Below are 115,343 nucleotides of genomic sequence, written 5' to 3' on the forward strand. Positions count from 1 at the left end.
GTTTGGCCAAAATTGAAACTTCCTATTCCTGGGCATTTACCTGCGATTATTCTTGGTGCACTCCTCGCGGCGGTTTTTATACATATGGGCTGGAGTGTGGACACGATTGGAAGTCGGTTCAGTTACGAGTTGCCTGATGGGCAAATGGGCAGTGGTATCCCACCTTTTTTGCCTTCATTTGAGTGGCCATGGATGCGCCCTGGTCCCAATGGTGAGCCGTTAGAATGGAGTTGGTCGACAATACGGGCGTTACTGCCGGCTGCCTTTTCGATTGCGATGCTGGGTGCGATTGAGTCTTTGCTATGTGCAGTTGTGCTGGATGGTATGAGTGGGCGCCGTCACCATGCCAATGGTGAACTGTTAGGGCAAGGGCTTGGTAATTTAGCGGCTCCGTTCTTTGGTGGTATTACCGCAACAGCTGCGATCGCTCGTTCGGCAACGAATTATAAAGCAGGCGCTAAGTCACCCATTTCAAGCATGATTCATGCTTTAGTGGTGCTGGCCGGATTATTGGTTTTGGCACCTATGTTGTCTTGGCTGCCCATGGCCAGTATGGCAGCACTGTTGGTGATGGTGGCGTGGAATATGAGCGAGGCACCTAAGGTCGTGGCACTCTTAAAGCGCGCGCCAAAAGGGGATATTATTGTACTGTTAACCTGTTTGTCGTTAACCGTATTATTTGACATGGTGTTGGCTATTTCAGCGGGCATCGTAATGGCGTCTTTGCTGTTCATGCGAGATTTGGCTGGTATGACACGTTTCAATGACATCACGCAACAGCGTAAGCATGTTCCGAATGGTGTTCCTGAGGGCTGGAAGGTTTTGAAGGTATCCGGTCCCTTGTTTTTTGCGGCTGCAGAGCGTGTCTTTGATGAACTTGCCGCGTATATTCAAGATCAGCAGGGTGTTGTCTTGTATATGGATGGGGTTCCATTACTCGATGCGGGTGGCCTGCATGGATTTGAACGTTTTACGGTGTTTTGTGAGAAGAACAACATTCACGTGATCACGCAGACTTGCAATTCCAGCCGTTGAGGACAATGGCAAGAGCCGGCATTAAGCCTGCACCTGGGGTGCAGTTTTCACCGACGTTGGAAGAAGCATTAGTGCTTGTGAACTCGGTTGCTCATTCCCGATGAGCCTTAAGCATGCGCGCTTAAATACTCGGGTTCATAATGAGTGAGCCACGTTTGCACCTCAGATGCTGGCATGGGTTTAGCGAAATAATAGCCTTGAAGAAACTCACAACCCAGCCGTAATAGAATTTTTCGCTGCTCTTCCGTTTCCACACCTTCCGCGATTAAGCGAAGTTTTAAACTGCGTGCCATGGCAATAATGGCTGTGACAAGCTCAACGTCGTCTGAATCTGACGTGAGGTCGCGAACAAACTCCTTGTCTATTTTGAGGCTGTCAATAGGAAAGCGTTTTAAGTAGCTTAATGACGAATAGCCCGTTCCAAAATCATCTATAGCTAAATGGACGCCTAAATCTTTGATAGACTCCAAACGGATAACGGTTGTGTCGCTGTTATCGAGTAAAAGACTTTCGGTAATTTCGAGCACGAGATAGCTAGGATCAAATTGATGCTTGGACAACAAGGCGCTTAATTTTTTGTCATTCATCCCCAGATCAAGTTGTCGTCGAGATAGGTTTACCGAGATATAAAGTTTTTGGCCCTGATTGTGCCAATTTTTTGCATGCATGAGGGCCGTGTCGAGAACCCACTCTCCGATGGAGCCGATTAAGCCAGACTCTTCAGCCACTGGAATAAATTTGTCCGGTGGAATATTACCGAGCGTTGGGTGATGCCAGCGTAAGAGGGCTTCGAATCCTGTCACTCGCCCTGTTCGAGACCTTACCAAGGGTTGGAAGTGCAGTGAGAGTTGGTTGAGCTCTAGGGCATTTCGAAGGTGTTGTTCTGTCTCCATAAGTTCAGCGGCATGTTCTTGTAAGCTTTTAGTGAAGAACATAAACTGATTTCGGCCTGATTGTTTGGCACGATACATTGCGAGGTCCGCATCTCGTAAGAGGTTGTCAGGTGAGTCATCATCGTTAGGGTAAAGCGCGATTCCAATACTGGCACCAATCACGATTTCGCGGCCACTTAACTGAAAGGGTGCTGAGAGGGTGTGGATGACTTTATCCGCGACATGTGCGGCATCGCTTTCAGAGCTAATATTATGTAAGAGCATCACAAATTCATCGCCGCCGAAACGTGCGATGGTATCGCTTTCCCTCACACAGTTTTTTAAGCGTTTACTAACCATGCTGAGTAATTCATCGCCTGTGCCATGGCCAAGAGAGTCGTTTACGTTTTTAAAACGATCAAGGTCAATGAACATGACAGCAATTGTTTGATGGTCTCTCTCTGCACTACGTATGGCTACATCCAACCGATCCATTAGCAGAGTGCGGTTGGGCAGCTCCGTTAAGCTGTCATAGTAAGCTTGGTGTTTGAAAACAGATTCGAGCGGTTCACGCGCATCAATTAAGGATTGTTCTGGATCTGAGGTATTCAAGGGTGCTGTTGTAAGCTGGCGTCGCTGCATTAAAAAGAGAGCAGAGAAGATGGAGGTTAATAAACCCGCAAAACCTAAATACAAGAGTTTGTTGGCCCTCATTATTTTTTGATGCTGATCAAGAATATGTTGATCAATACTGTTTAGGGCATGTGTTAAGTCTAACTCGTAGAACTCGGCTTTTAATGTGTCAAGTTGATAGGTCATAGCAAAGTAATCTGCAATACCAAGATGGCTTTGAATGAGTCGTTGGGTTATATGCTTTATATGCTCGGCGGTTAATTGTTTTTGGTGAGCGATATGCGAAAAGTTGTCCAAAAGTTTGATCAGCTTAGGATCATTGTTCGAGATAAGTGAAGAATAATCGCGTGGTTTAAGGAGCATGGGCGCTTGAATGGACCTATCCTGTTTTGAAAAAGAGTCCTGTGAATAAGCATTAAGTAATTGCTCTGTAATGTTTTTTTCGATTTGTATTGTGTCTTGATACAATCGGCCCATTAAAAAATGATAGTCTGCGATTTGACGATGATCGGAGAACTGAGAGGGTACCCAAAGTGTAATTCCTGCTAGGAAGAACAAGGTTAAAAGGGCTAAAAATAAATTGTTTTTTTGTCTCAACATGAATACGCGCTATTATTTGAATTATTAGTGGCAAAAGAACCTTAATCTACCGCATTTTTGAATGAAAATCTGTATTAATGCGAAAAAAACAAACACTATTGAGTTCGTGCTTTCGTCTTTAGGGAAACACCTGATGCTCAATTAATAAAGCTGGTTTGCTTTTCGATAACGTCCTTGGTAGTCAAAAATGCGTTGGCTGATCTTCCAGATATGATTGACTTTACGAGCGATGACAAAATCTGGCGCAGGATATAGGTGTTGGGATTTAATTATATTAGATAGGTCTTTATAAGTTAGCTGTTTGTTTTCTTGTGAGCGTCTGACGAACTGTTGATTAAAATCATCCCACGCATGAGGATTGGTTAAGTAGAGTGTTTCATTTAATGTCTCACCCTGCTCGTCATGGTAGGTGATTTTTAATCCTCCCTTGTGTTCAGTAAAGGTAATCCCAGAGCAACGCAGCACCTTGGCATCTTTTAAGCTTAAAGCGCGCTTGAGAAGGTCGTCTGGATCAATCAAGGTGCCTTGGCAGCTATGGCATGTTCGTGCGGCAATGTCGTTTTCGGCATGACAGTGAGGGCATTCTTTAAATTTGAATCGAAAGTCACATTGATGTGATTCATCATCCTCGGCCTCAACGAGGCCTTGGCAGCGTCGACCAAAGTGATCAAGCACTTGTCCTGTGACGTCTTTATGGCCCCAAAACGAATTGGCGAAGCCGCAACTTGGGCAAAAAACTTGAACGACTTCAGAATCGCTATCGGGTTTAGGTGTGCCAATTTCGGGTTGGAAAAGGTCAAATCCATTGCCTGCATAGTCCATCACTAAGCAGTTATCTTTGCCGGGAAATAAACGCAATCCCCGCCCAACCATTTGTTGATACAAGCTGACCGATTGGGTTGGGCGTAGAAGAGCGATTAAGTCGACATGGGGGGCATCAAATCCTGTCGTTAGAACCGATACATTGACTAAATACTTAAGCTTCTGTGCTTTAAATAACGCGATGATCTGATCACGTTCATCACTCGCTGTCTCGCCTGTAATCAAACCTGTCGTGGATGATGGTAAGTATTCAGTGATTTCCTGAGCGTGCTTGACCGTGGCGGCAAACACCATCACGCCTAAGCGATGTTGACTGAGTTTTTGAATCTCTTCACAGATGCTTTTGGTGACACGGCGGTATCGTCCTAACAGGTGATTCACCGCACGTTCACTGTATTCACCAGAAGAAGAGGGTGTCAGGGATGAAAAATCATAGCCAGCAATCGCCGCATCAATTTTGAGCGGTGGGGTGAGGTAGCCACGTTTAATCATAAGTGCCAGCGGTTGCTCAAAAATACATTTGTCAAAAATGGCTGAATCGGTATCTCTAAAAAAGCCTCGATAGTCCTCTTTATATATCCAGCCCTGCCCAAGTCGGTAGGGTGTTGCCGTCAGTCCTAGCAGCTTTAATTGAGGATTGAAGCGGCGGAGGTGATTGATGATCGTTTGGTACTGACTGTCAGGGTCGAGGCTGACGCGATGGCATTCATCAATAATCACCAGTGAAAAATGATCCTTAAACGACTCAAGGTTTCGGGCTAAGGATTGCACACTGGCAAAAATAATTTGGTGTTGATGGTCTTTTGATCTAAGACCTGCGGAAAAAATGCCTGCCTGAACACCTAGGGCTAAAAGTTTTGAGTGATTTTGTTCAACTAATTCTTTTACATGCGTGATGACTAAAATGCGATGCTTTGCTAAACGAGAGAGTTCGGCAATCACTAAGCTTTTCCCTGCACCAGTGGGTAACACGATGACAGCGGATTTTGATGATTGACGAAAATGTTTTAAAGTCGACTCAACGGCCTGTTGTTGATAGTCTCGCAAGGTTATTTTTTGAGCCAACACACAAATGCTCCCAACGCGGCCCCATAGGGCTAATCTGAATTTACTGATAGGAATACTATGCTGCACATTATCAAAGCAGATTATGATAATACCTTACATTCAGGGTTTATAGTTGAACTGATGAACGACTATGCACAAGACGAGATGGGGGGTGGAGAGGCGCTTACGGATTTTGTGAAAGAAAACTTAGTGAGCGAAATGCGCAAGCGCCCACACCTTCATACGTTTATAGCGCTGGAGTCATCCTGCGCCATTGGCCTTATTAACTTGGTCGAAGGCTTTTCGACGTTTTCTGCGAAACCCTTGTTGAATATCCATGATGTGATTGTAAAGGGGGGCTATCGAGGGCAGGGAGTTTCGAGGCGATTGTTCGAAGCCGCTGATGAGTTTGCAAGAGGCATGGGCTGTTGTAAATTAACGCTTGAGGTCTTGGAAAAAAATGAAGCAGCACAGCGCGCTTATCGTGCCTTCGGATACGAGCCATATCGTTTAGATGATCAGTTTGGTATCGCGCAGTTTTGGCATAAAAAATTGCAATAGGTGTTTCTGTCTTTTCTGTATTTTGGTAATCTAATCACATGTAAAGTATACGTGTAAAAAAGTCTTGGTTGGAAATTTCAAACGCTTCATGCTTCTGCTTTAAGTTAGGCTGTGTTAGCGAGTTTTAGCGTAGCACAGCCCTTAAGAATTTTAAGCGTTTAGAAATTCATCGCTTAGGTAAAGCTCATCGTTGTGATTGACTGAAACTCCACGTTTGATGATGTCTTGAGCGATTTGTTGAGCTTCCTCTAATGAGTGCATTTCATAGGTGCCGCATTGGTATTCGTTCAGTTCAGGAATGTCTTCTTTGGACTTAACGCGAATAACGTCTTGCATTGCAGCTAGCCAAGCATTAGCTACTTGTTGTTCGCTAGGAGCGCCAATTAAACTCATATAAAAGCCAGTGCGACAGCCCATTGGAGATATATCGATAATTTCGACGTTATCACCGTTAAGGTGATCGCGCATAAAGCCAGCAAAAAGGTGTTCTAGCGTGTGTATGCCCTTTTCAGATAGCATTTCGCGGTTAGGAATGCAGAAGCGCAAGTCAAAGACTGTGATGATATCGCCAGAAGGCGTTTGCATGTTTTTAGCGACACGAACAGCAGGTGCATGCATACGGGTGTGGTCAACGCGAAAGCTGTCAAGTAACGGCATTGGATGGTTCCTGTTTTGATAAAATCAGATCTCATGAGAAGTACCTATAGTTTAGTCTATACGAGATTTTTAGGTAACCCGATGCGTTTTAATCTCTGGACGATTCCATCGGGTTTTCTGCGTCATCCATTCAATATTATTCTTTTAATGTGCGTTTTTTATTCAGGCCACTTACATGCGAATGCTGATCTCGCCTCAAGTGTTTTAAGTCGACACTCCGCCCCCATTCTTCTAATTGATCCCGAAAGCGGTCAGATCGTAGATGCCAATCAATCGGCCTCCCGCTTTTATGGCCTATCATTGGACCGTCTGAAAAATTATAAAATTCAAGATTTTAATGTTTTGGATGAGGATGCCATTCGTCAAGAAATTGCGCGTGCGGCTTCCGAACAGCGTAATTACTTCGTTTTTTACCATCGGCTTGCGGATCAATCTGTCCGAGCGGTTGAGGTCTATTCTTCACCCATCGAGCTAGTGGGTAGACCTTACCTTTTATCGATCGTGTTGGATGTCACCGACAAGTCCATCCCTGAACGGGTCTTTACTGATCACAAAGAAACACTCGAACGTTTAGTTCAGGAGCGAACTGAGCAGCTTGAAACCAGCCAAAGTATTCAAAAACATATTATTTGGCTTGCGTTGTTTTTCCAGTCCTTAGTCATATTGGGACTCTATCTGAGTATACGCCGTCGACAAGAGGCAGAAAACCAGCTGCAAAAATTGACGATGGCGGTCGAGCAAAGTCCGGACAGCATTGTGATCACGGACCTTAAAGGTAATATAGAATACGTTAACTCTGCATTCGAAGAGAAAAGTGGCTATAGTTTTCGTGAAACCGTCGGGCAAAACCCGCGCTTTTTGCACTCAGGTAAAACAGATGCACAGGTATACAAAGACATGTGGGAGACGCTCATCGATGGGCGTATTTGGCGTGGCGAGTTTGTAAATCAACGAAAAAATGGCAAAGAGTATACCGAGCTCGCAACCATTGCTCCGGTGAGGGATAAAGCGGGTGTTGTCATCAATTATTTAGCGATAAAGCGTGATATCACTGAGCAAAAAATGGCGGATGAGAAAATTCATCAGCTGGCGTTTTTTGATAGTTTAACAGGTTTGGCCAATCGCAGTTTACTGTTTGAACGTTTGTCGCAAGCCTTAACCTCAACGGCACGCTTGCAGCATCAAGAGGCGTTACTGCTCATCAATATTGATCGATTTAAAATGATTAATGATGCTCATGGTATCGGCTTTGGCGATGAGCTTTTGAAAGTGGTCAGTTTGCGACTGGTTAACCTACTTCGAGTTGGCGATACTGTGGCGCGCACGGCAGGGGATGAGTTTGCTGTTTTGTTGCCGGATATAAACCAACAAGCGGGCCGAGCCAGCCGACATGCACTTGTGGTGGCCGAAAAAATACATGCGGCTCTACGTGCGACCTTCGATGTGCAGGGCGAGGCGTTTGCGCTGACGGTTAGTATAGGTATTACCACGTTTCCCGATGATCAAGATACTCTTTCGGGAACTGTGTTTCGACGAGCGGAAACCGCTTTGCATCGCGCTAAATCCAGCGGTGGCAATCAGACGGCATTCTTTGAAACCAGTATGGGGGAAGCGGCATCCAGTAGCTTTAGAACTGAGCAAGAACTTCGTTCAGGTATTCAGAACAATGAATTGTGTTTGTATTTACAGCCACAGTTTAATTACGCACGTCAAATCGAAGCCGCAGAGGTATTAGTGCGCTGGCAGCATCCTTCCCGAGGGTTATTGTATCCAGGCGCCTTTATTCCAATCGCAGAAGAGTCGGATTTGATTGTGGATCTGGGTAAGTGGGTGTTCAGGGAATCTTGCCGTCTCATGGTATCGGAATACTCGAATGGGCGTGTGCTACCTCTATCCATCAATATTAGTCCTAAACACTTCACAAAAAAGAACTTTGTTGAGTGGATAGATCATATTGTCAGTGAAACCGGTGTTGATCCAAACTGGGTTGTGCTTGAAATTACTGAGAATCTTTTCATTAAAGATTTCGATACAGTTGTTGTGAATATGCAAGCCTTAGTGGAACGCGGCTTCCGCTTTTCTATAGACGATTTTGGTACGGGATACTCATCCCTGGTTTATTTGAAACGTTTGCCGATCCATGAATTAAAAATTGATAAAGCATTTGTGCAAGAAGCACCCTTTAATCATAGTGATGCTGTGTTGGTTGAAACCCTTTTATCGGTCGCTAAGCATATGAATCTAAAAGTGGTTGCAGAAGGGGTTGAGACTCAAGCTCAAGCCGATTTCTTACAGGCTAGAGCCGATATTCTGTATCAAGGGTATCTTTTTGGGAGACCAGAGCCTGCAGCCTATTGGATCGAAAACTGGCGTAATTGAGATTCAAAAGGGTTTCAGGGTCTAGCCGTCTATCGATTGGCAGTGATTTACTGACACGGCACGCTTTTCTCTCGTTACTATCCACCAAGTCCAATAAGCGGCTAGGGAGATCACTGAGCCACGGTGATGGCGATGAAAAATGGAAAATTTAGAAATTGTTAGAGATTCTTGCTTAATCTTTAGCTAATATTCATTAAAGAGTGCCCAGTATTCAATCAGAACTCGATGATCAATTGAATGCACAGACCGCGTTAGTGCCTTTGAGTGTTGGTTTTTATAGCCCCTTAAGTATGATCAAAGGAGAGTTGTGGATGATTTTTCAATGCCAGTAATTTGATCGGTGCAGCGAAACAATATGATTAAAACAACACCTACATTGCTTGTAGTAGAAGACTCTCGCCCAGTACGCTTACTTTTAACCCAAGGCTTAGGTCGATCAGGCTATCGTGTATTGGAGGCGGCAGACGGCCAAAAGGGCGTCGAGTTGTTTATTTCAGAGAAGCCGGATTTGGTTTTGATGGACGTCAACATGCCGATCATGGATGGGTTTGATGCATGCAGAAACATTCGCCAGCATGAAGAGGACACCGTTACCCCCATTTTAATGCTGACGGGCTCTGACGATCTTCATTCGATTCAGACGGCCTTTGAAGTAGGTGCTAATGACTTTATAACGAAACCCATTAATTTGCCATTGCTTGAGCAACGTATCCGTTATGCGCTTCGTGATGCAGACAGAGAGCAAGCGTTGCGTAAAGCGAAAGGATTGCAAGACAATGCGAGGGCGTTAGCCGGACTGGGTTTTTGGGAGTACAACCAAACGCTTGAGCAATATACTTGGTCGGAAGATGCCAGTGAAATATTGCATTGGGTTAAATTCTTGCCTGAAACCCTAGAATCGATGGGGCAGATCGTTCACCCAAATGACCGCAAGCGTCTTTTTGCGGTCTTCGAGGATACCTTGATCATGGGAGGTAAGTTTGATCTTGAAGTTCGTTCAGTCAACAATAAACAAGAATATTTGTTAAAAATTGTTGGTCAGAGAGACGGCGAACAAAAACGCTTAATTGGAGCCTTTCAGGATATCACCGCGCAGCGTCGCTTAGAGCAGCAAGCGAATTTTCTAAACTTCCATGATTCTGTAACGGGTTTGCCAAATCGAAAGCTATTCCAACGTGATTTAGAAGATGTCCTAACTCAACTTCATCATACAGATCTTAACTTTGCGATTATTGTTCTTGATGTGGCACGTTTTCATCAGATACACGATGCGTATGGCTCTGAAGTGTCCGATCAGTTACTCAGTTTAATGGCCAGTCAATTGAAAACAGCGATGCCAAGAGATGCGTTTTTGGCGCGATTGGACGGTGGCAGTTTCGCGTTGAAGCTGCCCTTAAATGCACAGTGGAATGAAGGCAAAATTTATTCGGCGATAGAGCGTTGGCTAAGTGTATTGGATCGATCTTGGGTGGTGGCGGATAAAGAGGTCTTTCTGAATTTTATTGCAGGTGTTAGCTTAGTGCCGCGCCATGGTGATGATGCCAGCCTTCTAATCCGTAAGGCGCATCGTGCGCACAGGGGTATTAAACCCTCCGGTAACATCAGTATTGGGATCTATGAGGGTGAGCAAGAAGATAGTTTGCAAAAGCGTTTAATGCTGGAAATGGCACTGCGCAAAGCAATTGAGCAAGAAGAGTTTTATTTGGTGTATCAGCCGCAGGTGAATTTGACCTCAGGGGATGTTGTTGGCGTGGAAGCGCTTATACGGTGGCGACGTCCTGATATTGGTGTCGTTCCCCCCGATCAATTTATTCCTGTTCTGGAAGAAATGGGACTTATACAGCAACTTGGCGATTGGATTGTTCAGCACGCCGCTAAGCAGCAAGTGGCATGGAAAAAGAAGGGAGTATCGTTAAGGATGGCCATAAATTTGTCACCTGTTCAATTCGAACAAATGGATTTGCCCGATAAAATTACGCGTCTTATTGCGGAAACAGGGGCTAAGTTTAGCGATATAGAGCTAGAAATAACGGAAAGCTTGGCTATGCACAGCCCAGAAACCACCATTCGGATGTTGAAGTCTTTACGTGAAGAAGGGTTTAAAATTGCCATTGATGATTTTGGTATTGGTTTCTCCTCTCTAGAATATTTACTGAGATTTCCGTTGGATACACTCAAAATAGATCGTGTCTTTATTAAAGATATTACCCGCGGACGTAGCGATTGTGCAATTGTAAGAGCCTTAACATCTCTGTGTCAGGGACTTGGCTTAACCACGATCGCAGAAGGTGTAGAAACACAGCGGCAGCGAGATTATTTGGATGCATTGGGTGCGACTGAAATACAAGGGTATTTAATTTCTAAGCCTTTGGAGTCGAATGAGCTCATTCAATTTATAGCTGATTTCAAAAAAAATCAAAATAACCAATCCATCTGAAGAGGTAGGGGGCGTGTATGAAGAGTTACTTTCAGCCGAGTGCGGATGTAAATCAGTTAAAAGATACGATTGATGGCTTGTTGATAGAAGATCCTTCTCTGCGCTCGTTTATGTTACTCGGTTGTGATGCCAATGCTTGGAATATCGATGATGTTAATTCTATTCTAAAATCGTCATCAGTCCCTGTTTTTGGTGGTGTTTTTCCTCAAATTATTTATAAACAATCCAATTACGAAACAGGATTTATTCTAGTTGGTTTTCATGATGTACCTGATTGGCAGGTGATTGAAGGATTAAGTCAACCAGAATCCGATGATATCAGTTTGCAGGTTGAAAATGTATCTGTTGAATGGGAAACGCTTTCCGGGGATGTGACGCTATTTTTAGTGGTTGATGGCTTGGCAAAATCAATCGCTAAATTGATTGAAAGTTTATTTTTTAATTTTGGTTTGGAGCATAACTTTATTGGTGGTGGTGCCGGCTCTTTGAGTTTTGAACAAAAGCCCTGTGTTATTACACCTGAAGGTATTAAAAAAGACTGTGCATTAATTGTTCGTTTGAAAGCATTAAGTGGTTTGGGTGTCTCGCATGGTTGGCAGCCAATTTCTGAGCCCATGAAAGTCACGCATTCAGAACAAAATCGTGTGATTTCATTGGATTGGAAACCTGCATTTGATGAGTATCGGAAAATCGTCGAGGCGCACAGTGGTTCCGCTTTTAATGATCAGAATTTTTTTGATATCGCTAAATCTTACCCTTTCGGAATCAGTAAGCTTGATGCGGAAATGGTGGTTAGGGATCCGTTAATGCTGAATGATGCTCAAGACATTGTGTGTGTGGGCGATGTGCCTCAGGATGCATTTGTTAAAGTGCTGACGGGCACAAAAGAGAGTTTAATCTCAGCTGCCCGTGAGGCGTCTAATAAGGCCAAAATAAGTTATGACCGAGTATCTGAAAAGCCACCGGCGTTAACATTGTTTATTGATTGTATATCGCGTGTACTGTTTCTTGAAAAAAGTATAGAGGATGAGCTCAATGTCATTTCTTCGGAAGGGGCTGTCGTAGGTGCTTTAACACTCGGTGAAATTGCGAATACCGGACAGGATTATTTAGAATTTTATAATAAGACAGCGGTCGTGTGTTTGATGTCTGAGAATTCCGATGTTGGCAAATGACGTTAAAAAAGCGAAAAGGGTCTGTTCGTGACAACCGCAGAAGAAATTGAACTTCTTTTTGAGATTTCGTTATCGATTGGCTCAAGTCTAGACTTAAAGCCAATGCTAAAAGAAACGCTCACTACGATGCTTAGAGTACTCAATGCCAGTGCTGTGCTTGTTGAGCAAGCGGTGCGCGTAGATGAAGGCCCATCGTGTCTTCTTGAATGGTCAAATTGTGTTTCCTATCCAAAACGTTTTTACCTAAGCTCTGAATGGCTATCGGTCTATCAAACATTGGACCTTCCTAAATATGCGAACAAATGCACTGAGTTTAAACACTATTGCCCTTTGCATGTTCAGAAGGGGTCACATCATATATACGTTTTTGCTTTGGAACAGTTTGGTTTGCTTGCGTTGCAAAAGAACGGGGCCGCTTTTTCTGAGAACATGTTAATGTCCTTAGATAAGCTCATGAGTAAACTCGCGTTATCGGCAAGAGCTTGCTTGTATGAAGCGGAGTTACGCAGTCAAATCGAAGCCGCCAAAAAGGCCAGTTTAGCCAAGAGTCACTTCTTAGCGAACATGAGCCATGAAATACGTACACCGATGAATGGTATATTAGGAATGCTTGATTTGGTCCTCGAAACGGACTTGTTGAAGGAGCAAAAAGAGCATTTAGGGCTTGCAAAAATGTCCGCTGTTCATTTACTTGATATCATCAACCATATACTGGATATCTCTAAAATTGAAGCAGGGAAATTGGATTTGCAACCCGAATCCGTCGATCTTGTTGAGTTGATTGGTCAGTCGGTTAAGTCAATGTTGGCAAGAGCGACAAGTCGAGGTGTGCATCTGAGTTATGATTTTGAGGAGTCCTTGCCAAGATTTGTTATGGTGGATGCCTCTCGTTTGCGTCAGATTTTAATTAATTTATTAGGGAATGCGATTAAGTTTACCGAACATGGGCACATCAAACTGGAAGTTCTTCCTCTAAACAAGCAGGATGATGATCGGCCTTGGTACGTGTTTAAAGTCACGGATTCGGGAATTGGCATACCGAAAGAGAAACTAGAGTCGATTTTTCACCCGTTTGAACAAGTGGATGCTGCGACGAATCGCAGGTATGAAGGGTCGGGCTTAGGTTTATCGATTTGTCGTCAGCTGGTTGAGTTGATGCATGGTAATATTTATGCTGAGAGTGAGCTAGGACAAGGCTCTGTTTTTAGTTTTGAAATTCCGCTGCTCTTAGCCGATGAGCCAGAAGGACTGCCTGACTTAGTCACTGACTTCAGCCAGCATCGTGTTTTACTTGTGGATGATGAACCCGTCAATATTCATGTTATCTCATCGATGTTAACGCTTTTAGGTGTTCCGTTTGAGGTGGCAAGATCGGGCCCTGAAGCATTATTTAGTGTTCAGCAAGCGCAACGAGACGCTAATCCATTCAGTTTGGTATTAATGGATGCCATTATGCCAGGGTATGACGGTTACACGACAGCTGAAAAAATTTTGTCCTTGCCAAACTCCGTGTCTACACGAGTGCTTATTTTAACATCATCTGCCATTGCAGGCGATGCGCTTCGGTGTCAAGCCTTAGGGATGTCGGGTTACTTAACAAAGCCCTTAACGTTGGTTGAATTAAAAGGAGCGTTACAAGAGCAGTTAGGCTACGTCAATATCCAAACACAATCCAATCTATTCGACTCTCATAATGGCCTACATGGGCTTCAAATATTGCTAGCAGAAGATAACTTAGTCAATCAACGCTTAGCGATTAAGTTGTTGGAGAAAAAAGGGGTTCTTGTGACACTCGCGACAAATGGTCGAGAGGCTTTTGAGTTATATCTATCGCAAAGCTTTAATTTAGTTTTAATGGATGTAATGATGCCGGAAATGGATGGTTTGGAGGCGACGTGCTTGATTCGTGAACATGAAACGAGAAACCATATTGCACACCCTATCCCAATTATCGCAATGACGGCAAATGCGATGCAAGGTGATCGTGAGCGCTGCTTTCGAGCGGGTATGCAGGGCTATGTTGCTAAACCCGTTAAACCGACGGAGCTGTATTCCGAGATTATGAGAGTACTAGCGTTTGAGCCAGATTCAGAGGGCCGTATTACATCAGCACCGAATCGAGGCGCTGATCGAATACTTGATGAATGGATTTCTAAGATTGACAATAAAGCGCTTGATCAAGAAATCTCGGGTGCCACAAAAATTGATGAACTATATGGGGGCTTAATGTCTGACGAAGTGCTTTACAACTGGGAACAAGCCGTTGAAATGATAGGTGGAGAGGATGAGCTTCTTAAGTCAGTTCTTGAAATGTTTCTGGAAGAAACACCTGAGTATATGAATGCTATTGAAGCGGCCATTCTTGCACAGGATATGGAGAGTTTGATTCGTTCGGCACATACCATGAAAGGGTTGCTATCGACATTCTGCGCGGATCCTGCAACGTCTGCAGCGCAGGCCTTGGAAAAGGCAGCTAAAAGTGGCAGTGGTCTCAATGAGGCATATGCAGACTTTCAGGCTGCCGTGGATCAGCTTATTCCACAATTACAGCAACGATTGAATGGTTAGCGCATCGGATTGCTTAGGTTGTTAAGGGTTTAGAGGTTTGGGTTCACCAGAATTCGACCTCTAACGACTCCGTTAATAATGGCGTGGGCGCTGAGTTCAAGCTCTTCAAGTCCTATGGTTTTGTGCAGTGTTTGCTCAAGGTTGGATGGAAGATTGGATGCTAGAGCCGTCCAGGCAGCAATGCGTGTTGGGGTCGGACAGTTAACAGAATCAATGCCTTGTAAACGTACATTTCGAAGAATAAATGGCATGACGGTTGTCGGGAGTGTATGGCTTGCGGCAAGCCCGCACGCGGCTAGGGTGGCTCCATACTGTGCTTCAGCCAGTATGCGAGCTAAAATATTTCCTCCAACGGTATCAATACCCCCCGCCCAGCGTTGTTTCTCTAGTGGCCTTGCGGGTTCTGACATTTCATCGCGTGAGATAATGTCTGTTGCGCCTAGAGAGCGAAGATAGGCCTCTTCTTCCAATCGGCCCGTGACGGCTGTGACGGAGTAACCTCGCTGTGCGAGTAAAGAGATTGCAATACTGCCGACACCGCCAGCCGCACCTGTTACGATGACAGGGCCTTGTTCAGGTAAGACGCCTCCATCTTCTAGCGCAGACACGCATAGCATGGCTGTTAATCCTGCTGTTCCTAGAAGCATTGCATCCCGAGCCGTCAAGGAAGAGGGAAGGGGAACCAACCAGTCAGATTTAACACGCTGGAATTGGCTGTAGCCCCCCAGTATTTTTCGCCAACTGCCCAACCTGTACAAATGACTGAGTCGCCATTCTTAAATCGATCCGATGAGGACTCAACCACACGGCCTACAAAATCAATTCCAGGCACCATGGGCCAGGTTAATACAATTTTGCCGGTGCCTGTGATGGCCAACCCATCTTTATAATTTAATCCAGAATAGTCAATGGCAACCAGCACATCCCCATCAGGCAAATCCTGCCGAGACAGCGTTTGAATACCACGACTCAGTCCCGCTTCAGTTGTGTCTAAGACGAATGCACGAAAGTGTTCTGATGACATAATCTGATTACCTCTATTGGATTGACATGTTCCATAGTTACAATAATTCAATGAGTTGTCTATGCCACTAAGGCACATATAACTGAAGAAAGTCCATGAAGAAATTAATGGATTATTGATACGATTCCTAATTGATGTTTCATACCTAAATAGGCTATAAAGGGGCTCATTTACGGGATTTGAAAAAATCGGAAGATTAATAGTATGAAAAATTAATGTCTATTAATGGTTTTAAATGCTTGTTTTACAGATGGTGATTTTAAGGCAGAAAGTTGAAAACATTACAGTATATCAGCTCATTATTTTTATTAGCGCTATGTTATTTTGCTGCTGCTCACCTTGTTAGTGATTCAGGCTTGCATTCTCAAATTATTCCCTTGTGGATTCCCGCAGGTGTTGGCCTTGCGGCTGTTATTCATTTCGGAACAAAGATGGTGCCTGGTGTTTTTTTGGGCTCATTTGCGTTCAATTCGACTCTTCAGAGTACATCCCTCGCCGATTACGACCTAAGTTACATAGCAACTGCCATTATTATTGCCTCGGGCGCAACACTGCAAACCCTACTGGGTGCTTTCTTGATTAAGCGTTTTGGCGCTCATCCGATTCAGCCTAGTAGCTATCGTGGCTTATTCAAGTTTATGTTGTGGGCAGGTTTTGTAACCTGCACGGTAAATGCGACGATTGGAACCAGTGCAATCTATTTCTTTGCTGATAGCTCAGGGAACTCAGGTTTCGTATTGGATTGGTTAAGCTGGTGGATGGGGGATACCTTTGGTTCAATTGTCGTAACACCACTATTGCTATGTCTATTGAGCTCTAGTCAGATTGATAACTTTCAGCGGCGTGTGTTTATTTTGGCTCAGTTAGCTGTGTTGGTCGCGTCTATTTTGATTTTGAATAAAATCTTCTTAAATCACCTAGACCAACAAGTGCGTCGCGGTTTTGAGCAAGATGTGAAAATCCTTGATGCACAACTGCAGGCAACGATCCAGCAAAACTTTGCTGATTTGGCAATGCTGGAGGGGGTTCTGACAGCCGGTCATCTCACTGAGCCTGAATTATTCAGAGAGCGGGTTTTGGATATCCAAACGAATAATGCTTCAGTGCTTGCGTATTCTTGGGACCCTATCATTCCTCAGCATCAGCGTACGGAGTTTGAACAGCTGACCGCCCATTTATTGAATCGCCCTGATTATCGGGTGCGGGGTGAGTCCTTGGGAGAGTCAGACCCACTCATCCCCGTCCAATTTGTAGAACCTTTGGAATCAAATACTGCCGCACTGGGTTTTAACTTATTATCCCTAGAAGATCGCCGCGAGTGGGTACTCAAGTCGCAAAAAACGGGCCGTCCTGTCGCCACGCAAATCATAAATCTTACTCAAGCGCCGAACGAACCGGGTTTACTGATTTTGCACCCTGTATATGTCTCTGTTGATGAGGCGTCATTTCTGACGAGGAATAAGCGCTTGGCAGGCTTTATGGCTGGTGTTTTTACTGTCGAGCGTATGTTTAACAGTACTCTAAAAGATGCGGGCGTCCAGCATATTCATTTCAAACTTTATGAGTTAGATGAAAAAATCCCTTTTTACCAAACTGCTCTTTCTCTACAAAATCCCCATGGTCTTACACGTGAGTTTACGTTAGAAATTGCGCAGAACCGCTGGAGGGTCGAAGCTGAAGCTGGCCCGGATTATATTGCGATGCACCCATTTAGTAATGCGAATCTAATGCAGTCTTTATTGGTTATTCTCGGGTGTATGGGGACCTTCTTGATTTTGCATATGAACGATCGGGAGCGACTGCTCATTCAACAGGTTCAACGTCAAACCGAGAGTCTTGCCCATCAAGCGCGACATGATGTATTAACGGGTTTACCTAATCGCTATCACTTACAAAACCGTGTTTCACAGCGTATTGCTGATGATCGAGAACAAGTGTTTAGTTTGCTCTTTATAGATTTGGATCGTTTTAAGGTCGTGAATGACAGCTTAGGTCATCAAGCTGGAGATCAATTACTGCAAGCCTTATCATCGCATCTCCAGTCGCATTTGGTCGGTGATTGTGAGCTTTTTCGAACAGGCGGGGATGAATTTATCTTGATTGTTGGGGGGGAGCTCAGTCGAGCGAAGCTGGAAGCCGAACGCTTTCTGGGTTTATGCACCTTACCTCATTCGATAGATGGCCATCATTTTCAGCTGACCGCAAGTATAGGTGTGAGTGTATTTCCGGAGCATGGCGCCGATTTAGATACGCTGATTAAGCATGCGGATACTGCGATGTATCGTGCTAAAGCTCAGGGTAAAAATTGCTATGAACTCTATAATCCCTTGCAAACAGAAGAAACACTGCATGCGTTTCAGATGGAGCAGGATTTGCGAGTTGCATTGATAGAGGATCAGTTTCTCTTACATTTCCAGCCACAGTTTAGCCTGAACAATCAATCTATTTGTGGTCTTGAGGTGTTGATTCGCTGGCAACATCCTGAAAAAGGTATGATGCCACCTGGTCAGTTTATACCTTTGGCAGAGGAAACCAATCTGATTATTCCATTGGGGTGGAGGGTGGTTGAAAAAACGTGCCAGCAGATATTGAGCTGGCAAGAGCAGGGGTTCATGGTACCTCCTGTTGCGGTGAACATCTCTCCAAAACAGTTGATGGAAGCGGATTTTTTACAGCACCTTAATGAGCTATTGGGTAAGTATGGTATCGCGCACGAACAAATTGAATTGGAAATTACAGAAAGCTTGATTTTACAAGATCCAGAGAATGCCATACAGCGACTGAACACTCTGCAAGCGGCGGGTTACCGTCTAGCATTAGACGATTTCGGGACGGGCTATTCGTCGTTAAGCCGTCTTAAACAAATTCCGCTTGATCGACTGAAGATTGATTATAGTTTTACCCGAGATATAGGTAAGGATCCCAAAGACGAGGCGATTATTTTAACGGTCATCGCGCTTGGGAAGAGCTTGAACATAGAAGTCTTAGCTGAAGGTGTGGAAACGCAAGAGCAGTATTTGTTTTTAAAGCATCACGGCTGCGACAGCGTGCAAGGGTATTTACTGGGATATCCCGTTGCTTCTGATGAGTTAACGCTTCCAGATGAGCTTGTTGCAACAAACGGAAGCGTATAAGAATTAAGTCAGACTACTTGAGTTAAGGTATAAACCAAGTACGTCAGGTAGGCAACAAACGTCAGCAGCATTGCCGCACCTTCGAATCGGTTGATGCGCCCTAAGTCTGGACCTTTGAAGCCATAGCCTGTGATTAAAAGTGAAAAGGTCAATAACGCCATGACGGGCCAATCACGTGTCAGTACTTCCGGGGCAACGTCAAGTGGTTGAATGACTCCGGCCAAGCCCACAACAGCTAAGGTGTTAAATAAGTTAGAACCAAGGACGTTGCCGAGCGCTAAATCATGTTCACCTTTCCGGATAGCAGCGAAGGCTGCGGCCAGTTCTGGAAGAGAAGTGCCAATCGCCACCACTGTCAACCCAATCACTAGATCACTAATACCTAATGAGCTGGCAATGTCAACGGCTCCCCAAACCAACAGACGAGAGCTAACAATCAGTAGCAACAACCCGATTGCTAGCCACATGCAGGCTTTTCCTAATGTCATCTCCGGAATTTCATCATTCAACTCGCCAGTGTTGTTTGCTTTTTGCTTGAGTCCTTGCAAAATGGTCCATGCCATTACCCCAGCGAATACAACGAGCATAATCGTTGCGTCGAGCCGGGATATTTGACCATTCAGAAGTAGAGCTCCGGATAAAAGAGTGACACCTATTAAGATTGGAATTTCTTTTTTTAGAACGACCGATTTCACGGCAATTGGGCTGATGAGGGCAGTTAAACCCAGTATCAAGCCAATATTGGCGATGTTAGATCCATAACCATTTCCTAGCGCAAGCCCCGGGTTTCCTTGAGCTGCAGCAATGGCTGAGATGAAAAGCTCAGGTGCCGAGGTACCAAAGCCTATGATGACCATGCCGATTAGCAGAGTGGACATGCCTGCATAACGAGCCGTAGCGGCTGCACCGTCGACAAAACGATCGGCACTCCAAACCAATAAAACTAGACCGCCGATAACAGCGCCTAAAGCGAGTAACATGGAGAGAACCCCTAAATAGTTGGAATTGCGAGGCGCTATCTTAACGTGTTGTTGTTAGGCTTCAAAGTGGCTTGAGGGTTATGTTTAAAGAGGCAGGGCCTAATTTTGGCTCACTTGATTGTTTAAATGAAATTTGATGGATAATTCCCTTGTGCTTTATTTTCAATCTGATAGAATTTGCGACCTCAAAACGCAGATGTCTGTAAGTGGGTCTTAAGTCCACGCAACCGCATATTAAGCGTTTTGTTTTGCAAAAGGTCAGGTGTCCGAGTGGCCGAAGGAGCACGCCTGGAAAGTGTGTATACGGAAACGTATCGAGGGTTCGAATCCCTCCCTGACCGCCAGCAAAAAATTCTTTTCTATCATGCTGTGAATATCAGCATCGTCTTATTTTATCGAAACCAATAATACCCTTTAAAAATTACCTACTGTTTATAGGGTTTAGCCTTGGTAAGTTATTTTCATTTCCATCACTACCAATTGGCCGAGCACGTTATGACAAATCAGCAAAGGCTGGACATTCGATGTACAAATCTGTGGAAGTGCCATAAAGCATAAAAAAGTAAAATGTAGGGTTTACGAGTTCAGTGGCAAAACGCTCGATAATAAAAATCCTAAATAAAGAGGCCCCCATTCATTTGACATTCTAATTATTGTGGGCTTTTTATTACCGTGCTACAGATAGTAGCCTTAGTGCAGCTTCAGATAAGAACTGAGATCGGCTTTTAAACAACTTATTTTCACTCACTACTTTGTCTATTCTAGTTACAAGTAAGTGGGGCAGTGTAATATTGAGCCGGTCTACTTGGCCCATATATTTGGTTAAATCAACATCGATTATAAACCATACACCCCCACTGTACTCCTCCTTATGGGTAAGCTCGTCCAGTCGACTGGCATGGGGAATGTCCTCCCCGTCCTCGACCATGCTTTCCAGCTGTAGGTCGATAGCTTCGGCTACATTACCGATAGCTTCCTCCAAAGTATCTCCTGCTGAAAAACAACCTGGGAGATCCGGCACAGTCACACCGTATGCGCTATCTCCCTCTTGATGAATCACCACGGGATACAGCATTTTCTTCACCTTATTTAGTCATTGATTGCCTTCGGACTTACTTTCCGGCCTTGAAGGCTACCGGACTATTTAAGCCCGGCTTGCTTCAAGATATTGGCAACAGTTTTGGATGGTAGATCTTTTTTAGGGTGAGGCAATGTTACCTTGCCTGCTTTTAAGGGGTGCTTCAACTGGTGATGCGAACCCTTTACCTTGTGTATGTACCACCCATCGTTTTCTAGCATCTTCAGTAGATCACGACTGTTCATCAGTCTGTCCTCTGTAGATGCACTAAGTGAAAAATACACATGGTACACACTCTTGTCAATAATTTATGTGTATGGTGTGTAGTCAGCGGTATGTTGAATACCAATATTGTTATCTACGTAATCAAGCGACGACCAGTTGAAGTTTTGGCTGTATTTAACCGCCATGCCGGACAGATGTGTATCAGCTCAAGCACTCTGGCCGAGCTCATGAAGTTACTATGTGTAATGAGTTGATAGTGTCAATGCTACCCTATACATGTTTCTGCTCTAGCCTCATATACAAGAACCCACGTATTTTGAACAAGCCAGCTTCAGCTAGGCGTGATGGCAGGTGCTTAAAATTGTCCCAGCTGCACTATTTAAAAGAGCTTAATTGTATTTTATTAAAATCTCAAACTGTGAGAAATGTTGGGGGTGTGCTGCATATATCCTAGACACCGAATAGGCAACGCTTGTGGACCATAATTGAGCGATGTTATACGGTTGTAGAATTGTAATGTCAGCAATGAAAACATTAAGCCCTTGACCTGTCTACCACTTGATACTTCAAAGTGAGTTTCTGGTGGTGTGGTGCTGCCAGATATTGAGCTTAGGAGGTTTTCAAATGAACGTTGATCAATGGGTAGAAGTATTCCGCGAAACAGGGCTGGATGAAGAAATGATGCATCGGTGGCATCGTGAGTTTGAGCATCGCTATCCGAAGGAGCATGAGTCTTTCTTGAAGTGGCTCAATTTGTCATCCGACGCTATCCTAGCGATCAGGAAAGAGTCGCAAGGTCATTAATGAACCGGGAATCCCAGTGGATAGGCGCTGGGATTCCCTTTCAAGGAAGTATTGCCATGTACACAGTAGGGCAACTCGCCAAAATGTTTGGTCTTTCGCGTAGCACGCTTCTTTATTACGATGAGGTAGGAATTCTTTCGCCATCAGCACGCAGTGTATCCAACTACCGTCTCTATTCAGATGACGATGTTCTAAGAATGGAAAGAATAAAAATCTACCGTGAAGCCGGGCTTTCTTTGGAGGCCATCGGTGGATTGTTGTGTGAGGATGGCGATGCGGTTCCTGCGGTACTGGAGCGCCATCTCCAAGAATTGAGTTGTGAAATTGCAAAGCTGCGACATCAACAACATCTTATAGGCGATCTGTTAGGTAACGCAGAGTTATTGCGAGGAAGCCGCTCATTAACAAAGGAGCAATGGGTGTCATTGCTAGCCTCGACAGGAATGACCGACGATGGAATGAGTCAGTGGCATGCAGAGTTTGAAAAGAGCTTCCCTGAGGCACACCAAGACTTTCTTGAATCCTTGGGGATCGCGGATGAGGAAATTGTTCGGATCCGCAAGCTTTCTTTTTAGTTTTTGTGCACTGAATAGGGTAGTCACTGGGTTCAGGATGACAAGGTTCAATCATGCCTTTCCACGTGAAGGCTATATACTGAGTTGCTAATGTTTTTTTGTGGGCTACCTGCATAACGCATAGATTACAATATATCATAGCTTACAGTTATTACTAAGATCATCAACGAGTATGTTTGATTGGGAGCCGGCCATGACATGCAGCACACAGGTTTTGTATATTTCCCATGGCGGAGGGCCTTTACCTTTGCTGGGCGATGCCAGTCATCAGGCGATGATTGATAGCTTAAAAGACCTGGCTCAACGTATAAAACGGCCTAAAGCATCTTAGTGGTGAGTGCGCATTGGGAGGCGGCAACTCCAACCTTGACATCATCAGAGCATCCATCATTACTCTACGATTATTATGGGTTTCCTGAAGAAGCTTACCATATACAGTACCCCTGTCCCGGGGCCAATGATTTGGCTGTACAGATACAAAGCACATTGGCCGACGCTCAGATTCATGTTGAACTAGACAGTCGCCGTGGCTTGGACCATGGTGTGTTTGTGCCTTTAAAAATCATGTACCCTGAGGCTGACATTCCTTGCTTGCAGTTGTCATTGCTGAAAGGGCTGGATGCAAAACAGCACATTGAATTGGGTCGGGCATTAACGTCACTGGAGATTGACGATTTGTTGATCTTAGGCTCAGGATTTTCATTTCACAATATGAGTGCTTTTTTTGCTCAGGAGACGGCTGACATTAAAATGAGAAATGAGGCATTCCAAGCTTGGTTGATTGACACCTGTGCGAATAGGGCGTTGGCGGAAGCGATCGAGAGCAGCGGCTGATTGAATGGGATAAAGCCCCTCACGCACGTTTTTGTCATCCGAGAGAGGAGCATTTATTGCCTTTGCATGTATGCTACGGAGCAGCTGGACGCCCTTGTGAGGACGTCATTGAGGTTAGAATCCTAAATAAAAAAGCCAGTTTCTATCTGTTTTAGATCTACGCATCGATTAAGTGTCTTTAGTTTGTGCGCTTGCCATCAAAGCTCTTTTTATTAGGATTGTTTAGGACGGAAAGAAGGCTCAACAGGTTCGAATAACGCGTGCTGGATTGCCTGCCAGCACGACATTATCGCCAAAGCTCTTGGTGACGACCGCTCCAGAGGCCACCACCACATTGTCACCTAAATGCACACCTGGATTGAGGGTTGCATGCCCTCCGATCCAGCAATTATGGCCAATATGAATCGGTTTGGCGTACTCGATTCCCTGTGCTCTTTCGGTTGGATCAATCGGATGAGTGGCCGTGTAAATACCAACTTGAGGGGCAATCAGGCAATTATCGCCAATGCGCACCTCAGCCACATCAAGAATGACACAACCAAAATTGGCGTAAAAGTTCTCACCCACGTGAATATTGATTCCATAATCGCAGTTAAAGGACGACTCAATATAGACGTTTTTCCCTGTTGAACCGAACAAAGACTTTAAGATTGCCGTGCGTTGCTTTCGATGTGCCATACTGGTTTGATTTAGCCTTTCGGTCTTCAAACGCGCTTCAAGTCGAAGCGCCACCAATTCTGAATCAAAGGGGTTAAAGTGCAAACCGGCGAGCATTTTTTCTTTTTCGGTCATGGGGTAGGGCTTCTCATTCTCTTTTTAACGTTCGAGCGTTAGGGTTGGTGGTATGAAGTGTAATCTTTGATTAGGATGTGAGTTAACGCAGACGTATGTCGGTTGATCATCACATGGAGATTAACAGATAGCGTACAGGTCATGCGAGATCTTTATCACGTTCAGGAGACAGTGTGAAAAAATCCATATTAATAACGGGTTGTTCAACAGGAATCGGCCTTTATTGCGCGTTGAAATTAAACGCGTCCGGCTACCAAGTCATTGCAACGGCACGTAAAGAAGAAGATGTTCAAGCCCTTCAAGCGCAAGGATTAGAGTCCTTTGTTCTGGATTTGGCCTCGTCAGAATCTATTCATGCAGGTGTTGAACGAACATTGGCGCTCACAAATGGACGTTTGGACGCCTTGTTTAACAATGGTGCATACGGTCAGCCTGGCGCGGTAGAGGATTTGAGTCGAGATGTTTTAAGAGCTCAATTTGAAACGAACCTCTTTGGTTGGGTTGAATTAACAAATGCAATCATTCCGATTATGCGCCAGCAAAAGCAGGGACGCATTGTCATGAATTCATCGGTACTAGGATTGGTCGCCATGAAGTACCGTGGTGCTTACAATGCGTCGAAGTTTGCACTGGAGGGCATTACAGACACCTATCGATTGGAGTTAAGTGGCAGCGGTATCGGCGTGTCTTTGATTGAACCGGGTCCAATTGTCAGTGATTTTCGCAAGAATGCCTTACGTGCATTTCAAGCGAACATCGACATAGAGTCGAGCGTTCATACAAAAGTGTATAAAAGTGTCTTGTCACGCCTTGCGTCCACAGATGAAGACTCAACTCCTTTTACATTAACGCCCGAAGCTGTCTATCATGTATTGCTTCACGCATTGGAAAGTGAGCGCCCACGCCCACGGTATTATGTGACGAAAGCCACCTACCTATTGGGTTATTTAAAACGTATTTTACCGACGCGTTGGATGGATACTGTATTAAAAGAAGCATCCAAAAAAGAAAACCGTTAGCCGGTTAAGCAACGGAAGCTCGCATCTTAAGGTTATAATTTTAACAATGATTCGGGGCGATGGGTTAGGATTGTGTCGGTTAAGATTAATACGCAAAATACAGATCGTACATCCCCATCAGACAGTCGCTATGCGTTTATTCGACTTAGGGTAACAGGTGTTCGTCCTACGACTGATCGTATTCGAGGCATTGATCTGGTATTGAAGGACGGCGATCAGGTCGTTTCAGAATGGTCGGTAGAGATTCCAGTGCCTAATTTGGCGCCCGCAGAGGCGAATCCGGCCTTTGCTAAAATCGCCAGTCAGCTGCTTGTTAGGTTGACTGGGCGTGTTTTGGTTGGACGTAATATGCGGTTTGTCTCTGCCATGCTACGCAATGAGTTAAAGCGAATTGGCAGTGATCAACGCTTTAAGGTGATTTGTCTTTCGCGTTTGATAAATGTTTTTTCTCTGAGGAAAGAAGGACATCTACGCGCATCTCAACTGACAGCCCAAGATTTACTCATGGAACTAGAGTGGATTAAAAAAGAGGTGGGTCATGATCGATTCGAGGAGGCGCTAGTCGAGCAACTGCGCTACCAATCCTTGCCGCCAAATATAGCCTTACAGGATATTCAGCGGTTGCCAGATAGCCCAGGCGTGTATTACTTTTATGGCGATCAACGCCGTTTATTGTACGTGGGTAAAAGCATTCAAATCCGTACACGAGTTTTATCTCATTTTTCCGATGACCATCGAGAAAATCGAGAGATGGAGATGTCACGGCAAGTGTGTTCGATTGAGTTTACTGAGTGTGCAGGAGAGCTTAGTGCTCTTTTACTTGAAGCTCAACACGTAAAGCAACTGCGTCCTTTGTATAATCGTCGTTTGAGACGTCTGAATCAGTTGTACAGTGTATGTTGGACCGGTGAGCCTTCTCATGCACCTGAAACTGTCATACTGTCAACAGATCAGCCCTTGAAGTCTGAGCATTTGTTTGGTCTGTTTCGCAACCGGATTAACGCCGAGCAGGCGTTACGTAAGCTGTCTGACAAGTATGCGCTTTGTTTAAAAGTACTGGGCCTGGAACGAGGAAAAGGCAGTTGTTTTGGTTATCAGCTGGGGCGTTGCCATGGAGCCTGCATTAATCAGGAAACACGGGTAGCTCATGCGCAGCGCCTTCGTGTTGCATTGGAAAGGTTAAAAGTCCAAGCTTGGCCTTTTCCAGATACAGTTGTTCTGACAGAGACAAATGTAAAAAATGGCCGCTCTCAGTCTCATCTCATTCAACAATGGTGCTATTTGGGTGACGTCTCGCAGCCCAGTTCTTTGGAGTCGATCGTATTTGATCTGGATATTTATCGATTACTAAACCAGTATTTAAAAGGTCAAACCGTCTTTTCAAGATGGGAGAAAAAGGGTTTTCAATACCATCTAACGTTATCCAATTCCAAGTAATCACGAACGTCCATGACTGCTATCGCTATACCAATAAATATCTGTTTTTCCTTCGCGTTTGGCTGTATACATGGCTTTATCACCTGCAGAGATAAGCTCTTGAAAGCTCTGCCCATCCTGTGGATAGAGGGCTATACCAATGCTGACACCCACGTAATGTTTATAGCCCTCAATCTCTATAGGCTCGCGCAGGCTTTCAATGATTTTTTCAGCCACACACTGCACCCCAGAGCGTTCTTTGATGTCCTCTAACAATAAAATGAACTCATCTCCACCAATTCGCATAACGGCATCCGAGCCACGGGTGGCTTGACGAAAGCGATTGGCGACTTCTTTTAACACCACGTCACCGACTTGGTGGCCAAATTCGTCATTCACTTGTTTAAATTTATTTAAATCCATAAATAACAACGCAACTTGATACTTCTTGCGCTGAGCACGAGCTATGGCCGAACGATAGAGTTCTTGAAACATTGAGCGATTCGGCAGCCCCGTAAGACCGTCATGTTGAGCAAGATTCTGATAGCGTTGCTGCGAGTGATGAAGTTTTTCGGTTGTCGCAATCAGTTGAAAGGTTAGAAACCCTGTGATCAGTCCAAACACGAGTCCGGCTATTTTGGCGCCCAATACAAGGTTGCTGGCAGAGTGACCATAAGGTACTTTAGGCACAGCGGCTATATCCCAAGAGCCATTTAAAATACTCACTTGTGTAATAAAGACTTCAGGCTCCGAAAAAAGACCGGCTTGACCATAAAAGACTTTGGATGGATCTGCCGTGGATCGCAGACTGACCCAGAGGTCTAAGTTAGGGTCGTTTAGTCCTGCCTTTTCAATGAGTTCACTAAAATCAATCGGGGTGCTCATTAATCCCCAGTATCGCTTTTCTGAACCCTCTTTAATATAAATCGGGACTCGATGTATAACAGCAACGCCGCCTTGCGCTAACTCAAAAGGACCGGCAAGAATGGGTTGCTGGGTTTCAAGTATAGTACGTGTGGCGGCGCCTTGGAGGGGATGGTTTAAAAGGTCTAAGCCTAATGCCGCTTCATTATTTTCTAGAGGGAATACGTACTGAATAATGTTTTGGGGAGCAAGAGTGATATTACGAATGAGAGGATTGTCGATGAGTAGCTCATTGGATAGGTTTTCAAATAAGGATGGCTCTATACTACCCGTGACGCGAATGTGCGCAATTAGCCCCATCGTCAAATTGGTCGCACCATTGAGTGAGCCTTCAATTTTGGCACGTATCTCGGCTAAGCGCTCGATATGAGTGGCTCTTTCTTGTTCAATGGCCGTGTTCTTGTATAAGTTTGACATGGAGAAGAATAAAACGATCACAATGACACCGACAAGGATAGGCGCAAAAAACTTATAAAGTGTCAAATGTTTTATATTCATCGAATACCCTTCGAGTATGAGGGTGGTCTGCACGGATTGACATTGGAATTAGTATAATGAATTGTCGGCGGTAGAACAGTGGGGATTTACAAATAACCCCGAATAAACGGGGTTATTAGGCATCAATATTGAATATTGACTGGGTGGATTAACTACCTGGGCGTTGTACCCAAGATTGACACCAGCCTTTGGCTTCCACAGAGAAACCTTGGAACAAGGTACAGCCTTCAGTATCGGGTTGCCAGAACATGCAGTTATCGCAATAGCTGCCTTCTTTAAAGGCAGGGTGGCTAGACGCATCAGCGGCCACTTTTTTGTAGTTAAGTGCTTTAGCATTCGGTGCATCTTCGCTCAGAGGCGGTAAGCTAGCTGCAAACGACTTAGACGTTAAAACGCCCATGCCAAGTGGTAGAGCGGCAAGACCAAACATGCCTTTTTTCAGGAAACCACGGCGAGTTGAATTAGCCATTTTTAAATCCTTATTTCATTGACGGTTGAACCCGTGCCCGATTCTGCGATCAGGTCGAGGGTCTTGGAGTTGTTGGATATATTAGAACTTTATTTTATTAAAGCTGCAATGATCCAAATCAAAACTCTTCTGTCTGACCAAGGTAAAGGAAACGAGTTCCTTATTTTTGAGCCTACTTTGTGTTACCTTGATGCAAACAGAGCGTATCTTATACACACTTAATCGCTCATGAACAGATGTTACGGGTATTTAATATGCATACCCTTTCTCATACGGTAACCTCATACAATCAGTTTAATGCGGGGCAAAGGTATTCCGTATTCTGAGTTTTATGGCGTTCGATGTAGAAAGTATCGAGTGCTCAGACCCAGCCCTACCGCGCCCGTCATCACCGACACCATAGGGAGGGGAGTTCCATCTCCCAGTAATCCGACAGCGGCTCCTGCAAAAGCACCTAAGGTAAAACCTGCCGCACCAGTGAGGGCCGTTGCGGAGGCGGCACTGTGAGGAAAAAACTCTACTGTACAGGACATACCATTGGACATGACAAATCCTTGCAAGCCCATAAACATGATGATGAGTGGGATGAGTAGTGATAGAGGATGAGGCGTTAATAAAATGCATAAGAGCGCGATAATGCCGATGATCACTTGTGCAGCTTGGGCCGTGAGTAGAATTTTTTGAGGGCCAAAAATATGGACGATACGCGCATTAATTTGATTGCAGACGAGGATCATTAGAACATTTGCACCAAATAATAGCGGGTACATTGCAGTGCTGACGGAGTAATAGGTTAGGTAAACGGTCGCTGATCCAGTAATAAATGCAAACATGCCGCCATTACCAAATGCGACGGAAAGTAAGTAACCCATGGCTTTTTTGTGCAGGATAATCTCTCGGTAGCGTTGCGCGAGGGTTAAGGGGAGGCGGTTTGGGTCATGGCGACGTGTTTCAGGAAGGTGGACCCACAAAACCCAAAGTAAAATCAAACAATATACTTGAAGGAGAATAAAAATACTGCGCCAGCCCGTTACCATTAACAGCAAACTGCCAAGTGCAGGCGCAAGCATAGGTGCGACCATCATGATGGCGGCGATACGTGACATGGCTCTGGCACTGTCTGCTCCTCGATATAGATCTCGGACAATGGCGGCGGAGTTGACGACGCTTATTCCGCCACCGAGTGCTTGTAGAAAGCGGCTGCCCCATAAAACGCCAATAGAGTCACTTAAAATAATTCCAATCGAACCAAGGCTAAAAATACTCAATCCGCAGACGATTGCTGCTCTTCGTCCCCAATGGTCGGAAATGGGGCCGCCGGTCAACTGACCCAATGCAAATCCGCCTAGGAATACGCTAAGCGTTAATTCGATGTCATGTACGGAAACATGAAGATCTTCAGCCATGAGTGGAAAGGCCGGTAGATAGGCATCAATGGATAAGGGAGCCAGCGCGGTTAATGCGGCTAGCATCCAGACTAAGCCAGGGATAACTTTTTGATTAGTTGTCGTCATGGGGTGTCTCGGGAAAAGAAAAAATGCTATTTTAGACTGATCAGTATAATTATGTAACAGCTGGATAGACGTTTTTTGATTTTAAGTTCGGCTTCGTTGTTCACGGGCCTCCTTAAATTATTTCTGTACAACACAAGTCTTATGATTGGGAAAGGCTGTTCAACAGGTTACAATTCCATTTTAGTGCACAGTAACGAGAGGGGTGCTATGTCTGAATCTCATGGATTGAAGTGGTTGCTCGGTATTGCAGGAGTTATTGTGATTCTTGCGGGATTAAAGGCAGCGGAAGCAATCGTGATTCCAATCATGCTTGCATTATTTGTGGCAATCATTAGTACACCCTTTGTGCGCTTGATGACAAAAAAGGGTATTCCTGCCTACCTCTCTGTTATTATTGCACTTTCAGTTTTAATTTCTGTTGGCAGTGTTTTAGTGATGGTGGTCAGTCAGTCGATTGATACCTTTATGACGCGCATGCCTGCTTATCAAGCGCGTTTGCAAACGGTGGTCGTGGATTTTTTGCCGTATTTAGAGCGCTGGGACATCCCAGTGGATCGGGATGTGATCATGACACACCTGAACCCAAGTCAAATGATGGGTTTAATTGGCTCAACCTTATCGAGTATAGGCTCGTTGTTGACCAACCTGTTTTTGGTGGTGTTTATTGTGATCTTTCTGTTGCTCGAGGAGGCAACTTTTTCCGATAAGCTAAAAGCCGCTTTACCCAATGCTGAGCACTCATTGCAAAATGCATCTGGTTTATGCGTCAAGTGAATCAATACTTGGTGATTAAGACAACCATTAGCCTCGTGACAGGGGTGCTTGTTACCTTATGGCTGTGGTGGCTCGATGTTGATTTCCCCGTGCTTTGGGGACTCATTGCCATGTTAATGAATTATATTCCTAACGTAGGATCATTGATTGCAGCCATTCCAGCTGTTCTATTATCACTCGTGCAGCTTGGCGTGAGTGATGCAATCTTTGTTGCTTCAGGATACCTTGTGATTAATATCATCATGGGAAATCTGATTGAACCCCGCTTTATGGGTAAGGGGCTAGGACTTTCGCCACTCGTGGTGTTTCTGTCATTGATTCTCTGGGGTTGGCTATTTGGCCCTGTGGGAATGTTCTTATCCATTCCACTGACCATGATTGTCAAAATAGCGCTGGAGCAAAACGAGAGCACTCGCTGGATCGCGATCATGTTGGGCAATGAAGCGCCCGCTACCAACGAATAACTTTAAAGGTTTTTATGTTACGAACAGCCAGAACCCTCCTTTCGCTTTATACCAGCTATGGTTTGCTGGTACTGGCGAATGCGCTTTTTACCACACTCACCAGTTTACGGGCAGACTTAGAAGGATTTACGGTACAAACCATTGGTTTGATTATGGCCGGGTACTTCTTAGGGATGTTCTTAGGGGCGCGCTACACGTCCTACGTGATCCAACGTGGAGGGCATATTCGTGCCTTTGCGGCCTTTGCATCATTCATGTCTCTGTCGCCTTTACTGCATGTGTTATTTATTGACCCATGGGTGTGGGCTGTATTGCGCTTGATCGACGGCTTTTGTTTAGCGGGTTTGTTTATCATTACAGAGAGTTGGTTGAATGCGCGCTCGGATAATAAAACCCGAGGCAGTATTCTGGCCATTTACATGGTGGTGAACTATTTAGCATCCGGTCTAGGGCAGTTGTTTTTGATCTTCACCTCGCCGGATACGTTTGAGGCGTTTGCTGTGGCCTCGATTTGCTTCTCGTTATCTCTGATGCCTTTGATGATGACGCGGACAGAGGCTCCCATTCCGAATCCCGTCACCGGATTTGCCATTCGACCTCTGTTAAGCGTTGCTCCAGCTGGCTTCTGGGGAGCTGTGTGCGCAGGCTCGGTAAATGCGGCATTCTTTGCGATGGCGCCTATTTACGCTCAGAACCTGTCCTTTAGTGTGCAAGAAATATCCTTTTTTATGATGGCCGGGGTTTTTTCTGGCTTAGTCTTGCAAATTCCGCTGGGTAAACTGTCTGACCGTATTGAGCGTCGTAAGGTGCTGGCGGGTGTTTGTTTTGGAGGGCTGGTTTTTAGCCTGTTAATGGTGGTGCAAAGCTTCTTCCAGCTGCCTTTTTATCTGTTGCTGATCAATGTGTTCTGTTATGGCTCGTTGGCCTTTGTTATTTATCCGCTCTCGGCTGCGCATGTGAATGACTGGAGTGATCCTGGTCAGTTAATGCAAACGTCCTCAGGCTTGTTAATAGGCTATGGCAGTGGTGCGATCTTTGGGCCACTATTAAGCTCATCTTTAATGTCTGCATTTGGCCCTGCGGCCTTATTTGCGTACATTGCGTTGAATTTATTGGTTATGATGTTGTTTGCATTGTACCAGTCCAGCGTGGCTGGCTTACAGCGTGAGAAAATGGAGTTTGTGCCTCAGCCTTCGGTCCAGTTCCCGGTTGAAGAGCTTTTCCACGCTGCACAAGATGATTCGTCCCCAGTACCTGAAGCGCTCTATGATTCAGGCGACTCAGTGGATAAGCCGGTTGATCCAATATCGGTTGATGAAGCGGATGCAACTCAAGCCGATATCGCCGTCTCTGATGAGACACCAATAGACCCTGTTGAATCTGAGCCTAACGTAGAGGAAAAAAGCTTTATTGAGCAATGGGAGGAGGAGCGACTGGCGGAATCCGAGCGGATCAATCCAACGGATGAACCTAAGGTCAAACTGACGGATGAAGCACCTAGCTTGAGTCAAGCCTCTATTGTGGACGATATGCCGAAAACAGATGAAGCATCGAATGTAGATGAAGCGTCTGGCTCAAAGACTAAGAAACCTTAAAGGTGCTTTGCTTAAAAGACGCTTTATTCAGCGCAACTCTTGCATAAGTCCCCCTAATACTAGGGGGCACGTTGCAAATCACATTAAGCGTGCAAGAACCCAAATGCCTAGGATGTCTCGCCTAGGCATTTTGATTGCTTGAGGTTTAACGATAATCCTCAACAGGGATACAGGCGCAGAAGAGGTTACGATCACCGTAGACGTTATCAACACGGTTAACCGATGGCCAGATCTTGGCTTCTTTCAACCAATGTGCAGGGAACGCGCCTTTTTCACGGGTGTACGGGCGATTCCATTCTGCATCCATCAAGTCGGCTTGGGTATGGGGAGCGTTTCTGAGTGGGCTCTCTTCAGCCGCCCAGGTTCCCGCTTCAACCGCCGAAATCTCCTCGCGAATCGTAATCATCGCTTCAATAAAGCGATCAAGCTCCGCTTTCGGCTCTGATTCTGTAGGCTCGATCATTAAAGTGCCCGGTACCGGGAAGGACATGGTGGGTGCATGGAAGCCAAAGTCCATTAAGCGCTTCGCAACATCTTCTTCCGTTATTCCGGTCTTTTCTTTGAGCGGACGGATATCGATAATGCACTCATGAGCAACGCGGCCTTTGACGCCTGTGTAGAGCACAGGGTAGTGTGCACTCAGACGCTCAGCGATGTAGTTTGCATTGAGAATGGCAACCTCCGTTGCTTGACGCAGACCTCGTCCCCCCATCAGTGCAATATAGACCCAGCTAATTGCAAGGATGCTGGCGCTGCCCCAAGGAGCTGCCGAAACAGCAGTATTGGTGACATTGTCGTCGTTGTTAACAGCAATGACCGGATGGTTTGCCAGATGCGGAACCAAATGTGCTTTCACACCGATGGGTCCCATGCCAGGACCACCACCGCCATGTGGGATACAAAAGGTTTTATGCAGGTTCATGTGTGACACATCCGCGCCGATTTCAGCGGGCTGACTGACACAGACTTGCGCGTTCAAGTTGGCACCGTCCATGTAAACCTGGCCACCGCAATCATGAATGATCTGGCAGATTTCTTTGATTTCTTCTTCAAAGACACCATGGGTCGATGGGTAAGTAATCATGAGGCAAGCGAGATCGTCTTTATGTGCCAAGGCCTTTTCGCGCAGGTCGTTGACATCAACGTTGCCTTTTTTATCACAATCGACCAGCAGAACCTGCATGTCGACCATCGCTGCCGTAGCAGGGTTGGTACCGTGTGCTGAGGTGGGGATTAAGCAAATATTGCGATGACCTTGACCTTGTGAGCGCAGGTAATTACGAATGGCTAACAAGCCTGCGTATTCGCCCTGTGCACCGGAGTTCGGCTGCATGCAGATGGCATCAAAGCCTGTAATAGCACGCAACATCTGATCTAACTCATCGATCATTTGCTGATAACCCTTAGCTTGCTCTATGGGCGCAAAGGGGTGCATATTGGACAGTTCAGGCCAGGTGACGGGAATCATTTCCGCTGTGGCATTTAGCTTCATGGTGCAGGAGCCGAGAGCGATCATACTATGTGCTAAGGAAATGTCTTTATTCTCAAGACGTTTCAGGTAGCGTAGCATTTCGGTTTCGCTGTGGTGCGTGTTAAAAACGGGATGCGTGAGAATGGCGTGATCGCGTCTTAACGTTGCAGGAATCGACGTAGATCCATCAGCTAAAAGCGCTTGATCCAGCACGTCGATTTCAAGGCCATGATCCTCGCCGAGAATGGCTGTCCAAAGCGTGTTGATTTCAGCCCTTGTTGTACGCTCATCACAGGTGATGCCTAACTTAGTCTGATCAAGCTTTCTTAGGTTAATGCCCATTGCTGCGGCGCGAGCAAAAGCCTCGTCACGCTGGTCTCCTAACTCCAATGTCAGGGTATCGAACCAGTGTTCATGCGTAATACGAATGCCTTTTTGAATCAGTCCGCGTGCAAAAATATCGGTGAGTCTGTGGATACGCTCGGCAATGATTGTTAAGCCTTGTGGACCATGATAGACCGCATAGAAGGCAGCCATATTGGCGAGTAACGCTTGTGCAGTACAAATATTCGACATGGCTTTTTCGCGTCGAATATGTTGCTCTCGGGTTTGCATGGCCATGCGTAATGCGGGCTTACCGCGACTGTCCACCGACACACCAATAATACGGCCAGGAACAGAGCGCTTGAACTCATCACGCGTCGCAAAGTAAGCGGCTGATGGGCCACCATAGCCCATGGGGACACCAAAGCGCTGTGAAGAACCAAAGACAACATCGGCACCCAGCTCGCCCGGAGACTTGAGCAGAACCAATGCCATGATATCGGCCGCCGCACAGAATAGTGCTTTTTGGGCATGGGCTTTTTTAATCAGGTCAGTATGATCAATAATGTTGCCCGTTGTGTTCGGGTACTGTACCACCACACCAAAGTAGTCGTGCTTATCCATCAGTTGCGCGACATCGCCAATGACGACGTTAATGCCCAAGGGCGCCGCACGCGTTAGAATAACACTGATGTTTTGTGGGTGCAGGTGCTCATCCACAATAAATGTATTGGCTTTTTTTGCTTTAGACATGCGCTTGCAAAGGGTCATGGCTTCAGCTGCGGCTGTGGCTTCGTCTAACAAGGAGGCGTTGGCCAGTTCAAGACCCGTCAAGTCCATGATCATTTGTTGGAAGGTCAGCAAACCTTCCAGACGACCTTGTGAAATTTCCGGTTGATAAGGGGTGTAAGCGGTATACCAGCCCGGATTCTCAAGGACGTTTCGCAAAATGACATTGGGGACAATGACATCTGTGAAGCCCATGCCAATCATAGAGCGTTTAATTTGGTTTTGCCCCATGATCGACTTGAGTCGGGTCAGTGCCTCAACTTCTGTTTGCGGTTGCCCTAAGCCCTTGGGGATATCGGTTCGTATAGTGGCTGGGACGGTTTCTTCAATCAACGAATCGAGTGATTCGAGCCCAAGAGCCGACAGCATGTCTTGTTGCTCTTCAGGGGAGGGACCAATGTGGCGCTCAATAAACGCGTCATGGTGTTCAAGTGTATGCAAAGAGGAAAGCTGCTCGCTCATTATACTGTAATCCCGCAAAAAATGGCTTGACCGCTGGCGTGCCGCGATCGGATAACAAAAATTAAGCCGCACATTCTACCCGCTTTTAGTCGTAATGTGCGGAAAAAATGGTCGAATAGGATTTTCGAAATTGGGAGAGCGATACATCGTCAGAATAGGCGTTTATTGTTCCTGTGCTTTACCAATTTATTTGACAAGGCTTTTCATTTTCTCAAGTTCCAATAAGCTCGCTTTGCGGCTTAACCCACCCGCATAACCCGTGAGTTTGCCACTTTTGCCAATGACTCGATGACAAGGGACGATAATCGAAATTGGATTTTTTCCATTGGCCAATCCGACGGCTCTGACCGCTTTTGGGTTACCTATAGCATCTGCAATCTGTTGATAGCTCCAGGTTTCACCATACGGGATTTCGCATAATGCTTGCCATACTGATTGTTGAAATACAGTGCCTTTTGCGGCTAAGGGCAGCGTAAATGACGTGCGTTTACCTGCAAAATACTCATCTAACTGTTTGATCGTATTGATAAGTACAGGGTTGTTTTCAGATTTTTCTCCTAGATACTTAGGCATGGTGGTTTCTGTTTCAAACCAAGCACCCAGTAAACCCTGTTCACAGGCTTGCAGGGTCATGCGCCCTAAAGGGCTTTGATAATGAGTGTAGGTGTTCATTTTATTGATTCCAGCAATGAAAGGTGGCGTAACTCCCCCAAGGAGATGCGTTGGTGGCGTTCAGTTCAGGGAAGCGGAGCAAGGCTTTTTTCACCATTAAATCAGTATCTAAAAAGCAATCCGAGTTCGATTGGCCTCTTAACCTAGCGTAGTTAGCGGTCCAAGGACCAATGCCTTTTAGTGCTAGCCAGGAGTCGATATCGGCTTCAGGGGTGTGGTGAATGAGTTCTGCAAAGCGTTTTAAGGTCTCTTTTCGACTTTTCGGCATCTTTAAAAAGCTCAAGTCGAGCTGCGTGATTTGCTCGGGTGTTGGAAAGTAAGTGGCCGAGGCCCTATGGCTATTAAGCGTATTGACGAGCAGGTTGAGTTGGCCAATTGCTGCTTTTACTGACACTTGTTGCCCTAAAATGGCCCTAACTCCAGCTTCCCAGCAGTTCCAAACGCCGGGGATACGTATACCCGAGTGAGTGACTAAGCCCGGTGCACAGTGTTCCAAATGGGTTTCGATCTGATTGATATCAGCATCTAGGTCAAATAGACGGCGTAACTTTGCCACCAAGTGACGCAGTTTGGTAATGTCCTCTAACTCAAACTCAACGTCCAAATGGCCGGGTGAAGTTAAGCTGGCACGAAACCAACCTGTCGTATTCTGTAAGTTGAATGTGCGTTGATAGGTGTGATCACCCACTTGCTCAATGGCGTCTATTGCACGTAATCGGTAGAAATCCAACAGGTGTTGCCAGTCAAAAGGACCGCGAAAGGGTAAGGTTAAGAGGTTTGTTAGCATCCGTGACGTTTTCGACTGGCGTACTTGACTGGGTGTGAGTTTGAGTGTTTTGATAAAGGCATCGTTAAAGCGGCGTGTACTATTGAACCCACACGCAAATCCAATATCGGTAATCGACATGGCGCTGGAATGCAGCAACTGTTTAGCGAACATCAACTGATGGTATTGCGCATATTGCTTGGGGGATACTCCTAAATGGGTTTGGAAGAGTTGCCGTAGGTAGCGGTCGCTAATACCCAGGCGTTCGGAAAAATGAGTCAGGTTGCTCGATTGCAATTCACCTTGTTCGATGAGCTGGATGGCGCGTAGGAAGGTTGTCTCAACGCCTTTCCAGGCCCAAGAATGAGGGGCGCTATCTGGGCGGCAGCGTAAGCATGGCCGATAACCCGCTTGTAGAGCGAGTGCGGAGTTCGAGAAGTATTCTACATTTTCTTCTTTGGGCAGGGGAGCTGGGCATATCGGGCGACAAAATATCCCCGTTGTTTTGACAGCGACATAAAATCGGCCATCAAAGCGCGGATCACGGCTCATGCGAGCTTGTTGACATTGTTCTCTATCGAGTTCCAACCAGAATGGCATGGGTATCACGCGCCTTATGCAGTTTTTATACACCCAGTGTATGCATAAATTTGCGTGATACTAGCCATTTTCGGAACTGAATAGTGTTTCACATTCGCGCTTGGATTGAGGCCCAACACACCCACATCATGAGGGTCTTATGTGTGTTGGGCTTTGTTTTAACGCCGCTTGATCCGCTCCAATAACGCCTGGGTAGCAAAGCCATCCGGAACCAGCCCTTGATCTCGCTGGTAAGCACTCAAGCCTCTGCGTGTATTTGGTCCCTGAATCCCATCAGGCTCGCCGACGTTATACCCCATGGCATTCAGCGCTTGCTGAAGCTCACGTACTTGTGCACGGGTGAGGGGTAGCTGATCACGAGGCCAAGACTGCTGAATGCCCGCGCGTCCGGCAATTGCATCGCTCAACGTGGCCACGGCTAGGGCATAGCTTGTGGCGTTGTTGTAGCGCAGAATCGCTCGGAAATTCGGTCCGACTAAAAAGGCCGGTCCCTGAGCACCCGCTGGGACGATCACGCTTGCGCTGGAGAAAGACGGTAGGGAGCCATTCAAGGCTTGCACGCCTTGAGCGGCCCACTCGGCACTGCTACGTTGCTCGGTTTGGCTATAATCAAAACCAGAGGGTAACCTGACTTCTACACCCCAAGGCTGACCTGTCTGCCAACCCGAACGGGCCAAGTAATTGGCGGTTGATGCCATGACATCGGGAATGCTGCCCCAGATATCGCGGCGGCCATCGCCATCGCCATCCTTGGCAAAGGTTTCAAAGCTTGAAGGAATAAACTGGGTGTGCCCCATGGCTCCTGCCCAAGAGCCAATCATATTTTCTGCAGCAATATCACCACTGTCGATAATGCGCAGTGCCGCTAGTAACTCGCCGCGGGCAAACTCACTGCGTCGACCGTCGTAGGCTAGGGTTGCAAACGCACTCAAGGCTGAAAAGTTGCCGAAGTTGCTGCCATAACTGCTTTCAATGCCCCAAATGGCGACGATAACTTCCGCTGGCACTCCATAGCGCTGCTCCATCTGCATTGCTGTCTGTCGATGCTCGGCCAGTTTAATTCGACCGTTGTTAATTCGAGCAGAGGATACGGCACCCTCTAAGTATTCCCATATCGGTCGAACAAATTCAGGCTGGAAACGGTCGAGTTCGATTACTCGCTCCAAATAGCGCACATTATCGAGCGCGGATAACGCTCGTGAGCTAATGCCCTGAGACGCAGCATCACGACGGAATGCCTCAAGCCAAGCGTCAAAGTTCGCATAAGCTTTGGGTTGTTGAGCTTGTGCCTGGCGAGTTGGCTCTGTTGTCTGCGGTGGTGTCTGTGGTGCCGCCTGTGGGGTGTTAGATGCCACGATGGGGGCCGTCTCTGATTGCGTTGCAGCACAGGCCGAAATAAGGGTGAAAGGCAATATCAAACTTGCGCTGAGTAGGACTGAACGGCAGGGATGCAGTATGTTTTTATAGAGTGTCATTCTAAATTCCTTTGAGAAGTCTATGTTATTCTACACTCCTAAAGGTGCTGTTTGAATGCTGATTCATCATTGTTCGTCAACTCGGAAATGGATACTTAATACGATGAAATATTACCTGGGTGCGTATGCGGCTTCACCTAACCAAAACGGTTGGAACGCACAACTGGAAACGGCTTTTTATGATGAATTAAAAGCCCTGCCAAATGTGAAAGGATTAGAGCATCCATTTTTGGGGAGCCACCTGCATCCCTATGATGATCGCTGGTTTTTAGCGAATATCGACCCAGCTTGGGATTATGTGTTGACCTGTATTCCCGGCATTATGAATGCGTTGGGGCAGAACCCGCAGTTTGGTCTGGCGTCTGTAGACGAGTCTGGCCGTTTGGCGGCGTTGGACTTTATGCAGCAGGCCTGCACAGCCGTTGGTCAGTTGAATGCCCATTTGGGCAGGCCGGCGGTTCAGGCGATACAAATACAAACAGCGCCAGCACGACACAATGCGCCGTCTTCTAAAGCCGCGTTGCAAGCATCGCTTCAAACACTGATGAGCTGGGACTGGCAGGGGGCTCGTTTGGTGATCGAACATTGCGATGCGTATGTTGACAGCCATACGCCATCTAAAGGCTTTTTGGCATTGGCTGATGAGCTTGAGGTGTTAACGCAATTAAACATCCATCTACCTGCTGAGCAGCATTTGGGCATGGTCATTAACTGGGGCCGCTCGGTCATTGAGACTCGTCGGGTTGAGGGGGCGCTTGAGCATATCAATGCAGCGCAAGCCGCAGGCGTATTAAGTGGTGTTATGTTTTCTGGAGTGTCGGACCAAAACAGTGAATATGGTGCCTGGTGTGACAGCCATCAACCACCACGTCTTAGTGAGCAGGTGTTGCATGGCGAGCCGGGTAGTTGGATGACTGAACAAGCCATTTGTCAGTGCTTAGCGGCAGTGGATTCAGCGGAGCAACTGCTGGTGTTGGGTGCGAAAATAGGCATCCGTCCGTTGTCTGCGAGTATTGAGCAACGTATTGCTTATGTTCGTAATATGCTGGCTATTTTTGATCGGTATTTTGCAGTTGCCCCTTGAGGTATTGACTGAGTTTAATGGCATAAAAAGCCAACTTCCAAGGCGCTCTAACACTAAAGCGCCTTGTTGAAAAAGCCTATTGCCCCATGGCCTCCTTCATATCCGCAAAAATAATCGACTCGGTCAAATTGGGTGTGTTCATCTGCAACAGCTGTTGACGTATTTCTTGGGTGGCGACCACTTTGGGTCGAATCTTACGCTGGTGGAGGCGTGCAACCATATCATCAAGCGTAAAAATGGCCGTTAAATCCAAAAAGTCGACCTTGCGACAATCAAAGATGATTTGTTGAGTGCCAACCACCTTATCAACGGTTTCTATGCGATCAAGCATATGGCTGGTCGAACCGAAGAATAACGGCCCCTTTACTTGCACAATACGAGTCCCTGGATTGGCTTTATCCAAATAGGGATAACGAGTGTTGTTTGTGTCAAACGTGATATCCGCCTCTTTTGCAACACGCCAGGTTAACAGTCCCATGGCCAAAACAACCCCCACGCCGACCGCCATCACTAGATCCACTAAAACCGTTAATGCGAAGACCGAAGCCATAATTAAGGATTCAGGTTTTGGTGCTTGTTTTAGAAGTTTTAATAAGCGGTAATCAAGAATATCAATACCGACCTTAATCAGAATGCCAGCCAAAACAGCTAAAGGGATTTGTGCGGCTAAAGGCGCAAGACCGAGCAACAGGGTTAATAAAAATAACGAGTGAATGACGCCACTCACTCGTGTTTTCCCGCCTGAATTAATGTTAACGACGGTTCTCATCGTGGCTCCAGCTCCTGGCAGTCCTCCTACAAATGAGCAAAGAATATTGCCGATGCCTTGACCGATAAGTTCTCGATTCGGCTGGTGACGTGTTTGCGTGACTGAGTCGGCGACAATCGAGGTCAATAAACTGTCAATACTTCCTAACAGTGCCAATGTTAAGCCAAGGCTGAAAATTAGACTCCATTGGCTCAGTGTAAACGTGGGTAGATGAAACTCGGGTAGGCCCGTTGGAATGTCACCAATAATGGGTAAATGTAAATCAAGCGCAACACTGATGATCGTGCATAAAACCAGTGCGAGTAGGGGAGAGGGAATAAAGCGACTGATTTTAATGGGTGTTAAAAAAACGATGGCGAGTGTTAGTAAACCCATAGCGAGCGCGCTCACGTTAATCAGTCCTAAGTTTGCAGGGAGCTTAAGGATTGCTTCAAGCGGGGAGGCTGATGCCGGAGCACCCAGTAAGGGGGCGGTTTGTAAAAGAATGATGATAAATCCGATACCGCTCATAAAGCCTGAGATGACCGGATAGGGAATATAGCGAACCAGTCCTCCGGTTTTAAGCAGACCTAAACCGATTTGTAGAATTCCACCCACTAAGACAACGGCCAAAGCCATTTCAAAGCTGCCTCCAAAGGCGGCAAGCGCAGAAGCAAACACGACCGTCATTGGGCCTGTTGGGCCGGATATTTGAACCCGCGTTCCCCCTAAACATGCGGCGACCAATCCTAAGACAATCGCACCGTATAAACCGGCTGCAGCACCTGCTCCAGAGGCGACACCGAACGCCAAGGCTAAAGGTAAGGCGACGACACCTGCAGTGAGACCTCCAAAAATGTCACCTTTCAGCAATGAGATCGAATAGCCTCGCATGGTGAATCCTTTTTTCTTGTAATTAATTTTTTAAGAGGATTCTATACGTTAGAGAAGATGCCTGTGTCCTGCAAGTCCGACCTTGGCATTATCCAGCAGTTTGATATCTGGGTGAAAGCGTTGATTGACGTGAATTGTTTGGATTAATATCGGATAGGTTCTGTTAACAAGGAGAGTCGCTATGAGTCCGGTATATCATTTTATCGAATGCTTGGGTCTAGAAGTTCATGTGACCACTTGGGGCAATCCGTCCTCCCCCTGCGTTGTGCTATGGCACGGGCTGACTCGAACCGGGCGCGACTTTGATGAGCTTGCGCAAGCGTTAAGTCTCGATTACTTTGTCCTGTGTCCTGATACTCCGGGTCGGGGACTGTCTCAGTGGTGCGAGCACCCAGAACAACAGTATACAATCCCCTTCTATGCCCAAATTGCTAACGAATTGATTCAGTACTTTGGTGTTCGCCAGTGCAAGTGGGTTGGCACATCCATGGGCGGGTTGATTGGTATCTATGTTGCGCATCATTATCCGGCCCTGATTGCCTCCTTACTTGTTAACGATGTTGCGCCAGAAGTGCCAGCCTTGGCGGTGGAGCGAATACGCACCTATGTGTCATTGCTGCCAACCTTCAGGACATTCAATGAGCTCGAGGCTTGGTTTCGTCAGGTGTATGTATCGTTTGGTTGCAATACTGACGCTTTCTGGCAACGTATGGCGATTACCTCTGCTCGTCGCACGAATGAAGGGCATCTCACGCTGCACTACGATCCTCGTTTAGTGATCCCCTTTCAAGAACAGGGGGGGCAGGATTTATGGGATGAATGGTCTGGGCTTGCGGCGAACGTCTTGATTATCCGAGGTGAAACGTCTGACGTTTTATTGCCCGAGTTGGCGGAGAAAATGTTGGAGTCCAAGCCGCAGGCTCAACTGATCGAGTTGTCAGGGGTAGGTCATGCCCCAACACTTGTTCAATCAGAGTCTATTGAACTCGTTAAGCGCTTTTTGGCTGAGAGTTGAGTAAAGGCTTGCGCGCGTTGTTGCCAGCATGCATTGACGACAAAGCAGCGACCGATTTCGTCATTTTGATCCGATAACAGTGCAATTTGATAAGGGCTGTTGTCAGCGTTTGCCTCCAATAGAGACGGTAACTGAGCGATGCCCGAGTGCTCATCAGGGTGTAAAGGGCTGAGCCACAGGCGCTTAGGTAAATAACGTGCTTTCTGATTGGGCCACGTTTGCAAGAGTTGCTCTTGTGTCATCCATACATTGCGTTGTTGAGCGGTCGCTCCCTGTGAGAAGAGGGTGCCTTTCATGATGGCAATCGATTTATCGATGCTAAGCTTTTGTTCCAACAGTATTTCGTGCGTGCAGGGATGCTGAGATAGGGGTAGTTGTTGTGTGAGGGTTTTTTCATATTTGAAATCAAATCGATCCCGCAGCTCAGGGCCAACCCAGTGGCGTAAAGGTTGAGTTTGGTGATTCCAAGGGTTCAGATAAAACTTAATGGCCAGTTCGATATGAAGGCTTTGGTTGCCTATATGATCCTGAACAATGAGATCTAACTCGCCTAATGTTGTTTGTCTATCCGGTTGAATCTGCAGGTTACTTGCAAGCCGTTCAAATCTTGGATGCTGATCAAAGTAAAAGTGCCAAAGTGTTTCAAAATACAAGCCTAGGCGAGATTGCGGGTGATCCGATAGATGTTGAAGTAAGGGGGTCGGGTTGGCATCTAAGGCGAGCAGGCGTTGATGAAAATCCGGGCTGTCGTCTTGCCAGTGAGTCAAGCCTGGCAAGTCGGCGACGGATGGGCCATTAATGGCACAATACAGATCGCGAACTTGCTGGACTTTGAGTTGCTGTAAAAACGCCGAATTCATGGGGTTAACCGAATAAAGGGCGCTTGGTCTTTTTCTTTAAAATTGTCAAAATTAACGCAAGCAATACAACAAACAAGAGTGCGGTTTGGGCTGGAATGCTCAGTCCCATAAATGTCCAATCAATTTCAGCGCATTCCCCCGAGCCACTGAAAACATGTTTAAGGACAGAGACCAGGGGTAAGGTATCCATAAGGTATTCCAATCCCGGGCCGCAAGCGGGTACTTCATCGGCGGGCAGGTTTTGCAGCCAAACGTGGCGCAGCTGAACGCCAAGTCCGGTGATTGCGATTATCAGGTTGAGCCCCGCATAGAACTTCTGGCCACCGCTGTTAGGATTGTGTAAGAAGGCGAGTAAAAACACCACGGCGAGGCTGATGACGATGATGCGTGTCACAATGCATAACGGGCAGGGTTCGAGACCTAAGTGGTTTTGAAGAAAAAGTAGGGCGAAGGCCATTGCGCCGACGCACAATACAAGCCCTAAAAAATTGAGTTGGCGGTAACTGAACAAAACAACCTCCTTATACGAGTCGTGAATTATTTACGACGCCATTGTCCGTTTGAGTCTTGGATGAATTCGCCACTGTTGGCGCGTTCTCTCAGTCGTTCACCTGCACGTGCTTCGAAAACATCCAATGTCACAGACGACTCGCGCGCGCGTTGTTTGTAGAGTTCGTTACGTTGTTGGTTGATGGAGTTAACCAGGTTTCGAACCTCAGCCGAGGGCGAGTTTCCAACTGCACCTAGATAGCCATTGAGTTGCTCTCCAACTAAACCCTGGCTTTTTGCTTGTTCTAAAGACAGTGCCCAAGCGGGAAAAGCAACGATGAGAAGGGCCGCTATGGCAAAAAATGTTTTAATCGATTTAGACATCATCATTGTCCTCAGAAAAGGTCGCTGTTTTGTTCAAGTAATGCATCAATCTCACGATCAACTTTTACTAAAATTTCATGCTGGATTTTAACATTCAGATTGATCGTAATTGGGTCAGTCGGCGCAGCAACCTGCACGGTAGGTGTGCAGCCTACCATCATAAGCAGCAAGGTAAGCGTGCTTGCTGTAAGCAACTGCGTTTTCATCATCTTCTTCTCCAATGTTAAATCCTCTTACGGTTAGACTAAGGGATGCATGCTTAACCTATACTAAACAGAGATGTTTTTCACCGCCTAAATCGTCGATCCAGTGAATCGGTGATTCGGTTGCTGATTTGCAAGGCCGTTAGAAGGTCTAGAATATTCTCTTCAACACTCAGTGTGAGGTCGATAGGACGTCCTTGTTGCCAGTTTGGATTATTGCCCTGCAGGCGTGCGATTAAGTGCGCATCCCCCGAGGGTTGGTAGTTTACTTCTAAATCCAATAGGGTATATCTCAGATCAGTTAGCGCATCTAACGCCAAACGCAGGCCAATATTGCTGCTGGCTGCTGCTCCTACCCCATGACTGGGTGTGTAACGAATGACTCCCGGTATAACGCTACCTAAATTACCGCGCGTAATGCTAATGCCCAAGGGGGTGATCTGTATGGGAAGTTGTCCATCAATCGTCCCTTCACCATAGAGTCCTTGTTGCGCATAAAGTTCAAGAATGGATGATAGTTGAATGTCGCGGATGCTGACTAGAAAAATACTATTGGGGTTTAAAGGATTAACTTGTATGGCGGGTAGATAAATTTCTCCCCCGAGTAAAAACAGTTTCTGTGACTCAAGGCGTAACTGGTGGGTGTTAGTATTGCTCGTATTGCCTCGGTATTGATAGCGAATACCGGAGGATGTGATCGGCAGTCCAATGTTGGCATACTCCAGTAACAGATTGCCCTGATCTTGAAACTGGCCAGTTGAATCGAGACTAAACTGGCTTTTCCAATCAACGTTCTGAGCATAGATTTCGCCGTAGTTGACCACTCCAGAGGTGAGTTCGGTGTTCGCTTGCAGCGACCAGCGGTTTGCACTAAACCGGAGACTCGCGTTGTGCGTTAGATTGCCTTGTGCCAAATCAAGTTTGGCGGGCAGCTCAGGTAAAAAGCGTCTCAGTACGGGTGTCTGGCCTTGCAACGCGTAACGCGCCAGAGTCCAGTTCAGAAAACCAGCCCCCTGAGTGTTGTACTGGTAATTGGCATCCAACTGTAAGGGGAGATCTTGAGTTTTAACAGATGCGCTGCCTGTAATTGAGTCACGTGTCTTGTTGAGTTGAAATGGCCCCTCAATGCTTAAAATAGGCAGTGCTCTTCCGGGTGGCGATATACGCAACGATGGAATGCTTGCACGCCCTTTAACGCCCGTGTTGGCATCACCGGCTTCCAGGCTTAGGAGTAGAGGCAGCGCTTGCAGGTCATCCAGTGCCTTCAGTTGGGGCTGTTGACCGTTCATAATCCATCGGCTCGGTCCATATCGCCAAGGCTCGCCATGCAGCAGATCGAATTCAAACTCTAAATTTGATAAAAGCTGCAGGTAGAGTGAGGGCGTGTAAAAATCCCCAAAGGTGAGTTCATTTAAGTGAATGGAAGCTCCCTCAATGAGTTGGGCTTTCAATTGCCCAGACTCAAGCCTTGCCGTGGCATTTAACATGAGTTGTGCCGTTTGACTCTGCAGATGAGGTGTCGAAAGATCCAAGTGAATTCCTAGGGACGCATCGATTTGAATCTGGCTTAAGCTCTCGATAAGGCTGCCTTGCCAGTAATCGGGAAGTAGAATATGAGTGCTCCCGATCAGTTGAGCCTGTTTAAACTCAGGCAGATCTATCGTAATTTCATGCTGAGTTTGAAGCCAGTTTATGGCAACATCTGCATGCAATATGTGACCCAAGTTTAGTAGCCAATGGTCTTCTTGATGTGCCAAATGTCCGCTCATTTCATACAAAGGGCGGTCTTCGTAATTCAACAGCAAGTAGGTTTCAAGCGACTGGGTAACTTTAATCTCAGCATCAATCAGTGACTGGCCTTGTTGTCGCACATGAAGGTTACTGTACCAGCGTTCATCATTAAGGCTAAGGCGGCCTTCAATTTCATAATGCTGATTCGGGTTTTGCCATTCAAAGGTCAGCTTTTCTATCTCAAGATGCTCTAGTGGGAGCAGAGGCAGTCGCTCCGTGTTAATAAACTCAGATAGCCAGAGATCGAACTGTGTTTCCTGCTCGGACAGGACGTGTTGCTCTATTTGAATGGATGCATGCTCGATATGGAGGCTAGGCAAGCTTTGTTGTTGAAGAAGCGGCTTAAGGTTAAAGGACAGCAGGCTGTTGTCTAGACAAATGTGAAGTGTTTGGGTGACGTCTGTTTGCGAAAAACAGAGCTGGTTAAGATGAATCCGGTCCATCGCAACTGGCGACATTTCAAAGTGAATCTTCTCAAATCCCTGTTTTTCAAGCCATAAGGGTAAGGCGTACCGGGTTATTTGAGGGAGAAAAAACAGGCTAGAGGTAACAAGTGCCAGAATCAGGAGCAGCAAACAGAGACATAGATACATCAACGTTTTCATTCATCTGCTCCTGCTGAATTTAGATCATTAGCGTTTACGGACAACGTTGAGCCCATCGCGGACGGTTAAAAACACATTCTCAACTTCAGGGTCGTTCGCGATTCGATGGTTGGTTTCTACCAGTATATCGTCTAATTCTGACTCGGGCTGCAAAACTTTGCCCGACCAGAGGACGTTGTCGAGTATAATCAAGCCGCCGGAGCGCGTGCGTTTTTTGACTTCTTCGTAGTATTCAAGGTAGCTGCGTTTATCGGCATCAATAAACGTAAAGTCCAGTTCGTAATCAATGGTATTGAGCGTTTCCAGGGCGCGCCCGAATGCAACATCGATTTTATGGCCGTGTTCGCTTCGTGCGAAAAATGATTTGGCCATGTCAATTGCGCGTGGATTGGTTTCACAACAGAGTAAACGTCCATGATCCGGCATGCCTTCGGCAATCGATAAGGCAGAATAGCCTGTGAACATGCCAATTTCGAGCGCGTGTGTCGGTTGCACTAATGACGATAGAAGCTTGAGTGTGCGGCCAACCAAACGCCCAGACAGCTTCTGGGGCCACCCCATTTGAGCATTGGTGGTGTCAATGAGCTCTTGGAGCAGCTCGGGTTCTTTTTGCGTGCTAATAAATGCGTAATCTTCTACGGCTTCATCAACGAGATAGTCGGGCATGGGTCACCAAAGGCAGCAAAGGATATCTTAAGCAGAAGATTGTATCATTAATTACGTGATAGGAGCGGCTTTGTCGTACAATGGCGGGCGAGTATCTAAAAGAGGAGTGTAAAAGTGGATCCCGTCTTTATTTTTTTGTTAGCCGGTGTGTTTTCTATGTCAGCTGCACTCAGTGCGGGCGCATTGAACAAACTTCCCGAAGAGCAAAAGCCTAAGTTGTTACAGTCGCAACAAGGGTTGGTGTTTGTGATGGTATTAGGAAATGTATCTGCACTGACATTAATCGGTGCATTGGCCTATGGTTTTTCGCGCTTAGACTGGTGGATTCCTTTAAGCAGCGTGTTTGTTTCTTTTCCAGTCGCGCACTTTTTGGTGCTGCATAAGCTTGGAGACCTGCGTAATGTGTTCATTTCTGGTGCGGCGGCGTTGATTTCAATCCCTGTACTTTATGTCATGTGGTGAAGCCTGTGTTTTTTGCTGATTGAAAAATGGACTGAAAAAAATCCAGACATGCTCATAATTTTTCTTGAAAAATCAAAATTTAATTTTGATTTTACTTTGATTTATCAAGATTAAAATTTGATTTTTTGCCGATTATTCAAAAAGAGATCTTGATTGAAAATATTTCTTGATGAATGAATTATTTTAGATTGGATATTTTTTGATCGGCAACCTTGTTCATGTCTAAAGGAGCTAGTTTATTGAAAACACAAAGGTTTGCCGTATAGAGCGGCAAATTTTTGCCGTTTTTATAGGCTAAAAAAAAGTTGAATATAGGCGGCAGACTCGGTGATAATTAGCATTGGAAAGTTTTTATCCTGTGCTAATTAAAGTTGGCCTGTAATTTGCGTGTGAATAATAAACGGCCGTTAGATACAGGCTTTGACCTTGAGAACCTATCAAAACTATGTTGACTGTTAACAACATGATTGTCGCCCTCGATATCGGGACATCTAAAGTGGTATGTCTTGTGGGTGAACTACGCCCGGATGGCACTATTGAAACAGTTGGCGTTGGCACCCACCCATCGACAGGGTTAAAACGGGGCGTCGTTGTCAATATTGAATCCACCGTCAGTGCTATTCAACGAGCCGTTGAAGAAGCTGAGTTGATGGCGGGTTGTAAAATTCACTCCGTCACGGCTGGGATTGCAGGCAGCCATATCAATAGTCTCAATTCACATGGCATTGTGGCTGTGCGTGACCGTGAGGTAACAGAGCAAGACCTGGAACGAGTGATTGATGCCGCGCGGGCGGTTGCCATACCAGCTGATCAAAAAATCATTCATATTCTTCCACAAGAGTACATGATCGATAACCAAGAGGGCATTAAAGAGCCTCTGGGAATGTCTGGTGTTCGCTTAGAAGCGAAAGTGCATCTGGTAACCGGTGCAACGAACGCGATTCAGAATATTGAAAAATGCATTCGTCGCTGTGATTTAGAAGTTGATGCCATCGTTTTGCAACAGTTGGCGTCAGGTTATTCAGTGCTGACCGAAGATGAAAAAGATCTAGGCGTTTGCATGGTTGATATTGGCGCAGGTACGACCGATATAGCCGTGTTCACAGCGGGTGCTATTCGTCATACGGCGGTGATTCCAATCGCTGGTGATCAGGTGACCAACGATATTGCAATGGCACTGCGCACCCCGACTCAGCATGCCGAAAAAATTAAAATTAAGTATGCTTGTGCTTTATCACAGCTAGCTCAAGCAGACGAAACCATACAAGTGCCCAGTGTTGGGGATCGTCCTTCACGTAACTTATCACGTCAGTCATTGGCCGAGGTGGTTGAGCCGCGTTATGAAGAACTCTTCAATCTGGTTTTGACCGAACTTCGTCGTTCCGGTTATGAAGATATGGTGGCGGCAGGAATCGTATTAACGGGTGGCACATCTCGCATGGAAGGTGCTGTTGAACTTGCGGAAGAAATTTTTCATATGCCTGTGCGTTTGGCCGTGCCTGATGGCGTTCGCGGGATGGAGAGCTTACTGCATAATCCTGCGTATGCCACCAGTATTGGCTTGCTGCACTATGCAAGGTTGTCTCAAGGCACGGTGAATGAGTCAGGTCTAACGGTGCCTGAAACAGCTCGGCATCCGGTTGAAATACCCCCGAAGAAAAAAATGATGCAAAAAATCAAGACATGGTTTCAAGGCAATTTTTAATGATTTACACCCACCAATAGAGTGGGAAAAAACCTGGAGGTAATAAATGTTTGAACTGTTGGATAGCGTGCCGCAGAGCGCGGTGATCAAAGTGATCGGAGTGGGCGGCGGTGGCGGCAACGCTGTTGAGCACATGTTGATCTCTGAGGTAGAAGGTGTTGAGTTTATTTGTGCAAACACCGATGCTCAAGCGCTTGCTAAATCAGCGACGCGAACGGCTTTGCACATTGGCAGTGAGTTGACCAAGGGATTGGGTGCCGGTGCAAACCCAGATGTTGGACGCCTTGCAGCACAAGAGGATCGTGATCGTATTGCTCAGTCTTTGTCGGGTGCTGATATGGTGTTTATTACGGCAGGCATGGGCGGTGGCACGGGGACAGGTGCTGCGCCAATCGTGGCTCAGGTGGCGAAGGAAATGGGCATTTTGACCGTTGCCGTTGTTACTAAGCCTTTCCCATTTGAAGGGCGTAAGCGGATGAAGATTGCTGAAGATGGCATCCGTGAATTGCAAGAAAGCGTTGACTCACTGATCATCATTCCAAACGAAAAATTGCTGCCAGTACTGGGTCGTAATACCAGTTTGATCGAAGCATTTAAGATCGCGAACGATGTCTTAAGAGGTGCTGTTCAAGGGATAGCTGATCTGATTATTCGTCCAGGCATGATTAACGTTGACTTTGCGGACGTGCGCACCGTGATGTCATCGATGGGCATGGCCATGATGGGAACGGGTGTTGGTCGCGGTGATGCTCGATCCACGATTGCAACAGAGGCTGCAATCAACAGCCCATTGCTTGAAGACGTGGATTTAAAAGGGGCAAGTGGCATCTTAGTGAACATTACTGCCGGGCTGGATCTCAGTTTGGGTGAGTTTACTGAAGTGGGTAACATCATCGAAGAATACGCTTCAGATACCGCTACCATTGTAATAGGTACGGTTATTGACCCTGAAATGAGTGATGAAATTAAGGTCACTGTTGTAGCAACCGGTCTATGCAAGGCTCAAGAAGTCAAGCAAGTGGTGAACAGCGGTATGCGCATGCGTGCAGTCAGAAGTGCATCCGTTTCGACACAGGTTGAGATGCCCAGCGGAATGAGACCTGCTCGTCGCGAAGAGCGTTTTCAAGTCAAAAGAGCCGAAGAAAAAAGCGCCAGCTCAGAGCCCACTAAGAGAACTGGCACGGACGATATGGAGTTTCTAGATATACCTGCTTTTTTACGTCGTCAAGCTGACTGACGTAACTTTTTAACCATCCAGGTTAGCCGCCCTAGTTTTAGGGCGGTTTTTTTGTTTAAGCGAAATGCTTTTCTTCATGGGTAAATGGACAGGTAAATATCAGCTCCGATGCGGTTAGCTTTAACCCTTGGATGTTTTTATTCCCTTTTCCATAGCGAGGGTCTCCTATGACAGGGTGGCCAATCATATCGAAATGACGACGTATCTGATGCGTTCGCCCCGTTTTTAGTTCTATTCTTACATGGCTGATATTTAAGGTGTCATCATAGGCCATGCATTCGTATAAAGTGTGTGCAGGCTTTTCGTCTAGAGGAAATGCCATTTCTCCTTTACTATCGACTTTGCCAAGCACTTCGGCCGTGTAAATTTTGCGTATTTTATGCTCGGTAAACAGTGAGGTTAATGCCGCTGCACTTTTGGGTTGGTGGGCAATGAGCATTATTCCTTGCGTTTCTTTGTCTAAGCGATGGATAAGAAATACGGGGCGTTGTGTGGCGACTTCTACGTATCGCAGCAGAGATAAATGGTCGCCAAATTGTGTGCCCTGTGACATAACGCCTGCGGGCTTAAACCAAACGCTGTAAAAGCGGTTTTGTTCTAGGCAGTGTATCCCGTCAGGCAATGCCAAGCTCAACAAAGCGTCGTCATAGTAAATTGACAGTACATCGCCGCTTCTCAGGGGTTCTTTGATTCGCCTCAAGCGCAGTTGTTTTTTGCGTTTTAACCAAACAGCACCTTTACTCATCGCATCTTTGAGTCGAAGCTTTGGTAAGTTCGTGAGTCGACTGAGAAGATCAATGGCGAGGATGCCTTGGTCATCAGGGGTCAGTTGATAGGTTACTTTAATGGGCTGAGTCAAATCCAACACCTATGATGGCTTAAAGGCGTGATTTAAATTGATTGGTGGGTATTATAGAGTGTTATTTTGTGGACTGTCAGGAAATTAGCCTATGAGTTTGGCTCGTCGTTCATTTTTTGAGTACCGACGTTTTTGGTTTTTTGGTTTGCTGCTGTTGCCCATTTTAATGGTGTTAACTGCTTGGCAGGCCTACCATTTTGCAAAAGAAGAGGCCTTGGCAAGAGCCCAAGAGCGGTTGAGCTTGTACGCCAGTAGCTTTGAAGGAGCCATTGAAAAATTTGATTACTTACCTGGATGTTGGCCAAACAACCGAGGGTGCAAAACCTGCTAACCGATATGGAAAATCACGAACATATAGAACGTATTCAAGATTTTTTGGTGAGTGCCCGAGACGCGTCCGGTGCAGACACACTCTATTTATTGGACACTGAAGGGCTTACGTTGGCTTCCAGTAATTATTTGGAAGAGGGTAGCTTCGTTGGCAACAATTATGCTTATCGGCCCTACTACTTAGATGCAGTGAATCACGGTCGGGGTGAGTTCTTTGCGATTGGAACAACAACAGGGTTGCCGGGTTATTTCTTATCACAGCGGGTTGTCAATGCCGCAGGGCGACTGTTAGGAGTTGCTGTCGTCAAAGTCGATCTAGAGCCTTTACAAGCGGACTGGACCTTGGCAGCTGAGCATGTTTTGGTGATCGATGCGAATCAGGTTGTGGTGTTGTCGAGCCATCCAGGTTGGAAGTACAAAATGCTCGCGGAGTTGTCTGAAGAGCAGGCGCTTTGGATTCAGCAGGGACGTCAGTTCTTTGATGTGGAGTTGCAACCTCTAGGGCGCGAATACGACAGTCATTATCGAGTGTCGGTTGGTGATGAGCGGGATGCGGATTATGTGATGGCTGAATATCCATTAACTCGGTTAGGCTGGACAATTGTCTACATGGTTCCAGTTCAATCGCTTTATAAGGTGTCAGCCTTGGTGACAAGTCTTGTTCTGGTGCTCTATGTGCTCCTTTTAATGGGAGGTTTATGGCTAAGGGAGCGCAGTCGACGAACGCAAGCGGCTCTGGTTGCAGAAAAAGCGCTTAGAGAAGCAAATGATACCTTGGAGTTTCAGGTGCAAGAGCGAACCGCTGAGCTGAATGCTCGCAGTCTTGAATTGCAGAATGCTCAACGCGAACTGGTGCAAGCGGGTAAGTTGGCGGCCTTAGGCACCTTATCTGCCGGGATAGCACATGAACTTAATCAGCCGATTACGGCTATTCGAACCTACACGGCTACGGCCAAAAAGCTTCTCGATACTGAGCGCTATGCATCCGTTGCGCCCACGCTGGATAAGGTATTCACGCTGATCGATCGCATGAGTCAGATTATTACACAAATGAAAGTCTTTGTTCGAGAATCTCCTCAGCAGTTACAGCCCGTGAATTGGGTGGATCGATTGCATTTTGTCTTGGATATGCTGAGTGCACGAATCGACACTCAGGCGGTTGAAGTGGTGCTTAGGTTGCCGAATGAAGCTTGGATTAGAGCCGATGCTACGCGGATAGAGCAAATTTTATTGAACCTACTCAGCAATGCCTTAGATGCAACGGCGACTTTGGGTCATGCGAAAATTGAAATTCAATTATGGCGTCAGGATGAGCACTGGATACTCAGTCTGGCTGACAATGGTGAACACTTCGATGAAGCACAGATTGATCGACTGTTCGATCCCTTTTACAGCACAAAAGCAGCCGGAGAGGGCATGGGGTTGGGTCTCTTCATATGCTACGGGTTGATCCAAGATATGGGTGGACATATTCGCGTTGAACGTGCGCACATGGGGGGTGCTGCCTTTGAAGTTAAATTGCCTGCAATCGATAGTTTAAAATGTGAGATATCCTGATGACAGTAGATACATTAAAAATCGCAATGGTGGATGATGATCCGGCTGTGCTGGAGGCGACCACTCAATGGTTAGAGTTATCGGGGCTTACTGTCAATGCTTGGTCAGATCCAGCTAAGGCATTGCTAGAGATAGACGATCAGTATCCTGGCGTTGTTGTCAGCGATATTCGTATGCCAAACATGGATGGGCTGAGTTTTATGGACGCGTTGCATAAAAAAAGTCCACAACTGCCTGTAATTTTGCTGACAGGTCAAGGGGATATCCCGATGGCGGTCGATGCAATGCGACGGGGAGCTTGGGACTTTATCGAGAAGCCCTTTGACCCAGAGCGCTTGGAAGAGGTCATACGTCGAGCCTTGATGACGCGTCAATTGCAACTTGAGAATGCAGCGCTTAAGGAGCAAACAGAAGACTCGCTAGCTAGAATCCTCATGGGCAATAGTGGATCGATTCAGCAATTGCGTCATCACATACGTCGCTTAGCCTGTACGCAGACCCACGTGTTGATTCGGGGGGAAACAGGGGCAGGTAAAGAAGTGGTGGCGCGTTGTATCCATGAAGCAAGCACAAGACGTGAAAAACCCTTTGTTGCCATTAATTGTGGGGCCTTGGCAAAAGATTTAATTGAATCTGAGTTGTTTGGCCATCAGAAGGGAGCATTTACTGGTGCCATCGAAAAGCGTGAAGGCAAGTTAGAGCTGGCCAGTGGTGGGACGCTTTTTTTGGACGAAATTGAGTCAATGCCGATGGACGCTCAGATCAAGTTGCTTCGAGTCATTCAGGAGCAGCAGTTAGAGCGTGTAGGTAGCAATACCTTGATACAGGTTGATTTACGCATTGTTGCCGCGACTAAGGTGGATTTGTTGGAGTTGTCGGCCAAAGGTGCCTTTAGGGAAGATTTGTACTATCGTTTGGCCATTGCCGAGTTGTCCATTCCTCCTTTGCGAGATCGTAAAGAGGATATTATGTTGCTGTTCAGGCATTTTGTTCGCCAGACCTGTGATGTGCATGGGGTTGAACTTCATGAGCCAGATTCGGCTTATGTGCGTCAATTGCTGCAGAATGTTTGGCGTGGCAATGTGCGCGAGTTACGAAATGTTGCAATGCGATTTGCACTAGGGCTGTATCATCAAGATGAAGTCGCTCAAGGTGAGGAAGGTGGATTGGCCGATTTGGTTGCCGCCTACGAGCGTATTTTAATCAGTCAGTCCTTGGTTCGGCATCAGGGTAATATCCAGGCCGTTATGGACGAGCTAAAGTTGCCGCGACGAACATTAAATCAAAAAATGTTGCGCCACGGATTGCGCAGAGAGGCGGTGTGTTCGGATGATGGTTCCTTTTCTTGAAACCCATAAGCAATAAATGGCCGATGCTGATTGCGCAGGTAAGCCATTTGTTGCCTAGAATACACCTAATCGAAGTGCTATCTGCTCAAAATAGAAGGTCTTGTTTATACAAAACAATAGATTAGATGATGTTGGCACATTTTCTGCTTTAACTAAGACCGATGTGTTGCTCCCTTGTGTCTGCACATTGGGAATGCCCTCATTCTCAAAACAATAATATTCGGTTTATGCCGATGAGGAATAAAGATAATGAAACTGTCTAAGCGTACACTTCTAAAATCTGCTTTGTCCTTAGCGTTAGCCACTACCGTAGGTTTCTCTGCAACTGCCTCCGCACAAACGGGTGGTGCTTCCTACATCATGGCAACGGCAACAACGGGTGGTACTTACTACCCTGTCGGTGTTGCATTGGCCACGCTCGTTAAAGTGAAACTTGAGCCAACGATGGGCATCAGTGTTTCAGCCATCAGCTCTGCAGGATCAGGCGAAAACCTTAAGCTAATGGATGAAAATCAAGTTCAGTTTTCAATCCTCCAGGGGCTTTATGGTGGTTGGGCTTGGACGGGAACAGGTGATGTACCTAAGCAGTACGAAAACATTCGCTCTGTCAGTATGTTGTGGCAGAACGTTGAACATTTCGTAATCCACAATCGCCATGTAACGACTGGCACGATTACGGACATCGGAAATTTAGGCAACAGCGGTTTCTCTATTGGCGCTCGTAATTCCGGTACAGAAGGGTCTGGTCGTCAGATTCTGAAGGGTGTGGGCATTGATCCTGATTCGCTGAATTTGGCCTACATGGGCTACGGTCCTTCAGCAGAAGGCATGCAGAATGGAACGATTCGCGCCATGAATATTCCTGCAGGCGCTCCAGCGGCGGCTGTAACGAGTGCTTTTGCCAATATGGCACGCGATATCAAGGTGCTGGACTTTACCGATGAGCAAATTCAGCAGGTTAACTCCGACTTTGAGCTTTGGACACGCTTTGTTATCCCAGCAGGCACCTATCCAGGACAAACCGAAGATATCAACACGGTTTCTCAACCGAATATTCTAGCGGTTAATGCCGATGTTCCTGAAGAGCATGTTTACCAAATCACGAAAGCGATGTACGAAAATTTACCCTTCCTAAACAATATTCACCCAGCCACACGGGATATGGCGATTGAAAAAGCGATAGAAGGCCTACCTTTACCTTTGCACAAGGGTGCAGCTCGTTACTTGACAGAGCAAGGTATCGACATTCCTGCTCGTTTGCTAGTGGACTAATACTGGCATAGCTGCTTCGGGGTTAAGGCTCCGAAGCAGTCCTTGATGATATAAAAACAAGCGAGACGCTCATGAACACACCTTCAGACTTATCATCTATTCGTGATGAGGATGCTCCTGTTTCCAACGAACGCGAGCAGCATCCTATACTGTCCAAAGTTTTTTACGGTTTAGCCATTATTACTGCGCTATGGCACATTTATACCAATACCCTTGGCACTGTCTCAGAGCTTTGGAATAGCGTGATACATTTTGCGGCTTTTGGTTTGTTGGCTGCGCTGACAATTCCCGCTATTAAGACCACCCAGCAACGTATGGGGCGAGTTGTATTGGCTGTGGACATCCTTTTGGGTTTGGCAGCTGTTTCGTGCGCGCTGTATCTGATGTTATTTGAGAACAATCTCTATGCGCGAGGCGTGGTGTTTAATGGATGGGATTGGTTTTTCTCAATTTTAGCCGTGGCGTTGATTCTAGAGTTTGCTCGACGAGCAACAGGATGGTTTATTCCAACTTTGGCCTTTGTTGCACTAACCTACGTTCCCGTTTGGGGTGCTTGGGTCAGTGGTATGTTTCACTTTCCAGGGCTGACTTGGGAAACCACACTGTACCGTAGTTTCTTTGCTGGCGAAGGGATGTTGGGGTCTATTGCCAATATTTCCTGGTCGTTCGTATTTATGTTTATTCTCTTTGGTGCCTTTTTAATTAAGTCGGGTGCGGGGGACTTTATTATTGATATTGCCAAGGCTGTGGCTGGACGCTTTATTGGTGGGCCGGGTTTGGTTGCTGTGTTTAGTTCCGGCTTAATGGGATCGGTTTCGGGCTCATCTGTAGCCAATACGGTATCAACCGGTGTGATTACCATTCCATTAATGCGTAAGGCAGGTTTTCCACCAAAATTTGCAGCAGGTGTTGAGGCCGCCGCATCAACGGGTGGTCAGTTAATGCCGCCGATTATGGGGGCCGGTGCGTTTATTATGGCATCTTACACCCAGCTGCCTTACCTCACGATTATCGCCTATGCGGCTCTGCCTGCTTTGCTGTATTTTTTATCGGTTGCAATGTTCGTTCGCGTTGAAGCGCGTCGCTCAGGTGTGCAAAAAGTGGAAGAAAACCCGCCAAAGGTGATTGATGTCTTCAAGAAGGGATGGCATTGCTTATTGCCCATCGCTGTATTGGTGGCGGCACTGATTTATGGATTTACACCCACGTATTCAGCGGGTATTGCAATCATATCGGTGATTGTCGCCTCCTGGTTATCAAGTAACCCAATGAAATTGAAAGACGTGATGGATTCGTTGGTCTTGGGTACGCGCAACATGGTGACCACCGCGATTCTGTTGCTAACGGTCGGCTTGATTGTCAATGTCGTTTCAACGACGGGTATAGGCAACACCTTTTCATTGTTAGTCACTGATTGGGCAGGCGGTAGTTTGTTCATTACCATCGTGCTCATTGCGTTAGCGTCTTTGATTTTAGGCATGGGGTTACCGGTTACTGCAGCTTATATCGTGCTGGCAACTTTATCGGCACCCGCACTTTATGTATTAATTGCTGAAAGTCAGTTGCTGTCTTTATTAATGTCGGGCCAACTACCGCAGCAGGCTCAAGCCATCTTTATGCTCGCGGCACCGGATGCTATGAGTCTATTAAGTGCGCCAATGGATACAGAAACTGCCCAGTCTTTGTTGGCTGCTGTTCCGCCAGATTTTAAAACAACCCTGTTACAGCAAGCACTGTCTCCGCATGCATTGGGGATGGCACTCTTGTCCGCACATATGATTATTTTCTGGTTGTCACAAGACTCAAACGTGACGCCACCAGTATGTCTGACGGCGTTTGCTGCTGCCGCCATTGCGAAAACCCCTCCTATGGCGACAGGCTTTACAGCTTGGAAAATTTCAAAAGGCTTATACATTATTCCGGTGTTATTTGCCTACACCAGCTTCATTGGCGGCAGTAACATCGAAATACTTAAAATATTCTTCTTTGCTTTGTTTGGTGTCTATGCGCTGGTTGCAGCGATGGAAGGCTATTTGGAGCATCCATTGAATCTGTTTCTACGAGCCGTATTAGCCGTGATTGGACTCTCCATGCTGTGGCCACATGGCATGCTTCTGGTCGATGTCGCGGGCTTGATTGCGTTTATTGCAATGTTTGCTTGGAGTTACAAAACCAATCCACCTAAGTTGCAGGCGGCTTAATCGGTATGACGTTAATTGAAGCGATTATATTGGTTGCCGTTGGTGGATTAACCGGTTTTATGAATGTGATATCGGCAGGCGGGTCTATGATTACCTTGCCAGTGCTCATGTTTATGGGGTTGGATAGTGCAACTGCGAATGGGACGAACCGAGTCGGGATCGTTTTACAAAATGCAACCGCTGTAACGCGCTTCAGAAAAGCAGGGCACAAGGATGTGCGGCTTGCCTTGAAATTGTCGATTCCGGCTGTGTTAGGCTCTTTGTTTGGCGCATGGCTTGCCACCCAGGTTGGGGATGCGTTATTTCAATGGATTTTGATTGTCGTAATGGTGGGCTGTTCAATCCTGATGGTAATGCCACAGCCTAAGAATCTTCGTACTGAGCCGCTTAACGACAGCCATTTAACCCCAGCGGTCTATTTGGCAATGCTGGTCATTGGTTTTTATGGTGGGTTTATTCAAGTGGCAGTTGGCATCTTGTTTATTGTCATGTTGTACCGACTCCTGAAAATTGACTTGGTTCAGGTCAATATCCTCAAGGTTTTGATTGTGCTGGTGTATATGGTGCCGGCACTTGGCGTTTTTATTTACTCAGGTCATGTGGCTTGGAGCTATGGTTTGGTCTTGGCTGTGGGGAGCATGTTAGGCGCTTGGATGGCCGCCAGGGTAACCTTAAGTCCTGACGGTGCCAAATGGATTCAGCGTTTCACCCTAGCGGTTATTGCGATCATCATTGTAAAACTGATTATCGATCTCCTTTAATGAGGTAGCTTTGCGTTTACAGGTACATGCGGAGCGCCTACACACGATTGATCGGTAGCTCAAGGCTTTCTTTCACGCTTTCCATCACGATATAGCTTTTAGAGTTTTTGACTCCAGGTAGCTTCAATAGCATATCGCCGAGCAATTCACGGTAGTGCGAAATGTCTTCTAAACGGGCTTTGACCAGGTAGTCCGCATCACCTGAGACCAAATGGCACTCAAGAATGTAGGGTAACTCCATAACGGCTTTACTAAAGCGCTCGAACGCATCAGCGGATTGATAGGATAGCGAAATCTCGACAAACACCAGCATGTCATACCCCAAGAGGGTTGGATTGACATGTGCGTGGTAGCCCATAATGAATTTATTGCGCTCAAGCCTCTTTACGCGCTCCATGCAGGGGGTTGTGGATAATCCTACGCGATCAGCTAACTCGGTATACGAAATACGGCCTTCCTTTTGCAATACATTGAGAATGTGGCGATCAATACGATCTAACTTTTTAAGATTGTTGTTTGAGGGCTTTTCCATCTGAATTTTCCTGTTTTTATAAGTTTTTCAGAAGAATTACTGGATTCGTGAGTAATTATAAATAATGTTTCTGCTAATTCTGTCTTAAAATAAGAAATAAATCTATGGCCGAAATAAAAAATGATCTAGAGAGAGGCAGTCTTTGTCGGGTTGTTTACAATAGGCGTTGCCTAGCCGAAAAGGGCTGGTAAACGAAGGCTTTAAATCTACATAAATCTACAGGTTAAGGAAATAAACAGATGTCTAATAAAAGCATTATTTCAACTGAAAACGCGCCAGCGGCAATCGGTCCATACTCTCAAGCGGTTAAAGCCGGTGACACTGTCTATTTGTCGGGTCAAATCCCTTTAGATCCAGCCACTATGGAAATGGTCACTGAAAGCTTTGAGGCTCAGGCTGTGCGCGTGTTCGAAAACTTGAAAGCGGTTGCGGAAGCAGCCGGCGGATCATTGAATGATTGCGTCAAATTAACCATTTTGTTGACTGATCTAGACAACTTTGCCGCTGTGAACGAAATCATGTCTCGTTACTTCACAGCACCTTACCCTGCGCGTGCGGCGTATGCGGTAAAAGCCTTGCCAAAAGGTGCCGATGTTGAAGTCGAAGGTGTCATGTACTTAGGTTAATCGACAGCAAGTTCAGGAGCAGGATGAATGGCACGAAATCTTCGAGCTGAAGTTAATTTGGCGGCGATCCGTCATAATTATCAGTTGGCTAAATCTCAAGCTAAAATGGCGAAAGCGGTTGCGATTATCAAAGCAGATGCATACGGACACGGGGCTGTTCAGGTGGCTAAGAGCTTGTCTGGAGTAGCAGATGCTTTTGGTGTCGCGGCGATTGAGGAAGCGCTGGAGCTCAGAGAGGCAGGTATTGAGGAGCCGATTTTATTGCTTGAAGGTTTTTTCGAAACCGACGAGCTTAAGCTGATTATTCAGCATCGTTTATGGTCGGCCATTCATAGCCTTGAACAGATCGATCGATTAGAGGCGTTCCTAGACGCTCATCCAACCGAAGGCTTGTGCCTTTGGTTGAAAGTCGACTCTGGAATGCATCGATTGGGTATTCATCCAGCCGATTTTAATCAGGCCTGGTCACGTTTGCAGGCGCGCAGCGAAGTTGCAGAGCTAGTGGTCATGAGCCATTTTGCCTGTGCCGATGAGCCAGAGCGTCAAGACACGTACAAGCAGATTGAGGCAATGTCTCGCTGCTTAGAAGGGGTTGATGCGAAGGTCAGCTTATCAAATTCAGCCGGTGTCATGCACTGGCCGCAAGCACATTACGATTGGCTGCGGCCGGGCATTATGCTTTACGGCGCAAGCCCCTTTGCGGATGGGCATGCGTTGGAAGCGAGCCAACAACCTGCCATGACATTGACAACACAGGTCATCGCCATACGTGAGGTACCGGCTGGAGATGCTGTCGGCTATGGTGCCAGCTTTGTTTGTGATGTGCCTATGCGCATTGGTACCTTAGCGGTGGGATATGCCGATGGCTATTCCCGACATGCGCCTGCTGGAACGCCAGTAGTGGTTAATGGGCAGCGTACTCGGATTGTGGGACGTGTTTCCATGGATATGATCACGATTGACTTAACCCATCACGCTGATGTTCAAGTGGGTGATTCGGTGGAGTTATGGGGAGAGCAGTTGAGCATTAATGAAGTGGCTAAATACTGCAACACCATTCCATATACTCTACTCAGTGGCCTGACGCGTCGAGTCAAGCGCATCTACAAAGATCAATAGTTCTCAAGAGGGAGGGGTATCCCTCCCTTACTCTTTTTCACATTTATTCAAGTAAGCGGTTCAAGAGCTTTTTCACCAACTCTGGTTCAAATGGCTTGTCTAGCATAGCGTTTACCCCGCTTTGGGCAACATTGCTGAGATGCGTATGACTCGCTTCCGAGGTCACCATCAAAACGGGGATGTGCGTTAGTAATGCATTGTCACGTATATACTCGGCAAGCTGCAGCCCATTGATTTCAGGCATGTTGTAGTCAGTGACGATTAGGTCAAACGTCTCGTCGTGCAGGATTTCAATCGCAGCCGCACCATCCTCCGCGTGGGTGATGTTTTCAATGCCGAGATTTTTCAGCACGCGCGTGATCATTTTGCGTGCCATTTTGCTATCGTCGACAACCAATACTTTAAGCGTATCTGGGTCATAGCATTGAAGATCGAGTTCGCTGGTACTGAGTAAATCCAGAGTGGCGTTTATGGCTGAGCGGATGCCTTCTCGCGTAAAGGGCTTGGGTAAAATAGCGATCACGCCGGATTGCTTGAAGGTGTCTAGCTGTTCGTGACGTGTCTCGCTGGAAATGAGCATAAAGGGAATGTCTATCCAACTAGGGTCAGCTCTTAGCGCCTCTAGAAAATCATCAGCATTTCCATCCGAAAAATGAAGAGCGCTGATAATCAAATCGGGTCGGATGCTCGAAATCGATGCCAATGCATCTTTTATGGATCGAACACCGTCGATTGAGGTTACGCCTTCATCAGTCAGCTGTTGAGTAATTATTTTGCGTTGAACGGCTGAAGGTTCAGCCAGTAAAACATTCAGCTGCGATGCGGACAACGTTCGCATATGAGACTCCTTTTACACAGAGTGAGTCATTGAACAATAAAGGTTTATTTCACAATTTACCAATCTAAATCATCGGGTATTGCATAATCAGCGTATTCTGCCTCTTCTGCTGCGATTTGTTTCTTCCGTTCCTCTTCATCTTGGACAACCGCAAGCGGATCACGCTGAATAATGCGCTTAGCAATCTCTGTTGGAACCAAAACAAACTTGGCCTCGACGGCCACAAGCGTGAGTTGTTTAAGCGCTAACTGCTTTTGCAGTGCGCTGTCGATCCAAATGTGTTTGACTTTGCTGTCATAGATAAAGTTATAGCGCACATCCGCCTGCGAAGGCAGTCGAACCTGGTGTTGTTGAGCCAGTTGCTTGATTTCAGCAAGCGCCGCTTTCCGGTCCTGTTCTTTTTTGCGCTGTTCATTCAACAGACGGTCTTTTTCAATTTTCTCTAGTCTAGCGGCTTCAAGGTGTTGAGCGGTTGCTTGATCACTGGGCGCTTTTTTCTGTTTTTTTTGCTTGCGCTGATCTAACTCAACCTGTTTTGCTTGTTTTTTTGATGCAACGCCTGCTTTCAGAAGTTGATCTTTTAAAGATCCTGCCATAGTCGAATTCCAAAACAATTCATACAGTAAACGCTTACTATAACATAGATGTAAAAGAGGGTAAGCGTCACAAGCTGACTTCATTGAGAGAGGGAGAGGATGTAAGAGTTGGGTCAATAAACCTGTGATAAAATTTGCAAAAAGCCTTTTTCCTGCTTATACTTCGCGCCTGTTAATTGAGATTAGCAGCTACACAATGGTAGCTCTGCCGGTCCTTTCGCAACGATAAACCGTGAACCTGGTCAGGCCCGGAAGGGAGCAGCCACAGCGGCGATCTCGTGTGCCGAAATGTGGCTGGTGGAGCTGCCTCCAACACCTTACTTCTTTAGTTGTTTCCGATTTAACTTCCTGTTTTATACCCTGTCTATTTTATGTAGAAAGCAATGGTTACCGCGTATGAGCCTTGATGCCAAATACGTATCGGACAAGTCTGTCTGAAGCCCTAATGATTCCGATTGTTTTAAGTACGCGGCGCGCTTTATTACGTCCAAAAATACCGAATAATATGAAAATAAACAGGTGCAGCAAAGCAAACTGAATCAATGCGATCAAGCATGCCGCCATGTCCTTGAATCATCGCGCCCCAATCTTTGACACCTCTGTCTCGCTTAATGGCTGACATAACAAGGCCGCCAGCAAAGCCAAGGGCATTGACTATTAATGCAATGATAAGGGCTTCGCTGAAGCTAAACGGCGTTATCCAATACAAAGCGCCGCCCACTAAGGTTGCTAAAAACACACCACCTACGAGACCTTCAAGGGTTTTGGAGGGCGATAGGCTTGGTGCGACTTTGTGTTTTCCCAGAAGTTTTCCGCAAACATATTGGAAAACATCAGATAGTTGAACTACTAAAATTAGCCAAGCGATTAACAGTAAATTGCGTCCTTCGTAGCCAGCTATCTCAAGTGTTAAAAGTGCAGGTACAGAAGAGATGCAGTAGACAGCAATCATCAAGCCCCATTGAACCTTGGCTGTGCGCTCCAGAAAGTGATGCGTGTCACCACCAATCGAAGCCAGTATTGGCAGAAGCAAAAACACATACACTGGAATGAAAATCGAAAAGAGACCATACCAATCTATAGCGATTAAAAAATATTGTAGGGGCAGGGCGAGATAGAATGCGACGAGTAAGGCCCAATAGTCCCCACGTCGTGTGGGTAAAAGTGTTAAGAACTCACGCAAAGCATAAAACGAAATGCCTAGGAAAAGTAAAATGACTGCGTATTTTCCGGCTGCAAATGCAACGCCCAGAACGAGTACCATTAACCACCAGGCGTAGATGCGTTGATTCAGATTGTCGATGACGGCAGTCTTGCCTTGTTTCCAAACAAGAAACTGGCCAATTAATGTCGCCAAGAGTAAAAAAGCACCCAGTCCTACAAAAAGTAACAGCGTCGTTTGATTCATGTCGGTATGTCCTGTTGTAGAGCGGTAAGCGCTGTCGTGGCAAACTCTAAAGTGGTTGCTTTGCTTGTTTTTGGTGCAACACAAAACCGGGGGCCAAAGTTCAATGTGCACAGGAGAGGCAAAGGAAGTGGGTAGCCTTTCGGCATTGCACGGTTCAGATTGGTGATCCAAACGGGTTGAAGAATAAGGCTCGGATGTTGCTGGGTTAAATAGTAAAGACCGGACTTGAATGGGAGTAAGTTCGCATCTGTTAGGTTGCGTGTGCCCTCAGGGAAAAATATCAGTGAATCACCTTGGTTTAAGGCTTCGAACAGCGGTGCTAAAGGGTTTTCGCCAGGGGTGTTACCCTCGCGAGAAATCAATACACCATTGAATACCTGATGGATAAGAAAACGTCTGAGTGGTGTTTTATCCCAATAGTCTGCGCCAGCAACGGGTCGTGTTTTTTGTCTAATGTGTGCAGGAAGGGTTGCCCAAAGCAGTACAAAGTCACCATGACTGGTGTGGTTTGCATAATAAAGGGTAGGCTTGGAGTGTTGTTCAAATGAAAATTCTCCGTGCGCTCGGGCACCTGTAATAAACTTCGCTAACCCGAGAATCAAACAGCGTAATAAAGTGGCAAGCATGTTTTAGCAACCTCGTTATTCTGGTTTGTTAGCGTCTTCAATGCCTTTGCGGATGCGGTTGAACAGTGTGAGTAGCAACAGAACCAGTGTTATTAATAAAACTAGATTGATAAATCCTGCGGAAAAAAAGCCCAAGGCATACCCCAATCCTAAGCAGCCGAAAACAAATGCGCGATCACTTTTGCCCATTGGGCCATCGTAGCGACGTGTTCCGCCAATCATAGGGCCGAGAACACCTGCATATTCACTGAGTAGCGCCATAAAAATGATCGCCAGTACCAGTTCAGAGTGAACGCCCAGCAATAAGGCAAAGGGTAGGTAAAGCGCTGCATCAGAGATGAGATCGGCCAGTTCATTGAGATAGGCACCTAGATGACTCGCTTGCTTGAATTCACGTGCTAGCATGCCATCAATGGCATTTAAGCCCATGCGAAAGAGCATGAGTAGCGGCAGAAATGCAAAAAATAAGGGAGTGTCGATGTTGAAAAAAAGCAGGGTGCCAAAAGCAACAGAGATAAACGCAGCCAATAGGGTGACTTGATTTGCCGTCACGCCCCGCTGATACAGCAGGCTGACAGTAGGCCTCAGAAGGTCTTGGAAACGGGATTTTAACTGATAAATTGAAAATGCCATTATGCGTCCTTGTCATTTTTCGACTTAATGAATCCTACCATGGTGTAATGATTTAAGGATAGAAAAAGATTCTGGACCTGAAGGCTTTAATGGGGTTCAGAATATGGAGTGCATCTTGCGGTGAGTCTTCTTAAAAGTCGATGACTTGCACTGGCCTGAAGCCAATCTGTCGATAGGTTTAGCTTGCGGCCTTGTTCTTCAAGTGCTGCTCGCCAAGGTTGGTCATAGCCTTCCAAAAATATTTGCACCGCACTTGGAGCTCGTTCTCCTTCACCAAGGCAAAGACCGTAGAGGCGACAAGCCTCAGCTGAAAGCCAGTGTTGGTCCATTTCTAATATAAGATCCTTTTCTGTACTGGCTTGGAAGGCTGGGGTGGTTTGTGCCTGTAACCAACAGTCTATGACGTATGCCAAAAGATAGCTTTTATCCTGAAAGTGATTATAGACAGTGGGTTTGGACACACCTGATGCTTTGACCACCATATCGACAGAGGTCCCTTTGATACCATGCTCAAGGAACAAAGGCAGGGCCGCTTGCGCTATTTGATCTTTTTTTGAGTTTTGTGCCATGGTTAGGACTTGAATTCTCTGATTAATTGATTGAAACTATACTAAACCGTTTAGTTAAAGTCTAGGTCTCTCAGACCTCTAGGCTTCTACCGAGTTGACCCGTTTGAAATTCAAGAGAGGTATCTATGATACGCAGTGAAAATGGCTATTTTGGCGAGTTTGGGGGACGTTATGTTCCTGAGATTTTGCTTCCAGCGTTAACTGAGCTGGAAAACATGTTTAATGAGCTGCGTGATGATCCAACCTTTTGGCAGGAGTACGTCAGCCTCTGCCAAGAATTCAGCGGTCGTCCAACACCGCTTACGCCTCTGCGTCGCTTGTCGCAAGAGTTAGGTGGCGCTCAAATTTGGTTAAAACGTGAAGACCTAAATCACTCAGGCGCACATAAGGTGAATAATGCGCTAGGGCAAGGGCTGTTGGTCAAGCGTATGGGTAAAAAGCGTATTATTGCAGAAACGGGCGCGGGTCAGCATGGCTTGGCGACGGCGATCGTTGCTGCACGTATGGGACTACAGGCAACTATCTACATGGGTGCCGATGACATCGAGCGGCAGTATTCCAATGTATTCTGGATGCGCCAGTTAGGTGCCGAAGTGGTTGGTGTCGAAACCGGTGCACGCACCTTGAAAGAAGCGCTTGATGAGGCCCTGCGTGATTGGGCTGCAACCGTTGAAACGACCCATTATGTGCTGGGTACTGCCTGCGGTCCGGCACCCTTTCCAGAGCTAGTGACCTATTTCCAAAGCGTGATTTCGCAAGAGATGCGGGAACAGGCCCTAAAGCAGATTGGGCGATTACCAGATGAAGTCGTGGCCTGCGTTGGTGGCGGCTCAAATGCATTGGGTGCATTCTCTGCTTTTCTTGATGACAAAGAGGTCGCTTTGGTCGGTGTAGAAGCGGGCGGGATAAGCTTTGAAAAGGGTGAGCATTCAATTCGCATGCTCCCTGATACAGCTGAGCCCGGCATTGCGCAGGGCTACAAAACCTTATTCCTTCAAGATGAAGATGGTCAGTTGGGGGATACACACTCTATAGCCGCAGGGCTTGATTATGTGGGTGTTTCACCTATTCTGGCGCACCTGTCGCAAACAGGTCGTGTGATTCCTGAAAGTGCGACGGACAAAGAGGTTACAGATGCCTTTAGTCTTCTGATGAAGACCGAAGGCATCATTCCCGCTCTAGAAAGTTCACATGCATTGGCGGGTGGATTTAAGCGCGCTAAGTCGATGAGACTGATCAACATCTCGTCATCAACCTCAGCGGTCGTGGTGATAAGGATATTTTTAATATTGCTCGAGCCTTTCCTCAGCCGGAGTGGCCGGAGTTTCTAAAACGTGAAGCTGCTCGTTGTCAGAAGCAGGTTGATGCTGCGAAGGAGAGTAACTGATGTTTCCGAAACAGAATGATAGACTTCAAGTGATGTCTCACGCTGTGGTGGGGTTCCCGACACTCGATGAAAATGAAAAAGCCATTGCTGGCTTGGTCGCTAGTGGAGTGAATCTAATTGAACTTCAGGTTCCTTTTAGTGATCCGGTAGCGGATGGGCATACGCTGGTGAATGCTTGCTACCATGCACTAAAAAACGGAGGCTCAGTGCGTGCGACCTTGGACTTATGCGCGAAGGTCTCTAAGCAGCATCCCGATGCCAGCTTTATTCTGATGAGTTATCTGAACCCGCTTTATCGTTATGGACTTGAGCGGTTATTTCGTGATGCCGCGGCGGCTGGTTTTAAAGGGATGATTATCCCTGATATGCCAGTGGAGCAGTTTGAACCACACATGTCATTGCTTGATGAGCTGGGCTTGGCTCCGATCTTGATGGTGACGCCGAATACTCCAGACGAGCGTGTTGCTCGTATTGCTCAGAGTGCACGCGGCATGGTGTACGTGGTTTCACGCATGGGAGTGACGGGCAAGCAGACACATTGGGATGATGACTTCCGTGACTATGTTGCGCGTATCCGTCGGTATACCGATCTGCCCTTAGCCATCGGCTTTGGTATTCGTTCAGCCGATGATTTGAAAGCCTTAACGGGTACTGCTGAAGTAGCTGCCTTCTGCTCAAAATACATCGAATGGCAGCGAGATGATGGCAGTGAGGTTGCCGCTCAAAAGATGAAAACCTTGCTGACCGAAGCTGAATTGGTGTAAATCATTTGGTTTGATCACTTACCGCAGCGCACGCCTGCGGTAAGTGGTATGTATTCGGTTTACGCGCAGGAATAACAGCTCACAGAGTCTTCGATGTTCATTTCTTAACGGCTGGAAACCCTCGTTGTGGCTCATAATAGGGTAACCAGTACCAATGCTCTAAATTCTCCGAAACCCAGGAATTTATGGTTTCATCAAGTTTATCAGCGATTTTCTTTGCTTTTTCTTCCTTTGACCCTTCAAACGTTGACGGTTGAATGAGTGGCTCAACGATTGCTCGGTAGTGACCTTTGCCGTTAGGTAAAATATAAGCGGGTAAAATATCCAGCTCATGTTTGATAGCGAGCCTCGCTGCAAACCATCGATTGCCGGCATACGGAATATTTCGTCCTAAGCTGGGTGCTGAAACATAACCGTCACGCATTTCGTCGATAAAGAGCACCGAATTGCTGCCATTACTGAGTGCTTTGCTAATTTGGCGCATGCAGGATGGAGACGTTGGAACGAGTTCAAGAGGTATTGGCCATTTATGGCGTGCTTCTAAAGCTAAATACTCTCTAACTGGGTTATCGGGCGGTAAATAAAGATCACAGCAAGGACGTTGAAGTAATGCGGCAACATGGCCAATAAGCTCCCAATTTGATAAATGGCAGCTCACCACAATCACGGGTTTATCGATTGAGTCTAGGGTCTCTCGTCCCGATATTTCGATTTGATTCTTTTTAATAATCTTTTGTTGCACCATGAATTCGGCATAGATACGACCGATTCGCGAAATAAATGCGACGACGCGTCGTTCACGCTCTTCGGCATCTTGAATATCACACAAGTGCTCTAAGTTTTTCCTTAATCGATCTATCCACAAACGTTTTGCTTTAATGGCTTTTTGGGCTTCTTTATTACCCAAGTAGGCCCCAATGTCAGATGTCCAATTCACTGGCAGAAGGGCTAGGCACTTTGCCATGAGGTATTCGGCTTTTTGCGCGCTGGTCCAGTGTCTAAATGCCTGCATGTTTATCTCCGTGTTAACTGCATAGGCAGCCCGCCCTTCGGGCGAAGCGTTAAGCGGCACTCAATCTTAACCTCGTGGCTAGGCTTTACGCGTGCTTGAAACGCTTGAGCAAGTGTTGCGATGCATAGAATGCCCTCCGTTAAGCCAAAGCGCATCCCCAAGCAGACACGGCGACCCACGCTAAAGGGAAGATAAATGAATTTATCCGGTCGAGGGTTGCCTGGTAAAAATCGCTCTGGGATGAAGTGATTGGGTGCTTCCCAAAAGTCGACATGACGATGCAGTAGCCAAGGAATAACCAGAATAATCGAGTTTTTCTCAATGGGTCGTCGCCTTATTTGGTCTTCAGCCCGTGCTTGTCGGCTTAATAAAGGAACGGGAGGATATAAACGCATGGTTTCTTCAAAAACGGCGCGTGTGTACGGCAAGTTTGGAACATCATCGAGGGTTGGAGTACGACCACCTAAAACGCTGTCTAATTCTGCATGAAGTTTGGCCGCTACCCGAGGGTTGTGATCCAGTAAATACCAAGTCCAAGCCAGTACATTGGCTGTGGTTTCATGTCCAGCCATAAACATAACAATTGCTTCATTACGAGCTGCGAGACGACTTAACGGGCAACCTTGTACCGTGCCATCGCGCCCTTTGTGTCCATCGACAAACAGCGAAATTAAGGAGAATTTTTTAGAGGAGGTTTGGGCTTCTTGTCGGGCAATAATTGTGTCAATGACCTCGTGAACGCGTTTGCCCGACGTTTCACAACGATAACGTTTGATTGGATTGGTAAACTTGCGTAAAAAGGGCAGGCCAAAGGTATCGGCTAGGCCCAATTGTTCAATATTGTGTTGATACTCAGAAAAGCCTTGGACAACTTGGGCAGCTTCCTCATCGCTGGTTTCATCACCAAATACGGTTCGACCAATGATGCGTGCGGTAAGTCGCGCCATTTCATTGAGCATGTCTACTTCAGTGCTGGGTGGGAGGCTTGACCAGCGTTCAGACACTTCTTTACAACACTCGGTCATGATGTTGGCATAGTAGGGGAGTAATTCATTTTCAAATGCTGGGCTGCAATAGGCGCGTCGTTCTTTCCAAAGATCACCATCGCTTACAAATAAGCCATCACCCAGCAAAGGCTCCAGCGCACTGCGCATTTGCGGGCCTTTTTGATCATAGTTATCGTGCTGATCGAGAAATACCTGTCGAACGGTGTCAGGGCTATTGCAGACAAAATAATGTTGGCGTAATAAGCGTGCCGTAAAGATTTTCATTTGATACGCGCTATCAGGCCACATGGATAAAAGATTGGTGCGGCCAGCGAGAACCATCCAGATGTAATGTCCCCAATTGCGCTGAGTGCTGACTTTTACCGGTTCAGGCTCATCAATCCATTGGGCTTTTTCAGGTAAATCAGGGAGCGTATGCATTAAGGTCATTGTGGGTACTCAATTGATTCTAGAGGACAATTCTTATGTCCGAGATCAAAGGTTTGTTAAGGGGCTAAGGTGGCTTCTACTGTAGCATGGCTTTGTTTTTAGCTCAAAATTAACACATCCATTACGTTTGATGTAGTTGAGTGATATCAATTGATTGGTGAAAGTCTCGTACCGATTAAAAAAGATGGAAATGTTGTTTTTTGCCAAAATTTGATAACTCTTCACGCGTTTTTTTCTCACAATGGCATTTTGATGTATTTAGTCTGCTTAAGTTGCTTGGCTTTGTATGCGTGAGTTAAGAGGATTTGGGCTTCTTGTGAACAATAAAGGTAAACCTATGTATCGTTTTCGTCAGGTGGTCGGATCTAGCACCTATGGTTTTAAGAGTCTTGGGGAGTTGATGGCTAAAGCAACGCCTGCACGCTCAGGCGATTACCTTGCAGGGGTCGCCGCACAATCGGCTGAAGAGCGTGCCATTGCCCAAATGACATTGGCTGATGTGCCTCTAAAAATGTTTTTAGAGGATCTGTTGATTCCATATGAAGAGGATGAAATCACACGATTAATTGTCGACAGTCATGATTTAGAGGCATTCCAGCCAATATCACACCTAACCGTAGGTGGCTTCCGTGAATGGCTCCTAAGTGATTACGCAACATCAGAACGGCTTGAGCAAGTGCGCTTAGGGATTACTCCCGAAATGGCCGCCGCTGTCAGTAAGATCATGCGCAATCAAGATTTGATACTGGTGTCTAAAAAGTGCCAAGTGAGCACTGGTTTTCGAAATACCTTGGGGCTGCCAGGGCGTTTGTCCACACGTTTACAGCCCAATCATCCAACCGATGATTTAACGGGAATTGCCGCCAGTATTTTGGATGGCCTGATGTACGGCAGTGGTGATGCGGTTATTGGGATTAACCCCGCCACCGATAATGTCGCACAAGCCTGCCGGTTGATGCGCATGATGGATGAGGTGATTCAGCACTATGAAATTCCGACCCAGTCCTGTGTTTTGACGCATGTGACCAATACGATAGAGGCAATTGAACAGGGCGCTCCGGTTGATTTGGTCTTTCAATCTATAGGAGGTACTCAAGCCACCAACGATAGTTTTGGGTTTAATCTCGCAACCTTGGCTGAAGCACAGGCCGCGGCTTTATCCTTGCAGCGAGGCAATGTTGGCAACAATGTTATGTACTTTGAGACGGGGCAAGGCAGTGCTTTGTCCGCCAATGCCCACTTTCAATTGGATCAGCAAACCTGCGAGGCAAGAGCTTATGCCGTTGCTCGATGCTTTAGCCCGCTTTTAGTCAACACGGTGGTCGGCTTTATTGGTCCAGAGTATTTGTTTGATGGTAAGCAAATTATTCGAGCGGGGTTGGAAGATCATTTTTGTGGAAAACTGTTGGGTTTGCCTATGGGGTGCGATATTTGTTACACCAACCATGCGCAAGCCGATCAAAATGATATGGATAATTTGTTAACCCTGCTGTCCGTTGCAGGCTGTACCTTTGTGATGGGGATTCCAGGGTCGGACGATATTATGCTGAATTATCAAACCACGTCTTTCCATGATGCACTGTATATCCGTCAAGTATTGGGGCTGAAACCTGCGCCTGAATATGATGCGTGGCTTAAGCGGGTGGACATTGTCGATGCGCAAACGGGCCGTTTAAGCTCGCAGATGCCAAGTGCTTTCCGTTCTTCTCTTGGTCGATTGTTAGGACATTAACTTAATGAAACGAACTATGAATCACATGCTTGCTTCTGGTGATCAAGGTGCAGATGAACCTTGGTGTCGAATCCTTGGCGAGATTTACGACGTTTTACCGACGCTAGAATCGGTCTTGGGCGTGCAGGGGTGAGTATTCCCACTCAAGAATTATTGGCTTTTCAGTTAGCGCATGCCAAAGCACAAGATGCGGTGCACACTCCATTGAATATTGGCCAGCTGATCAAGGATTTAAGCGCAATAAAGAGTGACTGTGCTCAGCCACCTCTATCGTTACGAAGCCGTGCAGAGAGTCGAAGTGTGTATTTACAGCGTCCTGATTATGGGCGTTTACTCCACCCTGACTCTGAACAGGTCTTATTGGATTATCGAAACACGACATCTCAGTCCTATGATTTAGTGGTTGTGTTGGCAGATGGATTGTCAGCTTTAGCTATTCAAGAAAATGCGACTCCTTTTCTACAGCTCTTGTTGCCGCAATTGGCGCGAGGACCTATACCTTGGCGTATTGGGCCTGTGTGTATTGTTGAGCAGGGGCGGGTGGCCGTTGGTGATCCTGTCGGTGAAATACTGCGCGCTAAGTGCGTGATGCTGTTAGTGGGCGAGCGCCCAGGTTTGAGCTCGCCAGACAGTATGGGGTTATATCTCACTTGGTCTCCAAAGGCGGGATTAACCGATGCCTACCGAAACTGTATTTCCAATATCCGAGAGGCGGGGCTGAGTTATGAAGAGGCGAATCGAAAGGCGTTGTATTTGCTCAACGAAGCGCGCAGGCAAGGTTTATCCGGCGTGCAGTTAAAAGATAGAACGGAAGATTTGGTGCTGACGAGTGATGAGGTTCGAGGAAATTTCTTAGTTTCAACAAAGGGTTAGTCGGTCTTCATTTAGGTGTGTTTTTTTAGGTTTTTTTGTCGTAATTGGTATTTATTTAAGAGTATTTTTCTATTATATAAGTGGTGCTGGACAATATCTCGTTAATTAAGAGTGTTTAAGAAAAGTAGGTGTTTCTATATATCTGTTTTTTAAGTATTAAATGTCCTTTCTATAGAAGAAAATAGTCTTATAGTCTTAAGTTTATAGCGCCTTTGTCGACTATAAAGCATCCACTATGAGGCCTATAATGGCCAACCATTCGGGGGAGCGCCCCACAACTTTTTCCTTTCCAAAAATAAACTTAAAGTGGTCTATTATGACTCAACTACGTCTTAAACAAGCGCTCATTCTTGTTATTGCTTTATGCCTAAGCGGAGGCGTTTACGCTGCTGCTGGGCCATTAGATCTTACCGCGACTCGCGCGGGTATCTTTACGTTAGTGATTTTTTTCTTGGCCTATGCCGTGGTCATGTGCGAAGAAAAAATCCACATGCGTAAATCTAAACCAGTATTAATTGCAGCCGGTATTATTTGGGCGGTGATTGGTTGGGTATATCTGAAAGAGGGCCTAGTGGGTGTTCCTGAGGATGCTTTTCGCCATACGTTATTAGAGTTTTCGGAGTTGATGCTCTTTTTATTGGTGGCGATGACCTATATTAATGCCCTTGAAGAGCGAAGAGTATTTGATGCTTTGCGTTCTTGGATGGTGCGTAAAGGGTTCAGTTTTAGAACTTTATTCTGGTTAACAGGATTTTTGTCGTTTTTTATCTCACCAATTGCGGACAACTTAACCACAGCATTGCTGATGTGTGCCGTTGTAATGAAAGTGGCGGAAGGACACAACCGATTTATTAACTTATGTTGTATCAATATCGTGGTGGCGGCCAATGCTGGTGGCGCATTTAGTCCTTTTGGCGATATTACAACCTTGATGGTATGGCAAGCAGGGCTTGTTAAGTTCAGCGAGTTTTTTGCCTTGTTCTTACCCTCTATGGTTAACTTTTTAATTCCTGCGGTCATCATGAGCTTGTTTGTTGAGAGCCAAAAGCCCACGGCGTCTGATGAAGAAGTGGAGCTTAAGCGTGGAGCAAGGCGGATACTGGCGCTATTCTTACTTACAATTGCCACGGCTGTTAGCTGTCACACATTGCTGCACCTCCCGCCAGTACTGGGGATGATGGTGGGCCTGGGTTACTTGCAATTCTTTGGCTACTTCTTGCGTATGACGCTGCCGAGCTCCTTAGCCAAAAAACGTTTGTTGGCGGAGCACGCAGGTGATAAAAAGCGTCTTGAGCGTTTAGGCAGCGTGGTGCCATTTGATGTCTTTAGTCGTGTAGCGCGAGCTGAATGGGATACCTTGTTATTCTTCTACGGCATTATTATGTGCGTTGGTGGGTTAGGTTTTATGGGGTATTTAGCGATGATGTCCGATATCCTCTACCTCCAATGGGATGCAACCTATGCCAACATTGCTTTGGGCGTCATTTCAGCCGTGATTGATAACATTCCGGTGATGTTTGCTGTTATTACCATGCAGCCAGATATGTCTCATGGACATTGGTTACTCATTACCCTAACGGCAGGTGTTGGTGGCAGTTTGCTGTCAGTTGGTTCTGCGGCAGGGGTGGCTTTAATGGGGCAGGCTCGCGGTATTTATACCTTTATGGGACATTTACGCTGGATGCCCGTCATTCTGCTGGGTTATGTGGCCAGCATACTTGTGCATCTTTGGTTAAATAAAGAACTGTTCAGCGTGTTCTAATGCATCAAGCGGAGGTCAATCTCCGCTGAAGTAAGACTTGGGTGGAGGAGCATGGTAGTATATCACCTTGATTCAGGTGACTTGCGAGAGTGTAAATCCACACAATGAGCTATCAGGTACTGGCACGCAAATGGCGGCCAAAACAATTCAAAGAAATGGTGGGGCAAGAGCATGTTCTTAAGGCATTAATCAATGCGTTGGACAATGATCGGCTCCACCATGCCTATCTTTTCACAGGGACCCGTGGGGTTGGTAAAACGTCGATTGCTCGTTTATTCGCAAAAGCGCTGAATTGTGAGCAGGGGGTGTCTTCTGAGCCATGTGGAGTGTGTACATCCTGTCGAGAAATAGCAGAAGGGCGCTTCGTCGATTTGATAGAGGTTGATGCAGCTTCACGAACGAAGGTTGAAGACACGCGCGAATTGCTGGAAAACGTACAATACGCCCCTAGTCATGGTCGCTTTAAAGTGTATCTCATCGACGAGGTGCACATGTTGTCGAATAGCTCGTTCAATGCGCTTTTAAAAACGCTTGAAGAGCCACCGGAGCATGTTAAGTTCCTGTTAGCGACGACAGACCCGCAAAAGTTACCAGTCACGGTGCTGTCGCGTTGTTTGCAATTTAATTTAAAAAACCTCAGTCCTCAACGTATTGTTGAACATCTGAACTACGTCCTAAATCAAGAGTCCATAAGCTTCGATGAAACGGCCTTGTGGTTGCTTGCGCGCAGTGCCGAAGGGTCGATGCGTGATGCTCTGAGCTTAACGGATCAGGCGATTGCATTTGGTTCTGGGGTGGTAGGCGAGGCAGATGTCAGGTCGATGCTTGGTACGATTGATCATCGCTTGGTCTATCAACTTTTAGCATTTATCGCGCAACAAGATGTGCGCCAAGTGATCGGTACTTTGCAGTCGTTGTCGCAGTTTACACCGGACTATTTCACCTTATTGGGGGACTTAGTCAGCTTGTTGCATCGAGTTGCGTTGGCACAGATGCTGCCAGATGCGATTGACAACAGTTTGGGTGATCAACAGCAAGTGCTGGAATTAGCTCAGTTGATGAGCGCAGAAGATGTTCAGCTTTTTTATCAGATCGGCTTAATGGGGCGTAAAGACATGCCCTATGCTCCAGATTTGAAAGAAGGTTTAGAAATGGTCTTGTTGCGAATGCTGGCATTCAGGCCTGCGAGTGTGGCTGCAAGACCTGTTACACTGGCTGCTCAGCCACTGGACAGGGTTGATAAGGGGCGGTCAGATGGAGTGGCGATGAATGAGGCCTCTCCGGTTTCCGCAGCCTCAAGTCCGGCGCCCCTGCCAAGTGTTCAGGCTCAGCCAGATCCGGTCGCGGTGAGCCGTGTGGTGCCTGAGCTTAACAGGCCCATGCAAGAGGATGTACCGCCTTGGGAAGATGTTCCCGAGATCGCATCGTCTGAGTCCAATGCAGAGTACGAGGTTGAGTCCACTCAAAAAAAGTCTGAACCCTTAGCTCAAGATAGGCCAGCCGCGCCCCAAGAGGATGAGCGCATATTGGCTGTGAGTCAGCCATTGGAGAGCGCCGTTCGAGCTGAGGGACATCCTGGTGTGGAAGAGCAAGAGCAAGAGGCTGCTCCTATAGAAGAGGCTGCTCCTATAGAAGAGGTTGCACCGCAGCCAATGGGGCAGACGTATACACTTGCAGAATTGCGTCCAAATGACTGGGTGCACGTGTGTGCATCCATTGGTTTGACGGGGATGACTGAAAGTATTTGCCGAAATTTATCCCTAGAGCGGGTTGAAAATGATCAGCTTTGCTTTCATTATCCGCCGGAACAGGCTGCATTGTTAAATCCAACGCAGCAAGGGCGTATTACAGATGCTCTTGCTGCGTATTTTGGAACAGGGGTGGGCGTGCAGTTTGTTCAGGCTGCGCAAACCTTAGAAACCCCTGCACAATACCGTTTACGCAAGCGCGCTGAGCGTCAAGCATTAGCCGTCAAATCATTACAAGACGACCCTATGGTCAAAACAATTTTACAGCAATTTTCGGCTTACCTAGATGAATCATCGGTGGTGCCGATCGAGCCAAACGAGTGAGGAAAAAAGCATGATGAAGAATATGGGGAACCTGATGAAGCAGGCCCAAAAAATGCAAGAAGAAATGCAGCGAGCTCAGGAAGAAATTGCAAAAGCTGAGGTCAAAGGTGAGTCAGGGGCAGGTCTTGTAAGTATTGTCATGAATGGCCGTCACGATGTTAAAAGCGTGAGCATTGATGACAGTTTGATGGAAGAAGACAAAGAAATACTGGAAGACCTGATCGCAGCGGCGGTGAATGATGCCGTCAGAAAAGTTGAACAGAGCACGCAGGAGCGTATGGCGAAAGTCACAGGTGGTATGGGAATTCCACCTGGATTTAAAATGCCGTTCTAAATATGTCGTTTAGTCCCTTATTACAGCAGTTGATCACGGCATTGCGATGCTTGCCTGGGGTTGGGCCAAAATCGGCCCAGCGCATGGCCTTGCACTTGTTAGAGCGTGAAAGAGACAGTGCGCGTCATTTGGCAAATGCATTGCATGAAGCCGTTGAAAAAATAGGTGAGTGCCAAGTCTGTCACACCCTATCTGAAACGCCTGTGTGCGATATTTGCGCGGATGATACGCGTGATAAACAGGTTATGTGCGTTCTTGAATCGCCTGTCGATTTGATTGCAATTGAGCAAACAGGTGGGTTCCGAGGCGTCTACTTTGTCCTGAAAGGCCATTTGTCGCCTATTGATGGCATAGGACCTGATGACTTAGGTATTGGGCATTTGTTGGAGCGAGTGGCCAATGAAGGGGTTAAGGAATTAATCTTGGCAACCAATCCCAATGTTGAGGGAGAGGCAACGGCACACTTTATTGCTGCCCAAATACGCGATGCAAATGTCAGAGTGAGCCGTATTGCTCACGGTGTTCCTGTGGGCGGCGAGTTAGAATTTGTGGATGGCGGAACACTGGCGCATGCATTAGCAGGGCGACGTACATTACAACGAGATATTAAATGACAATAGAACCTGTCGAACAGCCGTATCCTTTGCTTGATGCTGGCGCTGCTCAGCCTATTTGGGTTACAGATCAGCGAGCATTGGTTGAGCTTTGTGAACAGTGGTCACAAGAACCTTTGTTGACAATCGATACAGAGTTTATTCGCTTTGATACGTTTTACCCTGTACCGGGCCTGATTCAATTGGCCGATCGTCAGCATTGCTATTTGATTGATCCTTTAGCAATAGACGATATGAGTGCCTTGATTGCATTGCTGATGAACCCCGCTGTGTTGAAGGTTTTTCATGCCTGCAGCGAGGACTTAGAGCTCTTTCGCAACAGTTACGGTGTTGTTCCTGCGCCCTTATTTGATACGCAAATTGCGGCAGCATTTGCGAATTGGGGATTTAGCATGGGGTTGCAGCGTTTGGTTAAGCATGCTCTCAACATAGACTTGGGTAAAGCGCAAACAACCTCGGATTGGTTGCAGCGTCCTTTAACGCCGGAGCAGGTGCATTATGCCGCCTTAGATGTTGCTTACTTGGGCAATATTGCAGTCCGTTTAATGCATGAGCTAAAGCAGTTGGGGCGTTTGGATTGGGTGCTTGAAGAGAGCGCGTTGTTAGCGGACTCTTCTCGTGATGCAGACCCATCGGGTCAGGAGTATTACCGACGCTTTACACAACTGAACGTTAACTCGGACGAAGCCTTGGCCGCTTGTCGTGATCTTGCCGCCTGGCGTGAGCAGGCCTGCCGAGCACGTAACCTTTGTCGGCCAAAAGTTCTGCGTAATGAGGTCATCTTGGACATTATCCAGCAATGGCCATCGACATTGGAGGAGTTGAGTGCAATTAAGGATATGCGCAGAAGTGCCGTGCAAGAAGATGGTCAGGCTATTTTGGCGATTTTGAAAGACGCAAAGGCTTCGGCTGAAGCAAATCCACCGAAGCCAATCCATTTGCCAGCTCATGTATATCGAAGCAAAGAGCTAAAGAAGTTGTTGAGTCTTGCGCGCGAAGTGGCAAAGCGCGAAAACATTCTGCCGGAGCTCATCGCTCGGCGTAAAGATGTAGAAAAATTAATTAATTCGCAGAGTGAAGAGGGGGCGTATCGATTGCCCCGCACTTTGGTGGGTTGGCGTAAAGCACTCGTCGGTGATTTGATGCTAAGTCGTCTGCAAAGTTTTGATAATGAGAGTGATTGAAAATGTTGATCTGTTCGATCTACCGTAGTTCGCGTAAAGATGAAATGTATTTGTATGTGGACAAGCGCGATGGTTTAAAAAAAGTACCTGAAGTGCTGCTGGATAAGTTTGGAAAAGCCCAGCATGTGATGGACATGCCGATGACAACTCAGCGTCAGTTGGCTAGGGTAGATGTTAACGATGTTTTAAGCTCGATTCAGGACAAAGGGTTTTTCTTGCAAATGCCTCCTCCTAAAGAGGATTACCTGCTGGATTTGTTTCCGGACCGCCCTGAAACAGGGGTTAGATAAGCGTGGCGCAAGAGGTATTTTGGCGCCGTAAGACGCTGGCTGAGATGAGTCCGACTGAGTGGGAATCCTTGTGCGATGGGTGTGCCTTGTGCTGTTTGCATAAGGTTGAAGATGAAGACACCGATGAGGTGTTTTACACCACAGTCGTGTGCCATTTGTTGAATGATGAAACCTGTCAGTGTACCCGCTATGCTGAACGGACGCAATTGGTTCCGATTTGTGTGCAATTAAAACCAGAAGACGTTGAAGCTTTTCATTGGTTACCACCCACATGTTCATATCGTTTGATTCATGAGGGTAAGGATTTACCTCATTGGCATCCATTGTTAACGGGCTCTCCAGACAGTGTGATCGACGCACATGCTTCCGTTTTAAGTGTGTATGAAGTCAAAGATAATGAGATCGATGAGGATGATTTGGTTGATTATGTGATTGAAGAGGCCGTTTTCTTCCGCAGTCGATAAGTGCATCTGAGTCTTTATTGTATTGAGCATTAAAAACAAAAAAGGAGCCGAATGGCTCCTTTTTATTGATCCAGAGGGATCGGATGTTAAAGATTAGCTGTTTTGGTTAGCTAATTGTTGCTTGATCAAATCACCGATAGTGGTTGGACCTGCAACGTCAACTTCTTGATTGCGAACAGCGCTGATCGCAGCTTTCTCTTCAGCTTGGTCTTTCGCTTTGATTGACAAGCTGATTGCGCGGTTGCGACGATCGATGTTGATGATTTTAGCTTCAACTTTGTCGCCTTCTTTCAGAGCTGTTGTCGCATCTTCGATGCGGTCAGATGAAATTTCAGACACTTTTAGTTGAGCTTCAACGCCTTCGAGTAATTCGATAACAGCGGCTTTAGCGTCAACGCTCTTCACAACACCGTTAACAATCGCACCTTTCTCATGGCTTGCAACGAATTCAGCGAATGGATCGCTTTCTAGTTGCTTAACGCCTAAAGAAATGCGCTCTTTCTCAGCATCGATAGACAGGATAACGGCTTCAACTTCATCGCCTTTCTTGAATTGACGCAGAGCTGTTTCAGCATCGGCTTCCCAAGAAATGTCAGACATGTGAACCAGACCGTCAAGATCGTTGTCTAGACCCACGAAGATACCGAAGTCAGTGATTGTCTTGATGGTTCCACGAACCTTGTCACCTGCAGCGTACTGCTCAGAGAAGGTCACCCATGGATTTGCTGTGCACTGCTTGATACCTAAGGAGATACGGCGACGCTCTTCATCAACATCAAGGATCATCACTTCAACTTCATCACCGATCTGAACGATCTTAGATGGGTGAATGTTTTTGTTTGTCCAAGACATTTCAGACACGTGAACCAAACCTTCTACACCGTCTTCGATAGATGCGAAGCAGCCGTAATCAGTCAGATTGGTAACACGAGCAGCGGTTTTGCTGCCAGCAGGGTAACGGTTTTTGATCGCTTCCCATGGATCTTCAGACAGTTGCTTCAGACCTAAGGAGATACGGCCAGAATCTTTGTCAAACTTGATGATGCGAACAGAGATTTCATCACCTGGGTTCAGCATTTCGCTTGGGTGAGAAATGCGCTTCCACGCCATGTCTGTGATGTGCAATAGACCGTCAACACCACCTAAGTCGATGAACGCACCGTAGTTAGTCAGGTTCTTAACAAAACCTTTAACCACTTGGCCTTCATCCAGAGTCGCAAGCAACTCATCGCGTTGTGCACTGTTAGCTTCTTGCATAACAGCACGACGAGAAACAACGATGTTGTTACGCTTTGGATCAAGCTTGATGAGTTTGAATTCAAGCTCTTTTCCTTCAAGGTGATCAACGTCGCGAACAGGGCGAACATCAACCAATGAACCTGGTAAGAAACCTTGAATGTTATTGATGCTAACCGTAAAGCCACCTTTGACTTTGCCAGAGATGTAACCTTTAACGGTTTCTTCAGCGTCAAATTTGCTCTGCAGAACTTCCCACGCCTCTGAACGCTTAGCTTTTTCACGAGAAAGACGCGTTTCACCAAAGCCATCTTCAACGGCTTCGAGTGCGACTTTAACGGTATCGCCAATTTTGATTTCCAGTTCATTGTTGTCGTTCAGGAACTGTGAACGAGGAATGATGGCTTCAGATTTTAAACCCGCGTTAACGGTAACCCAGTCGCTGTCGATATCAACGACTTCGCCCATCACCAAGGTGCCTGGAGTCATATCCAGAGAAAGTAGGGATTCTTCAAACAGATCAGCAAAGCTTTCGCTCATGAAATTGTCCTATAGTTCGCTGCAGAATTGCAGCTTCCAGCCTGTAACGCCAGTTATACAGGGTCGGTTATCGTTAATATGAACAACAGGCACCTATGCTGGCGATGATACCTGCTTTCAAAAAAGAGAACGAATTATACAGCGACTGAAGGCCGCTGAACAGTATTTGAGCAATATATCTGCCGTGAGTCTAACGTAGATTGGGGAGCTCATTTTGAAATTGTGTGCGAAGCTCTTGCTGGCAAGGTGGAAGTACGGTTTCTAAATCCTCCTGTAGCTCCTCTGGCAGGAGTGTTGTGTCGGGAGCATTAAAATAGGCGCGAATCAATTGCTCCTCACGCATGTTGTTCGCAGCAAGCTGCACCGCATCACCTACGCAAAACATATAAGCAGGCAGATATTCCAACACTAAACGTGTGCGCTGAGCAGAATCCAGCATCAGATGATTGGTCTCAACAAAACGTTTGTACTCCATAAGACCCGCAGCGGCCATGGTTTCTTGTCTGAATGGACTGAAGCGGGCAACATCGGGAGACTGTTGCAAGTAAATTTGCAACATGCTGCCAACTCTTGAGAGCTCTTGGTTGAAGCTTTCAGGCGCGAAGTGCTCGTTAATTTTCACAGACTCCTCAAGTCGAGCCACTTGCGCTTTCAGTGCATCAATTTCCTTTTGCAGAACTTGGTTTTCGGTGATCAACAAATTTCTGTCTCTAACTAATCCGTGCACAACTCGCTCACCGGGGGTCAGTTGCCCTGAGCCAAAGGTGGAGGGCAGTTGGGTTGCGCCCAAGGTGCCGACAGAGGCTTCGTCTGTTCTAGGGGCACCTGTTAAGTCAAAGCCAAACTTTTCAAGGTCAACAGTGTTGCGTTCGTGTTGGGACATCATGGTTGAATAAATAAAAAAACCAACCCCCCCAGAACAAGTAATAATACAACGCCAATAATAGCCGTGTTTTTAGCTGACATATTGATTACTGCCTAGGGTTATTGACACGACCATTGTTTTGCGCTGTGTGGCGTAAATTTAAATCAATAAAGTCAATAGTGATCTCGGCTGATTCAATTAATGCAGACTCTGACTCAGGATTTATGATCCGGCCCTGATTGTCTTTCGGTAGCAGGTCGTCAAGCTCCGACAACACTTTGATGGGTGGTTCACCTTTCGCCATGCGACGCTGATTTTCAGTCGTAATCTGCCATTGCTCAATTTCATCTCGCTGCTCTCTTACACGTGAAATGTTAAGAGGGACTTTTGTTTGATCACGCTGCTCTTTGCTGCGTTCAACATGACGACGCATGAAGATGAAATCTGGATTGAGCTCTGACCTGACAAGATGCAAATGGCTCAATTCACTGATGTAGGGTGTCAAACTGGGAAAACGACCGTATCTCACCGGGTTGACGGTGTCCCAAGGCAACGCTCCTTCAAGAGCACTTTCACCGATTTGGCTTTCGTCAAAGAGGGTAGGGAACTCAATATCTGGAACAACCCCTTTGTTTTGTGTGCTCTCGCCTGAAATTCGATAGAATTTTGCATGCGTTAACTTAAGTTGGCCGTGATCAAGCGGCAGCAGGGTTTGAACCGTGCCTTTACCAAAGGTACGACCTCCGACAATGATGCCTCGGTTGTAATCTTGAATGGCTCCGGCAAAGATTTCAGACGCAGAGGCGCTCAATCGATTCACCATGACCGTTAACGGACCACTCCATGCTACTTTAGGATCAAAGTCACCTAGAATATCCACTCGCCCATTTGCATCTCGAATTTGCACAGTGGGGCCGCGAGTTATAAACAATCCTGTTAGCTCGTTCGCCTCTCTAAGAGAGCCACCACCATTGTTGCGGAGATCGATGATTAACGCATCGATGTCGTCTTCTTGTTTAAGTTGTGCGATCAGGCGTTCAACATCACGGGTCGTACTTTTGTACTCAGGGTCACCGGCTTGCATCGCGGCAAAGTCAATGTAAAAAGCGGGTATTTCGATAACCCCGACCTTAAATGTCTGATTATTGCGATCTATTTCAAGCACTTTTTTCTGAGCGGCTTGTTCTTCGAGGCGAACCTTGTCGCGAATAATGGTGACGACTCGGCGTGCGGTACGATCGATGGAATCAGCGGGTATGATTTGCAAACGAACCGTGCTCGATTGAGGGCCACGAATAAGTTTAACAACATCGTCCAAACGCCAGCCTACAACATCCTCAATGGGGCCTTCTTCGCCTTGGCCAACCCCTACGATCAAATCAGAAGGGCGAAGTTGCCCACTCTTATCAGCAGGTCCAGCTGGCACCAAACGAACAATTTTGGTGTATTCATCTTCACCCTGTAGCACAGCACCTATGCCTTCAAGCGACAGACTCATATTGATCTGGAAATTCTCTTGATTTCTAGGCGAAAGGTACTGGCTATGTGGATCAAATTCATGGGCAATGGCGTTTGCAAAACGCTCAAACACATCTTCATGATTGGTTTGTTCAAGTCTTGCTCTTTGGCTTTCATAACGCTTGATTAGGGTTTGCTTTGCTTCACCCAATGTTTGATCAGAAAGTTTTAGACTGATCAAGGCATTTTTTAAGCGCTTATACCATAAGGCGTTCATGGCTTCGCTTGAGTTAATCCAAGGTGCTTCGCTTCGATCCGTTTCAAGTTCATGATCATTGTTAAAATCAAAAATATGCTGATCATCGGATAATAAAGACAGTAAGAAATCAATTCGGTCTAAGTTACGTTTATGAAAAACGTTGTAAATATCGAAGCCTGTTTGGCTCTTACCTTCATAAATTTCTAAACCGAGCGTGTATCGAACGGGCTCAAAGTTGGCAATGTCTTCTTCGTAGAAGTAGATTCGAGAGGGATCCAGATCTTTAAAAAAACGATCAAAGATATTGGATGACAACTCGGGATCAAGCTGTTTTCCACTGTAATGATTTTGCTGGAGTGCTGAAATCACATCCCGTAGCGCCTGCTCATGTTCAGGTTGAGGATTGAATCGAGCATGAGCAGTATTGATCAGCAACAACAGCCCAAATAAAAGGCTGAGCAGTATCGGGTGTTTCAATCTTCTGGTCATATCAAACGTATTCCTGACTTTATCGTCTTAAGCATGAGACTTGATAACCTATACGCAAGTTCCTTAAAAACAGAGCGCTAAGCATACAATTCTGCAGAATCCTATGTAGTGTTCAACAATGCTAATGTAAAATATTCTCTATGTCGTGTCTTGGAGAGAAAAGTGTCGTATAGATTGTGCTTTAGATTCGCTTTGATTGCTACCTTCATTTGCATTTGTCTGATGACTCAGGGCTGCTCTGAAGATGCAGACAGGGATGCTTTTCGTCAGACCTTAATCGATAAGGCGTTAAATGATGAAACTCGGCAACAGGGTGATGCGTTTTTAGCACAAAATCGCCAAAATGAAGGCGTTGTGGTGTTGAACAGTGGTGTTCAGTTTCGCCAGTTACAAGTTGCTGATGACCCCCAAGCGAGCCCGCCGGGAAGAAGGGATCGCGTGACGGTGCACTATGAAGGGCGTCGTATTGACGGTCATGTCTTTGACAGTAGCTATGCAAGAGGAGCGCCCTCTACCTTTCCTGTAGATGCTTTGATTCCCGGATGGTCCGAAATTCTAGTGCAAATGCGTCCAGGTGAGATTCGAGAGGTCTATATTCCTGCAGACTTAGCCTATGGGGCACGTAGCCCATCACCGGATATTCCTGCAAATTCGGCTTTGATTTTTATTGTTGAGCTGCTCCAATCGGAGTCCATCTCTCATCCCGCTTCCCACTAAGGAGTTTTCATGCAACCGTCAGTGTTTATTCATGATTTAAAACTGTTTTTGGATGCATCACCGACCCCCTTCCATGCTGTTCAGCAACTCAAACATCGTTTTGAAACTGCGGGCTTTGTCGAGCTGTCTGAGTCTGCTTCCTGGGTGTTAACGCCGGGGCAAGGGTATTTCACACTTAAAAATGGGTCCTCTATCCTAGCGTGGCGTCAACCCACTGAGTCGGTTGGCTTTGCCGCAGGGATGCGCATGACGGGAGCGCACACCGATTCGCCCTGTTTGCGTGTGAAGCCGCAACCGGAAATGCATCGGCATGGATACAGTCAGTTGGGTGTCGAGGTCTATGGTGGCGCGTTATTGAATCCTTGGTTTGATCGCGACCTTTCTCTGGCGGGGCGTGTGACCTTTCGTACATCGACAGGGGCGTTAAACAGCCAATTGATCGATTTTAAAAAACCGATTGCGGTGATTCCAAGCTTGGCGATACATTTGGATCGTGAGGCCAATGCGTCACGCAGTATCAATGCTCAGACCTATTTGCCGCCTATTCTCGGTCAAACACAAGAAAAAACGGATTTTCGTGAATTTTTAAAAACCTATATCGAGTCCAATGCATCTGTATCAATCGATAAGGTATTGGATTATGAGCTGTCGTTCTACGATGTAAATCCCGCAAATACCGTTGGATTGTCCGATGAGTTCATTACATCTGCTCGACTGGATAATCTTTTGAGTTGTTTTATTGGTATGCAGGCCTTGATTGAAGCAGCGCCCGGCCCCTGTCAGTTATTGATTTGTAATGATCATGAAGAGGTTGGAAGTGCCAGTGCTTGTGGCGCTCAAGGGCCGATGCTAAGTCAATGGTTAGAGCGCGTGCTGCCGAAAACGGACGAGCGTTGGTCTATTTTGGCTCGGTCTTTGTTTGTCTCTGCTGATAATGCACATGGCATACATCCGAACTTTGCCGACCGACACGATGAGAATCATGGGCCGAAATTAAATGCGGGTCCTGTGGTGAAAATCAATTCAAATCAACGCTATGCGACCAACAGTGAGACCAGTGCTATTTTTCGTAACTTAGCTGAATCCATTCAGGTACCTGTGCAATGCTTTGTGGTACGCAGCGATATGGCATGTGGCAGTACCATCGGACCCATCACCGCGACGGAAACAGGCATTGCCACTGTTGATGTTGGCGTGCCTCAGTTTGCCATGCACTCCATCCGCGAAATGGCTGGGGTGAAGGATGCTTTCTACCTGTATCAGATCTTACAGAGCTTCAATGCAACGAAGGCTCTGTAAGACACCGGAAAAGAGAGTTGCGACTGAGTGAATAGATCACTTAGTCGCTTTTTTGTTTAATGCGGATGCGGGGTTTTAAATCGAGGTTTTGTCGATAAATCTCAAGCTCTTCTTCGGTCTCCAAGCCGCTGAGCAGTCGGTGGCTGTCTTCATCGTAACAATTCACCAATTCATCTTTGATGGTTCGATCCCAAACGGGGATGCCAACAAAATACCCCGCACGACCAATGGCATGAGCTGCAATTGGGGCCGTAATTAAAATGAAAATGATAACAGCAAGCCCTTTGGCAGATACCACGGCATCAAAAAAATGGAACATTGCTGCGACCATCATCAATGCGATCCCTAAAGCACCGGCCTTAGTTGTGGCGTGCATTCGAGTGAGCAGGTCGGGTAATCGAATAATGCCAATTGCCGCCAGTAAGGTGAAAATCGCGCTCGATAGCATCAGTAGTTTTATAATCCAATCAATCATTACGCGGACCTCCTCGTTCTAAAAAGCGGGCGAAGCCAATGGCCGCTAAAAATGCGGTTAAAGCGGCAACAATGGCAACATCAATGAAGCTCGACGTGTCCGTATAAATCGCATACGCCCCGATCATCCCAACAATAATGGATGCCAATAATTCCAGAGCCACCACTCGGTCAGGCAGGGTAGGTCCAATAATTAATCGAATAAACACCAATACCATCGAAATACTAAAGATGATAAATGTTAAGTAAATGACAAATTGCACAATAACCTCCTGCGCCTAGCGTAAAATTTCTAAAGCCCGACGTTCCATCTCTTTTAAGCTGGCTCTAAGCGCAGGCTCATCATCGAGAAACATGGCGTGGATAAACAAAACACGACGATCATCCGAAACGTCTAGGCTAAGAGTGCCAGGGGTTAATGAAATAAGGTTGGCCACCATGGTTATCTCCATGTCTGTTTTTGCATCCAGAGGCATCGCGATAACGCCAGGTTTCATATGCCAGATAGGTGTGACGATATCAAAGCCAACTTTTAAGTTGGCCATGATCAGCTCTTTAATAAAAAAGCAGATGAATCGAAACAGTCTGGGGAGGCGGCTTGTATATCCCCTAAGAACTGGGATTTGACGTTGCATTAATCCCAAGACTAAGTAGCCAACGATCATGCCTGCAAGCAGGTTGTAGCCACTGAGATCGCCTGTCAAAACGACCCAAATCAGAGCTAAGAGTAGATTCCACATAAATGCAATCATGGTGTTTCTCCCAAAACCGCTTCAATGTACAACGCCGGATTTAGCAGTTGTTTGGCGGATGCCTCTGCTATCTCATAGATGGGTTGACCGTTAAGACCTATAAACAAGGTGCATGCACCCAGCAAAACCACCGGAATGTAGAGAAACGCAAGGCTTGAAGGCGTAGCCGATGGGCTGCTATCGACGCTAGAGTGATTCTCTGGTAAGGGCTTCCAAAAGACCTCTGCCCAGATTTTGATCATCGAGTAGAGCGTGAGTAAGCCGACAATTAATGCAATGGCTGTAACGACCCAAGCTTCCGCTTCAATACCTGCACGTATGATAATGAACTTGGCAAAAAAGCCAGACAGAGGGGGTAGACCTGCCAGTGAGAGTGCAGGAATTAAAAATAATATACTGAGATAGGGTCTATCCTTGTATACACCGCCTAATTTCTTTAAATCATAGGTTCCCAACAGTCGGTGAACGATACCGCTGATGAGGAACAGATTGGTCTTCACAATGATGTGATGCATGATGTAGAACACACCGCCCACCAGAGCTAGTGGCGTAAACAAGGCCAAGCCTAGCAGCATATAGCCAATCTGGCTGACAATGTGAAACGACAAAATTCGCCTAAACTCAAACTGTGCGGCGGCACCTAATACGCCCGTCAGCATGGTAAAGGCTGCCCCCCAAAGTAATAGTTGATGTGTAAACTCAGGGCTTTGGTTGAAGATCAAGGTAAACACTCTGAACAGTGCATACACGCCGACTTTGGTTAAAAGCCCTGCGAACAGCGCGGACACAGCGACCGGTCCTGTGTGGTAAGAGGCTGGTAGCCAAAAGAAAAGTGGGAAGGCAGCCGCTTTAATGCCAAAGGCGATCATAAACATCACCGCAATGACATCCACCAGTCCTGTGTGTTCGGTTTGCGAGAGTTTTACCGCAATGTCCGCCATGTTCAGTGTGCCGACCAAGCCATAGAGCAAGCCAATCGCACTTAAGAAAATGGCGGAGGATAATAGGTTGAGCGTGACATACTTGATTGCTCCCTCCATTTGCGCACGTTCACCACCCAGAATTAACAAGGCAAATGAGGCAATGAGCATGACTTCAAACCAGACGTACAGGTTAAAAATATCGCCTGTTAAAAACGACCCAGCAACACCGGCCAGCAGCAAGTGCATGAGTGGGTAGTAGCCGAACTTTTCATGGCTTGGAGAGGCTGACGAGAGAGAGTAAATCGCGATAGCGACGGCCATCATCCCCGTTAAAACCACCATGATGGCACTGAGCAAGTCGGCCACCAGCGTGATGCCGTAGGGCGCCATCCAGCCACCCATATGCATAACAACATGCCCATGATCCAGAACACTGATGAGCAGCCAGATACTGCAAATCAGCAGGGTCACCGAACCAATAATGCCGAGTACGCGTTGCATTAGATTTGAACGCCACGCAATCAGCGACAAAGCTCCAAACAATAAAGGAACTAAAATGGGTAACGCAACTTCAGCTCTCACGTGTCGGTATCCTTCATTTCATCGAGGTTGTCAGTATGAATGATGTTATAGGCACGATGGATTAAAACAACCGCAAAGGCCAATACGCCAAAGGCAATGACAATCGCTGTCAAAATCAAGGCTTGAGGCAAAGGGTCGGCAATAATGCCATCGGGTTGCATTGCACCCAACGGAATAAGGGGTGGGGCTCCACGTGTCATACCGGCTGACGTGAAAATCAACAAGTTTGCGGCATTGGACAGTAGCATAAGTCCAATCACAAGCTTAACGATACTGCGCCGTAGCATCATGTAGATTGCAGACGCATACAGGCAACCCGTAACGATGGCCATAATGGGTTCCATAGAAATCTCCTTAACGCTCTTCAGTTTCAGTGAGGGCGACCAGCATGGTCATGACTGAACCCAAAACGGTTAGATACACACCAATATCAAAAAACAAAGGGGTTGAAAGCTTAATTTCCGTGCCACCTGGCAATAAAATTGGCCACCATTGCGCGGTTAAAAAGGCCTGCCCATGAAACCAGGCCGGGAAGGCCGAAAGCATCGCAATCAATAAACCCACGCCGATGAAGTTACGAGGATCAACTCGCATGAGATCTCGTGTGACAGCGGCGCCAAAGGTGAATAAATACAAGGCGAACGCACCGGATGCGACCAATCCTGCGATAAAGCCTCCACCCGGTTCGTTGTGACCTCTCAGCAAAAGAAAAACCGAAAACACCAGTTGTAAGGGCACCAAGAAACGTGCAGCAACATGTAAAATCAGTGTACCTGGCTTCATCATATTACACGTCCTCCTGTTTGTGCTTGTTCAGCTGCGCCGATGGCGAAGAGAATTGGTCTGGATCGGTTAAGGGAGTAACGTCGTCGTTCTCTGATGCAAAGGTGTTTTTTGGTGGCAGGATTAAGGTGCCTGCATAATGATTTGCACCGGGAGCGGTATCAGGACGGAATTTGATCATGCATAAACGCCCATGGCTGCCAGCGCCAGTACAAAAATTTCACCCAGTGTATCCAGTGCTCGATAGTCCACCAAGATGACATTCACGATATTGCGTCCATAAGCCAAGGGTTGGCTATTTTCGATCATGTAGTCTGAAATGGGTGGGAAGAGTTGAATGTCAATCGTGACCATAATCAGCAATGTAATGAGTATCCCCGTTAAAATGGCGACGGCGGCATCACGCCCACGTTCGGCTGTGGTGGAAATATTGCCAAATCCGGGCAGTCTGAATAGCACCAACACCAATAGAATAACGGTTAAGGTTTCAACCAATATCTGTGTAATGGCGAGATCGGGTGCGCTGAAAAGTGTGAAGAACAGTGCAACAGCATAACCAACGACGCCCATTGCCGCTACGGCACCCAAACGTGAGTGGGTAATGCACGCTGTGACGGCCGCCGTGACCAGCAGCAGAGCGACAATGATTTCATGCAAATACACGCTGACATCCCAGTTCCAATGTAGCTGATAGCGTTGGGTGAGGGTGTAACCCGTGAGTAGCACAAAGGTGAGAATAATGGTTCTAAGGTAACTGCGCATAGAGCCATTTTGTAAGAGGGAGGTTTGCCATTGCGCAATGTAGACAATGCCATCCATAAAGCGGAAATAGCTTGCTTCTGGGCCGCGTTGTATCAGCGGATTCAGTAAGCTGAGAAGCGAACGTACCGACTCCCAACGCTTAAAGACCAAGATACCGAGTCCCAAGCTGATGAAGGAAATCAAAAGCGCCCAATTAAAACCATGCCATAAGGACAGATAGCCATCAATGGGTTGAGACCACACGCTTGCCGCTGCAGGTAGAACAAACCATTGACCCGCCATACCGGGCATTAATCCCATGAGCAATGATAAAGACGTCAATACAACTGGACCTGCCAAGAGTTCAAGTGGGGCTTCATGCGCTTTCTTAGGCGTGCTTTGCAAGGTTCCAAAGAAGGGTTTGATCGCAATAATCGCGGCAACAGCCACAACTAACACAGATGAGGCAATGACCAATAACAGTATCCACTTGCTAAGGCTTGATTGAACCAGCGCATCCAGCATAAGTTCCTTTGCAACAAAGCCAAATAAAGGCGGGAGGCCTGCCAGGGAAAAGGCCGCGACGAGAGTACAGATGGCGGTGATGGGCATCAGGTAGCGAAGTCCGCCGAGTTGGGTAACGTCACGTGTTCCTGTTTCGTGATCGACAATCCCAGCTAACATGAACAACGCACCCTTATACAGGGAGTGGCCCACTAAATAGGCGGCAAAGGCCATCATGGCCAGTTCGGTGCCTATGCCAAGAAGAAGGGTCAGGGTTCCCAGTGCCATGACCGTTGAATAGGCCAGCAGTTTCTTTAGATCGGTGCTGCGAATGGCTAAAAAAGCACCCGTAAACATCGTGAAGGCACCAAAACTTGTCAGCAGCGTCATCCACAATGCTGTGCCTCCAAGCTCCGGTTGAAGTCTCGCCATCAAATAAATACCCGCTTTCACCATCGTGGCTGAGTGAAGATACGCACTGACTGGCGTGGGGGCTGCCATGGCATTGGGCAACCAAAAATGGAAGGGAAATTGTGCGGACTTGGTGAACGCACCGAGCAAAAGGCAAATGAGCATGCCTGCATAAAGGGGGTGCTCTGTCAGCACTTGATTGCTGTTGAATATTTCTTGAAGCGAGTAACTGCCTGATACATAAGCCAGCATGACTAAGCCAGCCAGTAAGGCTAAGCCACCAGCAACGGTCACGATCAACCCTTGTAAGGCGGCTTTACGCACATCCGCTTGGTGGTGATTAAAACCGATTAGTAAATAGGAGGTGATGCTGGTCAGCTCCCAGAATACGAAGAGTGTAATCAAATTGTCGGAGAGCACGAGACCCAGCATAGAGCCCATAAACGACATTAAAATCACTAAGAATCGAGGTAAAGAAGGATGCCCTTTAAGGTAGTTGCCCGCATATATCAGTATGAATGTACCAATAAAGCAAATCAGCAACGCGAACATCAGCGACAGCCCATCCAGCATCATGGTGAAGGAAATGTCGAGCCCCGGAATCCAAGCATGTTCATGGATGATGGTGTTCCCAGATGCAATCTCGGGAATAAATTGTGCAAACCAAAGTGTTAACCCTGCCGGTAACAAGGCCAAGAGTTTGCTTGTGCGGTCCTTATGTTTGCCGTATAGCCAAGGCACACAGGCGGCAAGTATAAAGATGAGTAAGACGGCTAATTGCATAGTCTCTTCACTACCTTCTAGTTGATTTATAAGGGCATATCCTTCGCAACATTCAGAATAGGGACTCATTGTTTACGACAATAGTTCAATCATTTTAGTAATTTTTTCTAAAAGTTACAGGGTGGTGTTCATTTTAACAGTATGGTATGGGGGGTAGTTTCGGTCATTCACTGAGTTGTGTTTAGGGCGTGTAATTTATTAATTTGTATTGCATTGCAAAATAAATAGCGTTTTGTGTTATTCTGTAAATGATCACAAAGAGTACTTTAATTTCATCGATTTGTCGTAATTAGATAGATATGAGTCTTTTTCTCGATAGTTCTGGTCATGGTCAGCTGTTAATTTGATGATGCAAATCAAAGTATTTTTTGTGTGTATGCTGTGGCTAGGTCAGAGTTGTGGCGATAGCTAACCATTTATTGAACTAAACACTTCAGGGAGTGTGTGCCCAGATGAGCGAACACAATAAAGTGAATGATCCCATGTCTCCAGATGGAGAGGTGAACCCAATCGATACCGACTACCAGATCGGTCAAGATAACATTGCTGTTAAAATTGGTCCTTTTGGTTTGGACATCCACAACCGCGTTTTCCTGATCTCAGGGATATCGGTCATTGCATTTGTCGTGCTAACGCTGGCATTTCAAAACCAAGTCGGCCCCATGTTTGGAAGTATGAGAGGCTGGTTAACATCAAATCTGGACTGGTTTTTTATCAGTGCCGGTAATATTTTCGTTCTCATTTGCCTTTACCTGATTTTTTCGCCCCTAGGGCGTGTACGCCTTGGCGGTACGGAAGCCAAGCCGGATTTTAGTTACATCGGTTGGTTTTCCATGCTATTTGCCGCGGGTATGGGGATTGGCTTAATGTTCTACGGTGTTTCGGAACCCTTATCGCATTTTGCCTCGTCCATGGGCGGTACATCAGGAGAGATTGGCGCTCGAACCGATTGGGCACCATTGGGTGCCGCAGCTGGGGATGCATCCTCGGCAGAACGCTTAGCCATGGCGGCCACTATTTACCACTGGGCACTGCACCCCTGGGCCATTTATGCCGTGTTGGCACTGGGTTTGGCGTTATTTTCATTTAATAAGGGCTTGCCTCTGACAATTCGATCAGTTTTTTACCCGCTTTTAGGGGAGCGAATCTGGGGCTGGCCGGGTCATATTATTGATATTCTTGCGGTGTTTGCGACGCTTTTTGGATTGGCAACGTCCTTGGGGTTGGGTGCCTCACAAGCGGCGGCAGGCCTTAATTACCTATTTGGTATTCCAGATGGAACAACCACACAAGTGCTGTTGGTGTTCGGCATTACATTGATTGCGTTGGTGTCAGTAGTCGCGGGTTTAGAAGCCGGTGTGAAGCGTCTGTCTGAAATCAACATGACACTGGCTGTATTGTTAATGCTTTTTGTCATTGTTGTTGGGCCAACCTTGGCCATTATTACGGGCTTTTTCTCTAATTTAGCGGCGTATTTGCAGTATTTACCTGCCTTATCGAATCCAATAGGTCGAGAAGATACTAACTTTGCATCAGGGTGGACAGCCTTTTACTGGGCATGGTGGATTTCCTGGTCGCCATTTGTGGGGATGTTCATCGCGCGAGTTTCTAGAGGACGTACCGTGCGCGAATTTATGATCTCTGTTTTACTGATTCCGTCAGCGGCTTGCGTACTGTGGATGACAGTGTTTGGCAGTACGGCCATTCATCAATATTTGTCAGGTTATGCCGCGGCGGCCGAGGCAGCCTTACCCCTGCAGCTGTTTAGTATGTTGGATATTTTGCCTTTCGCGCAGATAACCTCGTTTATCGCTATTATTCTGGTTGTGGTGTTTTTTGTGACATCATCCGATTCGGGATCGCTCGTAATTGATACCATTGCGGCGGGAGGTAAGGTGAATGCGCCAACACCACAACGTGTGTTTTGGTGCACATTCGAGGGGTTAATCGCGGTGGCTCTGTTGCTAGGGGGCGGTCTAGTAGCCTTGCAGGCGATGGCGGTTTCAACGGGGTTTCCATTTACCTTAGTTTTATTGGCTTCGTGTATTGCCTTGTTTAAAGGTTTAGCCACTGAGCCTAAAGCGGTTTAAGTCTTAAAAAGAAGGGTTCGGGACATGAGTAGTATGCAATGAAAGCCGAGTTGATTGAGGTTCAGAATTTTTTAAAGCGTTATCCGCCGTTTAGTACCTTGCCTGATGACACCCTGCATTGGGTGGCCGACAATATTGAAGTGGGGTACTTTAAAGCAGGAACGCAGATTTTGGAGTTTGGTCAAGAGATTGACGCATTGCATGTAGTCCGAAGCGGGGCGGTGGAAGTCTTTCGCCGCAACGGTGATCTGTACAATCGAATGAGTGAGGGCGGTATTTTTGGCGAGTACGGTTTGCTGAGAAATCGGCAAATTCGTTTTCCAGCCAAAGCACTTGAAGACTCGTTAATCTACTTTATTCCCGAGCCTATCTTTGCTGAGTTGTTTGAGTCATTTGAATCCTTCGCAGACTTTGTTGAGATCGAAGACAGTGCGCGTTTGCGCAATGCGGTTTCAAGACATGAACAAGCGAATCAATTGATGGCCTCGGAGGTCAAAAATTTAATTACGCGACCACCTGTCTGCATTGAAGCGCAGGCCAGTGTTAAAGATGCCGCCATTTTAATGTCGGCCGAATCGATTTCATCCTTATTAATCATGCAGTCACCTGTGTCGGATACGGATTATGGGTTACCGAAGATGGTGGGTATTATTACTGATCGAGACCTGCGTACACGATTGGTCGCGAAGGGCTTGGATTACACAACCCCAGTTGCGGACATCATGTCGACGGATGTGATCACCATTGAGTCAAGCCAGTATGTGTTTGAAGCGATGATGACTATGTTGCGCTATAACCTGCATCATTTACCTGTTGTCTCTTATCACCGTCCTGTGGGCGTGATTGCGATCTCCGATATTATTCGCTATGAATCACGAAACAGCCTCTATTTGGTGGGCAGCATCTTCCGTCAAAACAGTGTTGAAGAGCTCAGCGCTTTATTGCCAGAGGTGAAAGCCTGCTTTATCCGAATGGTTAACGAAGATGCAAATTCGCGGATGATTGGCAGTGCGATGGCCGTTATAGGCCGTAGTTTTAAGCAACGTTTATTGGAATTGGGCGAAGCTAAATTAGGTCCACCGCCTGTTCCCTATTGCTTCTTGGCTTTGGGCTCAATGGCACGAGATGAGCAATTGATCATCACCGATCAAGACAATGCCATGATTCTGGACAATCGTTTTGACCCAGAAATGCATGATGGTTATTTTAAAGCGTTGGCTGAGTTTGTCTGTGACGGTTTAGCGGCTTGTGGTTATACCCACTGTAAGGGCAATATTATGGCGACCAATTCACGCTGGCGTCAGCCGTTGGAGGTATGGGAAGGGTATTTCAAAGAATGGATCGACAACCCAACGCCAGAGTCCTTACTGAACAGCTCGATTTTTTTCGACCTAGACGGTGTTTGGGGCGAGTTAAAGTGGGCTACGCAGTTGAACCAATTGATAGCACGACGTGCGAAGAAGAGCCCGTTGTTTTTAGCCTGTATGGCACGAAACGCGTTGAATCGGACACCGCCTTTGGGTTTTTTCAAAGACTTTGTTATGGAGCAGGATGGCCGACAAAACAACACCATCAATATGAAGCGCAGAGGCACCGCTCCCTTAGCCGATTTAATTCGAGTGCATGCACTGGCCATTGGCTCACAGGCGCGTAACTCATTTGATCGGTTGCGCGATATTTTGGAGACAGACATTCTGCCGCGCGGGCGAGGACAAGATCTACGTGATGCATTAGAATTAATCGCCTTGGTGAGAATTCGTCATCAAGCCTTGGCTTTGGAAAAGGGTGAAGAACCCAACAACAATATAGCGCCTGAACATCTATCGGATTTTGAGCGAAAAAATTTAAAAGATGCCTTTCAGATTTTAAGCAATGCCCAGAAGTATTTGAAATTCTGTTATCAGTCTAACCGCTAGTCGAGTGCAGACATATGCTGTATTTAGGTAAGTCGAATACATCCTCCAGCCAACGTGAGGATACGGCCGTTGACTGGCCCCAGTTTTATGACGACTCGGCGCTATCGGCGAAAGATGTCCGTTTAAAAGCCTTTTATTCTGAGTCTTTGCCCCATGGAAAGACACCCTTAGAGCGTATCGATTTTGTGGCGCTCGACTTTGAAACAACTGGCTTTGACCCTAAACGAAACGGAATTTTGAGCATAGGGTTGGTGCCTTTTACATTGCGACGTATTCACTGTGCTAGCGCTAAGTATTGGGTGGTTCGCCCTAGGGCGCAACTGGATCATGCTTCGGTCGCAATTCACGGCATCACCCATTCCGATGTTCAATCAGCGCCTGATTTTATGCGCATTGTCGATCACCTCTTGGCTGCGTTGGCAGGGAAGGTAGTGGTCGTGCATCACCGTGGCATCGAGCGTCCTTTTTTAGATGCAGCGTTGCGTAAGCGAATTCACGAAGGAATCGCGTTTCCCGTGATCGACACTATGGAATTAGAGGCACGCCTTCACCGCGCCAAGCCTATGAATCTAATGGATAAGCTATTAAATAAAGAGCCCGTTTCTATTCGTTTGGTGGACAGCCGAGCGCGTTACAATCTCCCGTATTATCAGCAGCATCATGCCCTAACCGATGCCTTGGCCACAGCCGAGTTATTGTTGGCGCAAATAGCGCATCGATTCAGCCAGATACGCCTATCGATGCACTTTGGCTTTAACGCAGGTGTTCAGTCTATTTCGTGCTGAGAATGCGCAAAGTTAACTCTTTATCTTGCAAACGAATCAATAAAGGCTTGGGTAGGCCCACTTTGATTTTGCCCTCGACAACTGGCGCTGTGTATTGGCAGTAACACTCGCCTTGCTTATCGAACAGAGCCCATTGTGCAACTGTCGCTGAGGCCGGGGAGACGGCAGATTCAAAAAAACCTGCTACGAGGTTACTGCCTAGATGTGGCTCATCCGCTTGGCGAGCGACAGGGAAGGGTTGTGAGCCGGGTGTGTGGAACAGTGAATCATGGTGCAGGTTTGAGCGCCTTGCGTAGGGCCAGATTTTATGGCGTAGAAACATTTGATCAGCAAAGTGCATTCGGCCTTGGTAGGTGTCTAAAAACTCAGTGATCATTGTTTTCATGTTGGGCAGTGCGCCACTTTTTACCCCCCACATACCCGCTAACATCAGCTCAGTGTGTGAACCCCAGTCTCGCATGATGTGAAAGGGTTTGTCTTCTTGAATCCAAGCCTTGACCGCTTCAGCCTCGTATTGGCTGATTAAGGAGTCAGCGTCCCGAAACACAATCCATTCTGCGTTGGGGTCATCTGCTGCCAGAAAACGCCAGAAGGTGCCATACCAATTCACTTCCGGTGCTTCAACGTCGATGACTTCAGCGCCAGCTGAAGCAAGGCGTTGTTTCACACCCTCAGGCACACTTGCGTCCACGTAAAAACGGCATTGCCAGTCGGGGAAGAATTGCGGTTGCGCCAAGGCATTTAAATAGGCTGTTTCGCAGTACTTGGGGGAGTCACCAAATAACGAAAAGGCAATGATCCGGCGTTGCCCAGAAGGGCCGACGGATATGTGCTGTTGATCTCTACCGAGTTCGGGTATCGATGCATCTCTTATTGCAATGGCTTTGGCTCCGTAGGGCGCAGCCCGCTCAAACTCATGTAAGGCTGACCAAGCGTGTGAGGCGGCGTCCAAGGCAGGGATATCATTTGGGTCGAGCGTTAAGCACTTGTCGGCATAGGCGATGGCGTCCAGCAACGTGTCATATACACGCAACAAACCGCCGCATCCGATAGGGGTTTCGGATGCTTAGGCACCAGTTTATGCGCTGAGAGCGCCTGCCCTAGGGCTTTATTAAACTGGCCTTGGGCATAATAGCGTTTAAACTGCTCTTTAAAGTGCGTAAGCTTTTGATTGAGTCCTTTTGCTTTTGACGCCATGAACGCTTCCTACTTATTTTAAAAAGTGATTGAGCGTGATGCTTCCCGCTCAATCATCACTCTGCATGTTTTGAATGTAGCCATCACACTATTGTGTTAAATCCCTAAGAATATCGCAAATCCAAACACTCACAATCCACTCACCCGATAGACTCTCGCCTTAACCGCATTATTCAAAATATGGTTAGAGCGATCAATCAACGTGAATTGACGCTTAGCCCGCGTGATCCCTGTATAGATTAACTCTCGGGTGAGAATCGGATTGTCATAAGCGGGCAACATGAGTGCGGTATGCGTGAATTCGGACCCTTGCGACTTGTGGACCGTCATGGCAAAAACTGTTTCATGTGCTTGAAGTCGGCTTGGTAAGATCCATCGAATCTGTTGGCTACCGTCCCCGGATAAAAACGCAACTCGCAGGCCGAGACGAGCCTGCCCATCTTCTCGGTAGTGATAGGGCAAGGTCACGCCAATATCCCCATTCATCAGGTTTAAACTATAGTCATTTTGGGTAATCATAACTGGTCGACCCGCGTACCAGGTGCCTGTTTCTTTGATCAAGCCCTGTTTGAACAGCAATTGCTCAATATACGCGTTCATTGCGTCGACGCCCTGTTCGCCTTTGCGAAGCGCACATAAGAGTTGGAACTGGCTGTGCTCTTCCAAAATACCCAATGCCCAATGGTCTCGTGCGCTTGCTGTCATGGACTCGGTCATGGGGGTTGCATGCAAGGCATTGAGATACGCACCATAGCCAGTGCATAACAATTGGTTCAACGCGGGGGTGTCGGTTGAGTTTAGCAGGATGCGTTGGATATCAGGGAATTGATCAAATAAAGAATGGATCGGTGAACTCGTATTCGGTTGCTCTGCTTGATTGACACGACGGGCCAACTGACCGATTCCCGAGGTGTCACCAAAGCGATAACTGTGCCTTAACATGGTGATCGCTTGGTCTTTTCTAGTGCCGTTGGCGTCTAAGAATGCATCGGGCAAGGTTTGTTGAGTGACGTTGGCTAGCCAAGCTTGAGTGTCGGGTGTGTAGTGTCCAGCCTCCGCCCGATGGCATAGGTTCCCCAGAACAGCACCTGCCTCCACCGAAGCCAACTGGTCTTTATCCCCCAGTAAAATTAAGCGTGCCTCTGCGGGAAGGGCGTCTAACAGTTGTGCCATGAGTTCAACATCAATCATTGAGGCCTCATCCACGACCACCAAGTCGACGCGCAGGGGGTTGCCACGATGATGCCGAAAAAAGCGACTGTTACGTAAAGGCCCAAGCAATCGATGCAGTGTTGTAACCTCCGTTGGAATGTCTTGACGAATTTGGGCTTCGTTCGTAAAGCTGGATAAGTCCAGTCCTTTCACTTGGCTAGCAATCGAGGCGTTTAGCCGTGCTGCGGCTTTGCCCGTCGGTGCGGCCAAACGAATGCTCAGTGGTCGCCCTTGTTGCGTTAAGGATACCTGTTGCAACAAGGCCAACAACTTAACAACCGTTGTTGTTTTACCTGTTCCAGGGCCGCCTGTAATGATAGAGAAACCTTGGCGTGCAGCGAGGGCGCAGGCAATTTTCTGCCAGTCAGGGTTAACATCTGCCTGAGGGAATAATCGGTTCAAACTGTCACTGAGCAGCGATATTGGCAGATCATACTGTGTCGATAAACGTGACTCTATCGCTTGCTTGATGGACTGCTCGTGCTGCCAAAAGCGTCGTAAATAGAGTAGCGGGCGCGCTTGTGTTCCGCCCAATACCAAGGGTGAGTTGCCCGATCCTTCGCTGACAAGTCTGGGATGTTGAAGGGCCGAAAACCATTGATCTAATGAAATATGGGCAAACAGTGTTTGGGGTAGATACTGCGGTGTGCTTTGCGCGTTTTCAGGGGGAAGCAGCAAGGCACTCTCTGGAGCATCAAGCGCATGTTTAAGATCAAAGCACACATGTCCTCGGCCATTTTGATGACTGGTTAACGCAATGGCGAGTATCAACAAAGGCGAGGCATCCTCCGTCATTTCCTGAAAAAAACGTGCCACTTCAACATCCAGCCAGCGCAGCCACCCGGCCTCAGCCCAGCTTTCCAGCAGTTGAATGAGGAAGGTTGAGTCCTGCAATGCATCAATTGATTTCATGGCAAGGTCCTTGTGTTTGTCGGTTGGGCCGCGTCTCTACAAGCGCGTTTTGAAAAAAGTGCAATCAACAACATGATGGATTCCCAAAAGCTCCCTTAAACAGACCGAAATAATGCATCGAGCGCTTCAATAAACGCCAGCGGCGGTCGGTCGGCTATCAATCCGCGTGTTTCAGGATGTTGGTTGCCCCGCAGGAAAAAATACAAAGCCCCGCCAACATCGCGTGTGTATTGATACTCAGGGATTCGCTTACGTAAATGCCGGTGGAGTGCCAGTAAGTATAAGGCGTATTGTACGTCATAGCGTTTTTCAAGCAGCGCCTTTTCTAACGCAGGTAAGGCATAATCCGCATCTTGGTCACCCAGATAATTCGATTTCCAGTCGGCAATATAATAGTGGCCCTCAAATTCAAACACCAAATCGATAAACCCTTTGAGCATGCCATTGAGTTCAATCGGTTGAAGTCTGGGTCGTGCTTGACCTGGCATCAAATAGGTTTGGCAAAGAGTGTCCAAGGCATGGGTGTCGACTCTGTGCGCGGCAAACATAAACTCCATCTCAGCTTGATAGCGTTGCAGTTGATGCAGCGCGAGAACCGATGTGTTGGGTAGTTGAAATTGTGTGCTTAAGAAACTGTGCAACCAATGATCCAAAATATCGACCCAGTCCGTCCAGCCACGAATTTGGCAGCGTTTTTCCAGCATCCCACGACGTGCATCGGTGGCTTGAAAAGCGGATTCAAAGCCCTGCTCGGCTGCCCATTCCAACAGTCCGTGTAAAAAGGTACCGGCATTGGGGCCACGTATAAATCGGTGCAACTCATGGAATTCGGCGCTCGGTAAGTGGCGCGTCGCTTGATCCATTTCTGGCACCTGTTCTTCGGATTGTGTTTCCTCAAGCGCGGAGTCGGGCGCTGCATCCAGCCAAGCCTTGTCAGTATCCTGCTGCCTATCTCCCGTTTTTAAGGCAGAGTAACTGGCAATCCACCAGTATTCCTTCGGGCTTCTCAGGGACGTTTCAGCGGCGCGGAACTGAAACGTCTGAGCCGATGTGTACTGTGAAGACTCGATAGCGGGCGCATTAAGCACACGAATGTTTTGATCGCTATTCTGTAATGCATTCAGTGATTGCGTAAGATTTCCAGGGGTTAGCGTTTCTTGATCGACTAAAAGATAGCCCAATGCACTTTTATGCATTTTAGACTGCTTAGCGGTTCCTGATTTTAACGCGGCAATACCCAACCATAAGGCATGACGCGCACGTGTTAAGGCCACGTACAACAAACGCATGTCTTCAGCATGCCGTTCGGCGTCGGCCTGCTCCCAAGCCTCGGGAAAATGCTTGGAGCCTGCAATTTCAAGAGAGCGAGAGTCATCGGAGGATAGGCTGACCGAAGTTTGTAAATGATTCACTTCTTTCCAACTGCTGATAAAGGGAAGAAGTACCAGCGGGTATTCCAGTCCTTTGGACTTGTGAATGGTAATGACTCGAATTAAGTCGGCATCGCTCTCAAGACGCAAAATTTGCTCTTCACTTGGATCGTCAATTTGCTCAGCAAAGTGACGAATCAATCCCTGTTCACCTTCAAACTGTGCGCTGGCCTGTTGCAGCCACTCGGCGAGATGCAGCACGTTGGTGAGGATGCGTTCTCCTTCGTTTTGGTACAGCACGCGTTTGGCCAACTCATAGCGCTGCATGAACTCACGCAGCATAGGTAAAACGCCCTGACGACTCCATAAGCTATGAAAGTATCGGAAGTGTTCGGTTTCTTGCTCCCAGAGCAACTCATCACGATACAATGCCTCTAGGCGCGCAAGGTTAACGTTGAGTGTGGGTGTTGCAAGCGCTGCACGTATTTTGCGATCGTTGCGAGGATCGGCACAGGCCTGCAACCACATGAGCAGATCGCGTGCTTCTGACGATTGAAAGACGGACTCTCTGTCAGATAAGTAAACACTGCTTAAACCTCGGTTTCTCAGCTCTGTACGAATTAAATCCGCCTCGGTTCGGCTGCGCACGAGAATGGCGATGTCATTGGGTTTAAGGGGCGTCCAAGCGTTTTGAGTGAAAAAGCCAGAGGTTTTCGGCGTGCTGAGCCAACGAACGATCTGGCTGGCACAGCCTTTTGCCATGTGTTCCCGAAATGCACCAATAGAGATAAGTGCATCAGGGGATTCGCCATCTGACTCTTCATCTGAGTTGCTATCTGAATTGCTTTCTGTGCCAGTAGAAGGAAGGCCTTTGAGGTACCATATATTCATGGCAGGCGTGACTTCACCTTCAAGTTGCAACTGCTCAGGCCGACCCTGGGCCTCAACTTCAAGGAAGGGCACGGGATTGTCATCTAACTCCTTAAAATGAAATGCCCCTTTACTCAGTCGCTCGCCTTGGGCAAATAATGTGTTCACTGCCGACACCACGTTTTGTGTGGATCGATAGTTTTTGCGTAAGTGGTAATGACGTGAATGCGTGGCGTACCGAGCTTTTAAATAGGTGTGTATGTCGGCTCCGCGGAAGGAGTAAATCGCCTGTTTTGGATCACCAATCATAATAATCGCCGTGCTGGGCGAGTTCGCTTCGATGTCGTAAATACGATCAAAAATTCGGTACTGCAAGGGATCTGTATCTTGGAACTCATCAATCATCGCGACTGGGTATTGCGTCTTGATGGTCTGTCGCAATGCATCGCCTTGCTGGCCTTGAAGCGCTGTGTCCAGTTGCACGAGTAAATCATCAAAGCCTAACTCCGCTCGCTCTAATAAGAGTTGCTTCAACTCTGAGCGCACCCAGTAGGTTGCGTGAGCAAGCATGTGGGCTTTTAACGCGAGGGCTGAGTCATCACCGCTTTCGAGCGCTTGCCAGGTTTTAATGGCAGCAAAGGCAGGGTGCATGGGTTGTGCGGGTGCCTTTTTACCACCCGTGAGTGGGATCTCACCTTCTTGTAAATAGTGTAAGCCTTTGGGAGCTGGTTGGCCTGCTGCCCAAGCATCGGCATTCGACAAAAAAAGCAGGAGGTCTTCTTCGCTCTTAATACCGAACTTAGCCTTGTGTAAATTGGGCTGCAAGTCCCTTAAAAGAGCCGCAAGATCATCACGAGACTCGGCCCAACGCAAGCGTGCTTGATTCTCGGCTGTCTTTTTTTGAATGTTCTGTTGTGCAATGCTCGTCAAGTGTTGCCGAATCTGATGTTCAAACGCAATGGCTTGACCTTGAAAACTGATTGGAGTGTCATGCTTTGGGATTAAAAAGCGGATATCCTTGTAAAGATGCTCAGGGCTTTTCAATAATTCTTTGACTATTTCGGCTTCGTGAGGGTCCATGCCGTAGAAATGGATGCGCCAATAATCGTTTACCAACTCATGAATCAGATGTTTTTGGTCTGAAATTAAGGTCTGATTAAAGAGGCTGCCACTGTCAAAGGCGTGCTCTTTCAGCATGCGATAGCACCAGCCGTGAATGGTCGAAATGGCCGCTTGGTCCATGGATTCAGCTGCGATCAATAAACGACGTTGGCAGAGAAGCCATGCCTCTTTAGGAATGCTGCTGCGCAATTGTATCAGGGGGTCACTGCTCACCAGGTCTGCGGCTTCATCCGTGCGCCCGAAGCATTCTGCTGCTTCGACTAGGCGCTGGCGGATACGCTCTTTCAGCTCTTGAGTGGCCGCATCAGTAAAGGTCACAACCAGTATTTGCTCAGGGGGTAGTGCTTGTGAAAAAGCGGCTTCACCTCCCTGTTGTAGGATTAAGCGTGTATACAACAATGCGAGGGTAAAGGTTTTCCCAGTACCCGCACTCGCTTCAATTAATTGGCTCCCGTATAAGGGGAATGACCCTATCTCTAACTCTTGACTGCTCATGGCACGACCTTGGTGACTAGGCGCTTTCTCGCTCAATCAGCCTAAACCCCAAATCCATCACGGGTGTGGGCGTTGGCTGTCCTTTTAAGCGGTTCAGCATCATTTCTGCGGCGGTTTTGCCAATAGAATACAGGGGAATGGCTATGGATGTCAGTGATGGATTGATACAGGCGGATTGTTCTAGGTCATTAAATCCGGCAATGGCAATCTGTTGTGGAATTCTCAGGTGTCGTCGTTGACACTCATAAATAGCGCCATAAGCCAAATCGTCGTTACAGCAAAAGATGGCATCTGTATCTGGAAATTGCGCTAAAAGTTCTGAAAAAAGCGCTCCCCCTAAGTGCACAGAAGAGGGGCGGGGGTCGGCGATGACTCGATCCGGTTGAGTCGGCGCATGCTCGCGAACACAGGAAAGAAATCCTTGGACACGATTGCGCGTTCGTTGGTCAAGCTGAGAGGCGATGACACCAATGCGCTGATAGCCTTTTCGAATAAAGTACTCAGCCATTTCTCGACCTGCGGCAAGATGCGAAATGCCTACGCACATATCAATGGGTTCGCGTGTGCCAGTTTCCATCATTTGCACAACTGGGATGCCGCTTTGCTCTAACCGTTGACGAGTATCATCGCTCATATCCAGGCCAGTGGTGATAAACCCATCAGGCATGTGCGTCAAAAACTTTTCAATTAAATTGCTTTCTTGTTTGAGTGAGTAGTAGGTGTTGCCAATAATCATCTCGTAATTAAGCGGCGTACACACATCATAAATGCCTTTAATCACATTGCTGAACACGGCATTTGAGACCGACGGAATAATGACCGCCAGTGTCTTGCTCGCATTGCTGGCTAAAGATCTGGCAGCTCGATTGGGTACATAGCCGGTTTCTAACACAGCCTGCTGAATACGCTCTTTTAGCGCCTCGGATACTTTATCGGGGTTGTTGAGTGCGCGCGAAACAGTGATCGCACTGACCCCAACTCTACGGGCGACATCGTCTAGCGTAATGCGACCCTTGCCTCGGTGGCCCGATTTTCCCGCAGACTTCATTGTGTAAACTCTCTTTCAATGCGTTTAGAACAGTATTTATATTTCAGTTACTTAGCAAATTCAATCCAGTGGCTTTATTTGGGTTCAATTTTCGCAGCTGACAAGTGCTCCAAAACCTGCGCCAAGAGCTGATCAGGGTGTTCTTGGATGGATAATGTCAGTGCGGCCTCATCAGCACTCGGGACTTCTAAGTCCTTTAGCTGACTTTGCAATAAACTGGAACGCATATAATGACCTTGCCTTGCTGAAAGTCGAGCGGTGAGCAGGTCTGCTGATCCGTCTAAATAGACAAAAAACAACTCTCCCCCTTGTTCACGCAGTACGTCGCGGTAGCGTCGCTTTAAGCTTGAACAGGCCAGAACAACCGCTCCAGAATGCGCGTGTTGGCGAATTTCAGTGCCGAGCTTACGAGCCAAGGATGTCTATCGGCATCGGTCAGTGGAATGCCTGAGCTCATTTTGGCAATATTTTCGGGGGTGTGGAAGGCATCACCTTCTAAAAACGTGCCATTCAGTTGCTCGGCAAGACGCTTAGCGAGGGTGCTTTTGCCGCAACCGCACACTCCCATCACAACAATTTTGTATGGTTTCATCTATTACGTGTTCCGAAAAAAGACCCTGAAATGGAATTCAGGGCCAAACATGGTGTGAAAAAACAGAAAATAGAACTACTGATTTGAGCGGAGTTCAGTCAGTGCGGCTTGAAGCTCATCCCAGAGGTCTTGCCCAACGCCTTGTGCAATGGTTTGATTGACGTCCACCAGTCTTGAACGCATGCGCTCAACTTCTTCTAGACTAAGTTCATTGACCTTCATGCCTTTTTCTTGCAGTTCGGCAAGTGCCATTGCAGCCTCTTTGCGTGTATCTTCACGCTCAAAATCGCGCGCTGTTTTTGCCGCTTCAAGCAGAATGTCGCGTTCAGTTGCCGAGAGTCGATCCCAAAAACGCTTACTGACCAAAACAATCCATGGGCTGTACACATGGTTAGTGACGGTCAAATACTCTTGAACTTCGTAGAATTTGCTCGACAAAATCGTGTTGAAGGGGTTTTCTTGACCATCAACTGTTTTGGTTTCAAGCGCTGTAAACAGCTCAGAAAAAGCCATGGGCACGGCATTGGCCCCTAGATTTCTAAAACTATCCAAAAACACGTTGTTTTGCATCACGCGTAAACGTATGCCGTCCAGGTCTTCGAGCGATTCGACAGGGCGACGGCTGTTGGTGAGGTTACGAAAGCCATTTTCCCAATAGACTAAACCGATCAGTCCTTTTTCTTCGAGCTTATCCATCACTTTTTGGCCAACGGGGCCATCCAGAATCACATCGGCTTCTTCAGCGCTGTTGAATAAGAAAGGAGTGTCCCAAATGGCCATTTCTGACGCAATGCCGACAAGTGTTGCGGTGGAGCCGACCATCATCTCTTGAGCACCGCCTAAGAGGGCTTGTTGCATCTGAATGTCAGACCCCAGTGTTGCGCCACCAAAAGCACGAATCCGTAATTTTCCATCCGAAAGGCGTGACACTTCATCGGCAAACACTTTGGTGGCACGGCCTTGGTTTGAGTTTTCATTCAAACCATACCCAAAGCGAATCTGCCGTGTTTGGACATCGGCAACAGCATGGGAGACGATGGAGGCCCCAATCAGGCATGAGAGTAATAACGTTTTTATTTTCATTGGTCTATCCTCATTTACGATTATGTAAGGCTGGTTTAAAGCCTAGAGCAAAAACATCATGACAGCCATTTAAGAGGCCAGGTCACAATTTGTGGAAACAGAATCAACACGCCGAGTAAAAGGATGTACGCGGTAATAAAGGGCAACACACCTTTGACCACCGACTCCATCGGCATTTTTCCGACCCCCGACACTACGTTGAGAACCGTGCCAACTGGAGGCGTAATCAGCCCGATACAACCCGCCATGATGAACATTAAACCGAAGTAAACAGGGTCCACACCCGCCGCCGCAGCCATCGGTGCCAAGACTGGCGCCAGAATCAAAATGGAGGGCGTTAAGTCCATTACCATGCCGATAATCAACAGGAAGAGGACGGCCGCCAACATGAACAGCATTGGCTTATCCAATATGGGGGCGAAGAGTTCGATTAACTGGTTAGGTAGGTCGGCGAGGGTGATCATATAAGAAGACGCCATCGCAGCTCCCGCTAAAAACATCACAACCGATGTAGTTTTAGACGCTCTCACTAGCACTTGATAGAGTGCAGCTAGATTGAGCTCACGGTACACCAAGGTCGTGATGATTAAGGCGTAGACCGCCGCCACCACAGCGGCTTCGGTGGGCGTGAAGATCCCCCCACGCAAGCCACCAATAATGATGATGGGTAATAGCAAGGCCCAAATGCTGCGTCTTAGCACCTGTAAACGTGTGCCCCAAGACTCTTTTTCGGCAACAGGTAAATCCTTACCTTTTGCGACCCAACCCCAAGCGATTGCAATCGCAACGGCCATGAGAATGCCCGGTACAATACCTGCAATAAACAGCTGGCTGATGGACGTGTTGGTGGTAACGCCATAGATAATAAATGGCATAGAGGGTGGAATAATTGGACCGATAATACCGCCAGAAGCGATGAGCCCAGCACTGCTGCCATGTGGATAGCCTTGGCGTTTCATCATCGGCAGCAATAAGGTTGCTAAAGCCGCGGTATCGGCAATTGCAGAGCCACTCATCGAGGCGAGAAGAACGGATGCGCCGATGGCCACATACCCTAAACCGCCACGGACATGCCCAAAAAAGGCGCGAGCCAAATCAACGATGCGTTGAGACAAGCCGCCAGCTGTCATCAACTCTCCTGCTAGCACGAAAAAGGGGACTGCCAATAAAGGAAAGTTATCAAAACCGGCTTGGACATTTTGTGCCAATAACTGGGCATTAAAAAAGTCCAAGTGATACATTAACGCAACCGCGGTTAGCATCAAGGCATAGGCGATTGGGACACCTATGCTCATGGCGCTGAACAGGACCACTAAAAAAATTGCAATTGCCATTCGATGATACCTTATTCGGAAGGATGGGATGTTGGAGAAGTGGGTGCAATCCCACGTAGATCCTTCCAACATTCAACAATCAGTAATATCAGCATGCAGGCTGCCATGAGCAGAATCGCAGCGGCTGTTAAGCCCAGCGGATAGCCCAGCACGGGGCTGCGACTGTAGATGCCAACTTGAATTTGTTCCCAAGCACCTAGGATCAAGAGGCCTAGAATCCATGCAATCAAGCCACGGCCTATCCAGCGACAGATATATTGAAGTTTACGGGGTAAGCGGTTGATCAGTAGATCAAACACCAAATGCTCACGATCGACTGTGGCTAATATTGAACCGACGCAGACCAACCAAACAAAAAGTAAGCGTGCGATTTCTTCATAGCCGGAAATGCCCGTGTTGAACAGGTATCGAAGCACTACGTTTAAGAAGACAGCACAGACCATACCGAACATGCTTAGGGCTAACATCCCTTCCGCTGCATGGCGAAGGAGAGAAGCGCGGGGCTTCTCAGGCGTGATTTTAGTCATTGAACACAACTCATTTATTTTTATTGATAGCGCTAACATTTAGAGGTTTAAGATTAGCGTTGGACTATGTTGGTAAAGTTATCGCTTTAGTTTGGCGTCGTCAATAGGTTTTCTATAAAAATGTTAGCGCTAACATTTGTGGGGTCATGTTGTTGGTTGTCCTCTCGGAGGAAAAATCCCTTATGCTGCATGTTTATAAAATACAGTAAGGATCGTGTTTATGTTCAAGCCCGTGATACAGGAAGAAGTCTCAGGATGGTGCTTTTTTGTTGTATGTCGCTGTGACTTGGCAAGTGGTGAGGTACAATCAGTGCAACTTTCATATTCAATGTGCTGATTCCCTATGCCCCAAGATACGACTAACAACAATTTCTCTTCAATAGCAGCGTTTTTATGGTCGGTGGCTGACCTTCTACGTGGTGACTTCAAGCAATCTCAATACGGACGCATTATCCTTCCTTTCACACTGCTAAGACGCTTAGAGTGTGTGCTAGAAGCCACCAAGCCAGAGGTACTGGCAAAATACGAAACAGTCAAAGCCATGCCGATTGAGGCGCAAGATAAACTGCTCACCCACGCAGCGAAGTTAAGCTTTTACAATACCTCAAAAATGGATTTAAACCGCCTTGGTGAAACAGGCGTAGCAAGTAACTTAGAGAGCTACATTCAATCGTTCAGCCCTAATGCACGTGAGATTTTCGAGCACTTCGATTTTTTCAATACCATCGACAAACTGGAAGAGGCCGATCTGCTTTACAAAGTGGCAAAACGCTTTGCGACCACCGACCTTCACCCGAATACCATCAGCAACTATGGTATGGGGTTAGTGTTTGAAGAGTTGATCAGACGCTTCGCGGAGTCCAGTAATGAAACAGCAGGGGAGCATTTTACCCCAAGAGACATTGTTGAGCTGACCACTTCCTTACTCTTCACCAATGAGGAAGAGCTAACCAGTACAGGCTTGGTGCGTTCGATTTATGACCCAACAGCGGGTACAGGCGGCTTTTTATCGTCTGGTATGGAGTATGTTCATAAGCTGAATGACAAAGCCTCTTTGTCTGCATTTGGTCAAGAGCTCAACCCTGAGTCCTACGCTATCTGTAAAGCGGATATGCTGATCAAGGGGCAGAAGGTCGATAACATCAAACTGGGAAACACCTTATCGAACGACCAACTGCGCAACGATAAGTTTGACTATATGCTGTCAAACCCGCCGTTTGGTGTGGACTGGAAGAAAATCCAAAAACAAATCAACGATGAGCACACGCAAAAAGGTTATGAAGGTCGATTTGGCGCAGGCTTGCCACGCGTGTCTGACGGTTCATTGCTGTTTTTGTTGCACCTAATCAGCAAAATGCGCCCTGTCAGTGAGGGCGGTTCACGTATCGGTATTATCTTGAATGGCTCGCCACTCTTTACAGGTGGTGCGGGCAGTGGTGAAAGCGAAATTAGACGCTACATTCTGGAAAATGACCTGCTAGAAGCCATTGTGGCGCTGCCAACCGATATGTTCTACAACACAGGCATTGCCACTTATATTTGGGTGCTATCTAGCCATAAGCCTGCTCATCGCAAAGGCAAGGTTCAGCTGATCAATGCATCAAAAGAGCGTGCCAAAACGGGCGGTCGTGGTCGCAGTGGTGGCGGTGAAATTGAAGGAAATGATGAACACGTATTCTATGCCGCAATGCGCAAATCACTGGGTAGCAAACGCAAAGAGCTGACACCTGAAGCGATTGATAAAATCGTGCAAACCTATGGTCAGTTTGCCGAAAACGACTTTAGCAAGATTTTTGACTACAAAGAATTTGGCTATCGCCGCATTACCGTTGAGCGCCCGCTGCAACTGGCCATTTACCCGAAAGACGAACTGCGCCTTGAAGCCCTGCAAGCCGATAACGCTTGGGCGAAAATGGATGAAACGACTCAACAAGCCATTCTGGATGCGCTTGCTTCTTTTGAGGAAGCTAAATACTTATCGCGTGATAAGTTCCTCAAACAACTCAAAGCTAGACTAGTAGCCGTAAACCTCAGCGCAGTTCAACTAAAACTGATCGTCAAACACCTAGGCGAGCACGATGACGAAGCCGAAGTCTGTAAAACAAAAGGTCGGATTGAAGCTAACCCAGACCTGCGTGATAACGAGAACGTGCCACTAACTGAAAGCGTTGCCGATTACTTTGCTCGTGAAGTGCTGCCGCACGTGCCGAATGCGTGGATTGATGAAAGCAAGACCGACCCTAAAGATGGTGAAGTAGGGATTGTCGGCTATGAAATCCCATTTAACCGCCATTTCTATGTGTATCAACCACCAAGAGCATTAGAAGATATTGATGCGGATTTGGATGCGGTATCGGCTGAGATTATGCAATTACTGCACGAGGTGCATTCGTAATGACCATCGGCATTGAAAATCAGCATTTAGAGTTTAAGCAACAGCTGACAGACAAGCTTGATTTTGAAAAGGAGATCATCGCTTTTTTGAATTTACGCGAAGGTGGCGTGCTTTACATTGGCGTGGCCGATAATGGTGAGGTGATAGGTGTAGACAATGCCGACCAACTGCAACTTAAAATAAAAGACCGGATTAAAAACAATATTCAGCCCTCTACAATGGGCTTATTTGATGTGCTGCTAGAGCAGCACGCGGATAAAACCCTGATAAAAATTATCATCGCAGGCGGGCCCGAAAAACCCTACTACCTGACCAAAAACGGTATGACCCCCAAAGGTTGTTTTATTCGTATTGGTAGCGCCAGCGAGCCGATGCCCAATGACATGATTGAAGCCTTATTTGCCAAGCGGGTGCGTAATTCCATCGGCAATATTGTGTCGCGTTATCAGGATCTCAGCTTTGAACAGCTTAAGATTTATTACAATGCCTCCAGCTACACCCTTAATGAGCAATTTGCCAAAAACCTAGAACTGATGACACCGGACGGCAAACTGAACTACGCCGCTTACCTGCTCTCTGATCGCAACGGATGCTCAATTAAAGTGGGCAAATACAGCGGTACAGACCGCATGAACCTGATTGAAAATGAAGAGTACGGTTACTGTTGTTTGGTGAAAGCCACCAAAGCGGTGCTCGACAAACTGACGATTGAAAACCGCACCTTTACCCAAATCACCGCCAAAGAGCGATTAGTGCGCAAAATGCTCAACCCCGTTGCCCTGCGTGAAGCGGTGATTAATGCCATCGTGCATAATGATTTTACCCGCGAAGTACCGCCCAAGTTTGAACTGTTCAGCGACCGATTAGAGATCACCTCAGTGGGCAGTATTCCTGCGGGTTTAAGCCAAGAAGAGTTTTTTATAGGCTATTCAATCCCGCAAAATAAAGAACTGATGCGGGTGTTTAAAGACTTAGAAATGGTCGAGCAGATGGGTTCAGGTATCCATCGTATTTTGCAAGCCTACCCGCAAAGCATCTACCAGTTTAGCCAGAACTTTATTCGCGTGGTGCTGCCCTTTGCAGAGGGTTTTGTCGAGTCTCAAAGCGATGCCCCGGAAGCCACCGTGCAAGCCACCGTGCAAGCCACCGTGCAAGCCACCATGCAAGCTGATGAGCACGAGCAGAAGCTTCTCGCATTTTGCCAAGCACCCAAAACCAGAGAACAGATTCAGCAGCATTTAGGTTTAAAAAATCGAGACCATTTTAGAAAGTCGATCCTAAACCCACTGCTGGAAGCCGGTAAACTGGCCTTAACCATCCCCGACAAACCCACCAGCCCAAAACAGCGGTTTATCACCGTGCAGAACCCGCAATCGGGAGAGGTATCATGACAGGGCGTTATAAGGCTTATCCTGAATATAAAGATTCAGGGGTTGAGTGGGTTAATCAAATTCCAACTCATTGGAAATTTGGTCAACTATCTAAACTTTTTGAAATCAAAGCCGGAGGAGACTTAAAAACAGAGTATTTCTCACCTGTTTTGAGTGAATCGCATCCATACCCTATTTATACAAATGCTACGGATGAAAAGGCTGTGTATGGCTATACAAGTAGGGCATTTTATCAAGGCAACTCAATAACGGTATCTGGTCGTGGTGATGTTGGTTATGCTATTTACAGAGATAAACCATTCGATGCAATAATCAGACTGTTAATTTTGACACCTCGGAGTAATATTTGCTCGAAGTTCTTTATGTACTTCATTCGTGAGGTGATTGATTTTCAAGTAGAAAGTTCAGCGATTGGGCAACTATCAACAAATCAGATATCACCATTTAAAGTTGTTTTCCCCAACTTCGAAGAACAACAAAAAATCGCCAGCTTCCTCGATCACGAAACCGCCAAGATTGACACCTTAATCGCCAAGCAAGAAAAGCTGATTGAGCTGTTAAAAGAAAAACGCCAAGCGGTGATTTCTCACGCCGTAACCAAAGGGCTTAACCCTGATGCACCAATGAAAGATTCTGGTGTGGAGTGGTTGGGTGAAGTGCCTGAGCATTGGGATGTGACCCCGTTAAAACATCTTTGTCGTTTCTCTGGTGGTGGCACTCCAACCAAAGACAATTTGAGTTATTGGACAAATGGCACGATCCCGTGGGTATCTCCGAAAGATATGAAGTCACTAAGAGTGACTCAAACATGTGATTATATTACTGAGAAAGCAGTAGTTGAGTCCTCTACTAATTACGTTGACTCAGGAGCATTACTAATGGTTGTTCGTTCAGGTATCCTCCAACGAACTATTCCCGTAGCGATAAATGATAATGTAGTTACTCTGAATCAAGATATGAAAGCTTTGAAATTCAATAACAAAATGGCAGTAGATTTTGCTTTGTATTTTATTGTTGGAAATGAAAAAGCTCTTCTTCTTGAATGGTCGAAAGAAGGAGCTACGGTTGAAAGTATTGAACACGAGTATTTGGCTAATGGTTTATTATCTGTTCCACCATTATCTGAACAACTTTCTATTGTCCAATACCTGTCCGCCGAAATGGAAAAATTTTCACAATTAGAAACCAAAGCCAGTTTAGGAATAGAGCTTTTAAAAGAGCGCAAAACCGCCCTGATCTCAGCAGCCGTAACAGGCAAGATTGATGTGCGTCACTTTGTTGCAGAGCAGGAGCAGCCTCAAGGAGTGCAAGGATGAGTAACCTAAATAACCTGCTCCCCTTGAGCCAAGAGGTGGCCGCGCTGATCTGCAGTGCCAAGCAG

General features: G+C 46.8%; 102 protein-coding genes, 1 tRNA gene, 1 other RNA gene and 1 pseudogene (2 of these 105 only partly in view). 51 read left to right on the plus strand and 54 right to left on the minus strand.

What is annotated here, in order from left to right; all coding sequences use genetic code 11:
* A protein-coding gene (dauA, locus tag D791_RS00535) for a C4-dicarboxylic acid transporter DauA (protein ID WP_337588572.1) crosses the window boundary here: on the plus strand, nt 1-1,035 show its 3' portion. The gene continues 597 nt to the left of window position 1, outside the view; only the last 1,035 of its 1,632 coding nucleotides appear in the window; the start codon falls outside the window, past its left edge; the stop codon is at nt 1,033-1,035.
* Nucleotides 1,036-1,142: 107 nt separating this feature from the next.
* Here dauA and D791_RS18675 read toward each other — a convergent pair whose 3' ends face one another.
* Both D791_RS18675 and radD read right to left on the minus strand, forming a co-directional pair.
* The gene (locus D791_RS18675; RefSeq protein WP_051513801.1) at nt 1,143-3,140 is read right to left on the minus strand and encodes a putative bifunctional diguanylate cyclase/phosphodiesterase; all 1,998 of its coding nucleotides are present in this window, start codon (nt 3,138-3,140) and stop codon (nt 1,143-1,145) included.
* 141 nt (nt 3,141-3,281) lie between these two features.
* A complete protein-coding gene (gene radD, locus D791_RS00545; protein ID WP_237748457.1) occupies nt 3,282-5,030 on the minus strand; it encodes a DNA repair helicase RadD in 1,749 nt (582 codons plus the stop codon).
* 57 nt (nt 5,031-5,087) lie between these two features.
* Between radD and D791_RS00550 the strand changes: the two genes are divergently transcribed.
* Entirely contained in the window at nt 5,088-5,570 is a 483-nt protein-coding gene (locus D791_RS00550) for a GNAT family N-acetyltransferase (protein WP_036506457.1), read from the plus strand.
* 150 nt (nt 5,571-5,720) lie between these two features.
* Here D791_RS00550 and luxS read toward each other — a convergent pair whose 3' ends face one another.
* Nucleotides 5,721-6,227 carry an S-ribosylhomocysteine lyase gene (gene luxS, locus D791_RS00555; protein ID WP_036506460.1) on the minus strand — a complete coding sequence of 169 codons (507 nt, stop codon included), beginning with the start codon at nt 6,225-6,227 and terminating at the stop codon, nt 5,721-5,723.
* Nucleotides 6,228-6,308: 81 nt separating this feature from the next.
* On the opposite strand from luxS, the gene D791_RS00560 reads away from it, so the two are divergent.
* From D791_RS00560 to D791_RS00575, 4 genes are all read left to right on the plus strand, one after another.
* Complete coding sequence (locus tag D791_RS00560) at nt 6,309-8,606, plus strand: sensor domain-containing protein (RefSeq protein WP_051513802.1); 2,298 nt, start codon at nt 6,309-6,311, stop codon at nt 8,604-8,606.
* Between the two features lie 355 nt (nt 8,607-8,961).
* Nucleotides 8,962-11,043 carry a two-component system response regulator gene (locus D791_RS00565; protein ID WP_051513804.1) on the plus strand — a complete coding sequence of 694 codons (2,082 nt, stop codon included), beginning with the start codon at nt 8,962-8,964 and terminating at the stop codon, nt 11,041-11,043.
* A gap of 17 nt (nt 11,044-11,060) precedes the next feature.
* Nucleotides 11,061-12,218: an FIST signal transduction protein gene (locus tag D791_RS00570; protein ID WP_036506462.1), complete on the plus strand. Its 1,158-nt coding sequence runs from the start codon at nt 11,061-11,063 to the stop codon at nt 12,216-12,218.
* A 27-nt stretch (nt 12,219-12,245) separates the two neighbouring features.
* Nucleotides 12,246-14,786 carry a response regulator gene (locus tag D791_RS00575; protein WP_051513807.1) on the plus strand — a complete coding sequence of 847 codons (2,541 nt, stop codon included), beginning with the start codon at nt 12,246-12,248 and terminating at the stop codon, nt 14,784-14,786.
* Between the two features lie 29 nt (nt 14,787-14,815).
* On the opposite strand, the gene D791_RS00580 is transcribed toward D791_RS00575, so the two are convergent.
* The gene (locus D791_RS00580; RefSeq protein WP_337588573.1) at nt 14,816-15,544 is read right to left on the minus strand and encodes an acrylyl-CoA reductase family protein; all 729 of its coding nucleotides are present in this window, start codon (nt 15,542-15,544) and stop codon (nt 14,816-14,818) included.
* Entirely contained in the window at nt 15,448-15,810 is a 363-nt protein-coding gene (locus tag D791_RS20525) for an alcohol dehydrogenase catalytic domain-containing protein (RefSeq protein ID WP_237748459.1), read from the minus strand. The genes D791_RS00580 and D791_RS20525 overlap by 97 nt, the downstream gene beginning before the upstream one ends.
* Nucleotides 15,811-16,082: 272 nt before the next feature.
* Here D791_RS20525 and D791_RS18680 point away from each other — a divergent pair, with 272 nt between their 5' ends.
* Nucleotides 16,083-18,944, plus strand: a complete 2,862-nt coding sequence (locus tag D791_RS18680) for an EAL domain-containing protein (protein ID WP_051513810.1) — start codon at nt 16,083-16,085, stop codon at nt 18,942-18,944.
* 8 nt (nt 18,945-18,952) lie between these two features.
* Here D791_RS18680 and D791_RS00590 read toward each other — a convergent pair whose 3' ends face one another.
* Entirely contained in the window at nt 18,953-19,924 is a 972-nt protein-coding gene (locus D791_RS00590) for a calcium/sodium antiporter (protein ID WP_036506465.1), read from the minus strand.
* Nucleotides 19,925-20,180: 256 nt separating this feature from the next.
* On the opposite strand from D791_RS00590, the gene D791_RS00595 reads away from it, so the two are divergent.
* Nucleotides 20,181-20,268, plus strand: a tRNA-Ser gene (locus D791_RS00595).
* 323 nt (nt 20,269-20,591) lie between these two features.
* Here D791_RS00595 and D791_RS00600 read toward each other — a convergent pair.
* Both D791_RS00600 and D791_RS00605 read right to left on the minus strand, forming a co-directional pair.
* Complete coding sequence (locus D791_RS00600) at nt 20,592-20,999, minus strand: type II toxin-antitoxin system HicB family antitoxin (protein ID WP_036506467.1); 408 nt, start codon at nt 20,997-20,999, stop codon at nt 20,592-20,594.
* Between the two features lie 65 nt (nt 21,000-21,064).
* Nucleotides 21,065-21,247 (minus strand): type II toxin-antitoxin system HicA family toxin, encoded by a 183-nt coding sequence (locus D791_RS00605; RefSeq protein WP_036506470.1) that lies wholly within the window; start codon nt 21,245-21,247, stop codon nt 21,065-21,067.
* 604 nt (nt 21,248-21,851) lie between these two features.
* On the opposite strand from D791_RS00605, the gene D791_RS00610 reads away from it, so the two are divergent.
* The 4 genes from D791_RS00610 (at nt 21,852) to D791_RS20535 (ending at nt 23,440) form a co-directional block, all read left to right on the plus strand.
* Nucleotides 21,852-22,031: a MerR family transcriptional regulator gene (locus tag D791_RS00610; RefSeq protein WP_036506473.1), complete on the plus strand. Its 180-nt coding sequence runs from the start codon at nt 21,852-21,854 to the stop codon at nt 22,029-22,031.
* Entirely contained in the window at nt 22,031-22,606 is a 576-nt protein-coding gene (locus D791_RS00615) for a MerR family transcriptional regulator (protein ID WP_237748461.1), read from the plus strand. The genes D791_RS00610 and D791_RS00615 overlap by 1 nt, the downstream gene beginning before the upstream one ends.
* Nucleotides 22,607-22,799: 193 nt before the next feature.
* The gene (locus D791_RS20530) at nt 22,800-22,937 is read left to right on the plus strand and encodes a hypothetical protein (RefSeq protein WP_237748462.1); all 138 of its coding nucleotides are present in this window, start codon (nt 22,800-22,802) and stop codon (nt 22,935-22,937) included.
* A 2-nt stretch (nt 22,938-22,939) separates the two neighbouring features.
* The gene (locus tag D791_RS20535) at nt 22,940-23,440 is read left to right on the plus strand and encodes a DODA-type extradiol aromatic ring-opening family dioxygenase (protein ID WP_237748463.1); all 501 of its coding nucleotides are present in this window, start codon (nt 22,940-22,942) and stop codon (nt 23,438-23,440) included.
* 240 nt (nt 23,441-23,680) lie between these two features.
* Here the strand turns inward: D791_RS20535 and D791_RS00625 are convergent, their stop codons facing one another.
* Complete coding sequence (locus D791_RS00625; protein ID WP_036506475.1) at nt 23,681-24,232, minus strand: sugar O-acetyltransferase; 552 nt, start codon at nt 24,230-24,232, stop codon at nt 23,681-23,683.
* Nucleotides 24,233-24,405: 173 nt separating this feature from the next.
* Between D791_RS00625 and D791_RS00630 the strand changes: the two genes are divergently transcribed.
* Complete coding sequence (locus D791_RS00630; RefSeq protein ID WP_036506479.1) at nt 24,406-25,251, plus strand: SDR family oxidoreductase; 846 nt, start codon at nt 24,406-24,408, stop codon at nt 25,249-25,251.
* 72 nt (nt 25,252-25,323) lie between these two features.
* Complete coding sequence (locus D791_RS00635) at nt 25,324-26,688, plus strand: hypothetical protein (protein WP_036506482.1); 1,365 nt, start codon at nt 25,324-25,326, stop codon at nt 26,686-26,688.
* Here the strand turns inward: D791_RS00635 and D791_RS00640 are convergent, their stop codons facing one another.
* From D791_RS00640 to D791_RS00655, 3 genes are all read right to left on the minus strand, one after another.
* A complete protein-coding gene (locus D791_RS00640; RefSeq protein ID WP_036506484.1) occupies nt 26,689-28,089 on the minus strand; it encodes a sensor domain-containing diguanylate cyclase in 1,401 nt (466 codons plus the stop codon).
* Nucleotides 28,090-28,237: 148 nt separating this feature from the next.
* Entirely contained in the window at nt 28,238-28,558 is a 321-nt protein-coding gene (locus D791_RS00645; protein WP_036506487.1) for a high-potential iron-sulfur protein, read from the minus strand.
* 329 nt (nt 28,559-28,887) lie between these two features.
* Nucleotides 28,888-30,072 (minus strand): multidrug effflux MFS transporter, encoded by a 1,185-nt coding sequence (locus tag D791_RS00655; RefSeq protein WP_036506492.1) that lies wholly within the window; start codon nt 30,070-30,072, stop codon nt 28,888-28,890.
* Between the two features lie 207 nt (nt 30,073-30,279).
* Here D791_RS00655 and D791_RS21275 point away from each other — a divergent pair, with 207 nt between their 5' ends.
* From D791_RS21275 to D791_RS00665, 3 genes are read left to right on the plus strand one after another with little or no spacing between them, the layout of a single operon-like run.
* A complete protein-coding gene (locus tag D791_RS21275) occupies nt 30,280-30,846 on the plus strand; it encodes an AI-2E family transporter (protein ID WP_272944806.1) in 567 nt (188 codons plus the stop codon).
* Entirely contained in the window at nt 30,834-31,310 is a 477-nt protein-coding gene (locus tag D791_RS21280; RefSeq protein WP_272944807.1) for an AI-2E family transporter, read from the plus strand. The genes D791_RS21275 and D791_RS21280 overlap by 13 nt, the downstream gene beginning before the upstream one ends.
* A gap of 14 nt (nt 31,311-31,324) precedes the next feature.
* Entirely contained in the window at nt 31,325-32,905 is a 1,581-nt protein-coding gene (locus tag D791_RS00665; RefSeq protein WP_051513813.1) for an MFS transporter, read from the plus strand.
* A gap of 145 nt (nt 32,906-33,050) precedes the next feature.
* On the opposite strand, the gene gcvP is transcribed toward D791_RS00665, so the two are convergent.
* From gcvP to D791_RS00685, 4 genes are all read right to left on the minus strand, one after another.
* Nucleotides 33,051-35,951, minus strand: coding sequence for an aminomethyl-transferring glycine dehydrogenase (gene gcvP, locus D791_RS00670; RefSeq protein WP_036506493.1), 2,901 nt, complete (start codon nt 35,949-35,951; stop codon nt 33,051-33,053).
* 186 nt (nt 35,952-36,137) lie between these two features.
* On the minus strand, nt 36,138-36,623 hold the full coding sequence (locus D791_RS00675) for a methylated-DNA--[protein]-cysteine S-methyltransferase (RefSeq protein WP_036506495.1): 486 nt from the start codon (nt 36,621-36,623) through the stop codon (nt 36,138-36,140).
* 1 nt (nt 36,624) lies between these two features.
* A complete protein-coding gene (locus D791_RS00680) occupies nt 36,625-37,989 on the minus strand; it encodes a DNA-3-methyladenine glycosylase 2 family protein (protein WP_036506497.1) in 1,365 nt (454 codons plus the stop codon).
* Between the two features lie 158 nt (nt 37,990-38,147).
* Nucleotides 38,148-39,464, minus strand: a complete 1,317-nt coding sequence (locus D791_RS00685; RefSeq protein ID WP_051513816.1) for a lytic murein transglycosylase — start codon at nt 39,462-39,464, stop codon at nt 38,148-38,150.
* A 103-nt stretch (nt 39,465-39,567) separates the two neighbouring features.
* Here D791_RS00685 and D791_RS00690 point away from each other — a divergent pair, with 103 nt between their 5' ends.
* Nucleotides 39,568-40,548, plus strand: a complete 981-nt coding sequence (locus D791_RS00690; protein ID WP_036506499.1) for a DUF4862 family protein — start codon at nt 39,568-39,570, stop codon at nt 40,546-40,548.
* A 76-nt stretch (nt 40,549-40,624) separates the two neighbouring features.
* On the opposite strand, the gene D791_RS00695 is transcribed toward D791_RS00690, so the two are convergent.
* Nucleotides 40,625-42,190: a SulP family inorganic anion transporter gene (locus D791_RS00695; RefSeq protein WP_036506501.1), complete on the minus strand. Its 1,566-nt coding sequence runs from the start codon at nt 42,188-42,190 to the stop codon at nt 40,625-40,627.
* 181 nt (nt 42,191-42,371) lie between these two features.
* On the opposite strand from D791_RS00695, the gene D791_RS00700 reads away from it, so the two are divergent.
* Nucleotides 42,372-43,205, plus strand: coding sequence for an alpha/beta fold hydrolase (locus D791_RS00700; RefSeq protein ID WP_036506504.1), 834 nt, complete (start codon nt 42,372-42,374; stop codon nt 43,203-43,205).
* On the opposite strand, the gene D791_RS18685 is transcribed toward D791_RS00700, so the two are convergent.
* The 6 genes from D791_RS18685 to D791_RS00730 all read right to left on the minus strand — a co-directional run bounded on the left by D791_RS18685 (nt 43,157) and on the right by D791_RS00730 (nt 48,203).
* The gene (locus tag D791_RS18685) at nt 43,157-44,065 is read right to left on the minus strand and encodes a DUF1853 family protein (protein ID WP_051513817.1); all 909 of its coding nucleotides are present in this window, start codon (nt 44,063-44,065) and stop codon (nt 43,157-43,159) included. The two genes, D791_RS00700 and D791_RS18685, sit on opposite strands and share 49 nt — an antisense overlap.
* 4 nt (nt 44,066-44,069) lie before the next feature.
* Nucleotides 44,070-44,576, minus strand: coding sequence for a disulfide bond formation protein B (locus tag D791_RS00710; protein ID WP_036506506.1), 507 nt, complete (start codon nt 44,574-44,576; stop codon nt 44,070-44,072).
* Between the two features lie 26 nt (nt 44,577-44,602).
* A complete protein-coding gene (locus tag D791_RS00715; RefSeq protein WP_036506509.1) occupies nt 44,603-44,938 on the minus strand; it encodes a YdbL family probable chaperone protein in 336 nt (111 codons plus the stop codon).
* Nucleotides 44,939-44,949: 11 nt separating this feature from the next.
* Nucleotides 44,950-45,144, minus strand: coding sequence for a YnbE family lipoprotein (locus tag D791_RS00720; RefSeq protein WP_036507255.1), 195 nt, complete (start codon nt 45,142-45,144; stop codon nt 44,950-44,952).
* An 80-nt stretch (nt 45,145-45,224) separates the two neighbouring features.
* Nucleotides 45,225-47,537, minus strand: a complete 2,313-nt coding sequence (locus tag D791_RS00725; protein WP_036506511.1) for an intermembrane phospholipid transport YdbH family protein — start codon at nt 47,535-47,537, stop codon at nt 45,225-45,227.
* Between the two features lie 27 nt (nt 47,538-47,564).
* Nucleotides 47,565-48,203, minus strand: a complete 639-nt coding sequence (locus D791_RS00730) for an O-methyltransferase (RefSeq protein WP_036506513.1) — start codon at nt 48,201-48,203, stop codon at nt 47,565-47,567.
* 114 nt (nt 48,204-48,317) lie between these two features.
* Here D791_RS00730 and D791_RS00735 point away from each other — a divergent pair, with 114 nt between their 5' ends.
* The 3 genes from D791_RS00735 (at nt 48,318) to ftsZ (ending at nt 51,607) form a co-directional block, all read left to right on the plus strand.
* Nucleotides 48,318-48,665, plus strand: coding sequence for a hypothetical protein (locus tag D791_RS00735; RefSeq protein ID WP_036506516.1), 348 nt, complete (start codon nt 48,318-48,320; stop codon nt 48,663-48,665).
* 445 nt (nt 48,666-49,110) lie between these two features.
* A complete protein-coding gene (gene ftsA / locus D791_RS00740) occupies nt 49,111-50,370 on the plus strand; it encodes a cell division protein FtsA (protein WP_036506518.1) in 1,260 nt (419 codons plus the stop codon).
* Between the two features lie 46 nt (nt 50,371-50,416).
* Nucleotides 50,417-51,607 carry a cell division protein FtsZ gene (gene ftsZ, locus D791_RS00745; protein WP_036506521.1) on the plus strand — a complete coding sequence of 397 codons (1,191 nt, stop codon included), beginning with the start codon at nt 50,417-50,419 and terminating at the stop codon, nt 51,605-51,607.
* Between the two features lie 55 nt (nt 51,608-51,662).
* Here the strand turns inward: ftsZ and D791_RS00750 are convergent, their stop codons facing one another.
* Nucleotides 51,663-52,466: an RluA family pseudouridine synthase gene (locus D791_RS00750; protein WP_202806779.1), complete on the minus strand. Its 804-nt coding sequence runs from the start codon at nt 52,464-52,466 to the stop codon at nt 51,663-51,665.
* 91 nt (nt 52,467-52,557) lie between these two features.
* Here D791_RS00750 and D791_RS18690 point away from each other — a divergent pair, with 91 nt between their 5' ends.
* From D791_RS18690 to D791_RS00775, 6 genes are all read left to right on the plus strand, one after another.
* Entirely contained in the window at nt 52,558-52,797 is a 240-nt protein-coding gene (locus tag D791_RS18690; RefSeq protein WP_051513820.1) for a hypothetical protein, read from the plus strand.
* A 5-nt stretch (nt 52,798-52,802) separates the two neighbouring features.
* Nucleotides 52,803-54,353 (plus strand): ATP-binding protein, encoded by a 1,551-nt coding sequence (locus tag D791_RS00755; protein ID WP_237748464.1) that lies wholly within the window; start codon nt 52,803-52,805, stop codon nt 54,351-54,353.
* A complete protein-coding gene (locus D791_RS00760) occupies nt 54,353-55,702 on the plus strand; it encodes a sigma-54-dependent transcriptional regulator (protein WP_036506524.1) in 1,350 nt (449 codons plus the stop codon). The genes D791_RS00755 and D791_RS00760 overlap by 1 nt, the downstream gene beginning before the upstream one ends.
* A gap of 249 nt (nt 55,703-55,951) precedes the next feature.
* On the plus strand, nt 55,952-56,974 hold the full coding sequence (locus tag D791_RS00765; RefSeq protein ID WP_036506526.1) for a TAXI family TRAP transporter solute-binding subunit: 1,023 nt from the start codon (nt 55,952-55,954) through the stop codon (nt 56,972-56,974).
* 71 nt (nt 56,975-57,045) lie between these two features.
* Entirely contained in the window at nt 57,046-59,175 is a 2,130-nt protein-coding gene (locus D791_RS00770; protein WP_036506529.1) for a TRAP transporter permease, read from the plus strand.
* Nucleotides 59,176-59,180: 5 nt separating this feature from the next.
* Nucleotides 59,181-59,936, plus strand: a complete 756-nt coding sequence (locus tag D791_RS00775) for a sulfite exporter TauE/SafE family protein (RefSeq protein ID WP_036506532.1) — start codon at nt 59,181-59,183, stop codon at nt 59,934-59,936.
* 37 nt (nt 59,937-59,973) lie between these two features.
* Here the strand turns inward: D791_RS00775 and D791_RS00780 are convergent, their stop codons facing one another.
* Nucleotides 59,974-60,468: an Lrp/AsnC ligand binding domain-containing protein gene (locus tag D791_RS00780; RefSeq protein WP_036506536.1), complete on the minus strand. Its 495-nt coding sequence runs from the start codon at nt 60,466-60,468 to the stop codon at nt 59,974-59,976.
* A gap of 239 nt (nt 60,469-60,707) precedes the next feature.
* On the opposite strand from D791_RS00780, the gene D791_RS00785 reads away from it, so the two are divergent.
* Nucleotides 60,708-61,094, plus strand: coding sequence for a RidA family protein (locus D791_RS00785; RefSeq protein WP_036506539.1), 387 nt, complete (start codon nt 60,708-60,710; stop codon nt 61,092-61,094).
* Between the two features lie 27 nt (nt 61,095-61,121).
* Nucleotides 61,122-62,213: an alanine racemase gene (gene alr / locus D791_RS00790; RefSeq protein WP_036506541.1), complete on the plus strand. Its 1,092-nt coding sequence runs from the start codon at nt 61,122-61,124 to the stop codon at nt 62,211-62,213.
* A gap of 43 nt (nt 62,214-62,256) precedes the next feature.
* Here alr and D791_RS00795 read toward each other — a convergent pair whose 3' ends face one another.
* Both D791_RS00795 and D791_RS00800 read right to left on the minus strand, forming a co-directional pair.
* Complete coding sequence (locus D791_RS00795; RefSeq protein ID WP_036506544.1) at nt 62,257-63,051, minus strand: response regulator; 795 nt, start codon at nt 63,049-63,051, stop codon at nt 62,257-62,259.
* Between the two features lie 56 nt (nt 63,052-63,107).
* Nucleotides 63,108-63,647, minus strand: a complete 540-nt coding sequence (locus tag D791_RS00800; RefSeq protein WP_036506547.1) for a DUF2058 family protein — start codon at nt 63,645-63,647, stop codon at nt 63,108-63,110.
* A 206-nt stretch (nt 63,648-63,853) separates the two neighbouring features.
* Here D791_RS00800 and ffs point away from each other — a divergent pair.
* Nucleotides 63,854-63,950, plus strand: an RNA gene (gene ffs / locus D791_RS19455) — signal recognition particle sRNA small type.
* Between the two features lie 178 nt (nt 63,951-64,128).
* Here ffs and D791_RS00805 read toward each other — a convergent pair.
* The 4 genes from D791_RS00805 to D791_RS00820 all read right to left on the minus strand — a co-directional run bounded on the left by D791_RS00805 (nt 64,129) and on the right by D791_RS00820 (nt 66,883).
* Nucleotides 64,129-65,055: a phosphatidate cytidylyltransferase gene (locus D791_RS00805; RefSeq protein ID WP_036506550.1), complete on the minus strand. Its 927-nt coding sequence runs from the start codon at nt 65,053-65,055 to the stop codon at nt 64,129-64,131.
* The gene (locus tag D791_RS00810; RefSeq protein ID WP_036506553.1) at nt 65,052-65,681 is read right to left on the minus strand and encodes a lysophospholipid acyltransferase family protein; all 630 of its coding nucleotides are present in this window, start codon (nt 65,679-65,681) and stop codon (nt 65,052-65,054) included. The genes D791_RS00805 and D791_RS00810 overlap by 4 nt, the downstream gene beginning before the upstream one ends.
* 15 nt (nt 65,682-65,696) lie before the next feature.
* On the minus strand, nt 65,697-66,314 hold the full coding sequence (locus D791_RS00815) for a CDP-alcohol phosphatidyltransferase family protein (RefSeq protein WP_036506555.1): 618 nt from the start codon (nt 66,312-66,314) through the stop codon (nt 65,697-65,699).
* 86 nt (nt 66,315-66,400) lie between these two features.
* The gene (locus tag D791_RS00820; protein WP_036506557.1) at nt 66,401-66,883 is read right to left on the minus strand and encodes a TetR/AcrR family transcriptional regulator; all 483 of its coding nucleotides are present in this window, start codon (nt 66,881-66,883) and stop codon (nt 66,401-66,403) included.
* A gap of 125 nt (nt 66,884-67,008) precedes the next feature.
* Between D791_RS00820 and trpB the strand changes: the two are divergent.
* Together trpB and trpA are read left to right on the plus strand one after the other, a co-directional pair.
* Nucleotides 67,009-68,270, plus strand: a pseudogene (trpB, locus tag D791_RS00825) (tryptophan synthase subunit beta).
* Entirely contained in the window at nt 68,270-69,034 is a 765-nt protein-coding gene (trpA, locus tag D791_RS00830; RefSeq protein ID WP_036506560.1) for a tryptophan synthase subunit alpha, read from the plus strand. The pseudogene trpB and the gene trpA overlap by 1 nt, the downstream one beginning before the upstream one ends.
* Before the next feature lie 97 nt (nt 69,035-69,131).
* On the opposite strand, the gene D791_RS00835 is transcribed toward trpA, so the two are convergent.
* Nucleotides 69,132-70,046: a lysophospholipid acyltransferase family protein gene (locus tag D791_RS00835; protein WP_036506563.1), complete on the minus strand. Its 915-nt coding sequence runs from the start codon at nt 70,044-70,046 to the stop codon at nt 69,132-69,134.
* Between the two features lie 2 nt (nt 70,047-70,048).
* Nucleotides 70,049-71,482: a cytochrome P450 gene (locus D791_RS00840; RefSeq protein ID WP_237748465.1), complete on the minus strand. Its 1,434-nt coding sequence runs from the start codon at nt 71,480-71,482 to the stop codon at nt 70,049-70,051.
* A gap of 337 nt (nt 71,483-71,819) precedes the next feature.
* On the opposite strand from D791_RS00840, the gene D791_RS00845 reads away from it, so the two are divergent.
* The 9 genes from D791_RS00845 to D791_RS00885 all read left to right on the plus strand — a co-directional run bounded on the left by D791_RS00845 (nt 71,820) and on the right by D791_RS00885 (nt 80,807).
* A complete protein-coding gene (locus D791_RS00845) occupies nt 71,820-73,214 on the plus strand; it encodes an ethanolamine ammonia-lyase subunit EutB (RefSeq protein ID WP_036507272.1) in 1,395 nt (464 codons plus the stop codon).
* A gap of 63 nt (nt 73,215-73,277) precedes the next feature.
* Entirely contained in the window at nt 73,278-74,087 is an 810-nt protein-coding gene (eutC, locus tag D791_RS00850) for an ethanolamine ammonia-lyase subunit EutC (protein ID WP_337588574.1), read from the plus strand.
* 316 nt (nt 74,088-74,403) lie between these two features.
* Nucleotides 74,404-75,849, plus strand: a complete 1,446-nt coding sequence (gene nhaD, locus D791_RS00855; RefSeq protein ID WP_081763684.1) for a sodium:proton antiporter NhaD — start codon at nt 74,404-74,406, stop codon at nt 75,847-75,849.
* A 104-nt stretch (nt 75,850-75,953) separates the two neighbouring features.
* Complete coding sequence (dnaX, locus tag D791_RS00860) at nt 75,954-77,921, plus strand: DNA polymerase III subunit gamma/tau (protein WP_036506579.1); 1,968 nt, start codon at nt 75,954-75,956, stop codon at nt 77,919-77,921.
* A gap of 10 nt (nt 77,922-77,931) precedes the next feature.
* Entirely contained in the window at nt 77,932-78,255 is a 324-nt protein-coding gene (locus tag D791_RS00865) for a YbaB/EbfC family nucleoid-associated protein (RefSeq protein WP_036506582.1), read from the plus strand.
* 2 nt (nt 78,256-78,257) lie between these two features.
* On the plus strand, nt 78,258-78,869 hold the full coding sequence (gene recR, locus D791_RS00870) for a recombination mediator RecR (RefSeq protein WP_036506585.1): 612 nt from the start codon (nt 78,258-78,260) through the stop codon (nt 78,867-78,869).
* Nucleotides 78,866-80,053, plus strand: coding sequence for a ribonuclease D (gene rnd, locus D791_RS00875; protein ID WP_051513826.1), 1,188 nt, complete (start codon nt 78,866-78,868; stop codon nt 80,051-80,053). Before recR ends, rnd begins: the two co-directional genes overlap by 4 nt.
* A 2-nt stretch (nt 80,054-80,055) precedes the next feature.
* A complete protein-coding gene (locus D791_RS00880) occupies nt 80,056-80,343 on the plus strand; it encodes a YcgL domain-containing protein (protein ID WP_036506588.1) in 288 nt (95 codons plus the stop codon).
* A 2-nt stretch (nt 80,344-80,345) separates the two neighbouring features.
* Nucleotides 80,346-80,807 (plus strand): YcgN family cysteine cluster protein, encoded by a 462-nt coding sequence (locus D791_RS00885; protein WP_193364987.1) that lies wholly within the window; start codon nt 80,346-80,348, stop codon nt 80,805-80,807.
* A 93-nt stretch (nt 80,808-80,900) separates the two neighbouring features.
* Here D791_RS00885 and rpsA read toward each other — a convergent pair whose 3' ends face one another.
* From rpsA to D791_RS00900, 3 genes are all read right to left on the minus strand, one after another.
* The gene (gene rpsA, locus D791_RS00890; RefSeq protein ID WP_036506591.1) at nt 80,901-82,583 is read right to left on the minus strand and encodes a 30S ribosomal protein S1; all 1,683 of its coding nucleotides are present in this window, start codon (nt 82,581-82,583) and stop codon (nt 80,901-80,903) included.
* Nucleotides 82,584-82,773: 190 nt separating this feature from the next.
* The gene (locus tag D791_RS00895) at nt 82,774-83,466 is read right to left on the minus strand and encodes a hypothetical protein (protein WP_157682189.1); all 693 of its coding nucleotides are present in this window, start codon (nt 83,464-83,466) and stop codon (nt 82,774-82,776) included.
* Nucleotides 83,467-83,554: 88 nt separating this feature from the next.
* Nucleotides 83,555-85,654 carry a carboxy terminal-processing peptidase gene (locus D791_RS00900; protein WP_036506594.1) on the minus strand — a complete coding sequence of 700 codons (2,100 nt, stop codon included), beginning with the start codon at nt 85,652-85,654 and terminating at the stop codon, nt 83,555-83,557.
* Between the two features lie 162 nt (nt 85,655-85,816).
* Between D791_RS00900 and D791_RS00905 the strand changes: the two genes are divergently transcribed.
* Nucleotides 85,817-86,371 (plus strand): FKBP-type peptidyl-prolyl cis-trans isomerase, encoded by a 555-nt coding sequence (locus tag D791_RS00905; protein ID WP_237748466.1) that lies wholly within the window; start codon nt 85,817-85,819, stop codon nt 86,369-86,371.
* A gap of 9 nt (nt 86,372-86,380) precedes the next feature.
* On the plus strand, nt 86,381-87,670 hold the full coding sequence (locus D791_RS00910; protein ID WP_036506598.1) for a M18 family aminopeptidase: 1,290 nt from the start codon (nt 86,381-86,383) through the stop codon (nt 87,668-87,670).
* Nucleotides 87,671-87,710: 40 nt separating this feature from the next.
* Here the strand turns inward: D791_RS00910 and mnhG are convergent, their stop codons facing one another.
* Genes mnhG through D791_RS00945 form a run of 8 tightly spaced genes read right to left on the minus strand, consistent with a single transcriptional unit; the run spans nt 87,711 to nt 93,623 of the window.
* The gene (gene mnhG / locus D791_RS00915) at nt 87,711-88,145 is read right to left on the minus strand and encodes a monovalent cation/H(+) antiporter subunit G (RefSeq protein WP_036506600.1); all 435 of its coding nucleotides are present in this window, start codon (nt 88,143-88,145) and stop codon (nt 87,711-87,713) included.
* Nucleotides 88,138-88,407, minus strand: a complete 270-nt coding sequence (locus D791_RS00920; protein ID WP_202806780.1) for an MrpF/PhaF family protein — start codon at nt 88,405-88,407, stop codon at nt 88,138-88,140. The genes mnhG and D791_RS00920 overlap by 8 nt, the downstream gene beginning before the upstream one ends.
* A 15-nt stretch (nt 88,408-88,422) precedes the next feature.
* Entirely contained in the window at nt 88,423-88,896 is a 474-nt protein-coding gene (locus D791_RS00925; RefSeq protein WP_036506605.1) for a Na+/H+ antiporter subunit E, read from the minus strand.
* On the minus strand, nt 88,893-90,401 hold the full coding sequence (locus D791_RS00930; protein WP_036506607.1) for a Na+/H+ antiporter subunit D: 1,509 nt from the start codon (nt 90,399-90,401) through the stop codon (nt 88,893-88,895). The genes D791_RS00925 and D791_RS00930 overlap by 4 nt, the downstream gene beginning before the upstream one ends.
* Entirely contained in the window at nt 90,398-90,745 is a 348-nt protein-coding gene (locus tag D791_RS00935; RefSeq protein WP_036506609.1) for a Na+/H+ antiporter subunit C, read from the minus strand. Before D791_RS00935 ends, D791_RS00930 begins: the two co-directional genes overlap by 4 nt.
* Nucleotides 90,746-90,755: 10 nt before the next feature.
* Nucleotides 90,756-91,187: a Na+/H+ antiporter subunit B gene (locus D791_RS00940; protein ID WP_036506611.1), complete on the minus strand. Its 432-nt coding sequence runs from the start codon at nt 91,185-91,187 to the stop codon at nt 90,756-90,758.
* Nucleotide 91,188: 1 nt separating this feature from the next.
* Nucleotides 91,189-91,365 carry a hypothetical protein gene (locus D791_RS19955; protein ID WP_157682191.1) on the minus strand — a complete coding sequence of 59 codons (177 nt, stop codon included), beginning with the start codon at nt 91,363-91,365 and terminating at the stop codon, nt 91,189-91,191.
* A complete protein-coding gene (locus D791_RS00945) occupies nt 91,362-93,623 on the minus strand; it encodes a putative monovalent cation/H+ antiporter subunit A (RefSeq protein ID WP_036507282.1) in 2,262 nt (753 codons plus the stop codon). The genes D791_RS19955 and D791_RS00945 overlap by 4 nt, the downstream gene beginning before the upstream one ends.
* A 452-nt stretch (nt 93,624-94,075) precedes the next feature.
* Between D791_RS00945 and D791_RS00950 the strand changes: the two genes are divergently transcribed.
* From D791_RS00950 to D791_RS00960, 3 genes are read left to right on the plus strand one after another with little or no spacing between them, the layout of a single operon-like run.
* Nucleotides 94,076-95,713, plus strand: coding sequence for a BCCT family transporter (locus D791_RS00950; RefSeq protein ID WP_036506613.1), 1,638 nt, complete (start codon nt 94,076-94,078; stop codon nt 95,711-95,713).
* A 38-nt stretch (nt 95,714-95,751) separates the two neighbouring features.
* Complete coding sequence (locus D791_RS00955; RefSeq protein ID WP_036506616.1) at nt 95,752-97,629, plus strand: DUF294 nucleotidyltransferase-like domain-containing protein; 1,878 nt, start codon at nt 95,752-95,754, stop codon at nt 97,627-97,629.
* 14 nt (nt 97,630-97,643) lie between these two features.
* Nucleotides 97,644-98,414 carry a 3'-5' exonuclease gene (locus tag D791_RS00960; RefSeq protein ID WP_081763661.1) on the plus strand — a complete coding sequence of 257 codons (771 nt, stop codon included), beginning with the start codon at nt 97,644-97,646 and terminating at the stop codon, nt 98,412-98,414.
* Here the strand turns inward: D791_RS00960 and D791_RS00965 are convergent.
* The 10 genes from D791_RS00965 to D791_RS01000 all read right to left on the minus strand — a co-directional run bounded on the left by D791_RS00965 (nt 98,401) and on the right by D791_RS01000 (nt 110,176).
* The gene (locus tag D791_RS00965; protein ID WP_157682193.1) at nt 98,401-99,450 is read right to left on the minus strand and encodes a tetratricopeptide repeat protein; all 1,050 of its coding nucleotides are present in this window, start codon (nt 99,448-99,450) and stop codon (nt 98,401-98,403) included. The two genes, D791_RS00960 and D791_RS00965, sit on opposite strands and share 14 nt — an antisense overlap.
* A complete protein-coding gene (locus D791_RS18695; protein WP_051513832.1) occupies nt 99,393-99,611 on the minus strand; it encodes a hypothetical protein in 219 nt (72 codons plus the stop codon). Before D791_RS18695 ends, D791_RS00965 begins: the two co-directional genes overlap by 58 nt.
* A gap of 129 nt (nt 99,612-99,740) precedes the next feature.
* Nucleotides 99,741-101,735 carry an exodeoxyribonuclease V subunit alpha gene (recD, locus tag D791_RS00970; protein WP_036506619.1) on the minus strand — a complete coding sequence of 665 codons (1,995 nt, stop codon included), beginning with the start codon at nt 101,733-101,735 and terminating at the stop codon, nt 99,741-99,743.
* Nucleotides 101,736-101,830: 95 nt separating this feature from the next.
* The gene (gene recB, locus D791_RS00975) at nt 101,831-105,592 is read right to left on the minus strand and encodes an exodeoxyribonuclease V subunit beta (protein WP_036506620.1); all 3,762 of its coding nucleotides are present in this window, start codon (nt 105,590-105,592) and stop codon (nt 101,831-101,833) included.
* A gap of 16 nt (nt 105,593-105,608) precedes the next feature.
* Nucleotides 105,609-106,640 (minus strand): HTH-type transcriptional regulator GntR, encoded by a 1,032-nt coding sequence (gntR, locus tag D791_RS00980; RefSeq protein ID WP_036506622.1) that lies wholly within the window; start codon nt 106,638-106,640, stop codon nt 105,609-105,611.
* A 74-nt stretch (nt 106,641-106,714) separates the two neighbouring features.
* Nucleotides 106,715-107,056: a gluconokinase gene (locus D791_RS00985; protein WP_202806781.1), complete on the minus strand. Its 342-nt coding sequence runs from the start codon at nt 107,054-107,056 to the stop codon at nt 106,715-106,717.
* Nucleotides 106,981-107,232 carry a gluconokinase gene (locus D791_RS20235; protein WP_202806782.1) on the minus strand — a complete coding sequence of 84 codons (252 nt, stop codon included), beginning with the start codon at nt 107,230-107,232 and terminating at the stop codon, nt 106,981-106,983. Before D791_RS20235 ends, D791_RS00985 begins: the two co-directional genes overlap by 76 nt.
* Nucleotides 107,233-107,307: 75 nt before the next feature.
* Entirely contained in the window at nt 107,308-108,315 is a 1,008-nt protein-coding gene (locus D791_RS00990) for a TRAP transporter substrate-binding protein (protein ID WP_036506625.1), read from the minus strand.
* A gap of 56 nt (nt 108,316-108,371) precedes the next feature.
* Nucleotides 108,372-109,649: a TRAP transporter large permease gene (locus tag D791_RS00995; protein ID WP_036506626.1), complete on the minus strand. Its 1,278-nt coding sequence runs from the start codon at nt 109,647-109,649 to the stop codon at nt 108,372-108,374.
* Nucleotides 109,650-109,660: 11 nt separating this feature from the next.
* A complete protein-coding gene (locus D791_RS01000) occupies nt 109,661-110,176 on the minus strand; it encodes a TRAP transporter small permease (RefSeq protein ID WP_036506627.1) in 516 nt (171 codons plus the stop codon).
* A 343-nt stretch (nt 110,177-110,519) separates the two neighbouring features.
* On the opposite strand from D791_RS01000, the gene D791_RS01005 reads away from it, so the two are divergent.
* The 4 genes in view from D791_RS01005 to D791_RS01020 are tightly spaced (each overlapping or abutting the next) and all read left to right on the plus strand, a layout consistent with a single transcriptional unit that may run on beyond the window.
* Entirely contained in the window at nt 110,520-112,571 is a 2,052-nt protein-coding gene (locus tag D791_RS01005) for a type I restriction-modification system subunit M (RefSeq protein ID WP_036506630.1), read from the plus strand.
* Entirely contained in the window at nt 112,571-113,962 is a 1,392-nt protein-coding gene (locus D791_RS01010) for an RNA-binding domain-containing protein (protein ID WP_036506633.1), read from the plus strand. The genes D791_RS01005 and D791_RS01010 overlap by 1 nt, the downstream gene beginning before the upstream one ends.
* Nucleotides 113,959-115,278 (plus strand): restriction endonuclease subunit S, encoded by a 1,320-nt coding sequence (locus D791_RS01015; RefSeq protein ID WP_036506636.1) that lies wholly within the window; start codon nt 113,959-113,961, stop codon nt 115,276-115,278. The genes D791_RS01010 and D791_RS01015 overlap by 4 nt, the downstream gene beginning before the upstream one ends.
* A protein-coding gene (locus D791_RS01020) for a DUF1016 N-terminal domain-containing protein (protein ID WP_051513835.1) crosses the window boundary here: on the plus strand, nt 115,275-115,343 show its beginning. 357 nt of this gene lie beyond the right edge of the window; 69 of the gene's 426 nt are visible here — the first part of the coding sequence; the start codon lies at nt 115,275-115,277; the stop codon falls past the right edge of the window. The genes D791_RS01015 and D791_RS01020 overlap by 4 nt, the downstream gene beginning before the upstream one ends.

Origin of the sequence: Nitrincola nitratireducens (assembly GCF_000585235.1) — a bacterium.
GTDB lineage: Bacteria > Pseudomonadota > Gammaproteobacteria > Pseudomonadales > Balneatricaceae > Nitrincola > Nitrincola alkalisediminis.

Coding starts and splice junctions, on each gene's coding strand:
- D791_RS18675 (WP_051513801.1), bottom strand. CDS start 3,140: ATGTTGAGACAAAAAAACAATTTATTTTTAGCCCTTTTAACCTTGTTC.
- D791_RS00550 (WP_036506457.1), top strand. CDS start 5,088: ATGCTGCACATTATCAAAGCAGATTATGATAATACCTTACATTCAGGG.
- luxS (WP_036506460.1), bottom strand. CDS start 6,227: ATGCCGTTACTTGACAGCTTTCGCGTTGACCACACCCGTATGCATGCA.
- D791_RS00560 (WP_051513802.1), top strand. CDS start 6,309: ATGCGTTTTAATCTCTGGACGATTCCATCGGGTTTTCTGCGTCATCCA.
- D791_RS00565 (WP_051513804.1), top strand. CDS start 8,962: ATGATTAAAACAACACCTACATTGCTTGTAGTAGAAGACTCTCGCCCA.
- D791_RS00570 (WP_036506462.1), top strand. CDS start 11,061: ATGAAGAGTTACTTTCAGCCGAGTGCGGATGTAAATCAGTTAAAAGAT.
- D791_RS20525 (WP_237748459.1), bottom strand. CDS start 15,810: ATGTCATCAGAACACTTTCGTGCATTCGTCTTAGACACAACTGAAGCG.
- D791_RS00590 (WP_036506465.1), bottom strand. CDS start 19,924: ATGTTACTCGCTTTAGGCGCTGTTATCGGCGGTCTAGTTTTATTGGTT.
- D791_RS00600 (WP_036506467.1), bottom strand. CDS start 20,999: ATGCTGTATCCCGTGGTGATTCATCAAGAGGGAGATAGCGCATACGGT.
- D791_RS00605 (WP_036506470.1), bottom strand. CDS start 21,247: ATGAACAGTCGTGATCTACTGAAGATGCTAGAAAACGATGGGTGGTAC.
- D791_RS00610 (WP_036506473.1), top strand. CDS start 21,852: ATGAACGTTGATCAATGGGTAGAAGTATTCCGCGAAACAGGGCTGGAT.
- D791_RS00615 (WP_237748461.1), top strand. CDS start 22,031: ATGAACCGGGAATCCCAGTGGATAGGCGCTGGGATTCCCTTTCAAGGA.
- D791_RS20530 (WP_237748462.1), top strand. CDS start 22,800: ATGACATGCAGCACACAGGTTTTGTATATTTCCCATGGCGGAGGGCCT.
- D791_RS00625 (WP_036506475.1), bottom strand. CDS start 24,232: ATGACCGAAAAAGAAAAAATGCTCGCCGGTTTGCACTTTAACCCCTTT.
- D791_RS00640 (WP_036506484.1), bottom strand. CDS start 28,089: ATGAATATAAAACATTTGACACTTTATAAGTTTTTTGCGCCTATCCTT.
- D791_RS00645 (WP_036506487.1), bottom strand. CDS start 28,558: ATGGCTAATTCAACTCGCCGTGGTTTCCTGAAAAAAGGCATGTTTGGT.
- D791_RS00655 (WP_036506492.1), bottom strand. CDS start 30,072: ATGACGACAACTAATCAAAAAGTTATCCCTGGCTTAGTCTGGATGCTA.
- D791_RS21275 (WP_272944806.1), top strand. CDS start 30,280: ATGTCTGAATCTCATGGATTGAAGTGGTTGCTCGGTATTGCAGGAGTT.
- D791_RS21280 (WP_272944807.1), top strand. CDS start 30,834: ATGCGTCAAGTGAATCAATACTTGGTGATTAAGACAACCATTAGCCTC.
- D791_RS00665 (WP_051513813.1), top strand. CDS start 31,325: ATGTTACGAACAGCCAGAACCCTCCTTTCGCTTTATACCAGCTATGGT.
- gcvP (WP_036506493.1), bottom strand. CDS start 35,951: ATGAGCGAGCAGCTTTCCTCTTTGCATACACTTGAACACCATGACGCG.
- D791_RS00675 (WP_036506495.1), bottom strand. CDS start 36,623: ATGAACACCTACACTCATTATCAAAGCCCTTTAGGGCGCATGACCCTG.
- D791_RS00680 (WP_036506497.1), bottom strand. CDS start 37,989: ATGCCATTCTGGTTGGAACTCGATAGAGAACAATGTCAACAAGCTCGC.
- D791_RS00685 (WP_051513816.1), bottom strand. CDS start 39,464: ATGACACTCTATAAAAACATACTGCATCCCTGCCGTTCAGTCCTACTC.
- D791_RS00690 (WP_036506499.1), top strand. CDS start 39,568: ATGAAATATTACCTGGGTGCGTATGCGGCTTCACCTAACCAAAACGGT.
- D791_RS00695 (WP_036506501.1), bottom strand. CDS start 42,190: ATGCGAGGCTATTCGATCTCATTGCTGAAAGGTGACATTTTTGGAGGT.
- D791_RS00700 (WP_036506504.1), top strand. CDS start 42,372: ATGAGTCCGGTATATCATTTTATCGAATGCTTGGGTCTAGAAGTTCAT.
- D791_RS18685 (WP_051513817.1), bottom strand. CDS start 44,065: ATGAATTCGGCGTTTTTACAGCAACTCAAAGTCCAGCAAGTTCGCGAT.
- D791_RS00715 (WP_036506509.1), bottom strand. CDS start 44,938: ATGTCTAAATCGATTAAAACATTTTTTGCCATAGCGGCCCTTCTCATC.
- D791_RS00720 (WP_036507255.1), bottom strand. CDS start 45,144: ATGAAAACGCAGTTGCTTACAGCAAGCACGCTTACCTTGCTGCTTATG.
- D791_RS00725 (WP_036506511.1), bottom strand. CDS start 47,537: ATGAAAACGTTGATGTATCTATGTCTCTGTTTGCTGCTCCTGATTCTG.
- D791_RS00730 (WP_036506513.1), bottom strand. CDS start 48,203: ATGCCCGACTATCTCGTTGATGAAGCCGTAGAAGATTACGCATTTATT.
- ftsA (WP_036506518.1), top strand. CDS start 49,111: ATGTTGACTGTTAACAACATGATTGTCGCCCTCGATATCGGGACATCT.
- ftsZ (WP_036506521.1), top strand. CDS start 50,417: ATGTTTGAACTGTTGGATAGCGTGCCGCAGAGCGCGGTGATCAAAGTG.
- D791_RS18690 (WP_051513820.1), top strand. CDS start 52,558: ATGAGTTTGGCTCGTCGTTCATTTTTTGAGTACCGACGTTTTTGGTTT.
- D791_RS00755 (WP_237748464.1), top strand. CDS start 52,803: ATGGAAAATCACGAACATATAGAACGTATTCAAGATTTTTTGGTGAGT.
- D791_RS00760 (WP_036506524.1), top strand. CDS start 54,353: ATGACAGTAGATACATTAAAAATCGCAATGGTGGATGATGATCCGGCT.
- D791_RS00765 (WP_036506526.1), top strand. CDS start 55,952: ATGAAACTGTCTAAGCGTACACTTCTAAAATCTGCTTTGTCCTTAGCG.
- D791_RS00770 (WP_036506529.1), top strand. CDS start 57,046: ATGAACACACCTTCAGACTTATCATCTATTCGTGATGAGGATGCTCCT.
- D791_RS00775 (WP_036506532.1), top strand. CDS start 59,181: ATGACGTTAATTGAAGCGATTATATTGGTTGCCGTTGGTGGATTAACC.
- D791_RS00780 (WP_036506536.1), bottom strand. CDS start 60,468: ATGGAAAAGCCCTCAAACAACAATCTTAAAAAGTTAGATCGTATTGAT.
- D791_RS00785 (WP_036506539.1), top strand. CDS start 60,708: ATGTCTAATAAAAGCATTATTTCAACTGAAAACGCGCCAGCGGCAATC.
- alr (WP_036506541.1), top strand. CDS start 61,122: ATGGCACGAAATCTTCGAGCTGAAGTTAATTTGGCGGCGATCCGTCAT.
- D791_RS00795 (WP_036506544.1), bottom strand. CDS start 63,051: ATGCGAACGTTGTCCGCATCGCAGCTGAATGTTTTACTGGCTGAACCT.
- D791_RS00800 (WP_036506547.1), bottom strand. CDS start 63,647: ATGGCAGGATCTTTAAAAGATCAACTTCTGAAAGCAGGCGTTGCATCA.
- D791_RS00805 (WP_036506550.1), bottom strand. CDS start 65,055: ATGAATCAAACGACGCTGTTACTTTTTGTAGGACTGGGTGCTTTTTTA.
- D791_RS00810 (WP_036506553.1), bottom strand. CDS start 65,681: ATGCTTGCCACTTTATTACGCTGTTTGATTCTCGGGTTAGCGAAGTTT.
- D791_RS00815 (WP_036506555.1), bottom strand. CDS start 66,314: ATGGCATTTTCAATTTATCAGTTAAAATCCCGTTTCCAAGACCTTCTG.
- D791_RS00820 (WP_036506557.1), bottom strand. CDS start 66,883: ATGGCACAAAACTCAAAAAAAGATCAAATAGCGCAAGCGGCCCTGCCT.
- trpA (WP_036506560.1), top strand. CDS start 68,270: ATGTTTCCGAAACAGAATGATAGACTTCAAGTGATGTCTCACGCTGTG.
- D791_RS00835 (WP_036506563.1), bottom strand. CDS start 70,046: ATGCAGGCATTTAGACACTGGACCAGCGCGCAAAAAGCCGAATACCTC.
- D791_RS00840 (WP_237748465.1), bottom strand. CDS start 71,482: ATGACCTTAATGCATACGCTCCCTGATTTACCTGAAAAAGCCCAATGG.
- D791_RS00845 (WP_036507272.1), top strand. CDS start 71,820: ATGTATCGTTTTCGTCAGGTGGTCGGATCTAGCACCTATGGTTTTAAG.
- nhaD (WP_081763684.1), top strand. CDS start 74,404: ATGACTCAACTACGTCTTAAACAAGCGCTCATTCTTGTTATTGCTTTA.
- dnaX (WP_036506579.1), top strand. CDS start 75,954: ATGAGCTATCAGGTACTGGCACGCAAATGGCGGCCAAAACAATTCAAA.
- D791_RS00865 (WP_036506582.1), top strand. CDS start 77,932: ATGATGAAGAATATGGGGAACCTGATGAAGCAGGCCCAAAAAATGCAA.
- recR (WP_036506585.1), top strand. CDS start 78,258: ATGTCGTTTAGTCCCTTATTACAGCAGTTGATCACGGCATTGCGATGC.
- rnd (WP_051513826.1), top strand. CDS start 78,866: ATGACAATAGAACCTGTCGAACAGCCGTATCCTTTGCTTGATGCTGGC.
- D791_RS00880 (WP_036506588.1), top strand. CDS start 80,056: ATGTTGATCTGTTCGATCTACCGTAGTTCGCGTAAAGATGAAATGTAT.
- rpsA (WP_036506591.1), bottom strand. CDS start 82,583: ATGAGCGAAAGCTTTGCTGATCTGTTTGAAGAATCCCTACTTTCTCTG.
- D791_RS00895 (WP_157682189.1), bottom strand. CDS start 83,466: ATGTCCCAACACGAACGCAACACTGTTGACCTTGAAAAGTTTGGCTTT.
- D791_RS00900 (WP_036506594.1), bottom strand. CDS start 85,654: ATGACCAGAAGATTGAAACACCCGATACTGCTCAGCCTTTTATTTGGG.
- D791_RS00910 (WP_036506598.1), top strand. CDS start 86,381: ATGCAACCGTCAGTGTTTATTCATGATTTAAAACTGTTTTTGGATGCA.
- mnhG (WP_036506600.1), bottom strand. CDS start 88,145: ATGATTGATTGGATTATAAAACTACTGATGCTATCGAGCGCGATTTTC.
- D791_RS00925 (WP_036506605.1), bottom strand. CDS start 88,896: ATGATTGCATTTATGTGGAATCTACTCTTAGCTCTGATTTGGGTCGTT.
- D791_RS00935 (WP_036506609.1), bottom strand. CDS start 90,745: ATGGAACCCATTATGGCCATCGTTACGGGTTGCCTGTATGCGTCTGCA.
- D791_RS00940 (WP_036506611.1), bottom strand. CDS start 91,187: ATGATGAAGCCAGGTACACTGATTTTACATGTTGCTGCACGTTTCTTG.
- D791_RS19955 (WP_157682191.1), bottom strand. CDS start 91,365: ATGATCAAATTCCGTCCTGATACCGCTCCCGGTGCAAATCATTATGCA.
- D791_RS00945 (WP_036507282.1), bottom strand. CDS start 93,623: ATGCAATTAGCCGTCTTACTCATCTTTATACTTGCCGCCTGTGTGCCT.
- D791_RS00950 (WP_036506613.1), top strand. CDS start 94,076: ATGAGCGAACACAATAAAGTGAATGATCCCATGTCTCCAGATGGAGAG.
- D791_RS00955 (WP_036506616.1), top strand. CDS start 95,752: ATGAAAGCCGAGTTGATTGAGGTTCAGAATTTTTTAAAGCGTTATCCG.
- D791_RS00960 (WP_081763661.1), top strand. CDS start 97,644: ATGCTGTATTTAGGTAAGTCGAATACATCCTCCAGCCAACGTGAGGAT.
- D791_RS18695 (WP_051513832.1), bottom strand. CDS start 99,611: ATGGCGTCAAAAGCAAAAGGACTCAATCAAAAGCTTACGCACTTTAAA.
- recD (WP_036506619.1), bottom strand. CDS start 101,735: ATGAAATCAATTGATGCATTGCAGGACTCAACCTTCCTCATTCAACTG.
- recB (WP_036506620.1), bottom strand. CDS start 105,592: ATGAGCAGTCAAGAGTTAGAGATAGGGTCATTCCCCTTATACGGGAGC.
- gntR (WP_036506622.1), bottom strand. CDS start 106,640: ATGAAGTCTGCGGGAAAATCGGGCCACCGAGGCAAGGGTCGCATTACG.
- D791_RS20235 (WP_202806782.1), bottom strand. CDS start 107,232: ATGAAACCATACAAAATTGTTGTGATGGGAGTGTGCGGTTGCGGCAAA.
- D791_RS00990 (WP_036506625.1), bottom strand. CDS start 108,315: ATGAAAATAAAAACGTTATTACTCTCATGCCTGATTGGGGCCTCCATC.
- D791_RS00995 (WP_036506626.1), bottom strand. CDS start 109,649: ATGGCAATTGCAATTTTTTTAGTGGTCCTGTTCAGCGCCATGAGCATA.
- D791_RS01000 (WP_036506627.1), bottom strand. CDS start 110,176: ATGACTAAAATCACGCCTGAGAAGCCCCGCGCTTCTCTCCTTCGCCAT.
- D791_RS01005 (WP_036506630.1), top strand. CDS start 110,520: ATGCCCCAAGATACGACTAACAACAATTTCTCTTCAATAGCAGCGTTT.
- D791_RS01010 (WP_036506633.1), top strand. CDS start 112,571: ATGACCATCGGCATTGAAAATCAGCATTTAGAGTTTAAGCAACAGCTG.
- D791_RS01015 (WP_036506636.1), top strand. CDS start 113,959: ATGACAGGGCGTTATAAGGCTTATCCTGAATATAAAGATTCAGGGGTT.